The 113,150-nt window shown below is 62.8% G+C and carries 108 protein-coding genes and 1 riboswitch (1 of these 109 running past the window's edge); of the genes, 64 read left to right on the top strand and 44 right to left on the bottom strand.

Annotated elements, in window-relative coordinates; translation table 11 throughout:
• Positions 1-77 precede the first annotated feature (77 nt).
• On the bottom strand, positions 78-1,460 hold the full coding sequence (locus tag ISS99_RS12120) for an L-serine ammonia-lyase (protein ID WP_204631877.1): 1,383 nt from the start codon (positions 1,458-1,460) through the stop codon (positions 78-80).
• 77 nt (positions 1,461-1,537) lie between these two features.
• Between ISS99_RS12120 and ISS99_RS12125 the strand changes: the two genes are divergently transcribed.
• Entirely contained in the window at positions 1,538-1,783 is a 246-nt protein-coding gene (locus ISS99_RS12125) for a glutaredoxin family protein (RefSeq protein ID WP_204631878.1), read from the top strand.
• On the opposite strand, the gene ISS99_RS12130 is transcribed toward ISS99_RS12125, so the two are convergent.
• Genes ISS99_RS12130 through ISS99_RS12140 form a run of 3 tightly spaced genes read right to left on the bottom strand, consistent with a single transcriptional unit; the run spans position 1,784 to position 3,536 of the window.
• Complete coding sequence (locus ISS99_RS12130; RefSeq protein ID WP_204631879.1) at positions 1,784-2,341, bottom strand: YceI family protein; 558 nt, start codon at positions 2,339-2,341, stop codon at positions 1,784-1,786.
• Between the two features lie 11 nt (positions 2,342-2,352).
• A complete protein-coding gene (locus ISS99_RS12135; protein WP_204631880.1) occupies positions 2,353-2,919 on the bottom strand; it encodes a cytochrome b in 567 nt (188 codons plus the stop codon).
• Positions 2,916-3,536 carry a YceI family protein gene (locus tag ISS99_RS12140; protein ID WP_204631881.1) on the bottom strand — a complete coding sequence of 207 codons (621 nt, stop codon included), beginning with the start codon at positions 3,534-3,536 and terminating at the stop codon, positions 2,916-2,918. The genes ISS99_RS12135 and ISS99_RS12140 overlap by 4 nt, the downstream gene beginning before the upstream one ends.
• Positions 3,537-3,733: 197 nt before the next feature.
• Here ISS99_RS12140 and ISS99_RS12145 point away from each other — a divergent pair, with 197 nt between their 5' ends.
• On the top strand, positions 3,734-7,345 hold the full coding sequence (locus tag ISS99_RS12145; protein WP_284343719.1) for a hybrid sensor histidine kinase/response regulator: 3,612 nt from the start codon (positions 3,734-3,736) through the stop codon (positions 7,343-7,345).
• A 25-nt stretch (positions 7,346-7,370) separates the two neighbouring features.
• Here ISS99_RS12145 and ISS99_RS12150 read toward each other — a convergent pair whose 3' ends face one another.
• Both ISS99_RS12150 and ISS99_RS12155 read right to left on the bottom strand, forming a co-directional pair.
• Positions 7,371-7,793, bottom strand: a complete 423-nt coding sequence (locus ISS99_RS12150; RefSeq protein WP_204631882.1) for a DNA polymerase III subunit chi — start codon at positions 7,791-7,793, stop codon at positions 7,371-7,373.
• Between the two features lie 94 nt (positions 7,794-7,887).
• Complete coding sequence (locus ISS99_RS12155) at positions 7,888-9,375, bottom strand: leucyl aminopeptidase (RefSeq protein ID WP_204631883.1); 1,488 nt, start codon at positions 9,373-9,375, stop codon at positions 7,888-7,890.
• Between the two features lie 95 nt (positions 9,376-9,470).
• Between ISS99_RS12155 and lptF the strand changes: the two genes are divergently transcribed.
• From lptF to ltaE, 4 genes are all read left to right on the top strand, one after another.
• Entirely contained in the window at positions 9,471-10,574 is a 1,104-nt protein-coding gene (lptF, locus tag ISS99_RS12160; protein WP_204631884.1) for an LPS export ABC transporter permease LptF, read from the top strand.
• Positions 10,574-11,677 carry an LPS export ABC transporter permease LptG gene (gene lptG, locus ISS99_RS12165; RefSeq protein ID WP_204631885.1) on the top strand — a complete coding sequence of 368 codons (1,104 nt, stop codon included), beginning with the start codon at positions 10,574-10,576 and terminating at the stop codon, positions 11,675-11,677. The genes lptF and lptG overlap by 1 nt, the downstream gene beginning before the upstream one ends.
• Positions 11,670-12,143, top strand: a complete 474-nt coding sequence (locus ISS99_RS12170) for a putative toxin-antitoxin system toxin component, PIN family (RefSeq protein ID WP_204631886.1) — start codon at positions 11,670-11,672, stop codon at positions 12,141-12,143. Before lptG ends, ISS99_RS12170 begins: the two co-directional genes overlap by 8 nt.
• Before the next feature lie 66 nt (positions 12,144-12,209).
• Positions 12,210-13,226 (top strand): low-specificity L-threonine aldolase, encoded by a 1,017-nt coding sequence (gene ltaE / locus ISS99_RS12175; RefSeq protein ID WP_204631887.1) that lies wholly within the window; start codon positions 12,210-12,212, stop codon positions 13,224-13,226.
• Positions 13,227-13,262: 36 nt separating this feature from the next.
• Here ltaE and ISS99_RS12180 read toward each other — a convergent pair whose 3' ends face one another.
• Positions 13,263-14,531 carry a polyhydroxyalkanoate depolymerase gene (locus ISS99_RS12180; RefSeq protein WP_204631888.1) on the bottom strand — a complete coding sequence of 423 codons (1,269 nt, stop codon included), beginning with the start codon at positions 14,529-14,531 and terminating at the stop codon, positions 13,263-13,265.
• Between the two features lie 151 nt (positions 14,532-14,682).
• On the bottom strand, positions 14,683-15,174 hold the full coding sequence (locus ISS99_RS12185; RefSeq protein ID WP_425490459.1) for an RDD family protein: 492 nt from the start codon (positions 15,172-15,174) through the stop codon (positions 14,683-14,685).
• A 53-nt stretch (positions 15,175-15,227) separates the two neighbouring features.
• On the opposite strand from ISS99_RS12185, the gene xerD reads away from it, so the two are divergent.
• The 7 genes from xerD (at position 15,228) to ISS99_RS12220 (ending at position 24,126) form a co-directional block, all read left to right on the top strand.
• Entirely contained in the window at positions 15,228-16,160 is a 933-nt protein-coding gene (gene xerD, locus ISS99_RS12190) for a site-specific tyrosine recombinase XerD (protein WP_239537915.1), read from the top strand.
• Positions 16,161-16,265: 105 nt separating this feature from the next.
• A complete protein-coding gene (locus tag ISS99_RS12195) occupies positions 16,266-17,054 on the top strand; it encodes a DsbC family protein (RefSeq protein WP_239537916.1) in 789 nt (262 codons plus the stop codon).
• Positions 17,055-17,138: 84 nt separating this feature from the next.
• Positions 17,139-20,999 (top strand): phosphoribosylformylglycinamidine synthase, encoded by a 3,861-nt coding sequence (gene purL / locus ISS99_RS12200; protein WP_204631891.1) that lies wholly within the window; start codon positions 17,139-17,141, stop codon positions 20,997-20,999.
• A 35-nt stretch (positions 21,000-21,034) separates the two neighbouring features.
• Positions 21,035-21,742, top strand: a complete 708-nt coding sequence (locus ISS99_RS12205) for a hypothetical protein (protein ID WP_204631892.1) — start codon at positions 21,035-21,037, stop codon at positions 21,740-21,742.
• A 24-nt stretch (positions 21,743-21,766) separates the two neighbouring features.
• The gene (locus ISS99_RS12210; RefSeq protein ID WP_204631893.1) at positions 21,767-22,639 is read left to right on the top strand and encodes a glycosyltransferase family 2 protein; all 873 of its coding nucleotides are present in this window, start codon (positions 21,767-21,769) and stop codon (positions 22,637-22,639) included.
• Entirely contained in the window at positions 22,636-23,544 is a 909-nt protein-coding gene (locus ISS99_RS12215; RefSeq protein ID WP_204631894.1) for a DMT family transporter, read from the top strand. Before ISS99_RS12210 ends, ISS99_RS12215 begins: the two co-directional genes overlap by 4 nt.
• 207 nt (positions 23,545-23,751) lie before the next feature.
• Entirely contained in the window at positions 23,752-24,126 is a 375-nt protein-coding gene (locus ISS99_RS12220; protein WP_204631895.1) for a cupin domain-containing protein, read from the top strand.
• A gap of 87 nt (positions 24,127-24,213) precedes the next feature.
• Here ISS99_RS12220 and ISS99_RS12225 read toward each other — a convergent pair whose 3' ends face one another.
• The 4 genes from ISS99_RS12225 to ISS99_RS12240 form a co-directional block, all read right to left on the bottom strand.
• Positions 24,214-24,729 (bottom strand): DUF2127 domain-containing protein, encoded by a 516-nt coding sequence (locus ISS99_RS12225; protein ID WP_204631896.1) that lies wholly within the window; start codon positions 24,727-24,729, stop codon positions 24,214-24,216.
• A 121-nt stretch (positions 24,730-24,850) separates the two neighbouring features.
• Complete coding sequence (locus ISS99_RS12230; protein WP_204631897.1) at positions 24,851-25,357, bottom strand: DUF2127 domain-containing protein; 507 nt, start codon at positions 25,355-25,357, stop codon at positions 24,851-24,853.
• Positions 25,358-25,471: 114 nt separating this feature from the next.
• Positions 25,472-25,666 (bottom strand): YbdD/YjiX family protein, encoded by a 195-nt coding sequence (locus tag ISS99_RS12235; protein WP_204631898.1) that lies wholly within the window; start codon positions 25,664-25,666, stop codon positions 25,472-25,474.
• Complete coding sequence (locus ISS99_RS12240) at positions 25,663-27,747, bottom strand: carbon starvation CstA family protein (RefSeq protein WP_204631899.1); 2,085 nt, start codon at positions 27,745-27,747, stop codon at positions 25,663-25,665. Before ISS99_RS12240 ends, ISS99_RS12235 begins: the two co-directional genes overlap by 4 nt.
• Before the next feature lie 313 nt (positions 27,748-28,060).
• Here ISS99_RS12240 and def point away from each other — a divergent pair, with 313 nt between their 5' ends.
• Positions 28,061-28,600 carry a peptide deformylase gene (gene def, locus ISS99_RS12245; protein ID WP_204631900.1) on the top strand — a complete coding sequence of 180 codons (540 nt, stop codon included), beginning with the start codon at positions 28,061-28,063 and terminating at the stop codon, positions 28,598-28,600.
• Positions 28,601-28,637: 37 nt separating this feature from the next.
• Here the strand turns inward: def and ISS99_RS12250 are convergent, their stop codons facing one another.
• Complete coding sequence (locus ISS99_RS12250) at positions 28,638-29,114, bottom strand: YybH family protein (protein WP_204631901.1); 477 nt, start codon at positions 29,112-29,114, stop codon at positions 28,638-28,640.
• 103 nt (positions 29,115-29,217) lie between these two features.
• On the opposite strand from ISS99_RS12250, the gene ISS99_RS12255 reads away from it, so the two are divergent.
• Complete coding sequence (locus ISS99_RS12255) at positions 29,218-30,114, top strand: LysR family transcriptional regulator (RefSeq protein ID WP_204631902.1); 897 nt, start codon at positions 29,218-29,220, stop codon at positions 30,112-30,114.
• A 21-nt stretch (positions 30,115-30,135) separates the two neighbouring features.
• On the opposite strand, the gene ISS99_RS12260 is transcribed toward ISS99_RS12255, so the two are convergent.
• From ISS99_RS12260 to ettA, 4 genes are all read right to left on the bottom strand, one after another.
• A complete protein-coding gene (locus ISS99_RS12260; RefSeq protein ID WP_204631903.1) occupies positions 30,136-30,966 on the bottom strand; it encodes an undecaprenyl-diphosphate phosphatase in 831 nt (276 codons plus the stop codon).
• Between the two features lie 221 nt (positions 30,967-31,187).
• Positions 31,188-33,191 carry a S1 family peptidase gene (locus ISS99_RS12265; RefSeq protein ID WP_204631904.1) on the bottom strand — a complete coding sequence of 668 codons (2,004 nt, stop codon included), beginning with the start codon at positions 33,189-33,191 and terminating at the stop codon, positions 31,188-31,190.
• A gap of 142 nt (positions 33,192-33,333) precedes the next feature.
• Positions 33,334-34,149 carry an orotidine-5'-phosphate decarboxylase gene (gene pyrF / locus ISS99_RS12270; RefSeq protein ID WP_204631905.1) on the bottom strand — a complete coding sequence of 272 codons (816 nt, stop codon included), beginning with the start codon at positions 34,147-34,149 and terminating at the stop codon, positions 33,334-33,336.
• 57 nt (positions 34,150-34,206) lie between these two features.
• Positions 34,207-35,868 carry an energy-dependent translational throttle protein EttA gene (ettA, locus tag ISS99_RS12275; RefSeq protein WP_204631906.1) on the bottom strand — a complete coding sequence of 554 codons (1,662 nt, stop codon included), beginning with the start codon at positions 35,866-35,868 and terminating at the stop codon, positions 34,207-34,209.
• Between the two features lie 229 nt (positions 35,869-36,097).
• Here ettA and ISS99_RS12280 point away from each other — a divergent pair, with 229 nt between their 5' ends.
• Positions 36,098-37,003 carry a DUF817 domain-containing protein gene (locus ISS99_RS12280; protein ID WP_204631907.1) on the top strand — a complete coding sequence of 302 codons (906 nt, stop codon included), beginning with the start codon at positions 36,098-36,100 and terminating at the stop codon, positions 37,001-37,003.
• A 29-nt stretch (positions 37,004-37,032) separates the two neighbouring features.
• Positions 37,033-37,770, top strand: coding sequence for a hypothetical protein (locus tag ISS99_RS12285; RefSeq protein WP_204631908.1), 738 nt, complete (start codon positions 37,033-37,035; stop codon positions 37,768-37,770).
• A gap of 29 nt (positions 37,771-37,799) precedes the next feature.
• Here the strand turns inward: ISS99_RS12285 and ISS99_RS12290 are convergent, their stop codons facing one another.
• Both ISS99_RS12290 and ISS99_RS12295 read right to left on the bottom strand, forming a co-directional pair.
• Positions 37,800-38,411, bottom strand: a complete 612-nt coding sequence (locus ISS99_RS12290) for a TetR/AcrR family transcriptional regulator (RefSeq protein ID WP_204631909.1) — start codon at positions 38,409-38,411, stop codon at positions 37,800-37,802.
• A 20-nt stretch (positions 38,412-38,431) separates the two neighbouring features.
• Complete coding sequence (locus ISS99_RS12295) at positions 38,432-39,508, bottom strand: alpha/beta hydrolase family protein (protein ID WP_204631910.1); 1,077 nt, start codon at positions 39,506-39,508, stop codon at positions 38,432-38,434.
• A 145-nt stretch (positions 39,509-39,653) separates the two neighbouring features.
• Between ISS99_RS12295 and glyA the strand changes: the two genes are divergently transcribed.
• On the top strand, positions 39,654-40,907 hold the full coding sequence (glyA, locus tag ISS99_RS12300) for a serine hydroxymethyltransferase (RefSeq protein ID WP_204631911.1): 1,254 nt from the start codon (positions 39,654-39,656) through the stop codon (positions 40,905-40,907).
• 27 nt (positions 40,908-40,934) lie between these two features.
• Entirely contained in the window at positions 40,935-41,468 is a 534-nt protein-coding gene (nrdR, locus tag ISS99_RS12305) for a transcriptional regulator NrdR (RefSeq protein ID WP_204631912.1), read from the top strand.
• A gap of 129 nt (positions 41,469-41,597) precedes the next feature.
• Here the strand turns inward: nrdR and cysK are convergent, their stop codons facing one another.
• Positions 41,598-42,554 carry a cysteine synthase A gene (gene cysK, locus ISS99_RS12310; RefSeq protein ID WP_204631913.1) on the bottom strand — a complete coding sequence of 319 codons (957 nt, stop codon included), beginning with the start codon at positions 42,552-42,554 and terminating at the stop codon, positions 41,598-41,600.
• 118 nt (positions 42,555-42,672) lie between these two features.
• Between cysK and ribD the strand changes: the two genes are divergently transcribed.
• The gene (gene ribD, locus ISS99_RS12315) at positions 42,673-43,761 is read left to right on the top strand and encodes a bifunctional diaminohydroxyphosphoribosylaminopyrimidine deaminase/5-amino-6-(5-phosphoribosylamino)uracil reductase RibD (protein ID WP_204631914.1); all 1,089 of its coding nucleotides are present in this window, start codon (positions 42,673-42,675) and stop codon (positions 43,759-43,761) included.
• Here the strand turns inward: ribD and ISS99_RS12320 are convergent.
• Positions 43,756-44,766 carry a zinc-dependent alcohol dehydrogenase family protein gene (locus ISS99_RS12320; protein WP_204631915.1) on the bottom strand — a complete coding sequence of 337 codons (1,011 nt, stop codon included), beginning with the start codon at positions 44,764-44,766 and terminating at the stop codon, positions 43,756-43,758. The two genes, ribD and ISS99_RS12320, sit on opposite strands and share 6 nt — an antisense overlap.
• A gap of 89 nt (positions 44,767-44,855) precedes the next feature.
• Here ISS99_RS12320 and ISS99_RS12325 point away from each other — a divergent pair, with 89 nt between their 5' ends.
• The 34 genes from ISS99_RS12325 to ISS99_RS12490 all read left to right on the top strand — a co-directional run bounded on the left by ISS99_RS12325 (position 44,856) and on the right by ISS99_RS12490 (position 83,248).
• Positions 44,856-45,767, top strand: coding sequence for a LysR family transcriptional regulator (locus ISS99_RS12325; RefSeq protein ID WP_204631916.1), 912 nt, complete (start codon positions 44,856-44,858; stop codon positions 45,765-45,767).
• A gap of 62 nt (positions 45,768-45,829) precedes the next feature.
• Positions 45,830-46,049, top strand: a riboswitch (FMN riboswitch).
• A 141-nt stretch (positions 46,050-46,190) separates the two neighbouring features.
• Complete coding sequence (locus tag ISS99_RS12330) at positions 46,191-46,832, top strand: riboflavin synthase (protein WP_204631917.1); 642 nt, start codon at positions 46,191-46,193, stop codon at positions 46,830-46,832.
• A gap of 110 nt (positions 46,833-46,942) precedes the next feature.
• Positions 46,943-48,037: a bifunctional 3,4-dihydroxy-2-butanone-4-phosphate synthase/GTP cyclohydrolase II gene (gene ribBA, locus ISS99_RS12335; RefSeq protein ID WP_204631918.1), complete on the top strand. Its 1,095-nt coding sequence runs from the start codon at positions 46,943-46,945 to the stop codon at positions 48,035-48,037.
• A gap of 134 nt (positions 48,038-48,171) precedes the next feature.
• The gene (locus tag ISS99_RS12340; RefSeq protein WP_204631919.1) at positions 48,172-50,403 is read left to right on the top strand and encodes a beta-glucosidase family protein; all 2,232 of its coding nucleotides are present in this window, start codon (positions 48,172-48,174) and stop codon (positions 50,401-50,403) included.
• 46 nt (positions 50,404-50,449) lie between these two features.
• Positions 50,450-51,433, top strand: a complete 984-nt coding sequence (gene ldcA, locus ISS99_RS12345; protein WP_204631920.1) for a muramoyltetrapeptide carboxypeptidase — start codon at positions 50,450-50,452, stop codon at positions 51,431-51,433.
• Between the two features lie 48 nt (positions 51,434-51,481).
• Complete coding sequence (gene ribH / locus ISS99_RS12350; protein WP_204631921.1) at positions 51,482-51,943, top strand: 6,7-dimethyl-8-ribityllumazine synthase; 462 nt, start codon at positions 51,482-51,484, stop codon at positions 51,941-51,943.
• Positions 51,943-52,389 carry a transcription antitermination factor NusB gene (gene nusB / locus ISS99_RS12355; RefSeq protein WP_204631922.1) on the top strand — a complete coding sequence of 149 codons (447 nt, stop codon included), beginning with the start codon at positions 51,943-51,945 and terminating at the stop codon, positions 52,387-52,389. Before ribH ends, nusB begins: the two co-directional genes overlap by 1 nt.
• Before the next feature lie 45 nt (positions 52,390-52,434).
• Positions 52,435-53,397, top strand: a complete 963-nt coding sequence (thiL, locus tag ISS99_RS12360; protein ID WP_204631923.1) for a thiamine-phosphate kinase — start codon at positions 52,435-52,437, stop codon at positions 53,395-53,397.
• Positions 53,394-53,891 (top strand): phosphatidylglycerophosphatase A family protein, encoded by a 498-nt coding sequence (locus ISS99_RS12365; protein ID WP_204631924.1) that lies wholly within the window; start codon positions 53,394-53,396, stop codon positions 53,889-53,891. Before thiL ends, ISS99_RS12365 begins: the two co-directional genes overlap by 4 nt.
• Positions 53,892-53,930: 39 nt before the next feature.
• The gene (locus tag ISS99_RS12370; RefSeq protein ID WP_204631925.1) at positions 53,931-54,686 is read left to right on the top strand and encodes a hypothetical protein; all 756 of its coding nucleotides are present in this window, start codon (positions 53,931-53,933) and stop codon (positions 54,684-54,686) included.
• A 65-nt stretch (positions 54,687-54,751) separates the two neighbouring features.
• Positions 54,752-55,720 (top strand): potassium channel beta subunit family protein, encoded by a 969-nt coding sequence (locus ISS99_RS12375; RefSeq protein ID WP_204631926.1) that lies wholly within the window; start codon positions 54,752-54,754, stop codon positions 55,718-55,720.
• 115 nt (positions 55,721-55,835) lie between these two features.
• Positions 55,836-56,042, top strand: a complete 207-nt coding sequence (gene hemP, locus ISS99_RS12380) for a hemin uptake protein HemP (RefSeq protein WP_204631927.1) — start codon at positions 55,836-55,838, stop codon at positions 56,040-56,042.
• A 118-nt stretch (positions 56,043-56,160) separates the two neighbouring features.
• Positions 56,161-56,718, top strand: a complete 558-nt coding sequence (locus tag ISS99_RS12385; protein WP_204631928.1) for a hypothetical protein — start codon at positions 56,161-56,163, stop codon at positions 56,716-56,718.
• A 174-nt stretch (positions 56,719-56,892) separates the two neighbouring features.
• Positions 56,893-58,164 (top strand): efflux RND transporter periplasmic adaptor subunit, encoded by a 1,272-nt coding sequence (locus ISS99_RS12390; RefSeq protein ID WP_204631929.1) that lies wholly within the window; start codon positions 56,893-56,895, stop codon positions 58,162-58,164.
• Positions 58,165-58,292: 128 nt separating this feature from the next.
• Positions 58,293-59,015: an ABC transporter ATP-binding protein gene (locus ISS99_RS12395; RefSeq protein ID WP_204631930.1), complete on the top strand. Its 723-nt coding sequence runs from the start codon at positions 58,293-58,295 to the stop codon at positions 59,013-59,015.
• 89 nt (positions 59,016-59,104) lie between these two features.
• Positions 59,105-60,415: an ABC transporter permease gene (locus ISS99_RS12400; protein ID WP_204631931.1), complete on the top strand. Its 1,311-nt coding sequence runs from the start codon at positions 59,105-59,107 to the stop codon at positions 60,413-60,415.
• A gap of 15 nt (positions 60,416-60,430) precedes the next feature.
• Positions 60,431-61,663 (top strand): ABC transporter permease, encoded by a 1,233-nt coding sequence (locus ISS99_RS12405; RefSeq protein WP_204631932.1) that lies wholly within the window; start codon positions 60,431-60,433, stop codon positions 61,661-61,663.
• Between the two features lie 125 nt (positions 61,664-61,788).
• Positions 61,789-63,114, top strand: coding sequence for an ABC transporter permease (locus ISS99_RS12410; protein WP_204631933.1), 1,326 nt, complete (start codon positions 61,789-61,791; stop codon positions 63,112-63,114).
• Between the two features lie 11 nt (positions 63,115-63,125).
• Complete coding sequence (locus ISS99_RS12415; protein ID WP_204631934.1) at positions 63,126-64,379, top strand: ABC transporter permease; 1,254 nt, start codon at positions 63,126-63,128, stop codon at positions 64,377-64,379.
• A 35-nt stretch (positions 64,380-64,414) separates the two neighbouring features.
• Positions 64,415-65,719, top strand: coding sequence for an ABC transporter permease (locus ISS99_RS12420; RefSeq protein ID WP_204631935.1), 1,305 nt, complete (start codon positions 64,415-64,417; stop codon positions 65,717-65,719).
• A 7-nt stretch (positions 65,720-65,726) separates the two neighbouring features.
• Positions 65,727-66,947, top strand: a complete 1,221-nt coding sequence (locus tag ISS99_RS12425; protein WP_204631936.1) for an ABC transporter permease — start codon at positions 65,727-65,729, stop codon at positions 66,945-66,947.
• Between the two features lie 15 nt (positions 66,948-66,962).
• Entirely contained in the window at positions 66,963-68,270 is a 1,308-nt protein-coding gene (locus ISS99_RS12430) for an ABC transporter permease (protein WP_204631937.1), read from the top strand.
• Between the two features lies 1 nt (position 68,271).
• Positions 68,272-69,507, top strand: a complete 1,236-nt coding sequence (locus ISS99_RS12435) for an ABC transporter permease (protein ID WP_204631938.1) — start codon at positions 68,272-68,274, stop codon at positions 69,505-69,507.
• 27 nt (positions 69,508-69,534) lie between these two features.
• A complete protein-coding gene (locus tag ISS99_RS12440) occupies positions 69,535-70,836 on the top strand; it encodes an ABC transporter permease (RefSeq protein WP_204631939.1) in 1,302 nt (433 codons plus the stop codon).
• 9 nt (positions 70,837-70,845) lie between these two features.
• A complete protein-coding gene (locus ISS99_RS12445) occupies positions 70,846-72,054 on the top strand; it encodes an ABC transporter permease (RefSeq protein ID WP_204631940.1) in 1,209 nt (402 codons plus the stop codon).
• A 47-nt stretch (positions 72,055-72,101) separates the two neighbouring features.
• Positions 72,102-73,406: an ABC transporter permease gene (locus tag ISS99_RS12450; protein ID WP_204631941.1), complete on the top strand. Its 1,305-nt coding sequence runs from the start codon at positions 72,102-72,104 to the stop codon at positions 73,404-73,406.
• A 21-nt stretch (positions 73,407-73,427) separates the two neighbouring features.
• On the top strand, positions 73,428-74,654 hold the full coding sequence (locus tag ISS99_RS12455) for an ABC transporter permease (protein WP_239538004.1): 1,227 nt from the start codon (positions 73,428-73,430) through the stop codon (positions 74,652-74,654).
• 42 nt (positions 74,655-74,696) lie between these two features.
• Positions 74,697-75,986, top strand: a complete 1,290-nt coding sequence (locus ISS99_RS12460; protein ID WP_204631943.1) for an ABC transporter permease — start codon at positions 74,697-74,699, stop codon at positions 75,984-75,986.
• Between the two features lies 1 nt (position 75,987).
• Entirely contained in the window at positions 75,988-77,247 is a 1,260-nt protein-coding gene (locus tag ISS99_RS12465; protein ID WP_204631944.1) for an ABC transporter permease, read from the top strand.
• A gap of 88 nt (positions 77,248-77,335) precedes the next feature.
• A complete protein-coding gene (locus ISS99_RS12470; RefSeq protein ID WP_204631945.1) occupies positions 77,336-78,679 on the top strand; it encodes a sigma-54-dependent transcriptional regulator in 1,344 nt (447 codons plus the stop codon).
• A 254-nt stretch (positions 78,680-78,933) separates the two neighbouring features.
• Positions 78,934-80,307, top strand: coding sequence for a sensor histidine kinase (locus ISS99_RS12475; protein WP_204631946.1), 1,374 nt, complete (start codon positions 78,934-78,936; stop codon positions 80,305-80,307).
• 62 nt (positions 80,308-80,369) lie between these two features.
• The gene (locus ISS99_RS12480; RefSeq protein WP_204631947.1) at positions 80,370-81,329 is read left to right on the top strand and encodes an SPFH domain-containing protein; all 960 of its coding nucleotides are present in this window, start codon (positions 80,370-80,372) and stop codon (positions 81,327-81,329) included.
• 67 nt (positions 81,330-81,396) lie between these two features.
• Complete coding sequence (locus ISS99_RS12485) at positions 81,397-81,843, top strand: NfeD family protein (protein WP_204631948.1); 447 nt, start codon at positions 81,397-81,399, stop codon at positions 81,841-81,843.
• A 142-nt stretch (positions 81,844-81,985) separates the two neighbouring features.
• Positions 81,986-83,248, top strand: a complete 1,263-nt coding sequence (locus ISS99_RS12490; protein WP_204631949.1) for a threonine/serine exporter family protein — start codon at positions 81,986-81,988, stop codon at positions 83,246-83,248.
• Between the two features lie 44 nt (positions 83,249-83,292).
• Here the strand turns inward: ISS99_RS12490 and ISS99_RS12495 are convergent, their stop codons facing one another.
• From ISS99_RS12495 to ISS99_RS12520, 6 genes are all read right to left on the bottom strand, one after another.
• On the bottom strand, positions 83,293-84,045 hold the full coding sequence (locus ISS99_RS12495; RefSeq protein ID WP_204631950.1) for a class I SAM-dependent methyltransferase: 753 nt from the start codon (positions 84,043-84,045) through the stop codon (positions 83,293-83,295).
• Positions 84,046-84,051: 6 nt separating this feature from the next.
• Positions 84,052-84,606 carry a YbhB/YbcL family Raf kinase inhibitor-like protein gene (locus tag ISS99_RS12500; RefSeq protein ID WP_204631951.1) on the bottom strand — a complete coding sequence of 185 codons (555 nt, stop codon included), beginning with the start codon at positions 84,604-84,606 and terminating at the stop codon, positions 84,052-84,054.
• Between the two features lie 57 nt (positions 84,607-84,663).
• A complete protein-coding gene (locus ISS99_RS12505) occupies positions 84,664-85,473 on the bottom strand; it encodes a helix-turn-helix transcriptional regulator (RefSeq protein WP_204631952.1) in 810 nt (269 codons plus the stop codon).
• A 169-nt stretch (positions 85,474-85,642) separates the two neighbouring features.
• Positions 85,643-85,966 carry an H-NS histone family protein gene (locus tag ISS99_RS12510; RefSeq protein ID WP_204631953.1) on the bottom strand — a complete coding sequence of 108 codons (324 nt, stop codon included), beginning with the start codon at positions 85,964-85,966 and terminating at the stop codon, positions 85,643-85,645.
• Between the two features lie 276 nt (positions 85,967-86,242).
• On the bottom strand, positions 86,243-87,940 hold the full coding sequence (locus ISS99_RS12515) for a proline--tRNA ligase (RefSeq protein WP_204631954.1): 1,698 nt from the start codon (positions 87,938-87,940) through the stop codon (positions 86,243-86,245).
• 84 nt (positions 87,941-88,024) lie between these two features.
• Positions 88,025-88,465, bottom strand: coding sequence for a DUF4124 domain-containing protein (locus tag ISS99_RS12520; protein ID WP_204631955.1), 441 nt, complete (start codon positions 88,463-88,465; stop codon positions 88,025-88,027).
• Between the two features lie 178 nt (positions 88,466-88,643).
• Between ISS99_RS12520 and pssA the strand changes: the two genes are divergently transcribed.
• Genes pssA through rimI form a run of 3 tightly spaced genes read left to right on the top strand, consistent with a single transcriptional unit; the run spans position 88,644 to position 90,366 of the window.
• Positions 88,644-89,420 carry a CDP-diacylglycerol--serine O-phosphatidyltransferase gene (gene pssA, locus ISS99_RS12525; RefSeq protein WP_204631956.1) on the top strand — a complete coding sequence of 259 codons (777 nt, stop codon included), beginning with the start codon at positions 88,644-88,646 and terminating at the stop codon, positions 89,418-89,420.
• Entirely contained in the window at positions 89,417-89,908 is a 492-nt protein-coding gene (locus ISS99_RS12530; RefSeq protein ID WP_204631957.1) for a hypothetical protein, read from the top strand. Before pssA ends, ISS99_RS12530 begins: the two co-directional genes overlap by 4 nt.
• On the top strand, positions 89,896-90,366 hold the full coding sequence (gene rimI / locus ISS99_RS12535) for a ribosomal protein S18-alanine N-acetyltransferase (RefSeq protein WP_239537917.1): 471 nt from the start codon (positions 89,896-89,898) through the stop codon (positions 90,364-90,366). The genes ISS99_RS12530 and rimI overlap by 13 nt, the downstream gene beginning before the upstream one ends.
• A 47-nt stretch (positions 90,367-90,413) precedes the next feature.
• Here the strand turns inward: rimI and ISS99_RS12540 are convergent, their stop codons facing one another.
• On the bottom strand, positions 90,414-93,227 hold the full coding sequence (locus tag ISS99_RS12540) for a valine--tRNA ligase (RefSeq protein ID WP_204631958.1): 2,814 nt from the start codon (positions 93,225-93,227) through the stop codon (positions 90,414-90,416).
• Between the two features lie 155 nt (positions 93,228-93,382).
• On the opposite strand from ISS99_RS12540, the gene tsaB reads away from it, so the two are divergent.
• A complete protein-coding gene (gene tsaB, locus ISS99_RS12545) occupies positions 93,383-94,069 on the top strand; it encodes a tRNA (adenosine(37)-N6)-threonylcarbamoyltransferase complex dimerization subunit type 1 TsaB (RefSeq protein WP_204631959.1) in 687 nt (228 codons plus the stop codon).
• Positions 94,070-94,074: 5 nt separating this feature from the next.
• Here the strand turns inward: tsaB and ISS99_RS12550 are convergent, their stop codons facing one another.
• Positions 94,075-95,004 (bottom strand): YeiH family protein, encoded by a 930-nt coding sequence (locus tag ISS99_RS12550; RefSeq protein WP_425490480.1) that lies wholly within the window; start codon positions 95,002-95,004, stop codon positions 94,075-94,077.
• 199 nt (positions 95,005-95,203) lie between these two features.
• Between ISS99_RS12550 and ISS99_RS12555 the strand changes: the two genes are divergently transcribed.
• On the top strand, positions 95,204-96,082 hold the full coding sequence (locus ISS99_RS12555) for a LysR substrate-binding domain-containing protein (RefSeq protein WP_204631961.1): 879 nt from the start codon (positions 95,204-95,206) through the stop codon (positions 96,080-96,082).
• Between the two features lie 4 nt (positions 96,083-96,086).
• Here the strand turns inward: ISS99_RS12555 and ptsP are convergent, their stop codons facing one another.
• The 12 genes from ptsP to ISS99_RS12615 all read right to left on the bottom strand — a co-directional run bounded on the left by ptsP (position 96,087) and on the right by ISS99_RS12615 (position 106,426).
• Complete coding sequence (ptsP, locus tag ISS99_RS12560; RefSeq protein ID WP_204631962.1) at positions 96,087-97,841, bottom strand: phosphoenolpyruvate--protein phosphotransferase; 1,755 nt, start codon at positions 97,839-97,841, stop codon at positions 96,087-96,089.
• A 197-nt stretch (positions 97,842-98,038) separates the two neighbouring features.
• On the bottom strand, positions 98,039-98,308 hold the full coding sequence (locus ISS99_RS12565) for an HPr family phosphocarrier protein (protein ID WP_204631963.1): 270 nt from the start codon (positions 98,306-98,308) through the stop codon (positions 98,039-98,041).
• Positions 98,301-98,693: a PTS sugar transporter subunit IIA gene (locus ISS99_RS12570; protein WP_192553691.1), complete on the bottom strand. Its 393-nt coding sequence runs from the start codon at positions 98,691-98,693 to the stop codon at positions 98,301-98,303. Before ISS99_RS12570 ends, ISS99_RS12565 begins: the two co-directional genes overlap by 8 nt.
• A gap of 43 nt (positions 98,694-98,736) precedes the next feature.
• Complete coding sequence (gene rapZ, locus ISS99_RS12575; protein WP_204631964.1) at positions 98,737-99,633, bottom strand: RNase adapter RapZ; 897 nt, start codon at positions 99,631-99,633, stop codon at positions 98,737-98,739.
• 4 nt (positions 99,634-99,637) lie between these two features.
• Positions 99,638-100,588 (bottom strand): HPr(Ser) kinase/phosphatase, encoded by a 951-nt coding sequence (gene hprK / locus ISS99_RS12580; RefSeq protein WP_204631965.1) that lies wholly within the window; start codon positions 100,586-100,588, stop codon positions 99,638-99,640.
• A 172-nt stretch (positions 100,589-100,760) separates the two neighbouring features.
• On the bottom strand, positions 100,761-101,087 hold the full coding sequence (gene hpf / locus ISS99_RS12585; RefSeq protein ID WP_204631966.1) for a ribosome hibernation-promoting factor, HPF/YfiA family: 327 nt from the start codon (positions 101,085-101,087) through the stop codon (positions 100,761-100,763).
• A 164-nt stretch (positions 101,088-101,251) separates the two neighbouring features.
• The gene (locus ISS99_RS12590; protein ID WP_204631967.1) at positions 101,252-102,721 is read right to left on the bottom strand and encodes an RNA polymerase factor sigma-54; all 1,470 of its coding nucleotides are present in this window, start codon (positions 102,719-102,721) and stop codon (positions 101,252-101,254) included.
• A gap of 142 nt (positions 102,722-102,863) precedes the next feature.
• Positions 102,864-103,580: an LPS export ABC transporter ATP-binding protein gene (gene lptB, locus ISS99_RS12595; RefSeq protein ID WP_204631968.1), complete on the bottom strand. Its 717-nt coding sequence runs from the start codon at positions 103,578-103,580 to the stop codon at positions 102,864-102,866.
• A 7-nt stretch (positions 103,581-103,587) separates the two neighbouring features.
• A complete protein-coding gene (gene lptA, locus ISS99_RS12600) occupies positions 103,588-104,223 on the bottom strand; it encodes a lipopolysaccharide transport periplasmic protein LptA (protein WP_239537918.1) in 636 nt (211 codons plus the stop codon).
• Entirely contained in the window at positions 104,174-104,857 is a 684-nt protein-coding gene (gene lptC / locus ISS99_RS12605; protein ID WP_204631970.1) for an LPS export ABC transporter periplasmic protein LptC, read from the bottom strand. Before lptC ends, lptA begins: the two co-directional genes overlap by 50 nt.
• Positions 104,854-105,396, bottom strand: a complete 543-nt coding sequence (locus ISS99_RS12610) for a KdsC family phosphatase (RefSeq protein WP_204631971.1) — start codon at positions 105,394-105,396, stop codon at positions 104,854-104,856. Before ISS99_RS12610 ends, lptC begins: the two co-directional genes overlap by 4 nt.
• A gap of 16 nt (positions 105,397-105,412) precedes the next feature.
• Positions 105,413-106,426: a KpsF/GutQ family sugar-phosphate isomerase gene (locus tag ISS99_RS12615; RefSeq protein ID WP_204631972.1), complete on the bottom strand. Its 1,014-nt coding sequence runs from the start codon at positions 106,424-106,426 to the stop codon at positions 105,413-105,415.
• Positions 106,427-106,583: 157 nt separating this feature from the next.
• Here ISS99_RS12615 and ISS99_RS12620 point away from each other — a divergent pair, with 157 nt between their 5' ends.
• Complete coding sequence (locus ISS99_RS12620; RefSeq protein WP_204631973.1) at positions 106,584-106,823, top strand: BolA family protein; 240 nt, start codon at positions 106,584-106,586, stop codon at positions 106,821-106,823.
• Positions 106,824-106,868: 45 nt separating this feature from the next.
• Positions 106,869-108,128 (top strand): UDP-N-acetylglucosamine 1-carboxyvinyltransferase, encoded by a 1,260-nt coding sequence (gene murA, locus ISS99_RS12625; RefSeq protein ID WP_204631974.1) that lies wholly within the window; start codon positions 106,869-106,871, stop codon positions 108,126-108,128.
• 51 nt (positions 108,129-108,179) lie between these two features.
• Here the strand turns inward: murA and ISS99_RS12630 are convergent, their stop codons facing one another.
• The 3 genes from ISS99_RS12630 to purM are packed head-to-tail and all read right to left on the bottom strand — an operon-like array spanning position 108,180 to position 110,628.
• Entirely contained in the window at positions 108,180-108,887 is a 708-nt protein-coding gene (locus tag ISS99_RS12630; RefSeq protein WP_204631975.1) for a DUF3108 domain-containing protein, read from the bottom strand.
• Positions 108,888-108,933: 46 nt separating this feature from the next.
• Positions 108,934-109,596, bottom strand: a complete 663-nt coding sequence (gene purN / locus ISS99_RS12635) for a phosphoribosylglycinamide formyltransferase (protein WP_204631976.1) — start codon at positions 109,594-109,596, stop codon at positions 108,934-108,936.
• Between the two features lie 3 nt (positions 109,597-109,599).
• On the bottom strand, positions 109,600-110,628 hold the full coding sequence (gene purM / locus ISS99_RS12640) for a phosphoribosylformylglycinamidine cyclo-ligase (protein WP_204631977.1): 1,029 nt from the start codon (positions 110,626-110,628) through the stop codon (positions 109,600-109,602).
• Between the two features lie 99 nt (positions 110,629-110,727).
• Between purM and ISS99_RS12645 the strand changes: the two genes are divergently transcribed.
• From ISS99_RS12645 to ISS99_RS12655, 3 genes are all read left to right on the top strand, one after another.
• Positions 110,728-111,720, top strand: a complete 993-nt coding sequence (locus tag ISS99_RS12645) for a DUF2066 domain-containing protein (RefSeq protein ID WP_204631978.1) — start codon at positions 110,728-110,730, stop codon at positions 111,718-111,720.
• Between the two features lie 16 nt (positions 111,721-111,736).
• The gene (locus ISS99_RS12650) at positions 111,737-112,315 is read left to right on the top strand and encodes a CDP-alcohol phosphatidyltransferase family protein (protein WP_239538010.1); all 579 of its coding nucleotides are present in this window, start codon (positions 111,737-111,739) and stop codon (positions 112,313-112,315) included.
• A 113-nt stretch (positions 112,316-112,428) separates the two neighbouring features.
• On the top strand, positions 112,429-113,150 hold the 5' portion of the coding sequence (locus tag ISS99_RS12655; protein WP_204632660.1) for an AI-2E family transporter. 400 nt of this gene lie beyond the right edge of the window; the window shows 722 of its 1,122 coding nt (coding positions 1-722); it begins with the start codon at positions 112,429-112,431; its stop codon lies beyond the right edge, outside the window.

Here is a 113,150-nt window from a genome sequence, read left to right on the forward strand (position 1 = left end):
TCGGTCGTAGGTTGGGTTACCCCCGGATCACGTCCGAGGCAACCCGACCTGCCGCGCCTCGATGCCGGGAGAAACCCTCAGCATTCGATGACGTTGACCGCCAGCCCGCCGCGCGACGTTTCCTTGTACTTGTCCTTCATGTCGCGGCCGGTGTCGCGCATGGTCTTGATGACCTTGTCGAGCGATACGCGGTGTTTGCCGTCGCTCTTCAAGGCCATGCGGCTGGCATTGATGGCCTTGACCGAGCCCATCGCATTGCGCTCGATGCAGGGGATCTGCACCAGGCCGCCGATCGGATCGCAGGTCAGGCCCAGGTTGTGCTCCATGCCGATTTCGGCCGCGTTCTCGATCTGCCACACGCTGCCGCCAAGCGCCGCCGTAAGTCCGCCGGCAGCCATCGAACAAGCCACGCCGACTTCACCCTGGCAACCCACTTCGGCGCCTGAAATGGACGCGTTCTCCTTGTAGAGAATGCCGATGGCGGCTGCGGTCAGCAGGAAGTCGATAACCCCGTTTTCATCCGACTTGGGACAGAAGCGGTGGTAGTAATGCAGCACGGCGGGAACGATGCCGGCCGCGCCGTTGGTGGGCGCGGTGACGACACGGCCGCCCGCGGCGTTTTCTTCGTTCACGGCCAAGGCGTAGAGATTCACCCAATCGAGAATGGTGAGTGGATCCTTCAACGATGCCTCAGGCTGATTGCGCAATTCCATGGCCATGGCTGGCGCACGGCGCGCAACCTTCAAGCCGCCGGGAAGTACGCCCGGCGAGCGCAGGCCGCGCTCGACGCAGCCTTGCATGGCCTTCCAGATATTCAGCAGTCCTGCGCGGATGTCCGTCTCGCTGCGCCAGACCTTCTCGTTCTCCATCATCAGCTGCGAGATGGTCAGGCCGTGCTGTTCGCACAGTGCGAGCAAGTGCTCGCCGGTGTCGAACGGATAAGGTTGCTCGGTGGTATCGGCAACGATGCGGTCTTCCGCCGCTTCATCGTGATTGACCACGAAGCCGCCGCCGACCGAGTAATAGTCGCGCGTGGCCAATTCGTTGCCGTCGGCGTCGTAGGCACTGAAGCGCATGCCGTTGGTGTGGAACGGCAGCTTCTGGCGTTTGTTGAAGATCAGGTCGCGCTTCTCGTCGAAATCGATCTCGTGCTTGCCCAGGACCCGGATGCGCTGGGTATGGCGTATGCGCTTGAGGATCTCGGGAATGCGGTCCGGATCCACCGTATCGGGATGCTCTCCCTCAAAGCCCAGCAACACCGCCTTGTCCGTGCCATGCCCGCGGCCGGTCATGGCCAGCGATCCATACAGCTCCGCACGCACGCGAACCACGCGATCCAGGGCGCCTTTTTCCTCCAGCCAGCGTTCGGCAAAGCGTGCCGCGGCACGCATCGGGCCTACGGTATGGGAGGAAGACGGGCCGATGCCGATCTTGAAGATGTCGAAAGCGCTGACGGCCATGGGTGCACTGCGATGACGGGGAGTGAACCCGGTATTCTACGCGTGCATCCCAAAGAGGGCATTCTGCAAGCGCACGTATGGTCTACCTGGTGCTCTATCAACGCGATTATTGCCATCTGTGCGACCAGGCCATGGGCGTGCTGGCCCAGGCCCGGGCGCCGGACTTTGACAGCGTATGGGTGGACGACAGCGCCGAACTGGCAGAACGCTACGGCACCCGCGTGCCGGTATTGCGCGATTTGCGCGACGGGCGCGAACTGGACTGGCCTTTCGATGAAGCCGCGGTGCGTACTTTCATCGAAAGGCAGTCGGCGGAAGGGTGATTACTTCGCGGCCAGTACCAGGTGTGCCGTGACCTTCACATTGGCGCCGATCACCGAGGTGTCCTTGTAGTCGCCGCCCCCGACACCGAAATCGAGCCGATTCAACGAGCCGTTGACATCCAGCGTGGCGCCGCTGCCTTGCGGCTTGAAGGTCACGTTCAAGCTCACCGGCTTGGTGACGCCGCGCAAGGTCAGGGTGCCGTCGGCAATGACCTGCGCGCCCTGTTGGCGGAAGCCGGTCGTGACGAAGTGCGCCTGCGGGTATTTGGCCGCGTCGAAGAAGTCTGGCCCAGGCAGGGCGCTATCGCGATCGTTGTCGCCAGTCTTGGCGCTGGACAGGTCGACCGTGACGTCAAACTTCGAGGAGGCGAGTTTCGCCGCGTCGTAGCTGATATTGGCCGTCCACTTGTTGAACTGTCCGTCGAAACTGCTGCCCTGGAAGTTGCTGGTAAAGCCGAGTTTGCTGCCGGCCTGCACGGTGTAGTCGGCTGCGCCGGCAACACAGGGAACGGCGATGGCGAGCAGCACGGCAAGCGAGCGGTAGGGGATTCGGATCATGGGAGGTCTCCTCAAGAGTCTTTGCCGGTACGCACGCGGCCGAATGGCAGCATCCGGCGCAATACGTTGTCCTGGTCGAAAACGTGATGCTTCAGTGCGGCGCCGACGTGAGCGACCAGCACCAGCAGCAACAGGTAAAACAGATACTCGTGCGCGGCGTGCGCGGTACGGGCCAAGTCTTGATTCTTGGCCGCCAGCGCAGGCAGGTTGAACAGCTTGAACCATTGCAGCGGGTAACCGTGCAACGAGTTGAACAGCCAGCCGCTCAGCGGCAACGCAAGGACGAACCCGTACAGCAAAACGTGGGTGGCGTGGGCGGCCAAGCGTTGCCAGCGCGGTGCGGGTTCGTCCGGCGGTGCGCGATCGAACAGACGCCAGATTACGCGCAACACAAACAACGCCAGGATCGTCAGCCCGATCGATTTGTGCAGTGCATAGACGTTGATTTTGCTCATCGATGGCGACATGCCGGTCATCAGCAGTCCCCAAACGCCATTCGCCAGAATCCCCAGGGCAACGATCCAATGGAAGAACTTGGCAACCGATCCCCATTGCCGGTTGTCGCTACGCAAACTCATGGATGCTCCTTGTCGTTGGTCGATATCTGACTGTCGCGAATGCCTTCCAGTTCCAGCCAGATCGCCACGTCGTGGCCGATGGCGTTGGGGAAGCCGGTGATGCCAAAAGCCGTGCGGTCGAGCGACGCCGTTGCCGAAAAGCCGGCCACCGTGTGCATGCCGTAGATGGTTTTGCCGACGCGGTTGACCCGGAAGGAAATATCGATCGGCTGGCTTTTGCCGTGCAGGGAGAGCGTGCCGTGCAACACGCCGTGCGTGGCGTCCTTGCGTTCCACCGAGGTACTGCTGAAATGCGCAAGCGGATAGGTCTTGCAATCGAGCAGGGACGATTTGCATACCGCCTCGTTCCAGGCCGCATCTCCCATATCCACGCCACCGAGGTCGATGTCCAGCTCGGTGGCGGAGCGCGACCAGTCGTCCGGATCGAAGCGCAGCCAGCCATGGCTGATGTGCAGCAACCCCAGCGGGCGCGAAAAGCCGTCGTGATCGATGCTGAAAACGATCTGGCTGTGCACCGGGTCGTAGCGATAGGTGTCGCTGGCGGCCATGACGGGGCGATTCGCCAGCGCGGCGATGATATATAACGTCAGGAAGGCGTAAGAAATTCGCTGAGCCATGGCGGGGAGTCTGGCCGAAACCCCGCGATGCCGCCAGCGCGAGGGCCGGAACGGATTGTTGCCGCCACGGAGACAGCGCTCTGCCAAATGTCGTCCTTGAAAAGACATGCGGTTGATCATCGGATTTGGCATGATCGGGTTCGTGTGGGGTGCGTGAAGGTTCGCCCCGCCTGACGTGCCTGAGGGGGCCACTACTAGTGTCGGTGTTCATGTTCGGGCTGGCCTTCCTGCTGGGCACTTCCATGCCCGGTGCGGCGATGACCGCATCGGCACCTGCCGTGCCCGTTCCGCAGGCCGCCGTGCACGCGCCGGACGAGGCGCCGCTGCCTACGCCGCAGTTTCGTCGCTACAGCATGGGTGACGGTCTACCCAGCACCAGCGTCTATGCCGTGGCGCAAGACCACGACGGCGCCATCTGGTTCGGCACCAAGAGCGGCATTGCCCGTTTCGACGGTGTGCACTTCCAGGTGTTCCGGCACATCGAGAACGACCCCGATTCGCTCTACGACAACAGCGTATCCACGTTGTTTGTCGACAAGAAGGGCATGATCTGGGCCGGCGGATTGAATGGCGGCCTCAGTCGCTACGATCCGGCCACCGGCAAATTCGCACACTGGGGACACGACCCGGGAGATCCGAACAGTCTCACCACCGACCAGGTATGGGTGGTCGCGCAAACGCCCGACGGAACGATCTGGGTGGGAACCAGCGACGGTGTCGATCGCATGCTGCCGGATGGGCGCAGCTTCGAACACGTGACGATTCCGGTGGCCGGCCTGTATCCGCGCGATGCCGGCATGGTCGCCAGCTTGTATGTCGACCCGAAAGGGCGGTTGTGGATCGGTTCGGATCGCGGCGTATTCCGTCGCAACCTCGACGGCCGTTTCGTGCGGATCAAGCCCGTTGATCCCAATCAATCGATGGATACGTGGCGCATCGACGGCGACGGCGACGAAGTGCGCATCTCCACGGCCCGGGGGCTGGTGGTGGTGGGTAGCGACGACCAGGCGCGGCTGTTCGGCGGCTCGGTCATTCCGCACGACACCAATGTGATGACCAGCACGCGCGATGCCAAAGGTCACCTTTGGATCGGCACCCAGCGCGGCATGTATTTGCAGATGCGCGTGAACGGTCCGGTCACGGCCGTGATGGACCAACCCCTGTTGTTCGGCAATCTGCCCGGCAGTTGGGTGTGGCAGACGTTTGTCGATCGCGAAGGCGGGCTGTGGGTGGCGATGCTCGATGGCGGCGTTGCTTACCTCGCGCCAGGCTGGGGCCGCTTCAGCCGCTTCACGCACGTGCCGGACGACGCCAGCAGCCTGCGCGACTCGCAAGCCACGACCATGGCGCGCGGGCGCGATGGCCGGCACGTGTGGGTTGGCGAGCGCGATGGGCGCATCGATCGCCTCGACCCGGTAACCGGCGGGGTGGAACACATTCTCAGCGGCTTGCACGGCAGCGTGCTGGGCATGACCGAAGACTTTCACCAGCGTCTTTGGATCGCGGTGGAAGGCGCGCTTTATCGCTACGACTACGTGCACAACAGGCTCGACCAGGTCGACCCCCAGGAGACCACGCTGTTAAGGCCGCGCGAGGTGGAGCCGGGGCCGGAAGGCAAGATGTACGTGCGCACGTTTGGAGACGGCCTGTTCAGCATCGATCCTGAGAGTCTCGCCATCACTCCGGCGGCGATGGACAAGCCAAGCGAGAAGGTGCGCTGGGGCAGTGAAATGATGCTCTACAAAGGCACCTTCTGGTATGCCAGTGATGGCGGCCTGATGTGGTTTGACTCGGCGCACGATCGCTTTGCGATGGTGCCCGGCGTGCCCCAGGCGCAGATCAATGCTTTCGATTTCGATCACACCGGCATCTGGATCGTGACCGCGGACGGCCTGACCCACTACCACCGCCAGGGGCAAGGCCTGGTGCTGGATCGCACGGTGGATGCGGCGCGAGGGTGGCCTTCGCTGGAGGTGGTCGATCTGGATGTGGACTGCTACGGGCGACTGTGGATTTTCAGTATCGACGGTTTGTGGCGCTTCAATCCCTCCAACGGCGTGTTCAAGCAGATGGGGCTGCAAAACGGACTGACCAACGGCGAATTCAGTCGCGGCTTTGCGTTGATGCCCACCGGCTATCTTTACGCCGCCACGATGGGCGGTGTGGTCGGCTTCGATCCGGACAAGGTCGAAGCCAAGCCCGTGTCGCCGCAGCTTTCGATCACCCAGGTCACGGTGATGCGCAAAGGCGTCGTGCAAAGCCTGCCGTTGAGCCCGCAGCCGATCAAGGTGGGCTGGCGCGACAGTCAATTGCACATCCAGTCCAGGGTGTTTTCTTATATCGATCCCTGGGCCAATCACTACCGTTTTAGGCTCAACGGATTCGACAGCGATTGGGTCGATCGCGACAACCACGGCGAACGCGAATTCACCGGTCTGGGCAGCGGCGACTATTCGCTTGAAATCATGGCGCGCGGTGCAGATGGCGGGTGGGTTTATCTCGACACTCCGTTGCGCATCCACGTGCAATCGCCGCCATGGCTGCGCTGGTGGGCGTGGCTGCTGTATGCCTGTCTCGCCGTTGCGCTGATTTTCCTGGTGCTGCTGGCGTGGCGCCGGCGCCTGGTGCACCGGCGGCGCATGCAATTGGCGGAGCAGCGGCATCTCGTTGCAGAGCAGGCGAGCGCTGCCAAGAGTCAATTCCTGGCCACGCTCAGTCACGAGATACGTACGCCGATGACCGGCGTGATCGGCATGGCGGAACTGTTGCTCAGCACGTCGCTGAGCGAGACACAGCGCGAATACGCGCAGTCCATGCAGCGAGCCAGCCACGTATTGCTGAAGTTGTTGAACGATGCGCTGGACATGGCGCGCATCGAAGCCGGCCGGCTGGTGCTCGAGCCAGTGCCTTTCGACGTGCGCGCACTGGTGCAGGATGTCGAACGCTTGCAGAAAGGTGTGGCCCAGGCCAAGGGATTGGCGTTCCAGGTACAGGTGGATGAGGACGTTCCGGTTTCGCTGGTCGGCGATGCATTGCGTATTCGTCAGGTGCTGTTCAATCTGGCCAACAACGCAGTGAAATTTACCGAGCACGGTCACGTGGCCATGCATGCCGGCTGGAAGGACGGCTATCTGACCTTGGATATCAGCGATACCGGCCCGGGCATTTCCGAAACCAGCCGCGTGCGCCTGTTCAAGCGCTTCGAGCAGGACGAAGGACCGCAGCGCAGTATCGGCAGCGGACTTGGCCTGGCGATATGCAACGAATTGGTGAGCCTGATGGGCGGCAGCCTGGTACTGGAATCGGTACTGGGCAAGGGCAGTACATTCCGCGTGCATCTGCCGCTGCAGGTTGCACCGGAAGATGCGCGTGCGAAACCCGAGTCGCCCGTCGGATGGGAAGAGTGCTCACTGAATGTGCTGCTGGTCGAAAGCGATCCAACGGTCACCGATGCCATTCGCGGCATGCTGGAACATCAGGGGCATCGCGTGCGTTGTGCCACGCATGGATTGAATGCCCTGGCCGAATTGGCGCAAGGGCAATGCGACGTCGTCGTGCTCGATCTGGACCTGCCTGGCATCGACGGATTCCAGCTGACCCAACTGATACGCCAGAGCACCAGCGGCGGCGAACACGTGCCGATCATTGCCATTTCGACGCGTACCCGCGCCGAAGAAGTGGCACACGGGCATCAGGTTGGCATCGACGGTTTCTTGCGCAAGCCGCTCACGGGCATACAGCTTTCGTCGGCGCTGGTGGCAGCGCTGGCGGTAAGGTCGGCGGCGCGAAGGGAAACCGATTCGGTGTGACGAGCGACCTGTCTGGTCGCCAACGTCACATGTCGAACTTGTTCACCTCAAATCCAAGTCGCAGGTATTCCCGCCAGCGGGTGCGCGATCCGTCCCGCTCGGCGGGGTCGGCTGCCACCACTTCCAGCACGCGATCGCCATAGCTTTGCGGACATTGTTCGCGCAGGTTGATCGTCAGCGGGCGGGTCGGTGTGTCCACGCCGGGCGGAGCGATCAATACGGCGGTGTGTTCGTCGTCGTCATCGCCCGCCAATTGATGGGGGATGTAGGCGTTTTCGTCGAACGACCACAGCAAGTCGTCCAGCGCTTCGGCCTGTGCAAAATCGCGGGTAAGGATCAGCGCGGGCTGTTGCGCGGCATAGGCCTTGCGCGCCAGCTCGCAGACGAGCAGCAGGGGCTGCTCGCTGAAGCGTGGCTTGGCTATCAGGTAGAAGTCGGCGCGGGGCATCGTTTAGTGTAGAGAGGAGTCGGGAGTGAGTGACGAGAGAAGAGCATAGAGCCGCACGGATCTTTTTTTTCTCTCGTTCCTCACGCCGCTTCGCTCACTTCTCGCATCGATCGATCAGCCACTGTGCCAGCAGCGGCACTGGACGGCCGGTGGCCAGGCCCTTGCGGCCTTCGTCCCACGCGGTGCCGGCGATGTCCAGGTGCGCCCAGCGCTGCCCTTCCGTGAAGCGCGAAAGGAAACAGCCGGCGGTAATCGCACCTGCGTTCTTGCCGCCGATGTTGGCGACATCGGCAAAGCCCGAATCCAGCTGAACCTGATAGTCATCCCACAACGGCAGGCGCCATGCGCGATCGAGCGAATTTTCACCCGCGCCGAGCAGTTCCTCAGCAAGATCGTCGTGCTTGCTCATCAGGCCGCTGGCGTATTTGCCCAGGGCGATCACACACGCGCCGGTCAGAGTGGCCGCGTCGATCAGGGTCTTGGGCTGGAAGGTCTGCGCGGTATAGGTCAGCGCGTCGCACAGGATCAGTCGGCCTTCGGCATCGGTATTGAGCACTTCGATGGTGATGCCGGAAAGGCTGGTGAGCACGTCGCCGGGGCGGTAGCTGTCGCCGTCCGGCATGTTTTCCACCGCCGGCACCACGCACACCAGATTGAGTTTCAGCCCCATCTTCACCGCCGACACGAAGGCACCCAGCACGCCGGCCGCGCCACCCATGTCGAATTTCATTTCTTCCATGCCAGGGCCGGGCTTGAGGCTGATGCCGCCGGTGTCGAAGGTGATGCCCTTGCCGACAAAAGCGTAAGGTTTTTCGTCAGCGTCGCCGCCCTTGTATTCGAGCACGATCAGTTTCGGCTTGTTGGCCGAACCGCGACCCACGGCAAGCAGCGAACCGAATCCGAGCCGCGCCATCTCTTCGTGATCGAGCACGTTGCAATGGACGGTGTCGTGGGCCTGAGCAAATTGCACGGCCTGTTCGGCGATATAGGCGGGATTGCAGATATTTGGCGGCAGGTTCGCAAGTTCGCGCGCAAAGCGCACGCCTTCGGCAATGGCGGCAGCCTGGTCGATGCCGGCCTGCGCCTGCTCCGTGCCGGCGAAGGTGATGCTGGCCAGTTCAGGCTGTCCCTTGTCGCGCGGCTTTACCGTGGCGGTGTAGCGATAGGTTGCATGATCGGAGGCCAGGGCGGCGGTACGCGCGCGCCAGGCGATGTCGCGGCCCGGGACGTCGACTTCGGCCAGGAACGACACGGCGCTTTCGATCGGCAGGCGGGACAAGGCACGCGCGGCTTCGAGGTTCACTTTCTGGAAACGAGCGGCATCGAAGGTCTTCTGCGAGCCCAGGCCAACCACCAATACACGCTTGGCCTTGACTCCTTCCGGTGCAAACAGCACGGTGGTGGAGGCGGCCTTGCCGTTGATGTCGCCACTTTCGACCTGGCGCTTGATCGCGCCTCCGGCGGCACTGTCCACACGCGCCGCAGCGCTGGTAAGCAGGCCGTTCTCGTAGACGCCGACCACGATGCAAGGAGTTTCGGCGGTTTCGGGGGCGGCAGAGCCAAGGCTGAATTGAAGCGTCATCGTCATTTCCTGCGGGAGGCCGGCGCGCGTCGAACCGGCTAGACTAAAGGTTTGCCTCCCAGGGCTGGGGGGCATGGAACCCACGATTCTATCGCATGCTGAGCATCCTAGACCGATACTTCCTGCGCGAGCTTGGCCAGACGGTAGGCGCCACCGTCATCGTCCTGCTGGTCATCATGGCCGGCACGTCTTTCGCGCACGTGCTTGAGCAGGTCGCCAAAGGCAGCTTTCCGGCCAGCGTCATGTTCCAGGTGCTGGGCCTGAACATGGTCGACAGCCTGTCGGGCATGCTGCCGCTGGCTGGCTTTCTCGGGGTGCTGCAGTCGTTCGGCCGCATGTACCGCGAGAGCGAAATGCACGTGCTCGCTTCCTCGGGCATGGGCATGGCCGGGCTGTTGCGCCCTGCCTCGATCGTTGCCGGCTTCATGATCATCGCCGTCAGCACCGTCTCGATGTGGCTGGGGCCGTTGGCGTCGCGCACCTCTGACAACCTCGTCGCCGCCGCCAACCGTTCGATCATCGCTGCGGGCCTCGACGCCGGGCGTTTTACCGAACTGCCAGGCAAGGGCGGCATCATCCTGGTCGACTACCTGAGTCGTGATGGCCAGCAACTGGGCAACACGTTCATTGCTCAGGAACGCACCAACAAGGATGGCAGCCTGACCATGAAGATGGCGACCGGCAAGAACGGGCATCTGTATTCCAACAGCGATTCCAGCGACCGTTACCTCGCCCTGCATACCGGCTGGCAGTATGAAATTCCGCTCGGTGCCGACAATTGGCGCCGCATGCAATACGTGCGCAACGACAGCGCACTCTCGTCGATCCAGTCGGATGACGAAGCCGATCCGATCCACAATCTGGACATGATCGACCTTGCCAAAAACAACACGCCGGACGCCCGCGCCGAGTTTGCCTGGCGTACCGTGGTGCCGATGATGACGCTTGCCCTGCTGATGCTGGCCATGCCGTTGTCGCGGCAAACTCCGCGTGAACCGCGTTATGGCCGCATGCTGATCGCCGTGCTCGGTTTTTTCCTTTACTACAACCTGCTGCAGCTGTGCCGTGGCCAGTTGGCCAAGGGACATTGGCATCACGCCTGGCCCATGTGGCTGATCAGTCTCGGGCTGTTTTCGATTGCGGCGATGGCTTTCCGTAACCATTACATCGCGCGCAAACCGCGCAAGGCGAGCGCCTGATGGCGGCTGTGCGTATCAAACGGGTGGATTGGCTGATCGGCGTCACCGTGCTCGGCTCGATGCTGCTGGTGTGGCTGGTGTTGATCGGGCTGGACGCGATGATGCAGTTCGGGCGCCAGCTGGGCTTCATCGGTCGCAATGGCTATACGCTCAGCAACGCCATCTTCTACGTGGTGGTGACCATTCCTCGCCGCATGTACGAGATGTTTACGTTCGCGGCGTTGATTGGCGGATTGCTCGGGCTCGGCGGCCTGGCCTCGACTGGCGAGCTGACCGCGTTGCGTGCGGCAGGAATGTCGCGTTTGCGCATTGCCGTGTCAGCGGTGGGCATCGTGGCCGTGTTGGTGGCCGGTGTGGTGGTGATGGGTGAAACCGTCGGCCCCTGGGGGGATCAACAGGCGCAGGCTCTGCAGGTGCGCCTGCGCTCGGGCGGCAATCTCGGACTTACCAGCAGCGGCCTGTGGGCGCGCGACGGCGACCGCATCATCAATGCGAAAAGCCAGGCGCTGCGTAATGCCGGTGACCACTCCTACGTGCAGTTGATGGACGTGCGCGTGTTCACCCTCACGCCAGACGGCCAGCAGCTCAGCCGCTTCGACCAGGCCAACACGGCCGAGCAGGTGGGCAAGCAGTGGGTGCTGGACAAGGTACGCACCACCACCGTCGACGACAATGGCGTGCATAGCAGCACATCCCAGAGCGAACGCTGGGATTCCAAGCTGGATCCGGAGGTGCTGCAGCAGTCGCTGGTACAGCCGCAGTATCTGGCCATGCGCGATCTGCAGCACATCATCGACTACAAGAAAAAGAACGGCGAAAACACCCGGCCTTATGAAATCCCGCTGTGGAGCCGCGTGATGTACCCGTTCAACGTGCTGGTACTGGTGTTGTGCTCGATGCCGTTCGCCTTTGGCGCATTGCGTTCGGGCGGCCTGGGCAAGCGCATCTTCATGGGCATGATTCTCGCCATCAGCTGGTATTTCGTGCAGAAGGCGATTGTGAGCTTCGGCACCGTTTATGGCATACCGCCTCTGATGGCGAACATTCTTCCTGCGGTACTGTTGGCGGTTATCGGCTGGTTCTACTTCCGAAAGCATGCGTGAGGCGGGCGACAGTACGTCGCTTTCCCGGCCAAGATACGTCCCGGACACGAACGTCTGCCTGGATCTGTTCGTGTTCGACGATCCGCAGTGCGCGTCGCTGTTGGCAGACGTGCAAGCGGGGCGTGTCGAGCTGGTTACGCGTCAGGATTGCCGTGCGGAATGGCTTGCGGTGCTCGGCTATCCCCAGCTGGGTTTGAGCGAGGCCCGGCAAGAGCAGGCCCGGGCGCACTTCGATGCACTGGTGCGTGAAGCACCTTTGATGGCGACCTTGCAAAACTCCGTGGCCCTGCCGCGATGCCGCGATCCGGACGATCAGAAATTTCTCGAGCTGGCGTATCAGGCGCAAGCCACGGCGTTGCTCACGCGCGATGACGAACTCCTTCGTCTTGCTCGCCGTACGAAAAAGGCAGGACTCTTTGCCATTCTTCCACCCGGTTCGTGGCAAGCGGCGTTAAGCTCGGCCTGATACCTTGCCGATCCCCGTTGCCGGCGGCAAAGTGAGGCATTCTTTTGCGGGCAAGCGAGGTAGGTCATGGATTGGGTCGATCTGCGCAGCGATACGGTAACCAGGCCGACGCGGGCGATGCGCGAGGCGATGCTGGAAGCCGACGTTGGCGATGATGTCTACGGCGAAGATCCCACCGTCAATATTTTGCAGCAGCGGTTGGCCGGCGACCTGGGTTTCGAAGCCGGCCTGTTCGTGCCGTCGGGCACGCAATCGAACCTGCTGGCCTTGATGTCGCATTGCGAGCGCGGCGACGAATACATCGTCGGAGCCGATGCGCACACGTATAAATTCGAAGGCGGCGGCGCGGCGGTGCTCGGCTCGATTCAGCCACAGCCGATTGCGCACGACGTCGACGGTTCCTTGCCGCTGGACAAAGTGGCAGCGGCGATCAAGCCCATCGATCCGCATTTTGCGCGGACTCGCCTGCTGGCGCTGGAAAATACCTGGCACGGGCGCGTCTTGCCGATGGATTATCTGCGCGATGCGCGCGACCTGGTGCGTGAGCGCGGACTGGCCCTGCACCTGGATGGTGCGCGGCTTTATAACGCCGCCGTGGCCAGTGGCGTGCGGCCGGCGGAGATCGCCCGCCATTTTGACAGCGTGTCCATCTGTCTCTCCAAAGGACTGGGCGCACCGGTCGGTTCCGTGCTGGTCGGTTCTGCGGCATTGATCGACAAGGCGCGCCGCTGGCGCAAGGTGACGGGCGGAGGCTGGCGCCAGGCGGGGATGCTGGCGGCGGCCTGCCTGCACGCACTGGACCATCACGTCGAGCGTCTCGCCGACGATCACGCGCGTGCGGCGCGTCTGGCGCAAGGGTTGCGCGACATTCCCGGCCTGAATCTGCTCGGATTACACACCAACATGGTGTTCGTCGACGTGCCGGCGGCGCGCTTGCGCGAATTGGATGCGCATCTGCGCGCGGCAAGCATACGCATCAGCATCGGCTATTTGCCGACGCTGCGGCTGGTGACGCATCTGGATATCGACGACGCGGGTGTCGAGCGCGTCATCGATGCATTCAAGACGTTCTTCGCGAACTGAGACCGGCCCCGCCACGTTCGTCGTGGCGGGGAAGTTTCAAGCGCGCTTGGAAACCAGTGCCAAGTCCGAGCGCCGGATGAATTCGCGCACCTGCGGATAGACCACTTCGCGCCAGCGCCGTCCGCTGAAAATGCCGTAGTGCCCGGCGCCTTCGATCACCTTGTGCGCGCGGCGCGACGATGGAATGCCGGTACAGAGATCGTGTGCGGCCTCGGTTTGGCCGATGCCGGCGATATCGTCCAGTTCGCCTTCGATGGTCAGCAGGCTGGTGCGCTTGATCGCCGCAGGAGTGACGCGCTCGCCGTTGACGTCCCACAGCCCACGCGGCAGCAGGAATTGCTGGAACACGGTGCTGATGGTGTCCAGGTAGAACTCGGCCGGCATGTCCAGCACGGCGTTGTATTCGTCGTAGAACTTGCGGTGTGCCTGTGCATCGTCGAGGTCGCCGCGCAGCAGGTTCAGATAGAAATCCCAATGCGAATTGAAATGGCGGTTGGGATTCATGGCAATGAATCCGGCGTGCTGGAGAAATCCCGGGTAAACCTCGCGGCCGTGGCCGGGATAATTGGTCGGCACGGTGTGGATCACGTTGCCCTTGAACCAGCTCAACGGCTGGGTGGTGGCCAGGTTGTTGACCTGGGTGGGGCTGCGGCGCGGATCGATCGGGCCGCCCATCATGATCATGCTGCGCGGGGTGGCTTCGCCACGCGCGGCCATCAGCGAAATGGCGGCCAGCACCGGCACGGTCGGCTGACAGACCGAGATCACGTGCAGCGATTCGGCGCCGATGTGGCGGATGAATTGCTCGATGGTGGCGACATAGTCGTCCAGGTGGAACGGACCTTCCCCGGCAGGCACCATGCGCGCATCGACCCAGTCGGTGATGTAGACCTTGTGGTCGAGCAGCAGGGTGCGCACGGTGTCGCGCAGCAGCGTGGCGTGATGGCCGGACAGCGGCGCCACGATCAGCACCGCCGGCTCGTTCTTCATCTTCTCGATGGTTTCCGGATCGTCGCTGAAACGCTTGAAGCGGCGAAGCTGGCAGAACGGCGTTTCCAGGTCGATCCGTTCGACGATGGCGATCTGGTTGCCTTGCGTGTTGGTGATGCTGTGAATGTCGAAGGACGGTTTTTCGTAATCCTTGCCCAGGCGATGGATCAGCTCATAGCCCGCCGCCATGCGCTGCGCACCCGGCAACTGGGCCAGGGGGCTGCTGGGATCGGTCAGCATGCGTGCGCTGGCCTCGGCGTAGTGGCTGAGCGGGCTGAGGAAGGCGCGTTGCCATTCGTGGAGTTGGTAAAGCATGGCGGGCGGACCAAGGATCTTCTAAAGCTGCATCATAGCTGGTTATGGCACGGATTGCTGCATTGCAGAAGATCAAAGTTTCTTTATAAATCAATAAATTGCTAATTAAGCCCTGTCTCATGGGTGTGAGACTTTGGATCGAGAAGAATTTTCATCCAATCCGGTGGATTTCAGTGCCTGCCGCAAGGTCGTGGACGGCGCGGCGGCGGGGCACGAACAAGGCAGCGGCAAACCAGGCGATCCAGCCCCCGGCTACCGCCCAAAGGACAGGCTTCAGGCCAAGCACCGGGGCCAGAAACAGAAACAGCAGGGGCAGGGCTGCCACCAGCGCGCGGATCAGCGCCTGTTGCCAGGTCAGCGGTGCGCCATTGCCGTTCGTCACCCGAATTCGCCAGGGGCGCATGCCCAGGGTTTGTCCGCCCCGCAGCCAGGACACCACGAAATAGGCCGCCACGACGATCGCCTGCAGCGGTTGGTACCACCATGCGATGTGCACCTGGGTGCCGGTGGTGATCAGTTGCCCGTGCGTGGCGAGTTGGCACACCAGGCCTACGACCATCACGATGGCCAGAACCGCGACCAGGTCGTAGACCAGGGCGATCAGTCGCCGCCACAGCGGGCAAATCACATCGTTTGTTTTCACTTCGGTCATCGATCGGCTTGCAAGGCGCCTGCGCAATGCCCAGCATCGTGCCCATGAAAGCAAGCACCCGTAAAGAGTCTGTCGGCGCTGCCCCCGTCGCCGAGGTCGACGCCCAAGAAATTGACGCTTTTGTAGAGCGTGTCTGGTCCGAGGATGGCCTGGCGCAGCGCACGCTGGAAGCCTATCGGCAGGATCTTGAAACCCTGGCGCGCTGGCTCGCCGGTCGCGGGCGGCATCTGCGCAATGCACGGCGCGAAGATTTGTCTGCGTTCCACGGCTCGCAGCCGGTAGCGGTGCGTTCGATGGCGCGGCGCCAGTCGACGTTTCGCCGCTACTACGCTTCGCTGGCCCGGAACGAGCCCGGGTTCGACGATCCGACCTTGCTCATCGAGCGCCCGAAGATGCCGCGCAGCCTGCCCAAGGCGCTGGCGGAACGCGAGATCGAGGGGCTGCTCGACGCGCCCGATGTCGGCACGACCCTGGGGTTGCGCGACCGCGCCATGCTGGAGCTGATGTACGCCTCCGGCTTGCGCGTTTCCGAACTGGTGGAGCTGCCTCTGGCCGCCTTGAACACCCGCCAGGGGGTGTTGCGCGTGACCGGCAAAGGCGGCAAGGACCGGCTGGTTCCTGTAGGCGAGGTGGCCCTTGAGCGCATCCAGGCCTATTTGGCGCAAGCGCGGCCGGTGCTTGCCAAGGGACGGCAACCTCTTGCGCTGTTTTTGAGCAAGCGCGGCGAAGCCATGACCCGCCAGATGTTCTGGACCTTGGTGAAGCGCCACGCCGTCTCGGTAGGCATTCACGCCAAGCGCATTTCGCCGCACGTGCTGCGACATTCCTTCGCCACGCACCTGCTCAATCACGGCGCGGACCTGCGCGCCTTGCAAATGCTGCTGGGTCACAGCGCGCTCAGTACGACGCAGATTTATACGCTGGTGGCCAAGGAAGGGTTGAAGCGCTTGCACGCCCAGCACCATCCGCGCGGCTGATCGACATTTTCGTAGCGAGGTGAAGGGTTGTTTGCGGGAGGTATGCAATACTTGCCCTCCTAATTCGGCCCGTCCCGCGCGGCGGCGGCATGCAGTGAGGTTGTGATGTCGAAGAAGTATTGGTTGATGTTTTTCAGCGGCATGCTTGCCGTGCACGCGGGCGCCGCCATCGCTCAATCCGCGGCCGTTTCTGCGGCGCCCACCGCCGCCAATACGCCTGAAAACATCGTGCGGCAGACCCTCCACAAGCTGGTGCCTAAGGCGCAGGTCGATCAAGTGACCCCGTCGCCGCTTCCCGGCTTCTATCAGGTGATCGCTTCGGGCCATCTGGTCTACGTGAGCAACGACGGCCGGTACCTGATCAACGGCGACTTGATCGATGCCGCCAAGGGTGTCAGCCTTTCCGACGATGCCTGGGCTGCCTATCGCAAGACCGAACTGGCCAAGGTGCCGGTATCGGAGCGCATCGTGTTTGCGCCGGAACATCCCAAATACACCGTGACGGTGTTTACCGACGTAACCTGCCCCTATTGCCGCGTGTTGCACCAGCAGATCGATGCCTTGAACAAGGAAGGCATCGCCGTGCAATATCTGGCCTGGCCGCGCGCCGGGGTCACGGGCGACGACGGCAAGCCTACCGATACCTACAAGGAGATGGTGTCGATCTGGTGTGCGGCGGACCGCAAAGACGCCTTCACCGAGGCCAAGCAGGGGCATGTCCCCAAATCGGTCGACTGCAAGAATCCGGTGGAGGACCAGTTCAACCTGGGGCTCAAGCTCGGTGTCACCGGCACCCCGTCCGTCTATGCCGAGGATGGCACCCTGATTGGGGGCTACCTGTCGCCTTCGGACATGCTGGAAGCGGTAAAAGCGCATTCCGGAACAGGCAGTTAAGTCACAAGTCCATCTGCCTGCTTATGCGGTCATGCAGCATAAGCTAGAATAAGGCGCTTCGCCGCTATAGCGCCTATTCCCCGCATGATCGCACTCGACGGGCAGAGCGCCCTCTCGCCTTTTCGCCTGGAACGTCTCAACGCCCGCCTGGATGCCTTGCATCGTGGTGCCAGGGTGCAGGCGTGCTGGTTTGTCTACTTCATCGACGCTGCCGTAGCGCCCGAGGGCGAACAGCGGCAACGGCTGCTCGAAGCACTCGAAGCCAAAGACGGCCAGCCGCAGCCGGCCTCGCTATGGGTGGTGCCGCGCCTGGGCACGATTTCGCCCTGGTCGAGCAAGGCGACCGATATCCTGCATGGCGCCGGTTTCGACCTGCACCGGGTGGAGCGCGGCATGGCCTGGCAAGTCAGCGGCCTGCCCAAGCCCGGCGACGCGAGCTACGACGAAGTCCTGGCGGTGTTGCACGATGCGATGACGCAATCGGTGCTGAGCAGCCTCGATCAGGCGCAGGGCCTGTTCCTGGCCGGCCGGCCGGGCGATCTGGTGTACGTGAAGCTGGGCAGCGATGCGCGCGGTGCGCTGGCCAAGGCCAATGGCGAACTGGGCCTGGCGCTGGCCGAGGACGAGATGGACTACCTCGCCGAGCGCTACGCCGAACTGGGTCGCGATCCGACCGACGCCGAACTCTTCATGTTCGCGCAGGCCAACTCCGAGCATTGCCGCCACAAGGTGTTCAATGCGAGCTGGACGCTCGACGGCCAGGAGCAGGACAAGAGCCTGTTCGGCATGATCAAGAACACGCACCAGCATTCGCCTGCGCATACGCTTTCCGCCTACAAAGACAACGCGGCGGTGATCGAGGGCAGTGTTGGCAAGCGTTTCGTCAGCGGCACCGACGGTACCTGGCGCGCCAACGACGAGCAGATCGACTACGCCATCAAGGTGGAGACGCACAACCACCCCACGGCGATCGCGCCCTGGCCGGGTGCGGCCACCGGTGCCGGCGGTGAAATCCGCGACGAAGGCGCGACCGGCCGCGGCGCCAAGCCGAAGGCCGGCCTGGTCGGTTTCTCGGTATCGGATCTGCGCATTCCCGGACATCCGCAGCCATGGGAGGTGGAGCGTCCGCTGCCGCCGCGCATGGCCAGCGCGTTTGAAATCATGCGCGACGGCCCGCTGGGCGCCGCTGCGTTCAACAACGAATTCGGTCGTCCCTGCCTGGGCGGCTACTTCCGTACCTACGAGCACGAAACCGGCGAAGCCGGTGTGCGCCGTGGCTACGACAAGCCGATCATGATCGCTGGCGGCCTGGCCAATATCCGTCGCGACCACGTGCAAAAGCGCGACGTGCAGCCGGGGCACGCGGTAATCGTGCTGGGCGGTCCGGCCATGCTGATTGGCTTGGGCGGCGGTGCGGCCTCTTCGGTGGCGTCCGGCGCATCCAGCGCGGAACTCGACTTCGCCTCCGTGCAGCGAGACAACGCCGAGATGGAGCGTCGCTGCCAGCAGGTTATCGACGCGTGCTGGGCGCGCGGCGACAACAATCCGATCGTAAGCGTGCACGACGTCGGTGCGGGCGGTCTGTCCAACGCCATTCCGGAATTGCTAAACGATGCCGGCGTGGGCGGCGACATCGATCTTTCCAAGGTACCTTGCGACGATCCGTCGTTGTCGCCGATGCAGGTGTGGAGCAACGAATCGCAGGAACGCTACGTGCTGGCCATTGCCAAGGCCGACCTGCCGGAATTCGAAGCCTATTGCCAACGCGAGCGTTGTCCTTACGCGGTGGTCGGCACGGCGACGCAGCAACGCGTGCTGCGCGTCATCGATCCGCGGCGCAACCTCACCGTGATCGATCTGCCGATGGATGTGCTGTTCGGCAAGCCGCCGCGCATGCATCGCGACGCCAAGCGCGTCAAGCCGCGCATCGACCTGATTGCGGACCTGAGCGGCATCGCGATGGACGAGGCGCTGATGCGCGTGCTGCGCCTGCCGACGGTCGGCAGCAAGAGCTTCCTCATCACCATCGGCGATCGCACCGTGGGCGGCTTGTGCGCGCGCGATCCGATGGTGGGCCCCTGGCAGGTGCCGGTGGCCGATTGTGCGGTGACCCTGCTCGACTTCGAAGGTTACCGAGGCGAAGCGATGGCCATGGCCGAACGCGCGCCGGTGGCCTTGCTCAACAGCGCCGATGCGGCGCGCCTTGCGGTCGGCGAAGCCATCACCAATCTCGCCGCGGCGCCGATCGAATCGCTGGGCGAAGTGCGCCTTTCCGCCAACTGGATGGCCGCGGTCAATCATCCCGGCGAAGATGCCGCGCTGTTTGATGCCGTCAAGGCCGTGGGCATGGAGCTTTGCCCCGAGCTGGATATTTCCATTCCGGTCGGCAAAGACTCGCTGTCGATGCAAACCACCTGGAACGATGGCGATGCGCCGCAGCGTACCGTCTCCCCCGTATCGCTGGTCATCACCGGTTTTGCGCGTGTCAGCGATGTGCGCCGCACGCTTACGCCGCAATTGCGGCTCGATCGCGGTGACTCCGATCTGTGGTTGATCGATTTGGGCGGTGGTCGTTCGCGCCTGGGCGGTTCGTGCCTGACCCAGGTGTTCAACCGCGGCGGCGGCGTACCGCCGGATCTGGACGATCCCAAGCAGCTCAAGGCGTTGTTCGATCTGGTGCAGGAAGCCAACCGCGGCGGCCTGCTGATGGCTTATCACGATCGTTCCGACGGCGGTGTCATCGTCACGCTGCTGGAAATGGCGTTTGCCGGCCATTGCGGTTTGGAAATCAGCCTGGACGGCTGGGCCGAAGCCACCTTGCGCGCCTTGTTCAACGAAGAACTGGGTGCGGTGCTGCAAGTGGCCGCAGCCAATCGCGAAGCCTTCGAAGCCCTGTTGGTCAAGCACGGCCTGGCGGGCATGAGCTATCGCATCGGCCGTCCGAAGGAAAAACTGGGCATCAAGCTGTTCCTCAACGGCGAAACGCTGTTCAAGTGGAACTGGACGCAATTGTTCAAGGCGTGGAACGAAACCAGCCACGCCATGCAGCGCCTGCGCGACAACCCGGTCAGCGCCGATGCGGAACTGGCCTGGCGCATCGACGACGCCGACACCGGCATCAGCCCCAAGCTGACGTTCGATCCGGCCGAAGATATTGCGGCACTGTATGTGAAACGCGCCGAACGCCCGCGCGTGGCCATCCTGCGCGAGCAAGGCGTGAATGGCCAGGTGGAAATGGCGGCGGCTTTCACCCGCGCCGGTTTCGACGCGGTGGACGTGCACGTATCCGATCTGGCCAGCGGCCGGATCAAGCTTGCCGATTTCCGCGGTTTTGCCGCCTGCGGCGGCTTCTCCTACGGCGACGTGCTCGGTGCTGGGCGCGGTTGGGCGGCCTCGATTCTTTACAACGACAAGCTGCGCGCCGAATTCACGGCTTTCTTTGCCGATCCGAGCAAGTTTGCGCTGGGTGTATGCAACGGCTGCCAGATGCTGAGCCAGCTGAAGGACATCATTCCCGGTGCGCAGCACTGGCCGAAGTTCTTGCGCAACGCCTCCGAACAATACGAGGCGCGCCTGGCCACGCTGGAAGTACTGGATTCGCCCAGCATCTTCTTCAAGGGCATGGCCGGTTCGCGTATTCCGGTGGCGGTGGCGCATGGCGAAGGGCGTGTCAGCTTCCCGCAGTCGTGCAGTCCGGCCAAGTCTGGCGGCGCGGTGCGCTTCGTCGATAACCGCGGCAAACCGACCGAGAACTACCCGTTGAACCCGAACGGTTCGCCGGGCGGTTTGGCCGGCTTTACGGCTGCCGACGGTCGGGTAACGATCCTGATGCCGCATCCGGAGCGCGTGTTCCGCACGGCGCAAATGAGCTGGCACCCGGAATCTTGGGGCGAGGATTCGCCCTGGATGCGCATGTTCCGCAACGCAAGGGTGTGGTGCGGCTGAGCCGCATCCGCCTTGCCCGCGGATGGCCAGCCTGGTTGTTGGCCATCACGTGGGCGCTGTTGCTTGCTTGCCTGCCCTGGTGGCTGGACCTTCCCTTGCTGCTCGGATTCGCGGCGACGCAGGCCGCGCGGTTACAGCGGTTGCACGATTACGCCCCGCTGCTTCGACACGCCCTGCGTTGGGGTTTGGCGGGTTTGCTGGTGGCGAGCTATCGGGCCACGGGCGAGCACGCATCGGCGATCATTTTCGTCTCGCTGGCGGCACTGGCCGGCTCTTCCACGTTGATCCTGCTGGAGTCCTGGTTGAGCCACAAACCTTTGCGAAGCCCGGCGATTGCCGCGGCGTCGCCAGAGTGGAGGGAGATGGCCTTGGCGCCAGTGGGTCCGTCAGCCGCGATCATCGAGCTGCAGGCACCCATCTGGCACGAGCGCGGAGATCTGGCCGGCGAAGCGCTGGCAGGCCTCCAATGGTTGGACGAAAGCGGTTGTCTGGTGGATGAGCGTGTCCGCATCGACCACCTCGATCCGCGGGTTTCCGTAGCGCCGGGGCAGGGTTGGATGGCCTGGCCGATGGCCGCGGGGCGTGGAGTGGTGCTGTACGATCGGAAGCACCAACAATTGCATCGGTTGCGGGGTTGGCAGTTTTACGGTTGGCATGCCGGCGAAGCATGGCTCAGCCGCGGCGAGGATCAGCCGCCGCTCGCGCTTTCGCACGTGCTGGGTCAAGATCAGCTCGAGGAATAAATGCCGCCTTCATCAAGGGTCACCATGTCGATACGTGATGCGACACCGCCCGTGCTCAGCGTCATCATCGTGTCGGCCGACAGCGGGCCGAGCCTGCGCGACTGCGTAAACGCGGTGCTGGCATGCTCGACGTCGCTCGAGCTGCTGCTGATCGACAACGCTTCCTCCGATGGCATCCCGCAGGCGATCGCGCGCGCGCGCGAACAGGATGGTCGTCTGAAGGTGATCTACAACCACGCCAATCTCGGTTTCGGCCCGGCGGTGAATCGCGCCGCGACGCAGGCGCGGGGGCAGGCTTATTTGATACTCAATCCCGATTGCCTGCTCGATCAATCGGCGTTGCAGCGCCTGCTCGATATTCTGGATGGGGAGCCCAAGGCCGGATTGATCGGAGCGGTGGTCTGCGATGCCCAGGGCGTGCCTGATCCGGCATCGTACCGCCGCGACCCCGTCATGCAGCGGGCGTTTGCTACGTTGTTCAAGCGCGGCGGTGACGGTGTAAACGTCACCGGAGAAATGCCCGATCACCTGGTGGAAGCAGAGGCGGTGTCGGGTGCGGTAATGCTGATGCCCACGCGCGTGTTCGAATGCCTCAATGGCTTCGACGAGAACTACTTTCTGCACTGCGAAGACCTGGATCTTTGCCGACGCGTACGCGACGGCGGTTGGCGGGTACTTTTGGCTGGCGATGTGCGCGTGTTGCACGGCAAAGGCGGGTCCAGCCGCCACCGGCCGATATTCGTGAGTTATCACAAGCATCGAGGCATGTGGCGCTGGTTCCGTAAATTCGATCCGGCAGCGCGCAACCGGCACTTGGCGGCGATGGTGTGGCTGGGCATCTGGGCTCATTTCCTGTTGCAGATTCCCGGTCAGCTGCGCAAATTGGCCAGGCAATGAGCGCTGCTTCGCGTACGAGCCTGCTGGCGACCCTCGGTCTGCTGGTCATGACGGCAGTGTGGGGTTCGACCTTTGTGCTGATCAAAGGCGTGGTGGATCGTATGCCCGTCGCCGATTTTTTGGCGGTGCGCTTTGTCGTGGCGGCGATCGTCACGTGTGCTCTGTTTCATCGTCACGTGGCGCGCCTGGAGCGCCGCCAGTTGTGGCGCGGTTTAGTGCTGGGCGTGATCTACGGTTGCGGCCAATTGCTGCAGACCTGGGGGCTGGCGCTTATTTCTCCCAGCGTAAGCGGCTTCGTTACCGGCATGTACGTGGTGTTTACGCCGATCCTCGCAACGCTGATCTTGCGCCAGCGCACTCCGTCCGTCACGTGGGTGGCCGTTGCGCTGGCGACGTTGGGCCTGGCGCTGCTTTCCCTCAATGGTTTTTCCGTCGATACCGGCGTGTGGCTGACCTTGCTGTCGGCGCTGCTTTACGGCCTGCACATCATTGCCTTGGGGCATTGGTCGCGCGCAGAAGAGGCATTTGGTTTGTCGACCGTGCAAATGGCCGTGATCGCGCTGGTTTGCCTGCTGGCGACGGTCGGCCATGGCGGCCCGACGCTCCCACCCGATCGCCACGCCTGGATAGCAGTGTTGTACATGGCGCTCGTTGCCGGTGCCGGTGCCATGCTGATACAGACCTGGGCCCAGGCGCATTTGCCGGCCACCCGGGCTGCCATCGTGATGACCACCGAACCGGTATTTGCCGCCGGCTTTGCCGTGGCACTGGGGGCCGACGTGCTCACCTGGCGCATGCTGGTCGGCGGCGGGCTGGTGCTGGCCGCCATGTACATGGTCGAGCTGATGCCGCGTCGCGGCAGCAAGAACGCCTTGCCTGCCGAAGCCGTTCACCACGAAGTGTGAATTCAGTGGTGCATGGATGGCGGTTGGCTGCGCACTAAATAGTGATGCCCATCGCGCTCGCAGCAGCGAAGGAAAAAGCTGACAGTTGGCGTTGATAAAAATCCATTTCGATCTCTGACCAAATTGGGCACCGTTTGATCCGGCGGTACCGCTACTGAATTTCCGAGTGCGGCGACCGTCGACCCATCACAACGGACGAGATGCGCCATGTCATTCGTAGATACATTTGATGCACTCAAGCGTCAGTCAAAAGTGGACGCAAGTGTCGGTATAGGCATCGCGAAGCTGCTCGACGGCGAAGGCGTCAACTATTACGCAACGAGCCTGCCGCCAGGTGCAAAGATCAGCCCCCACTATCATCAGAGCGGTCACGAGACCTATCTCATTCTTCAGGGCAGGGGGTTGATTCATACCCGCTCCTTGGATGACAAGCAGATGCAGTCCAGGCGCGTGCAGCGCGGCTCGATCTTCGACATACCGCCCAATACGGTGCATCAGTTGGAGAATGATTCCAACGACGTTTTGATCCTGGTTTTCACGTGCAAACCCAGTCACCTTGGTGAGGACAGGGTGCTTGCATGAATGAACGAGAGGTCCGCTTCCGACATTGCCTCGGCGTGGCTTTCACGTTCACGCGGCACCGTCAGCTAAGGGGGCTCTGCGCAAGCACTATGGTGTTGCGTCTGGCTTTTTGTGCGGCTGCATCGCAAGACGCACCAGATAAACCACGATCGCAACGTTCCCCAGCAACGCCGCCAGCTTCAGCCAGTTGAACTTGTGGAACACTTCATAGACTTCGAATGGCACCAGCGAACCGGTGGCGATGACGGTGAACCATTCGGCCCAATGCTTGCGCAGCCACAGGCCGATGCCTTCGGTAGCAAAGATGGCGGCATAGCCCAGCGCCACGATGCCGATGGCGGCGAACTTGCCTGGCCCCATCTGTTCCAGCAGTTGCACCAGTTGCCAGCGCAGGCCATTGGTATCGGCCAGGGACAGGTGTTCCAGCGCATGCACCAGATGGTTGAAGTTTTCTTCCTTGTGCAAACCGAATGCCACGATGGCGACGATGATCAGGCAAACCGTCTTGGCCACTTCGTACACGGCGATGATGCGCAGGCCTACGCTGTGCCTGGCTTCTATCTCGGACGTGGGCTTGGTTTTGCTGCGGTGGCCTGAGGACATGGTTATCGCGCATGTTTTGCGTGGGAAAGCAGGAGTTTACCCGGAGCAAGACGGCAAAGGTCCATGCCTCGGTACCGCGGCGCCCTTCGTTGGGGAGATGGTGCAGATGACGTCGGCACGCTCAACGGGTGCCCTGGCGCGGCTGTATCGCCAGGCGCACCAGATAGATCACGATCGCCACGTTTGCGAGCAACGCGCCAACCTTCAACAGGCTGAACTTGTGGAATATCTCGTAGATTTCGAACGGTACCAGCGAGCCGGTGGCGATCACGGTGAACCACTCGGCCCAATGTTTGCGCAGCCACAGGCCGGTGCCCTCGGTAGCGAAAATTGCGGCATAGACTAAGGCGACACTGCCGATGGCGACGAACTTGCCCGGACCCATCTGCTCCAGCAATTGCACCAACTTCCAGCGCAAGCCATTGGTGTCGGCCAGGGACAGGTGTTCCAAGGTACTCACGAGATGGTCGAAGTTTTTCTCTTGATGCAGCCCGAACGCCAGGAAAGCCACGACGACCAGGCATGCGGACTTGATCGCCTTGTAGATGGCAATGATGCGCAGGCCGAGGCTGTGCTGGGCAGGCACGTTGGAGGCGGATTTGCGGATGCGCTGGTCGCTTGAAGACATGGTTGTGCGGCACGGCCTGCATGGGGGCTGGGGTCTAGCCGGAGGCAAAGCAACGGGGCCACGTCTTAATGCGGACGTGGCCCCGGCATTGCAAGTTTGGCGATGACCAAGCGTTCAGCAGCAGCGGCCGCCGGTCCCTTTGTAGCGTGCCGATTGTCGCTCGCGGAAGAATTCCGCGTAGGTAGGAATCTTGCGCTCGGGGTGATGGGCGCGCAGATGGGCAACGTAGACGTCGTAATCGGGAATGCCGCAACTCAACCGTGCGGCCTGCACCAGGCGGCGCCACCACGTTGAAAGTTGGACGGTCATGATTCTTGGCCCACGATGCTGGCCAATGCCACGCGGGGAGCTTCGTGCGCCGTTGGAGTGCGGCTGCGCCAGGCTTTCATCATGGCGTAAATGCTGAAGCCGCACATGGTCAGCACCAACAGCATGAAGACCGCGGTGAGCGTGGCGTCTACGCTGTTGTTGGTGATGATGCGCTGCATGTCGCCCAGGTTCTTGGCCGGTCCCATCAGCTTGCCGGCCTGCATGGCCTGGGTGTAGGTCTGGCTTGCGGCGGTAAAGCTGATGGGGCCGGAAAGTTTCTCCCAGCCTGCAGTCAGGGTGCAGATCACCAGCCACAGCGCCGGCACGCCGGGCACCCACACATAGCGTTCGCGCTTGAGCTTTACCGTCACCACCGTGGCGAGCATCAGCGCAATCGCCGCGAGCATCTGGTTGGCAATGCCGAACAATGGCCACAAGGTATTGATGCCGCCCAATGGATCCACCGCGCCCTGATAGAGGAAGTAACCCCACAACGCCACGCAGATGGAAGTGGCCAGCACATTGCCGATCCAGGATTCGGTGCTCTTCAAGGGTTCGTGCACCAGGCCGGCGATTTCCTGAATCATGAAGCGGCCCACGCGCGTACCGGCATCCACGGTGGTGAGAATGAAGAGCGCCTCGAACAGGATCGCGTAGTGATACCAGAACGCCATCATCCGTTCGCCGGGCAGAATGTTGTGCAGCAACTGCGCCATGCCCACCGCCAGGGTGGGCGCACCGCCCGCGCGGCTGAGTATGCTGATCTCGCCGATGTCGTGCGCCGTGCGCGACAGCTCATCCGGCGTCACCACGAAACCCCATTGACTGATTACCGAAGCGGCATGCTCCACGGTGTTGCCGATCAGTGCGGAAGGCGAGTTCATGGCGAAGTACACGCCCGGATGCAGTGACGCTGCCGCGATCAGGGCCATGATGGCCACGAAGGCCTCCATCAGCATGCCGCCATAGCCCACCATGCGCGCCTGGCCTTCGTTCGCAAGCAGCTTGGGCGTAGTGCCCGAAGCGATGATGGAATGCCAGCCCGAGACCGCGCCGCAGGCGATGGTGATGAAAAGAAACGGGAACAACTGGCCCTGGAACACCGGCCCGGTGCCGTCGATGAAGCGAGAGACGGCAGGCAATTGAAGTTGCGGCGCGGCAAACAGAATGGCGATCGCCAGCAGCACGATCGTGCCGATCTTGAGAAAGGTGGACAGGTAATCGCGCGGTGCCAGCAACAGCCAGACCGGCAGCACCGAGGCAAAGAAGCCATAGCCGATCAGCAGCCAGGCCAGCGATTTCGCATCGAAGTTGAACAGCGTTGCCAGCTCGGGCGTGGCGGCCACGTGCGCACCGTAGGCGATCGAGCCGAGCAGCAGCACCAGGCCGATCACTGATACCTCGAGAATGCGGCCGGGGCGCAACCAGCGCAGATAGACCCCCATCAGCAGGGCGATCGGAATCGTGCATGCCACCGAGAACGTGCCCCATGGGCTATGGGTGAGTGCCTTCACCACGACCAGCGCGAGCACTGCCAGCACGATCATCATCAGTGCCAGCAAGCCGAACATGGCGACCACGCCTGCGAACGGCCCCAATTCCTCGCGCAGCATGTGGCCCAGCGAGCGGGCGTCGCGCCGGATGGACAGGCCCAGCACCATGAAGTCCTGCACCGCGCCGCCGAGCACCACGCCGAACAATATCCACAAGGTACCCGGCAGGTAGCCCATCTGCGCGGCCAACACCGGGCCAACCAAGGGCCCGGCGCCTGCAATGGCAGCGAAATGGTGGCCGAACACTACCCATTTGTCGGTCGGCACGTAATCCAGGCCGTCATTGCGCAAGACCGACGGCGGCGCGCGCGAGGGATCCATCTGCAGCACGCGCGTTTCGATGAAGCGGCCGTAGAAACGGTAGCCGATGAGGAACACGGCAACGGCGGCGGCGACCAGCCAGATGGCATTGATCGGTTCACCGCGGCGCAGTGCGATCACCCCCAGGCAGGCGGCGCCGATGATTGCGATGATCACCCAAAGGATCTTGCCCGCGATGCCGGCTGGCTTGGATGCGATGGTTTCCATGGAAGATCTCCGGGATCGATAAGAGCCTGTTCCACGCAAGTTGGATGCAAACAAAACACTGTCCGGGCCGCACTGGGGCTTCGGGCGTGCGCCTAGGTTCGCCCTGTCCGCGGCAGGGGTCAATACCGCATGGCCGCATTTTGACCCGGTCCCGTGCCGGAGCGCCGATTCGCTACCATCACGCCGATGGTCGAAGCAGAACTTGAGAATCCGCCACGCGAGCCGGCGGCTGAGGCGGCGGGTTGAGGATAGCTTGCATTCACTGCATTTCGCCCAAAGTAGGAAGTCCGGGCAACCACTGCGTGAGGTTCACGTGATTCGCGAAATTTTGAAGATGGGCGACCCGCGCCTGCTGCGCGTGGCGCCACCGGTGCCCGATGCCATGGTCGGCAGTGCCGAGCTCGATGCATTGATTGCCGACATGTTCGAGACCATGCACGACGCCGGCGGTGTCGGCCTGGCCGCACCGCAGATCGGCGTGGATCTGCAACTGGTGATCTTCGGCTTCGATCGTTCCGAGCGCTACCCCGATGCACCGGCGGTGCCGCAGACGATCCTGCTCAATCCGGTCATCACCCCGCAGTCGCAGGACATGGAGGAGGGCTGGGAAGGGTGCCTTTCGGTACCCGGCTTGCGCGGGGCGGTGAATCGCTACTCGTTGATCCGCTACGAAGGCATCGATCCCAAGGGCGAGCGCATCGACCGCCGTGCCGAGGGCTTCCATGCACGCGTGGTGCAGCACGAGTGCGATCACCTGATCGGTCGGCTGTACCCCTCGCGGATCACCGATTTCAGCAAATTCGGATTCACCGAGATCCTGTTTCCGGGAACCGACCCGGGCGCGGACGAATGACCAAGGGCCGGAGCGATCCGGCCCCTTCCGCAGGGCATCAGCGCACGGCAACCCGATAAGCGGCCAGCAACTCGGGATCATCGAATGAACCGTGGTGATGCACCTGTCGCCACGAACCCTGCACGAGGCGAAACAGCCGGCTGGTGCGAATGGCCAGTTCGAGCCGCGTGTCGCGGATTTCCAGTACGCCGCGTTCGCGGCCTACGGCAAAGAACATCTCTCCGGCTTGGTGCAGCGTGTAATCGTGAAACGCCACCTGCACGCGCGCCGGTCCCTGGAAAATACGTTCGTACACGGCGCGAATCGCCGGCCAGCCGCGCGCGATGCCGCCTAGTGGATTGCTCATCGAGGCGTCCGCGTCCTGATTCCAGTTCAAGGACATGGCCTCCAGGTCGCGACGATTGAAGGCGCGGTAGAACGCGTGCAGGGCCGCCAGCGGCTGGCGGGGATCGAGGTCCGTCCGTTCGCCGTCGATGGCGTCGGCGTGGATGGCGGTGTCGGTAGTCGTCAGCATGATGCTCTCCTCAGGTGGGATGAGCCATTTTGTGATGGCTGGCCTTTTGGGAGAATAGTCCGTAGATTGAAATGATTATCCCTGAATTCGAGAGAATTGCCCCGTGGCCAGCCTGGACGATTACCGCGTTTTCATCGCCGTCGTGGAGCAGGGCAATCTCAGTGCCGCTGCACGCCATCTGCATAAATCACTGCAAGCCGTCAGCCGTGCGCTGGGGGCGTTGGAAAGTGAATTGGGCGTAGAGCTGATTCGCCGAACGACGCGCCGTGCGCAACCCACCGAGGGCGGATTAGCCTTCCACGCCAGGATCAGGACCGCCTTGGCGGATATCGACCTGGCGCGCTCGGAACTGGCCAGTCACGGCGGCCGGATCGATGGCCTGCTACGCATCGGCGGCTCCACCCTGTTCAGCGCGCCGCATCTGGTACCGGTGATCGCCGCATTCATGGAGCGCTACCCGGATGTGGCGGTGGAACTGGTCGTAGCCGATCGGCACGCCGACCTGCAACGGGAAAAGCTGGACGCCGTCGTGCGGATCGGCGATCTGCCGGACAGCCGGCTGCATGCCCGCCAGCTCGGAGTATTGAAGCAAGTAACGGTGGGTGCGCCGGGCTATTTCGCCAAGCATGGTCGACCTGGGCAGCCCGCCGATCTACGCAAGCATGCTTGCATCGTTCGCCAAGCCACCCACGCTGCCCAGCGTTGGGAATACCAGCGTGGCGCCCGACTTCAAGCCGTAGAAGTGCGGGGGGCGTTTAGTACCGATAACGCGGCTGCTTGCAACGCGGCCGCTGTGGCGGGTCTCGGTATCGCGACGAGCGCGTTGTGGCAGGTGCGCAGTTTGATCGAGTTGGGGCGGCTTGAGACCGTGCTCGACGACTGGCAGTTGCCGGTGCTTCCGGTGCACATCGTGTGGCCGCCCAGCAAACAGCTGCCTGCGCGCACACGCGCCTTTATCGACTTCGTGGCGGCGCGCCTCGCAGCGGAATCGCTCGGGTGACGCCGCGCCCTTGGCCCGGCCTCAGGCAGGCTGCGGATGCAGCAGGAACCAGCCCAGAAATACCGCGCCGGCGATGATGCAATAGGTGCCGAATGAAGCGAGGCGGCCGCGTCCTTCGAAATAGCGCATCAAGAAGCGCAGGCTGAGCCACGCGGCGATGGCAGTAAGCACGCCACCGAGCGCGGCATCGGCCAATTGCCCAGGCGCCTTGAACAGCTTAGGGATTTCCAGCAGTCCGGCCGCCAGGATGATCGGTGTGCCGAGCAGGAAGGAAAACTCCGCGGCTTTTTCCTTGTCCAGGCCGGTGGCCGAACCGGCGATCATGGTCAGGCCGCTGCGCGAAAAGCCGGGAATCAGCGCGCCGATCTGCGCCAGCCCGACCAGGAACGCCTGGCGGAAGCTGAGCTTCTCCGGCGGCTTGTGTGTGCGCGAACGTTCCAGGCGATCGCCGAACCAAAGCAGCAGTCCGTTGGCGATCAGCGCCGCGGCGACGATGCGCAGATCCTTGAACACCAGTTCCAGTTTCTTTTCCAGCAGCAGGCCGACCAGGCCGGCCGGAATCGTGCCGATGATCAGCGCCCACACCAGATGGCCGTCGTCATTGCGGCGGCCACCCAGCGATGAAAAAAAGCCGCGGATCATGGCGATCCATCGATGTCGGAAATACCCCAGTAGGGCAAATGCCGTACCCAGGTGCAGCGCGACCAGAAAGGGGATCAGCTGCGGCGCATGCTTGTCGATGTGCATGCCGAACAGGGCCGGAACCAGCAAGGTGTGCCCAAGGCTGCTTACCGGAAACAATTCCGTCACACCTTGCAGCACGCTCAGGAAAATAAGGAACCACAGGCTCACGTGCTCATCCTTCTGAAGTCGATGGGGCATTATGTCAGCGGTGATTGCCCGCGTGACGGTTCAGGCTTGCGCAGGAGGAGCCGGGATTATCGCCGCTTCATCATGAGGATCCGCCGAACGGGTGAACCGGCGGTATAGCGGCCGGACAAACCTGGCTTGAATGGTTGCCCGGGCGGTGAAGCGCTTCCTTTCCCCGCGACGGGAAAAGGAAGCGTGGCGGATCATGGGGATTTGATCTTGAACTGCTTTGTCAGCAGGTCGAGCTTGGCCTTCATCTCTTCGGGCTTGTGGGTGCCCTGCGTGGCGTAGAAAGCCGTATAGAGCTCAGCCGGCGCGCCGCCGGTCCCGGCATCGATGACCGTGGCGATATCCATTTCGTCGCCGTCGCTGTAGGCAATGCCGTCATAGGGATGTTGCTTGTGCAGCAGCTTGCCCCAGGCTTCCTTGAAGTTGTCGTCCAGGTCGAGCGAGGGGGCGACGTGCCGCCGAATGCTTATGCGATCCGGATCCGTCTCGTTCAAGCGGATCTGGATGTAGTTGGCCTGCATCGTGAACTTGTTTCCAGCGCCGAAGTAACCGAAACCCACCGCCATCACGTTGCCGGGTGCCACGGTTTGCAAGCTCGACGGATAACTGAAGGCGACGCTGTCGGAGTCAAAGCCCACGTGCTTGCCGTAATCGGCATCCAGGTGCGTGTCTTTCATCATCTGCGGCAGCAACGAGCTGTCATCGAGAAATTCCTTCCACTGCGCCAGTGTTCCGTCGTAGTCGACGTTGAAGAAATCGGTGAGCGCTTTCATGTCGATCAGGCTGTCGTGTGTCGCCATCGCCGGGTTGATGCGCATCATGAGCGCGTAACCGTCAGGTACCGGCAGGGCGAACAGGACGACGACGGCGTTGATGTGCGGCTCGTCCCACGTGAGTATTTTCCAATGCCGTTGCCAGGCATCCACATAGTCGGACTCGGTCGCCGGCTTGCCCATCGACGTGATCTTGATCTTCTCAGGACCGACCTGGCGGTACCAGTATCCGGTCTTCAGTACCAGGTCCATCATCAGCTTGGGATCGTGGTAGAACGCGCCGGCTTTGACATCGTCGGGCCGGCGCAGATGCATCAGGAAATTGTGGCCGACGTAACCGCTGGCTACGTAGCCGTTGCCGCTGAGCGGCACGCGGTGGAGTTCGCGCCCGGCATATTCCCACTGGCCGCTGCGGTCGTGCACGATCAGGGTCGGGAAAAAGCTCAGCTGCGGTGCGTCGTGCAGAATGCGGTTGGAGCCCGCCCCCCGCGGAAAAAGCTCGCCGCCGTGCTGTTGCAGCAGGGCTTTCAATTGCTGTTCGTTGAAATCGTTTTGCAGTTTCAGGTACGTGGCGCTGAAGTCGGCATAGCTCGCCGGTAAAGCAAATTGCGCCTTGAAATGGCCGTTCTGGTCGTCGTCGAGTACGTCCAGCTGATAGGACATTTGCTTGTCTATCATGGCCCGATTGTCCGGGGCATTCAGCACTTCGCCGATCGGCAATGCGTAGTTGAGATTCTCGTTGGCCGACTTCATCAGCACCACGCCGATCACTTTGCCGTCCTGGTCCAGCAACGGTCCGCCGCTGTTGCCAGGCGAGGCGGCGGCGGAAAAGCGCATCCACTTCCAACGGCCGTTTTCTTCCTCTGGAGTATCGGAGGTGTAGAGGCCGTCGCGAATGACCACGCCGGTGCCGAGCGCATTGCCCACGGCGTAGACCACGCTGTTCAAGTCGGGCTTGGTGTTGACGTCCAGCGTGTTGCCCGACGGCGGGTTTTTCAGCGAGAACATCACGAAGTCCTGCTGCAGCGAGAACTTCTCGATCTTGTCGATGGCGTAGACGTGTCCGCTGGCGTCGCGCAGCGCCGGCGGTCCGGTCAGGTCGCCGACGGCGACCATCAGCACGTGACCGGCAGTGATGTAGCGGTTGTTGCCCAGTGCGAATGCCGTGCCGACGGAAAAATACTTGTCGGTACGCTCCTGGTAAGGCAGCAAATCCAGCGGCAGCGGCTTCTCGTAGGAAAGCGGGTCGTCGGTTGCTCTGGGTATCACCACCTCGAACGTCGCCGCATTGATTTTTGCCACCAGGCTCGGATCCGGACTTGCCGCCCACGTGCGATGCGACGCACTGAGGAATGCGATCGCACCAAGCAGCGCAAACGCTGCCCAGCGCAGGAGTCCGCGGTCTTTTGCAGGTGCGTGATGCATCCCACCGTTCACTATCGGCATACGTATCCTTCGTATGGTTGCCAGCCGGCGCGGCGCCGGTCACCCTCGCGGGATACTGACATAGTGCGGTGGGACCTGGGAGGGCCCGTGGACGGCTTTGTGCCGGACAGGCGCTGGCGAATCAGGAGCGATAGCGGTTGATGCTGTCGCGCAGTTCCTGCGCCGCCTGGCGTGCGGCCTGGGCAAAATCCTCGCCCTTGCCCGCATAGAGGATGGCGCGCGAGGAGCTGATCATCAAACCGGTTCCCGTCGCTGTACGTCCATGGCGGACCACGGCTTCCACGTCGCCGCCCTGCGCGCCGATGCCGGGCACCAGCAAGGGCACCTCGCCGACCAGCGTGCGCACTTCGGCAAGCTGCTCGGGCCAGGTTGCGCCGGTGACCAGCGCGCAATTGCCGTGCGTGTTCCAGTCGCGGGCGATGATCTGCGCGACGTGCTGGTAGAGCGGCTTGCCGCCGACATCCAGGTCTTGCAGGTCGGCGGCGCCGGGGTTGGAGGTGTGGCAGAGCAGGATCACGCCTTTGTCGGCGCGGTCGAGGAACGGCTGCACGGAGTCGCGGCCGAGGTAGGGGTTGAGCGTTACGGCATCCGCGCCATAGCGCTCGAAAGCTTCGGTCACGTAGTGTTGCGCGGTGCTGCCGATGTCGCCACGCTTGGCGTCCAGGATCACCGGAATGCCAGGGTGCCTGGCATGGATGTGGGCGATCAGGCGTTCCAGCGCGTCCTCGGCACGCAAGGCGGCAAAGTGCGCGATCTGAGGCTTGAAGCTGCAGGCCAGGTCGGCGGTAGCGTCGATGATGGCACTGCAAAATTCGAAGACCGCATCGGGACGGCCTTGCAGGTGCGCGGGAAATTTCGCGGGTTCCGGGTCGAGACCTACGCAGACCAGCGAGTTGTTGCCGGTCCACGCGCGTTGAAGTGCTTGCATGAAATGCATGGGTATCTCCTGCTCCTCTCCCCGGAAGGGAGAGGAGGCCAACGAAAAAAGCCGTGCTTAAGCCAGCTTCTTGTACTTCACGCGATGCGGCTTGGCAGCTTCATCGCCCAGGCGGCGCTTCTTGTCCGCCTCGTACTCGTTGTAGTTGCCGGGGAAGAACTCGACGTGCGAGTCGCCTTCGAACGCCAGGATGTGCGTGGCAATGCGGTCGAGGAACCAGCGGTCATGCGAGATCACCATCGCGCAGCCCGGGAATTCCAGCAGCGCGTCTTCCAGTGCACGCAGGGTTTCCACGTCCAGGTCGTTCGACGGTTCGTCGAGCATCAGCACGTTGCCACCCTGCAGCAGGGTCTTGGCCAGGTGCAGGCGGCCGCGTTCACCGCCGGACAGGTTGCCAACGATCTTCTGCTGGTCGGTGCCCTTGAAGTTGAAGCGGCCGATGTAGGCGCGCGACTGGATTTCGAAGTTGCCGATGGTGAGGATGTCCAAGCCGCCGGACACTTCCTGCCATACGTTGTGCTTGTCATCCAGCATGCCGCGCGACTGGTCCACATAGGCCAGCTTCACGGTGTGGCCGAGTTTCACTTCGCCGGAATCAGGCTGCTCTTTGCCCATGATCAGCTTCATCAGCGTGGACTTACCGGCACCGTTCGGGCCGATCACGCCGACGATGGCGCCCGGCGGCACCTTGAACGACAGGTCGTCGATCAGCAGGCGATCGCCGAAGGACTTGCTGACACCCTTGAACTCGATCACTTCCTGACCCAGGCGCTCGCCCGGCGGAATGAAGATTTCATTGGTTTCGTTGCGGTGCTGGTATTCGACCGAGTTGAGTTCCTCGAAGCGGTTCAAGCGCGCCTTGCCCTTGGACTGACGGCCCTTGGCGGCGGAGCGCACCCACTCCAGTTCCTTTTCGATCGCCTTCTGGCGCGACTTTTCCTGATTGGCTTCCTGCTTCAGGCGCGCGTCCTTCTGCTCCAGCCACTCGGTGTAGTTACCCTTCCACGGAATGCCGCGGCCGCGGTCAAGTTCCAGAATCCACTCGGCGGCGTTGTCGAGGAAGTAGCGATCATGGGTGACGGCCACCACGGTGCCGGGGTAGTTCTGCAGGAATTGCTCCAGCCAGTCCACCGACTCGGCGTCCAAGTGGTTGGTGGGTTCGTCCAGCAGCAGCATGTCCGGCTTGGACAGCAGCAGGCGGCACAGTGCGACGCGGCGCTTTTCGCCACCGGACAGCGGCCCGATCTTGGCATCCCACGGCGGCAGGCGCAGCGCGTCGGCGGCCACTTCCAGTTGGCGCTCCAGTGCGTGGGCGTCGTTGGCGGCGAGGATGTTTTCCAGCTCCTGCTGTTCCTTGGCGAGCTTGTCGAAGTCGGCGCCTTCCTCGGCATAGGCGGCGTACACCTCATCGAGACGCTTTTGCGCGTCCAGAATCACCGAGACGCCTTCCTCGACCGATTCGCGCACGGTCTTTTCCGGATCGAGCTGCGGTTCCTGCGCCAGGTAGCCGACCTTTATGCCCGGCTGCGGACGGGCTTCGCCCTGGAAATCGGTATCCACGCCGGCCATGATGCGCAGCACGGTCGACTTGCCGGCGCCGTTCAAGCCCAGCAGGCCGATCTTGGCGCCGGGGAAGAAGCTCAGCGAGATGTCCTTGATGATCTGGCGCTTCGGGGGAACGATCTTGCTGACCCCGTTCATGGTGTAGATGTATTGCATGCTGGCTCCGTGGGAGTGCGCGTGGCTGGCCCGGTGGGATGGGCTACGCGCGGGGCGTGGGTATCAAACCCCGGATTATAGCGGCTAACCGGCCAAACCCGATGACAGGCCTCCGCTGGCGGTAAACCGCGCCGTTGCAAGCCGATCGCCATCTGTTCGCCACTTTTTGCGATGAGTGGGTCACAGCAGGCTGCCAGGCTCCCGACGGTACACATCTGGAAGCCGGACGATGGAGCGTAACCATCTGCTTGCCTTGCCTGACGCCGTCCGGCGGCTGGATGAGCGCGTCGGCGTATGGGCCGGTTCGCGTGGCCGTCTTGCGGTGGCAGCGCACGAGTTCGTCTGTTTCGGCGCCAAGCAGGCCTCGGCCTGCCTGTTTGGCGGCTGCATGGTGCTGTTACTGGGCCTGACCTGGGCGTTCTATCCAGCTGGCGCGGGACTGGCGCGCTACGACTTCCTGACCCTGGCCGCGTTGGCGATTCAGTGCGTGCTGCTCGCCACGCGCCTGGAAACGCTGGAAGAAGCGAAAGTGATCCTGCTGTTCCACGCGGTCGGTACGGCGATGGAAGTGTTCAAGACAGCGATGGGCTCGTGGATCTACCCAGGGCCCTCGCTGTTGCACATTGGTGGCGTGCCGCTGTTTACCGGCTTCATGTATGGGTCGATCGGCAGCTATATCGCGAGGGCGTGGCGGCTGTTCGATTTCCGCTTTACCCATCATCCGCCGCTGGCTGCCACGATCTGGCTGGCGGTGGCGATCTACGTGAATTTCTTCACTCATCATTTCCTGCCGGATATCCGCTGGCTGCTGTTTGCCGCGGTGGCCCTGTTGTTCGGACGCACCTGGGTCCGTTTCCGCATCCGCCAGGTGCACCGGCGCATGCCGCTGCTGCTCGGTTTTGGGTTGGTGGCAACATTTATCTGGTTGGCCGAGAACATCGGTACCTTTACCGCCGCCTGGCGCTACCCGGCACAGCGCCATGGATGGACCGTGGTGCCGCTGTCGAAACTGGGTGCGTGGTTTTTGCTGATGATCATCAGCTATGTCATGGTGAGTGCGGTGGCCGGCCGTTCTGGCGGGAAGCGGCAATCATCGGCAGGGGATGCGGAGCGATGCAGGGGACGAGATTTCTGATCGGCATGATGCTCTTGGTGACAGTCGGCATGGCGCATGCCGCTGACAAAGTGCAGTTGTTCGACCCGCCGCTGAGCGAGCAGCACCAGCCGCTTCCGGCTGATCCACTCAATCCGCAGACCAAGCCCGCACTGTCGTGTTTCTATTACCCGCACCTGATGGTCAAGCAGGTGGATATGGGGGAAGTGGGTGCGGAGCAGCTTTCCATATTGTTTGTGGAGAACGGAAAGAAGCCGCCCGCCTGTCGCCGTGAGAATGCCAGGGACGAGAAGGTGATTGGCGATTGGAGCGGCTATTTCCGCGGCGTGCGTGCGGAGTATGTGTTCTTCGCCGGAGCCGATGGCGCGAATGGCGGTACGCCATTCGCGGTGTTCAATCCGGAGGGCGAAAAGCTGTTCGCTGACACGGCCGTGGACATGCATTCGGTCAAGACCATGCGGCCGCCGCAGCCGTTGTCACAGCGGCCGTGGTATGAAAATCCGCTTGAGCTGGATTACCGGCGCGTTTATCTGGCTCCTTGCTCGATGCGCTCGAACGCGCAAACGTGCTGGAGCGAGATCAGGCAGGCCACCGGATTGTCCCAGGCGGCGCCCGACTGCAGTGCGGCTTACGCAGCCCAGGAAAAAACAGCGTCCGCCGGGCAACTGGCCGAGCTGCGTGCGGACCCCAGTGTCGTCGAATATGAAGTGCATGCAGTGCTTGATGGCCGAGGCGTCATCCAGGTGACGCCGGTGTCGCCGGCGCTGGCGTGCTATCCCGCTGAATAACGGGCGGCATGCAAGCGCAGAGCACGCCCTCAGGTGGATGGGTCGTGCTTGGGTCGCGCCGATTCCATCAGCGCTGAAAACGTGCGCGAGTGCAACGCGGCGGCATCGAGGTGCTCCGGCAGCAAACCTGCGATTTCCAGCATGACTGCGCCATGCAAGGCAGCCCACATCTGGTGGCCGAGTATGGGTGCTTCGGCATCGATGCTGCCTTCGTCGATCATTGCTTGCGTGTCCGCGGCGATCCAGCGCCACAGGCGTTCACGTGCTTTGCGATAGGCCGGATCGTCGCGGTTGGTTTCGGGATACTCGAACATCAGCCGATAGGTGGCGGTGTGCCTGCGCGCAAAATCGATGTATGCATCGCGCACGTTGCTGCTGCGTGCGCGGCCGTCGCCGGGCGTATCCAACGCGTTTTCCAGTGCCTCGGCAAGACTGTGCATGCCGCGTGCGCGGATCGCGGTGATGATGTCGTCCCTGCCGCTGTAATAGCGGTAGGGCGTCATCGTGCCGCAGCCGAGTTCGGCAGCCAGGCGGCGCATGGTGATCGCCGCCTGGCCTTCTTCCACGAACAACTTTGCCGCTACCTCGCAGATACGGGTACGAAAGGCTTCAGTTTCAGTGTTGCTGAGTGCTCTGGGCACCGTACATCCCGTTCAATACTTCAATGCGTAGAAATATTCAGTGTCTTGCGGAAAAACGCCAGCGCATCGGCATTGATCTGTTGATGCGCAGCGATCCGGTCGACACCGGGCGGATCGCTGCAAATCGTCGGACTTTCCTTTTTGAGTTCTGCCGGGCACGGGTCGAGGAAGACCCAATGGTCCGCGTTGTGTATGACTTTCGCGCCGGCCAGGGTCTTCATCCACGGGATGATGTGCAGCTCGTTCTCCTTCGGGACCAATACGTGGTCGTCATCGCCGTAATAAAGGAACACCGGGCGATCGATTTTTTCGATGCCGTCCTTTTCGAAGACCAGGCTTTCCGGTGCCATCGCAAACGCGGCTTTCACGCGCGGATCGGCGGTGTCGCCCCAGCGCTTGAGGCTGTCCTGGAGGTGGGCTACCCATTGATCCAGGTTCATGCCCTGGCTGCGCGCTTCGGCTTCGATAGCTGCGCGGTCGCCGCAAGTGCCCTGATCCTTGGGAAAGCGATTGCAGTACTCGACGAAGCGCGCGAAGTGCGGCACCGCGCCGACGATCAGCAGGCTGGTATAGCCACCCGCGGAAAACCCGGCAACGCCGATGCGGTTGGCATCGATCAGTTTGCTCCACTGCGGATCGCCGAGCAGGGTGTTGATGGTGGCTTTCACCTGGATGGGGCGCCCAACCAGCACGGTCGCATAAGCCGCGCCGCTGGTGTCGTGGAAATTGTCCTTGGGATGCTCCAGCGTCGCGACCACGAAGCCGTGGCTGGCCAGATAAGTGGCCATGTCGTTGTGGCCGAGGTTGGAGCCGCCGTGACCGTGCGAAATCACCACCAGCGGTTTGGCGCCAGGAAGTGGTGCCGCATCGCGCGTGGCATGTACGTCGTAAGGGCCGACCTGGGTGGCGCCGCTGGCCTTCGCCGAGGGATAGAACACATAGCCCGGCATCGTGCCGCCGTTGACCGGGTCGGCGATGGTGATGGCATGGAACCCGACGCCGGTAACGGCCTGGGCGAGCAGCAGGGCAGGTGCGAGGAACAGCGTCAGGGCAAGCCAGCGCCACGTGCGGGCTTGCCGGGATCGAGCGGATGTCATGCGGATACTCCTCTCTGGCGGATGTTGTGTACGATGTACGATACAGTGTACGCACTATTTGGAATAAGTCCTTCGGTGGCCGCAAACACCCCCTGCCGTTACACTTTCAAGACTCAACCCCTGCTTGCCACCCCACGAGGCTCGAATGTTCCCGAAGACCGACAAGATCGCCGGCTATGACGATGAACTGGCCAAGGCCATTGCCGACGAGGCGCGACGTCAGGAAGACCACGTCGAGCTGATCGCCTCCGAGAACTACGCCAGCCCGCGCGTACTGGAAGCCCAGGGGTCGGTCCTCACCAATAAATATGCCGAGGGTTACCCGGGCAAGCGCTATTACGGCGGCTGCGAATACGTGGACGTCGCCGAGCGCCTCGCCATCGAGCGCCTCAAGCAGCTGTTCGGCGCCACCTATGCCAACGTGCAGCCGCATTCCGGTTCGCAAGCCAACCAGGCGGTGTACTTCGCCCTGCTCAATCCGGGTGACACCATCCTCGGCATGAGCCTGGCGCATGGCGGCCATCTGACCCACGGCGCCAAGGTCAACATCTCCGGCAAGCTGATGAACGCGGTGCAGTACGGCGTGAACGAGCAGGGCCTGGTCGATTACGACGAAGTCGAGCGCCTGGCGGTAGAGCACAAGCCGAAGACGATCGTGGCCGGCTTCAGCGCCTACTCGCAGGTGATGGACTGGGCACGTTTCCGCGCCATCGCCGACAAGGTCGGCGCGTATCTGTTCGTCGACATGGCGCACGTGGCCGGCTTGATCGCCGCAGGTGTGTACCCGAGCCCGCTGCCGCACGCGCACGTGGTGACCTCCACCACGCACAAGACCCTGCGCGGCCCGCGCGGCGGTTTCGTGATCGCCAAGGGCGCCAGCGAAGAGCTGGAGAAGAAGCTGCAGTCGATCGTGTTCCCCGGCATCCAGGGCGGTCCGCTGATGCACGTGATCGCCGCCAAGGCGGTCGCCTTCAAGGAAGCGCTGGAACCGTCCTTCAAGGAATATCAAGCGCAGGTGGTGAAGAACGCCAAGGCGATGGCGAAGACGCTGATCGAGCGCGGCTACAAGGTCGTCTCCGGCGGCACCGAAAACCACCTGATGCTGGTCGACCTGATCGGTCGCGAAGTCACCGGCAAGGATGCGGAAGCGGCGCTCGGCAAGGCGCATATCACTGTCAACAAGAATGCCGTGCCGAACGATCCACGCTCGCCCTTCGTCACCTCGGGCCTGCGCGTAGGCACCCCGGCCGTCACCACCCGCGGTTACAAGGAAGCGGATGTGGTCGAGCTGACCCACTGGATCTGCGACGTGCTCGATGCGCCGGCTGATGAAAGCGTGATTAAAGCCGTGCGCGAGAAAGTATCCGCCCAGTGCAAGAAATTCCCCGTCTACGGTTAATCTGCAAAGGCGCGTTCCCCCGAACTGATGCATTGTCCTTTCTGCCAGCACGAAGACACCCGCGTGATTGATTCGCGCCTTGCCGACGACGGAGCCACGGTGCGCCGTCGTCGCGAGTGCCCTGAGTGCGGTGAGCGCTTCAATACGTTCGAAACGGCTGAGCTGAAATTGCCGGCGATCGTGAAGAGTGGCGAGCGACGCGAGACGTTCGACGAACGCAAGCTGCGGGTCAGTTTCGAACGGGCGTTGCAGAAGCGCCCGGTGGCCAGTCACGCGGTGGATGCGGCAGTTCGTGCGGTGATCGACGATCTGCGCAGGAGTGGCGAGCGGGAAGTGCCGTCGCGTCAAGTCGGCGAACTGGTGATGCGTGAACTGAAGAAACTCGACCAGGTGGCGTACGTGCGTTTCGCATCCGTGTATCGCAAATTCGAAGACGTGCATGCGTTCCGCGAAGAGATCGAGAAGCTGGAGCGCGATCTGCCGCCGGGGTTGGAAAACTTGCAGCTTTCCCTGCTTGGGGAAGCGGCGGCAGCGGTGAAACGTAATCATCGCAAGAGCTAAAGAAAAAGGCGGCCCATGGCCGCCTTTCTTGCTTTCGTAGGTTGGATTAGCGAAGCGTAACCCAACAGCTCTTGCCAACCTCGTGAAACCGTTGGGTTACGCTGCGCTAACCCAACCTACGAAACCGGGTCAGCCCAGGCTTTGCAGCCAGGCATCATCGGATCCTTCCTCCACGCCTTCGAACAGGAAGGTGGAGATATACCGTTCACCGGTATCGGGCAGCATCGCCAGGATCACGCTGCCGGGTTCGGCTGTCTCCGCGTATTTGAGCGCGGCTGCGACGGTTGCGCCAGATGAGATGCCGACGAAGATGCCTTCGTCCTTGGCCAGCCGGCGCGAGGTGTCGCGTGCCAGCACATCGTCTACCGGCAGGTCGATGTCGAACACCTGGCGGTTGAGCACTTCCGGCACGAAGTCCGGGGTCCAACCCTGGATCTTGTGCGGCTGCCATGGCTGGTTTCCGAGCATGGATGCGCCGGCCGGTTCGGACACGACGATCTTTACATCCGGGCGAGCGAGCTTGAGCATTTCGCCCACGCCGGTCAGCGTGCCGCCGGTGCCCCAGCCGGTGACGAAGGCATCCAGCCGCTTGCCGGCGAAATCGCGCAGGATTTCCGTGGCCGTGGTGTTGCGGTGATAGGCCGGGTTGGCCGGATTCTGGAACTGTCGGGGCAGGAACCAGCCGTGCTTGGCGGCCAGTTCTTCGGCGCGTTTGACCATGCCGGTGCCGCGCTCTGCCGCTGCGGTGAGGATCACTTTGGCGCCGTAGGCGCGCATCAGCTTGCGCCGCTCGACCGAGAAGGTTTCGGTCATGATTGCCACGAAGTGGTAACCGCGTGCGGCGCAGACCATCGCCAGTGCCACGCCGGTATTGCCGGAGGTGGCTTCGACCACGGTATCGCCAGGCTTGAGCAGGCCCTTCTTCTCCGCGTCCAGAATCACCGCGATAGCCAGGCGGTCCTTGACCGAGCCGCCCGGATTGAAGGCTTCCACCTTGGTGTACAGCGTCACGTGGGGAGGCGCCACGCGATGCAGGCGGACGATGGGCGTATTGCCGATGGTGTCCAGAATGTTCTCGTAGATCATGGTCGTTTCCCGGGTGGATTAGGCAAGACATCAAGGCTACTCCCGCCGGCCACGGCGCGACAAACGCTGCGTGATCCCGCACACTGACGATCATGCATATGGTTATTCAGACGTCTCCATGACCTTCTCCGCCCTCGACACTGCGCACGTGGCGCATGCCCTGCGCCTGGCCGAACGTGGCCTCTACACGACGCAGCCGAATCCCCGCGTCGGTTGCGTCATCGCCCATGGTGAACAGGTGGTGGGGCAGGGGTGGCACGAGCGTGCCGGACAGCCGCATGCCGAAGTGTTTGCCTTGCGCGACGCCGGCGAGCGGGCGCGTGGTGCGACTGCCTATGTCACGCTGGAACCTTGCGCGCATTACGGCCGCACGCCACCGTGTGCCGATGCGCTGATTGCTGCAGGCGTGGCGCGGGTGGTGATTGCTGCCGAGGATCCCTTTCCGAAAGTAGCCGGGCGTGGCATTGAAAAGCTGCGCGCGGCAGGTATCGATGTGGAATCCGGGCTGCTGCGCGATGCTGCCCGCGAGATCAATATCGGTTTTTTCAGCCGCATCGAACGCGGTCGTCCATGGGTGCGGGTGAAACTGGCGATGAGCTTGGATGGCCGCACCGCGCTGGCCAACGGCGAATCAAAATGGATTACCGGCGAGGCGGCGCGTGCCGATGTGCAGCGCTGGCGTGCGCGCAGCTCGGCCATCCTTACCGGCAGTGGCACGGTGCTGGCCGACAATCCGCGTCTTACCGTGCGGCTGGAAGACCAGTCATTCACGCCGCCGTTGCGGGTGGTGCTGGATCGCCAGTTGCGCACGCCTGCTGGGAGCCACGTGCTCGACGGTCAGACGCCGACCTTGCTGTTGCATGCCGCCGACGCAAAACCTGTCGACCAGCGCTTCGATAATGTCGAACGGATGTCCGTGGCAGAACAGGACGGCGCGCTTGATCTGCGCGCCGTCCTTGCTTTGCTGGCCGAACGTGGTTGCAGCGAGCTGCATGTCGAAGCGGGACCTACGCTATGTGGCGCTCTGTTTGCCGCCGGCCTGGCCGACGAACTGCTGTTGTATGTCGCGCCACTGTTGCTCGGCGACGCCGCACGTCCGCTGCTGCATTTGCCTGCCCTGACCGATATGGCCGACCGGTGGTCGCTGCGTTGCATCGATCAGCGGCAGCTTGGCCCGGACTGGCGCCTGCAACTGCGTGCGTCATAGCGCGAAGTCGATCCCGATCTTGCCGAAGTGCCGGCCGGCCTGCACGTGCTCAAACGCCGCGGGCAACTGTTCGAAGCCGAATACCTGATCCAGCACCGGCTCCAGGCGTGCGGTTTCGATCGCGTCGAGCATGCGTTCGTGCTGTTCCAGCGAGGCGACGGAAATGCCTTGCACGCGTAGCCGCTTGAGCACCACCGGGGCCAACTGCAACTGCGTATCGAAGCCGCCCAGGAAACCCACCACACCGACAAATCCATGCATGCGCACTGCTTCTATCGATTGCGCGAAACTCGAGCCGCCGACGGTTTCGATCACCGCATCGACGCCGATGTTGCGAGTGGCTTCGCGCACTGCCGCGCCCCATTGCGGGGTTTTGGTGTAGTTGATGCCGAGGTCGGCGCCGAGCGCCTTGCCGCGCGCGAGTTTTTCATCGCTGGAAGAAAGCAGGATCACTTTCGCGCCACGCAGCTTGGCGAACTGCAGGGCGAAGATGGATACACCGCCGGTGCCCAACAGCAGGACGGTTTGCCCGTTGGTGATGCGCGCCTGCTCCAGCGCCTGCCAGGCAGTCAGCGCCGCAATCGGCAAAGTGGCGGCCTGCAGGCTGTTCAGATGCGATGGCGCGCGAACCAGCGAGTAGGCGTCAAAGGCGCCGAATTCGCGCATCACGCCATCCAGCGGACCGCCAAATTCGGCGCCCTCCCATTCCGGCCGCATGCTGCCGGCCAGCCAGCGAGATTTGAACAGCGTGGTTACCCGGTCGCCCGGTTTGAAGCGGGTCACGGCCTTGCCCACCTCCTGCACGATGCCGGCGCCATCGGCGACCGGCACCAGCGGCATAGGTATCTCGCGATAAAACGGGCCATTGACCAGCATCACGTCGCGGTAGTTGAGCGAGGCGGCTTCAAGGCGCACCAGCACTTCATGCGGACCCGGCTGCGGCACCGGTTGCTGGGTGAGCTTGAGCTGGTCGAGGCCGTGGCCGTGGAGTTGAAAGCTGCGCATGGTGGAGCTCCGTGGTTGGGATGGGCGCATCCTCCGCGCTTTCACCTGGAGTGATAATCTGCTGCCTATGCATATCTTTTATTCACAGTATGAATAAATCGTTTGAGCTCACTCCGGGCCGGCTGCGCGAGCTGCGCGGGTTTGCTGCTGCCGCGCGCCTGCTCAACTTTTCCCAGGCCGCGCGGCAGGCTGGTTGCACGCCCTCGGTGCTGAGCCGCCGTATCGCGGCGCTGGAACAGGCGGTCGGCAGCGCCTTGTTCCTGCGCACGACACGTCGCATGTCGCTGACTGCGCGCGGCGAGCAACTGCTTTCCTATTGCGAGCGCCTGGAAACGGTAATAGCCGAGCTCGCGGCCGATCTGCGCCCGCGCGGCGGCGAACTTTCTGGGCGGCTATGCGTGCAGGCGCCGGCGTCCTATGGGCGAACCTGCATCGCGCCGCTGATGGCCGAATTCATGCGCCGCCATCCGCAGGTGCGGATTGAGGCGAGTTACGACGATACCTATGTCGATCTGGTCGACGCCAAAGTCGATCTAGCCGTACGCGTCGGCAAGCTGGCCGATGCGCGCTGTGTCGTGCGCAAGGTGAACAGCATGCGCAGGTTCCTGTGCGCGTCGCCGGCTTACCTTGCCTCGGCGCCGCCGCTCAACGATCCGGCGGAGCTGAAGATGCATCGCTGCATCGCTTTCACCGGTTTGCGCACCGGCAATCTGTGGCAGTTCACACGCCAGCGTCAGCGGCGTTCGGTGCGGATCGATCCGGTGCTGACCTGCAACGATTCGCAGGCGGTGCGCGACGCGATCCTCGCCGGGGTGGGGCTCGGCATCCAGGGCGATTACATGTCGGAGGTACTGGTCGCAGAGGGCAGGCTGATTGAAGTGCTGACCGATTGGCCGATCAGCACTTTGCCGATCCAGTTGCTTTGGTTGCCCGGCGCCGACCGGGCTCCGGCGGTGCGCAGCCTGATCGATTTCCTTGCTGCGTCGCTTGCCCCGGGCTAAGCCGCCGGGCTCCCCTGGCGATCAGTGCTAAACTTCGCCGGCCGGCTGGTCCGGCTTACAACCAACGTCTTCAGGGCGGGGTGGAATTCCCCACCGGCGGTAGGGACCTCAAGGTCCGAGCCCGCGAGCGCTTCGGTCGTATTTCGCAAGAGCCCGCGCCTCCGTGTACGGACTTTTCAATACGGCAGAGGGTCCAGCAGATCCGGTCGAATGCCGGGGCCGACGGTTTACGCCACAGCAGTTCGTCGCTGTAGCGCACAGTCCGGATGAAAGAAGACGGCGGCACGCATCGCGCAAGCGGTGCGTGTGCCTCATGCCTTGGGGCGTTCCCACTGACTCTGTGTGGAGAACGTTCATGCTTATTCATTTCTGCAAGCTGATTCATTACCAAGTGCCACCCACCTTCCTTGCGGAGGTGCGCTGATGTTTACCGGCATTGTTCAAAGCGTGGGCCGCATTGCGCGGCTGGAATCACGCGGCGGTGACGTGCGCCTGCATGTCGATACCGCCGGCCTCGATCTTTCCGATGTGCAGCTCGGCGACAGCATTGCCGTCTCCGGCGTATGCCTCACCGCGGTGACGCTGGAGGCGCGTGGTTTTGCGGCGGACGTTTCCAATGAAACGCTGTCGCTGACCACCCTGGGCAAGCACAAGGCGGGCGACCCGGTGAACCTGGAAAAAGCCCTGCGCCTGGCGGACCGGCTTGGCGGGCATCTGGTGTCAGGTCACGTCGATGGCGTCGGCAAGGTGGTGTCCATCACCCCGGATGGCCGCTCGCAACGCTGGACCTTCGAGGTGCCGCCGCAGCTTGCCCGCTACATCGCCTCAAAGGGCTCCATCTGTATCGACGGCACCAGCCTTACCGTCAACGAAGCCAGTGGCAACCGCTTCGGCGTCAATCTCATTCCCCACACGGTGGAACACACGGCGTTCCACGCGCGCCGCGCCGGCGACCCGGTGAATATCGAAGTCGACGTGGTGGCGCGTTACATCGAACGCCTGATGGGAAGTGGCGAATCGCCGCGGATCGACGAGGCTTTCCTCAAACAGCACGGCTTTGCCTGACTTCGCATTGCCCAGCCAGCTCACCGGTCCCCACCGCCATCCCCGCGAAAGCAGTTGTCGCGGTCGAGATAAATCGGCAGGCGGACCGAGCACAATCCAAGGAACAAGACATGGCATTCAATACCATTCCCGAAATCCTCGAAGACATCCGCGCCGGTCGCATGGTGGTGATCCTCGACGATGAAGATCGCGAAAACGAAGGCGATCTGATCATGGCTGCGCAGATGGTGCGGCCGGAAGACATCAACTTCATGGTGCGCGAAGCGCGCGGCCTGGTGTGCCTGACGCTTACCGAACAGCGCACGCGTCAGTTGGGCCTGCGTCCGATGGTGAGCGACAACACCTCGCCGTATCACACCAACTTCACCGTTTCGATCGAAGCGGCCGAAGGCGTCACCACCGGTATTTCCGCACACGATCGTGCCCGCACCATCCAGGTGGCGGTGAAGGCCGATGCCAAGCCGCAGGATCTCGCCCAACCCGGGCACATCTTTCCGCTGACTGCGCAACCCGGCGGCGTGCTCACGCGGGCGGGTCACACCGAAGCGGGTTGCGATCTTGCCGCGCTGGCGGGCCTGGAGCCTTCGGCGGTGTTGATCGAAGTGCTGCACGAAGACGGCTCCATGGCGCGTCGCCCGGAACTGGAAGTGTTTGCCAAAAAGCACGGGCTTAAAATCGGCTCGATCGCCGATCTGATCCGCTATCGCCTGGAGACCGAAAAGACCGTCCAGCGCGTATACGAAGAGCAGGTGCAAACCGAATTCGGCCCGTTTCGCCTGGTGGCGTATCGCGATGCCATCCGTCATGGCCTGCATTTCGCACTGGTGCGCGGACAGGTGGACGATGGCCAGCCGGTGCTTTCGCGCGTGCACGTGCGCAACACCTTGTCCGACGTGCTGCATTTGCAACGCGATGATCTTGGCCTGACGGTGACGGCCGCGCTTCGCCGCATCGCCGACGAAGGGCGCGGCGTGCTGCTGGTGCTGTCCGGCGAAGATACGCCCGATGCGCTGCTGCGGCGGCTCAATCGGCAGCCCGCACCGCAGGCTCCGGAAGAGGTGCAGCAGCAGGAATGGCGCCAGCATGGCCTGGGTGCGCAGATCCTTACCGACCTGGGCGTGCACCGCCTGCGCGTGCTGGGCACGCCGCGCAAGCTGGTGGGGCTGGCGGGATTCGGACTGGAGGTTGTCGAGCACGCGGAATAAGGCGTTCGCCCTGCCGTCCTGGCACGTGCCGGGACGGCAGGGTGGAATATCCTCCTGGGCAGTCGGCATTCCCTATGCCATGGCGGCAATTCCCGTTACCCTGCGGCAGATGGTTCCGCTGCTATGAGGCCGAGATGAGCATCAAGGATCTGCCGTTCAGGGGCGCGCCGGTACGCGCGATGGGTTTGACCATGCTGGCGCTGGCCTGTTCTGCCAGCGCGTTTGCACAGCAGTCGGCAACGTCGACGAGCACTGCGGACAAACGTGCAGACCAGCTTCTCAAGCGCATGTCGCTGGACGACATGCATCGTCTGGTGCAGACCTACAACACCATGGTTCCGCAGCAACCGCCGGGCGGCATCGGAACCGCCGGCTACGTGCCTGCGATGCCCAAGCTGGGTATTCCGGCACTGCAGGAAAACGACGCCAGCATCGGCGTGCACAACTATCCCACCGATGTTCGCAAGGACGGCCAGCCGAACCACGTGCGCGGCGAGCAGGGCAACGCCACGCCGCTGCCGTCCACCCTGGGCATCGCGGCAACCTGGAATCCGCAACTTGCGTACGACGGCGGTCGCATGATCGGCGGCGAAGCGCATGCGCAAGGCATCAACATGCTGCTGGCCGGTGGCATCAACCTCACGCGCGAACCGCGCGACGGGCGCACGTTCGAATATCTCGGCGAAGATCCGCTGCTAGCCGCGCGCATGGATAGCGCAGAGATTCGCGGCATCCAGTCGCAGCACGTGATGTCGACGATCAAGCATTACGCCGTGAACGACCAGGAAACCAATCGCCTCACCGTCAGTTCCAAGATCGGCGAGCGCGCCATGCGCGAATCGGATCTGCTGGCCTTCGAGCTGGCGATCGAGGAAGGCCATCCCGCGTCGGTGATGTGCGGCTACAACAAGGTCAATGGCGTTTGGGATTGTTCCAACAAGCACTTGCTGGACGACATCCTCAAGGGCGATTGGAAATTCCCCGGCTGGGTGATGACCGACTGGGGCGCCGACCACGGCGTGATGGACGCGATGGCCGGCACCGACCAGGTATCGGGCATCGACCTGGGCACCGGCTTCAGCCTGGGCATGACCAGCAGCAGCTTCGGTCAGCCGCTGCTGCAGGCGCTCAAGGACGGCAGCATTCCGCGCAGCCGCCTGGATGACATGGTGCATCGCATTTTGCGCTCCATGTACGCGGTGGGCGTGTTCGAGCACCCGCCGGTGATCAAGCCGCTGGACGCTCAAGCCGATGCGCTCGTATCGCAGCACGCCGCCGAACAGGGCATCGTATTGCTGAAGAACGAACAGGCGCAGTTGCCCTTGCAGGCAGGCATCAAGTCCGTGGCGATCATCGGCGGCCATGCCGACGCCGGCGTCTTGTCCGGCGGCGGTTCCGCGGAAGTGTGGCCGATCGGCGGCCCGGCGATTCCGGCGGTGAAAGGGCCCGATTGGCAGTGGAAGGTCTATGATCCTTCGTCGCCGATGAAAGCGCTGCAGAAATTGCTGCCGAACGCAAAGATCGTTTATGACGACGGCACCGATCCGTCGCGCGCCGCGGCATTGGCCAAGTCCTCCGACGTCGCCATCGTGTTCGCCACGCAGTGGACGTGCGAGGGCGTCGACCAACCCAACCTTGCTTTGCCCGACAAGCAGGACGCATTGATCGATACTGTCGCCGCGGCCAATCCCCATAGCGTGGTCGTGCTGGAAAACGGCGGCCCGGTGACGATGCCGTGGCTCTCCAGAGTGAGTGCCGTGGTGGAATCCTGGTATCCCGGCGCGCGCGGCGGCGAGGCGATCGCCAATGTGCTGACCGGCAAGATCGATCCTTCCGGTCGCCTGCCGGTCACGTTCCCCAAAGACGAACAGCAACTGCCGCGCCCCACCATCACCCAGGCGCAGGAAGTCGACTACGACATCGAAGGCGCCGCCGTCGGCTACAAGTGGTTCGACGAGAAGAAACTGGAGCCCTTGTTCCCGTTCGGCTTCGGTCTCTCGTATAGCAAGTTCGGCTACAGCGACCTGCACGTCAGCAGCGAGGGCGACCAGGTTACGGTGAGTTTCAAGGTGACCAACCTTGGTAAACGCGCCGGCATGGATACGCCGCAGGTCTATGTGGGCATGCCGGCCGACAGCGGAGAAGCGCCGCATCGCCTGGCCGGTTTCGACAAGGTGTCGCTGCAACCGGGGCAGAGCCAGACGGTGACGCTGAAGGTGGATCCGCGCTTGCTGGCGATCTTCGACGTGCAGGGGCATCAATGGCAGGTTGCAGCCGGCAGCTACCCGATCCAGGTGGGCCATTCGTCGCGCGATTTCGAATTGAATGGCGAGGCCAAGGTGGCAGCTGCGCACATTGCGCCTTGAGCTAGGAGAGCTGGCTTGCCCGTTGTGAGGATGGAACGAGAAAATCATGCAAGCCAGTTCTTTCTGTGATGTCCGGCTGATTGCCCCTTCCGGCTACCCGCACGACCGCGACGCCATGATGCGCGGCGTGGCACGCCTGCGTGCTGCGGGTTGCAGTGTGGATGGCGTGAACGTGCTGGAGCGTACCGAGCAGCGCTACGCCGGCAGCGATGCGCAGCGCGTGGCGGACATCAATGCGCTGGCTACGCTTGATGCGCTTCCGGATATCGCGCTGTCGATCCGCGGCGGCTACGGGGCCACGCGTCTGCTGGAGCATTTGCACTACGACGCCCTGCGCGAACGCCTGGCCGGGCAACCCATGGTGCTGGTCGGGCACAGCGATTTCACCGCCTTGCAGATGGCGCTGTATGCGCGCAGCGGCCTGGTCAGTTTCGGCGGACCCATGCTGGGCCCGGATTTTGGTGCGAAGGAGTTGAGTCCGCTCACCTGGCGGCATTTCTGGCGCACCATCAGCGCACCGCAAGGCAACGCGAGTTGGGACTGTGGCGAGGCTGGCGAGCTGTCGGTGGAAGGGCCGCTGTGGGGCGGCAATCTGGCGATGCTGTGCAGTCTGCTGCAGACGCCGTATTTCCCGCGCATCGACGGCGGCATCCTGTTCGTGGAAGACGTCGGCGAACCGCCGTTCCGGATCGAGCGCCTGCTTTACCAACTGCACCTGTCCGGTGTGCTCGGGCGGCAGCGGGCCCTGATCCTGGCGGATTTCACCCAGTGCCGGCCGGCTGCCTACGACAATGGCTACGACCTGGCCGACGGCTTCAGCCAGATCCGCCGGGTGGCCGGGATACCCGTGCTGTCCGGCATGCCGTTCGGGCACGACCCGGACAAGTTCACCTTGCCCTTTGGCGTGCCTGCACGCTTGCGCGTGGTCGGACAGCGCGCAAGCCTGGATTTCCACGGCTATCCGCATCTGCGGCACGCACACGAGCCCCCGATGGGGACGGCCCAAGCAGCTTCCGTCCCAAACCCGTAAAATAACCGGCTAGCACGGGGCTGCCCCGTCCCCAAGGAATCACGCAACATGAAGACCATCGAAGGCGATTTCGCCACGCCCAAAGGCCGTTTTGCCATCGTTGCGGGCCGTTTCAACGGCTTTGTCGTCGAACCGCTGGTGGCGGGTGCGCGCGATGCGCTGGTGCGCCACGGGGTGAGCGATGACGCCATCGACCTGATCCGCGTACCCGGTGCCTGGGAGATCGGCCTGGCCGCGCACAAGCTGGCCCATTCGGGCAAATACGTCGCGGTGATCGCGTTGGGCGCGGTGATTCGCGGTTCCACCCCGCACTTCGATTTCGTGGCCGGCGAATGCGCCAAGGCGCTGACCCAGGCCGCGTTGGGCTCGGGCGTGCCGGTGGCCTTCGGTGTGCTGACCACCGACACCATCGAGCAGGCCATCGAGCGTTCCGGCACCAAGGCCGGCAACAAGGGCGCTGACGCCGCCATCGCGGTGCTGGAGATGGTCAACTTGTACGGAAAGCTGTAATGAACTCGCGTCCCGAAGGCATCGACATGGCCGCGCGTTCGCGCGCCCGCCGCCGTGCGCTGCAGGCGCTGTACGCCTGGCAGATGAGCGGTAGCTCGATGACTTCGGTCATTGAGCAGTTCCGCCACGAGCAGGACATGGAAGTGGCCGATCTGGAGTATTTCGAGGATCTGCTGCGCGGGGTGGAACGGAACGTCGAGACGATCGACGAGGCACTCAAGCCTTACATCGATCGCGAAGTGGCGCAGATCGATCCGATCGAGCGCGCTGCGTTGCGCCTGGCCGCTTACGAACTGAAGTTCCGCCCCGACGTACCGTATCGCGTCATCATCAACGAGGCGATCGAAGTGACCAAGCGCTTCGGTGCCGACCACGGGCACAGCTACGTCAACGGCGTGCTGGACAAGTTGGCCGCGCAACTGCGCGTGACCGAAAAGAAGGGCTGAACCGCATTCTTCTCCCTGGCGGGAAGAGGGAGTCGAGGCGAATTCATGGAATTTTCCCTCATTGAGCGCATCCGCGAACGTACCGCGCAAGGGCGCGAGGACGTGCGCCTGGGCATTGGCGATGACGCTGCGCTGCTCGCCGTGCCGGTAGGGCAGGAACTGGCGGTCGCGATCGATACGCTGGTCGAGGGCGTGCATTTTCCGGTGGCTACGGCGGCAGCAGATATCGGCTGGAAGGCGCTCGCCGTCAATTTGTCCGACCTTGCCGCGATGGGTGCGACGCCGGCCTGGGCCTTGCTGGCACTTACTTTGCCAAATGCCGATCCGGCTGTCGTCGATGGGCTGGCCAGCGGTTTTGCACAACTGGCCCAGCCCTACCGCCTTGCGCTGGTCGGCGGCGATACCACGCGCGGATCTTTTGCATTGAGCGTGGCGGTGCATGGTTTCGTGCCGCCGGGCAAGGCGCTGCTGCGAGCGGGTGCGCAAGTCGGCGATGCCGTTTTCGTGACCGGCACGCTTGGCGATGCTGCCGCCGGATTGCGGTTGGTACAGCAGGGCAGGGGCAGCGATGATGCGCGGGCGGCGTTCCTGGTCGAACGTCTCAACCGGCCGACACCACGCGTGGCTGCCGGTCTGGCGCTGCGTGGCTTTGCCAATGCGTGCATCGACGTGTCCGACGGGTTGCTGGCCGATCTGGGGCACATCTGTGAAGCCAGCGACGTGGGCGCACACGTCGATGTGGCGTCGTTGCCGCGTTCGTCTGCACTGTTGGACTTGTTCGATGATGTTGCCGCTGGCGATTTCGCCTTGAGCGGCGGCGACGATTATGAGTTGTGCTTCACGGTGCCCTTACGCCACGTCGCCACCGTGCAGGCGGATCTTGCACGCCTGGGTTGCGGTGCTACGCGCATCGGCCAGATCGTGCAGGGGCGCGGCATCAAGGTGCGCGATGCACGAGGACAATGGCTGGAACCGGGGCATCGCGGCTGGGATCATTTCAAGGCATGAACGAGCGCAAGACACTTACCGAGACGCAACGCAGCGCACTGCTTTCCACGCCTGCGGGGTGGCTGGCCTGCGGCTTCGGCTCGGGCCTGGCGCCGATCGCGCAAGGCACGTTCGGTTCGCTGGCGGCGATCCTGCCCTGGTTGTGGCTGCGGCACCATTCATTGCCGTTCAACCTGTCGGTGATCGTGCTCGGTTTTGTCGTTGGCGTATGGGCGTGTGACGTCGCCGGCCGCGCCTTGGGCGTAGACGATCACCGCAGCCTGGTGTGGGACGAATTTGTCGGGCAATGGATCGCCTTGCTGCCTGCGTTGCTGGCGCCGTGGTGGGCGGTCGTTCTGGGCTTTGCGTTGTTTCGCCTGTTCGACGTGTGGAAGCCCTGGCCCATTCGCTGGCTGGACAGGCATTTGAAAGGCGGCATGGGTGTCATGATCGACGACGTGATCGCCGGGCTTTTTGCGGCGGTCGTCCTGTGGGTGGCGTTACGCCTGGTTTGAGGTGCTTTGCGCCTCGCGTTTATTTCAAGAGGATGCGTCATGGGACTTGCCACGAAGAAACTGTTTTTCGCAGCAACACTGGCTGCGATGCTCGTCGCCGGAACCGCCGGCGCGGTGTCGCCGCAGTCCAGTGACGCACCGAACTATTTCACCAAGCATTTCAGTACCGATGCGCTTGCCGACGCGGTGAAAAGTGCGGTGACCGATGCGCATCTCGCACCCGTGTCGTTCCATCACATCGTCGTGCACACGCGCGACCAGGTGACGACGAGCGGCCAGGGCAGTCCCACCACGTATACGGTGACGATGATGCTGGAGGATGCCGGTCAGGGTCTGATTCGCCGTACGCAAGCCGTGCAAAGTCACGAAGGCAACACGGTGACGCGTTTCGACCTTACTTACCGCGGCTATTTCCCGTTTCTCTCGCAAAGCATTCCGGCTTCCGCGAATGCGCTGCCGCCGGTGATCGAGACGCGCAAGGTCATGCGTTTCGACACGCACGTGGATGGCCATTTCAGTTTCGTGTATTTGTTCGGCCCGAGCGGGCAGGCGACTTTCGCCGATCCGGGCCAGGTCATCTGCGATAGCGGCAAAAGCTATGCCGCCGCGCAAGTCAGTCCGGCCATCCAGGGACAGGCGCTCGAGCTCAATTGCCAGACCATCGACAACAACGGCATCACCACCGGCAAAACCAGATTTGCCTACCTCGAAAAATACGGGGTGGCCTTGATGCTGCATACACAGAACCCGGAAAGCTCGCTTGACAGCGCGATTGTCGATTTCACGGTGGAGTAACGCCCTTCGGGCAAGATCCTCGTGTCCCTCGTGATGGATTAGCGGTCAGCGTTAAGGAGCACCTCATGCAATACCGTCGACTCGGCCGTACCGGCTTGCAATTGTCCGCGCTGTCTTTCGGCGCGTGGGTCACCTTTGGACGCCAGGTGGGGCGCTCCGAAGCGCGCGAATTGATGGCCATGGCGTGGGACAACGGCATCAATTTCTTCGACAACGCCGAAACGTACAACCACGGCGAAGCCGAGCGCCTGATGGGCGACGTGCTGGCGGATCTGCGTTTTGCACGCGACAGCTATTGCGTGTCGAGCAAGGTTTATTTCGGCGCCGCGGAGAAACCCCGGCCGACGCAGCGCGGACTGTCGCGCAAGCACGTGATCGAAGCGTGCAACCAGGCGCTGGAGCGCTTGCGCGTGGGGCACCTGGATCTTTATTTCTGCCACCGTCCGGATCCCGAAACGCCGATCGAGGAAACCGTGGCGGCGATGGATACGCTCATTCGCCAGGGCAAGGTGCTGTATTGGGGCACCAGCGAATGGCCGGCCGCTGCCATCCACGAGGCGCATCGCATTGCCCAGGCCATGCACGCGTACGCGCCGGTGGTGGAGCAGCCGCAATACAACTTGTTGCATCGCGAACGCGTGGAACAGGAATACGCGCCGCTGTATGCCAGCTACGGCATGGGCACGACCATCTGGTCGCCGTTGGCGTCGGGTTTGCTCAGCGGCAAGTACAGCCAAGGTGTGCCGCAGGGATCGCGCTTGACCCAGCCCGGGTACGAGTGGCTACACGACGTCGTGCTGGGCGAGGGCGGCGAGCGGGTAGAAAAGGTGAAGCAGTTGCCGGCCCTCGCGGCGGAACTGGGTGCCACGCCGGCGCAGCTGGCGATCGCGTGGTGCCTGGCCAATCCCCACGTATCCACCGTCATCCTGGGGGCCAGCCGCAAGGATCAGCTGGAGCAGAACCTGGGGGCGCTGGAGTTGTTGCCGAAGTTCGATGTGGCGTTGAAGGAACGGATCGAGCGCACTTTTGCCTGATTGCTTTCCCCGGGTGCTCTCTACTCGTCAGGAAGAGAGGCGGGGGAACGTGGTTGACTTATAAATGAGAATTATTATCATTTAGACCGTCATCCCTCGACGACGGAGCCGCCCCATGTCCACCACCGGAACGCTAACCCTTTCCCACCCCGCGCCTCGGCCGATGCTGGCCAATGTCGATACCGCCACGCAGATTCCATCCGTGCGCCGCATTTCCAGCCAGCGCCTGCTGGCCGGGGAGCGCGAGTTGGTGATCCAGCATCTGGGCAGCGAATATCACCTGCGGTTGACCCGCAATGGCAAGTTGATCCTGACCAAGTAGCTCGGGCTCGCCTTTTTCCCCTCATCAACGGGGATTTCATTCCGCAACGCGTCTTTTCACACCTGTTCGCCAGCGCGTTCTACGCATGCCAGCCAGGTCTTCTTGCAGGAGATCGCTCATGTTCGGCTGGCTTGCTACCCGGTCCCTTCCTCTTTGTAGCCACGCCGCGCCGGTCGCCGTATCCCAGCGCAGCCGGCGGATTGCTCCCGAAGCGTGGATACGCGCGTTGCCGGGTCTGGGCAGCGTGCTCTATCTCCACCGGACATCCAGGGTGCCGGAGGATGCCGTGTCGCCCGGCGCGCTGGTGGCGCACCACCATCTCGCGCCTTTGCTCGATATACACACGCTGGTGACCACCAGTGTGATTACCGACGACGGTCCGCGCGAATGGCTGGAATGCCTGGATCGCTTAGGCTGCACCCGGGCGCGCCTGCATCTGTTGCCCGATACGGATTTTCTGGCCTGGGATGCGCTCACCGCTTCTTGCCAGCCGGAGCGCCATCCGCCGCGAGCATGCTCTTGGAGACCGGATCGCGCAGCGGTCATGCAATTCCGGCTACGAGAGCTGGCAGGTCTGGCCTTGCTGGAACCGGGGCACTCCGCCTCGCTGTCGCCGCTGAGCAGTGGCATCGCCGCACGCATCGCGCAGGCCGAATCGGCGGTGCTGCTCAAGTGAGGGTGACCGGACGCCTGTCCATCTGTCCGGCGCACTGTCCGCGGACAGCAGTGCACATTGAAAATGCGAAAATAAAATGATGGATATCAGCTAATTACGGGCTGTCCGTCGGCTGGCACGCGCCTTGCTGAGGAGGTGTGGGGACCGCACTGTCCGCGGCCAAGGACCACATCAATGATTCGCGACACCTCCGCTCAGGACCGCCTGATCCAGGTCAAATCGGGCCCAAAGAAAAAGCTGCTGTGGATCGGCGGCGCCGTGGTTGCCGTGGTGGTGTTGGCCCTGATCATGCCAAGCATCAGCCGCCTGTTTTCCGCCGATGCCTCGGTCAGTGCGTCGCGCCTGGCCTTCGCCACGGTGCAGCGCGGACCCTTCGTTCGCGACATCGCGGCGGAAGGCCAGGTGGTTGCGGCGGTCAGCCCCACGCTTTACGCCACCTACGGCGGTGCGGTCGTATTGCAGGTGCATGCCGGCGATACGGTGAAGAAGGGCCAGGTGCTGGCCGTGATCGACAGCCCCGAGCTGCGCAACAAGCTCGCCCAGGAACAATCCAACGCCGACGGGATGGAAGTGGCCTACCTGCAGGCGCAAATCGACGCCCGCAAGAAGCAGTCGGAAATGCAGAAGGCATACGACAACGCCAGGATCGACGAAGAAACCGCCTCGCGCGATTTCGACCGCTACAAGACCGCCTACGCCGGCGGCGGCGTGAACAAGATGGACGTGGATCGCGCGGAAGCCACGCTGGACAAGGCCAAGGTGACGCTTGAACACGCCAAGAACGATCTGGGCCTGGACAGCGACAGTGCCAGCTTCGACATCAAGGCGAAAAAACTCGCGCATGACCGCCAGGTGCTGCTGGTGCAGGACCTGCAGCGCCAGGTCGACGACCTCAACGTGCGCTCGCCGGTGGATGGCCAGGTAGGCCAGCTGTTTATCGCTGCGCGCGCCACCGTTGCCAAGGATGCGCAATTGCTCAGCGTCATCGACCTGTCCGCGCTGGAAGTCGAAGTGAAGGTGCCCGAGAGCTTCGCCCGCGACCTGGCGATCGGCATGAACGGTGAAATCAGCGGCAACGACAACACCTGGAAGGGCGTCGTCAGTGCGATCTCGCCGGAAGTGGTCAACGGCGAAGTGGCTGCCCGCGTGCGCTTCGACGGCGAGACGCCCAAGCAGTTGCGCCAGAATCAGCGCTTGTCCGTGCGCATCCTGCTCGATCATCGCAACAATGTGCTGACTGTGCAGCGCGGCTCTTTCGTCGACGAATCCGGCGGCAGCTATGCCTACGTGGTACGCGATGGCATCGCCACCAAGACGCCGATCCGCGTGGGCGAGAGCAGCATCGACAAGGTGGAGATCCTCGACGGGCTGAAGGAAGGCGACAATATCGTGATCTCTGGTACCGACAACTTTAAAAACGCACAGCGGGTCGTGATCAGCCGCTGACGATTTCTCCCTCGCCTGCATGCAGGCGAGGGCTGGGGTGGGGTGAGTCTTCGCGACCAGCCTTCACCCCGTCCCAGCCTCCCTCTGGACGCAGGGGGAGGGGCAAAAACCAACCGAAGGAACCAACCATGCTGAAGATGACGCACCTCTCCAAGGTCTACCGCACCGAAGTGGTGGAAACCTATGCGCTTCGCGATTTCAACATCGACGTGAAAGAAGGCGAATTCGTCGCGGTAACCGGCCCGTCCGGTTCGGGCAAGACCACCTTCCTCACCATCGCAGGCTTGCTGGAAACCTTTACCGGCGGCGAATATCACCTCGATGGCATCGAAGTCAGCCAGCTCGACGACAATGCGCGCTCGAAGATCCGCAACGAAAAGATCGGCTTCATCTTCCAGGCCTTCAACCTGATTCCTGATCTGAACGTGTTCGACAACGTGGAAGTGCCGTTGCGCTACCGCGGAATGAAATCGGCCGAACGCAAGGAGCGCATCATGAATGCGCTGGAACGCGTCGGGCTGGCCTCGCGTGCCAAGCACTATCCGGCGGAACTCTCCGGCGGTCAGCAACAGCGTGTGGCCATTGCGCGCGCGCTCGCTGGCAGCCCGCGCCTGCTGCTCGCCGACGAACCGACCGGCAACCTCGACACGCAGATGGCTCGCGGCGTGTTGGAACTGCTTGAGGAAATTCACCGCGAAGGCGCCACCATCGTGATGGTGACGCACGATCCGGAACTGGCTGCACGCGCACAGCGCAACGTGCACGTCATCGACGGCCAGGTGGTGGATCTGGCGGAAGATCCGCGCTTCCACACCGCCTATACCGCTGCCGCAGGACAGGTCCGCAGCTGACGCATCACCGCGCCCTCTTCCTCGTCGGGAGAGGGCCTGGGTGAGGGAATCCTCTCGCCAGAATCTTCATCGATCGCCATCGAGGTCTCATGTTTACCTATTACCTCCAGCTCGGACTGCGCAGTCTCAAGCGCAACCCCATGCTCACTGCGCTGATGGTGATGGCGATAGGTTTTGGCGTAGCTGCGTCGATGATCACTTATTCAGTGTTCCGGGCCGTATCAGGCAATCCGATTCCTGAGAAGTCCTCGCAGCTGTTCGTGCCGCAAGTGGATGCCTGGGGTCCACAGCAAAACGATAAGGGTGAGCCGGCGGGGGCATTGAGCTACACGGACGCCGTGGCGCTGATGAAGGCGCACCAGGCGCCTCGCCAGACCCTGATCTACCAGGTCACGCTCTCGGCCCTGCCGCGCGGCGAGGACAGTGTTCCGTCATCCGTGACGGGATTTGCGGTAATGGGCGACTTTTTCCCGATGTTCGACGTGCCTTTTCTTTACGGCAGCGGCTGGAGTGCCGCTGATGATGACAATCGCGCCAGCGATGTCGTGATATCGGAAGATTTCAACCAGCGCATATTCGGTGGCGCCAACAGCGTGGGCAGAAATATCACGCTTTCCGGTCAGGATTACCGCATCGTCGGCGTCATGAGGCATTGGGATCCCAAGCCGCGCTTCTATGCCTTGTGGAATGAAAACGCGTACGGTGATGCGGCCGATTTCTTCGTGCTGTTCAATCGCGCGCTCGATCTGAAAGTAGACAACTCAGGCAGCAACAGCTGCCGGGGAAATTTGCACTTCGACGGTTGGGATGGATGGCTGCACAGCAACTGCGTGTGGCTGATGCCGTGGGTGGAACTGGATACGTCCGAGCAGGTGGTGCACTACCGCCAATTCCTGGAGGCCTACGCGGCTGACCAGCAACGCGCAGGGCGCTTCGGCTGGGCGCCGAATGTGCGGTTGCGTGACGTGATGGAGTGGCTGGCGTTCGAGAAAGTCGTGCCGCCGGAGAGTCGCGTCTCGCTGATCGTGGCGCTCGGATTTTTCGCGATCTGCTTGATCAATACGATCGGATTGCTGCTTGCCAAATTCATGCGCCGCGCCGGAGAGATCGGTGTGCGGCGAGCGCTCGGAGCGACTCGCCACGAAATCTATGCGCAATACCTGATGGAAGCTGCTGCGGTCGGTTTTGCCGGAGGATTGCTGGGGTTGCTGTTGACCGCGGTGGGCATGTCCGGCGTCGGTTTGCTGTTCGAGGACGACATTGCCAAGCTTGCGCGCCTTGATTTGTCTTTGATGGGCTTGACTCTGGCGGTATCCATTTTCGCCACGGTGGCAGCCGCGTTCTATCCCGCGTGGCGGGCTGCGCAAGTGCAGCCCGCCTGGCAACTGAAATCCAATTGAGGCGGAGAAGAATACGTGGACATTCATCCCATTCTCATCGCCTTGCGCAAGCACAAAGCCGGCACGTTGCTCATCGCATTGCAGATCGCCTTGACGCTGGCCATCGTCTGCAATGCGCTGTTCATCATTCATCAGCGACTGGATCGCCTATCCGATGTGAGTGGTGTAGATGAATCCAACCTCTTCGTGATGGTGAACCTTTGGGGCGAGCAGTACTCCACGGACGAAGCTGCTGCGAAAATTGAACAGGATCTCGCCACACTGCGGCAATTGCCAAGCGTGCAGGACGCCACACCTACCAATAGTTACCCGTTGGCCGAATTCGATTGGGACAACTTCATCACCATGACGCCGGATCAGGTCGGTCACACGACTGACGCGGCGTATTACGTGGGCGATTCCCACTTCCTGCGCACACTGGGCCTGAAATTGATCGCCGGTCGCGATTTCCGGCCGGAGGAAGTGCAGAACCTGGGCATGCGGCAAAGCAACCAGCCACCGGTGACCATCGTCAGCAAGGCCTTGGCCGACAAGCTGTTTCCGAACGGCGATGCGCTCGGCAAGCACTTTTACGCGATGACCAGCACGCCTCTCACCATCATCGGTATCGTGGATACGCTCGCACGCCAGGAGGTTGATAGCTGGAGCGCACCGTATCAGGGCCAATCGATGGTGGTGCCGTTCCGGCTGGCCGAACCTTGGGGATTGCGCTACGTCGTGCGCGCCAAGCCAGGGCAACTCGCTGCCGCCATGCGCGAGGCACCCAAGGCACTGTATGCGGAAAACCGCATGCGCATCATCCCGCCCAAGAATGGCTTGCTCAGCTATGCCCAGGTGCGCGCCAATGCATTCAAGCGTGATCGCGGCATGGCCATCCTGATGGGCATCATTTGTGTGGTACTGCTGGCCATCACCGGTGCAGGCATCGTTGGGCTTACCAGTTTCTGGGTGGGGCAACGTCGCCGGCAGATCGGCGTGCGCCGTGCGCTGGGTGCAACGCATCGCGACATCCTCAATTACTTTCTCACCGAGAACCTGTTGATAAGTCTTGGTGGGGTGTTTATCGGCACCGTGCTCGCGTTTGGACTCAATCTGTGGCTGGTTACGCGGTTGTCGCTGGACTTTCTGCCGCTGACCTATGTGTTGGCAGGAATGGTGATCTTGATCTTGCTTGGGCAGTGCGCCGTGTTCGCACCGGCATTGCGCGCGTCGCGCGTGCCGCCGATCGAGGCAACGCGACCCACGTAAGCAGCAAGGCATGGGTGAACAGTTAATGCGGCGAACCTGGGTCGTCGGCGAAAAGAGCAGTCGGAAGCAAATGCAATGAGGCGCTCTCCACGGGGGAGCGGTCATCTAACGGGTGGAGGTGCCCCATGTTGGGCTATTACGTTGATCTGGCGGTACGCAGTCTGAAAAGAAGTCCCGGCCTCACTGTGCTGATGATCCTGGCGATCGGTTTCGGCGTAGGTGCCTCCATGACCAGTTACTCTGTGTTTCGTGCCGTGTCGGGCGATCCCATCCCCTGGAAGTCCTCGCACCTGTACGTTCCGCAGATCGATGTCTGGGGACCGAAGGGCCATCAGGACGGCAGCAACAACAACGATCCGCCGGATGCCATGGACTACACCGATGCCGTCGCGTTGATGCGCGACCATCGAGCCAAACTGCAATCGGCGATGTATCGCGTTTCTCCCTCGATCGTGCCGCCGGATGCGAGCAAGCATCCGATCAACGTCGGCGGCCACGCCGTGTACAGCGAATTTTTCCCGATGGTGGACGCGCCGTTCAAATACGGCAGCGGCTGGAGTGCGGCGGAGGATTCGCAGCGCGCCGCGGTGGTCGTGCTCAATGGCGATATCAACCAGAAGCTGTTCGGCGGACAGAACAGCGTGGGCAAGACGGTGAACATCGACGGCAAGGACTACCGCGTGGTCGGTGTGCTGGATAACTGGAATCCGAAGCCGGTGTTCTTCGACGTGGTCAATACCGGCGGTTTTACCACCGGCCACGAAGATGTATTCATTCCGTTCCAGCGCGCGATCGACGTGGGCATGCCCAACGACGGCAATACCAATTGCTCGGAAATTCCCAAGGGATCGGGCTTCGTCGGGCTGCAGCAGTCGAGCTGCGTGTGGATCGCCTACATGGCCGAGCTGGACGATAAAGCGGCAGTAACCGCCTATCACGATTACCTGGACGCCTATTTCCGCGACCAGAAGCAAGCCGGCCGCTTCAGCTGGCCCCTGAACAACCGCCTGCGCGATCTGCCTGCGTGGCTGGACAGCGAGCACGTCGTGCCCAGCGACACCAAAGTTTCGCTGCTGGTCGCCTTGGGGCTGCTGGTGGTTTGCCTGGTCAACACCGCAGGGTTGCTGCTGGCCAAATTCCTGCGCCGCAGTTCGGAGATCGGCGTGCGCCGCGCGCTCGGTGCGCCGCGCCTGGCGATCTATACGCAGTTTCTGGTTGAAGCGGCCATCGTCGGCCTGACCGGCGGAGCGCTTGGCCTGTTGCTCACCTGGGGCGGCGTGCACGGCGTGAGCTGGGTGCTGCCCAAAGAAATCTCCACGCTGGCTCGCCTGGATGTCGGCTTGCTCGCGCTTACGCTGCTGGTTGCCGTCGTTGCGACGATGTTGGCCGGCCTGTATCCCACCTTCCGGGCTTCGCGCGTACAACCCGCGCTGCAGCTCAAGTCGAACTGAGGAGCGATGTCATGACCTTGCCTCCGATTATCGCGGCATTGCGCAAGCACAAGGCTGGTGCGGTGCTCATCGCGCTGCAGATCGCGTTGACCTTGGCGATCGTGTGCAACGCCATTTTCATCATCTATTCGCGCGTCGATGCGGTACGCCGCCCCACGGGCATGGACGAAAGCAATTTGTTCATGGTCGAGCAGCAATGGGTGGGTGCACCGTCAGGCGACGATGCGGCCAGCCTGCAAAAGCAGGACGCGATGCTGCGCGAGGACCTAGCCGCCCTGCGTGCGATGCCGGGAGTGGTTTCGGTAACCCCGAGCAATTCGATGCCGCTGCTCAACTCCAGTTGGAACGGTTCGGCCGCCTTGAAGCCGGGTGTGGATTTGCGCGGCGGCAATGCGCGAACCACCTACTACTTCGGCGACGATCAGTTCCTGTCCACCCTGGGTCTGCATCTGATTGCGGGGCGCAACTTTACGGCTGCCGACGTGGTGAACAAGGGCTTCCGCGACAATTCCCAGCCGGACATCATCATCGTAACCAAGGCCCTGGCCGACAAACTGTTCCCGCAGGGGAACGCCGTAGGCAAGGTGATCTATCTCAACGGCGATACCAAGCCGAGCACGATCGTCGGCGAGGTGGAGCGTTTGCAGGCTCCTTCCGTGGATAGCTGGGCCGCCGGCTTCGTGTGGAATGCCACCATCGCACCCATTCGCCTGAACGGCAATTTTGCACGCTATGTGATCCGCACCAAGCCGGGCCAGCTGGATACCGTCATGCGCGGCGTGCGCGACGTGCTCTACAAAGTCGACCCGATGCGCGTGCTGGATGACGACAGTGTCAAGTCGTTTGCCGATATTCGCGCCAACGCCTATCGCGCCGACGTCGGCATGGCGATGTTGATGGCGGTGGTCTGCCTGATCCTGCTGGCCATCACCGCGGCGGGTATCGTGGGCCTTACTAGCTTCTGGGTGGGCCAGCGTCATCGCCAGATCGGCGTACGCCGCGCACTGGGCGCGAGGAAGATCGACATCCTGCATTACTTCCAGCTCGAAAACCTGCTGATCGCCGGCGCCGGGGCACTGGTCGGCATTGTATTGGCGATCGGCCTCAACAAGGTGCTGATGCTGAACTTCGAGATGAGCCGCATGCCTTTGGTCTACGTGTTGGGAGGGTTGGCGATCGTGATGGCGCTGGGGCAGCTGGCGGTGTTCGTGCCGGCGCGCCGCGCGTCGAACGTACCGCCGGTGGTCGCTACGCGCTCGGTGTGATCTGGCCGCGGACCGAGAACTCATAGGGGAATGTGATGTTCGGTTACTACATCGAGCTTGCGGTGCGCAGCCTTCGGCGCAACCAGGTGTTGACGGCGCTGATGATCGTCACGCTGGCGCTAGGTATTGGTGCGTCGATCACCACCCTGGCGGTACTCAAGCTGTTGTCGGGTGACCCGCTGCCGGAAAAGAGCGGGCACCTGTTCTATCCGCAGATCGATCCCAATCCGCTGGAAGGCTACGTGGCAGGGCAGGCCAAGCCGGACCCCATGATGAGCTATCCGGATGCGATGTACCTGGTGCACGCCCGTCGTGCCAGGCGGCAAGCCGCGATGGCCACGATGCAGGCCAAGATCGTTCCGGATCGCGCCAACGACCATCCTTATTTTGCAGACGGGATGATGACCACGTCCGATTTTTTCGGGCTGTTCGACGTGCCTTTCCAATACGGCAGCGGCTGGTCGGCACCGGATGACGAAAGCGCCGCGCCGGTGGCGGTGATTTCCGATTTTCTCAACGACAAATTGTTCGGGGGCGGCAACAGCGTGGGCAAGACCATTCACGTCTGGGGCCATGATTTGCGGGTGATCGGCGTGCTCAAGCATTGGGCACCGCAGCCGCGCTTTTACGCCGAAGTCATCGGCAATCGCGACTACGGTGATGGCGACGCCGTGTTCATGCCCTTGAAAACGGCGCGTGCGATGGATGCAGGCGCGGGCAACTTGCAGTGCTATGCGCAGGTCTCCGATTTGATTCACATCGAGACGGCGCCGTGCGAATGGCTCGGTGTCTGGGTGGAACTGGACAGCTCCGCGGAGGTTGCCAGCTACAAAGCGTTTCTCGACGGCTACGTGAAAGAGCAGATTGCGCTGGGGCGTCTGCACCGCCCTGACACATCCTTGCTCAGCTTGATGGGCTGGCTGATCGATCAGCAGGTGGTGCCTAGCGACGCCAGGCTGCAGACCTATCTGGCCTTCGGTTTCCTGTTGATCTGCGTGGTGAATACGGTGGGCCTATTGCTGGCCAAGTGCCTGCGTCGCGGGCGCGAGATCAGCGTGCGCCGTGCGCTGGGGGCGACGCGCCGAGCCATCTTTGCGCAATTCATGGTCGAGGCCGGGATCATCGGAATAGCCGGTGGCGTACTGGGTCTGGTACTCGCCGAGCTGGGGCTTCTGGCGGTACGCCATCAACCGGCCGATTACGCCAGTCTGGCCCATCTGGACGGCCAAATGTTCCTGGCGACGTTCGCGGTGGCATTGGCAGCCAGTCTCATCGCAGGGCTGTTGCCCGCCTGGCGCGCTTGCGTGATGGCACCGGCTCCCCAACTCAAGGCGGCGTGAGGCAATCATGGAAATCCGACCGATTCTCGCCAGCCTGCGCAAGCATCGTATCCCTACTTTGTTGATCGTGCTTCAGATCGCGCTGGCCTGTGCGGTGCTGTGTAACGCGGTATTCATGATCGGCAAGCGTGTATCCGACATGCATTTGCCCAACGCGATGGATGAGGCAGGCACCGTCGTGGTGAATGTGCAAGGCACGGATGAAAAGCTGGTGGCGGCGGATATTCCCCGCAACCTGGCGGCATTGCGGGGCATTGCCGGCGCGCAAGCGGTCAGTGTGGTGCACACCATGCCTTTGAGTCGGAATAATTGGGGATGGAGTTTCGGCTTGACGCCGGATGCACCGGTTTCCGATCCGAACAACCTCAATGTCACTCTGTACTTCGCCGGTGAGAACGCCGACAAGGCGATGGGCTTGCAACTGCGCCAGGGGCGCTTTTTCAACGCCGAGGAATATGCCGACAGCAAGGTGGACGGTGGCGCGGTGCCCAGCACACACGTCATGGTGGTGACCGAGACCTTGGCGAAAAAGCTGTGGCCCGGACAGTCCGCGTTGGGCAAGACGGTGTATTCCAAGCCTTATTACTTCACCGTGATCGGTATCGTTGCGGATGTGTTGCGGCCCTATACGTTCGCTTTGGATCACGACAGATCCTATTACGACATCTTCCTTCCGGTCGCTCCGGATGCGGTATTGCACGAATACATCTTGCGCGGCGCTCCGGCCGACCGCGAACGCATCGCGAGGGAAGCGGTGGCGAAATTGCAGCAGCTCAATCCGCAGGCCGTCGTGAAGGGCCAAACCTACCAGAGCATACGCGACCAGTATTTCGCCAATTCGCAAAGCATGGTGTGGATCCTGGTGCTGGTGTGCTTGGTGATGCTGGCGGTAACGGCATTCGGCATCGTCGGGCTCACCAGTTTCTGGGTCAGCCAACGCCGCCGGCAGATCGGTATCCGCCGCGCGGTGGGCGCCACGCGCGGCGATATTCTTCGTTACTTCCGCACCGAGAATTTCCTGCTGAGTTCGGCGGGCGTGCTGATCGGCATGGTGCTTGCGTTCGGCATCAACCTTTATCTGATGCAGCACTACGAACTGGAACGCATGCCCTGGTATTACCTGCCGGGCGGTGCGCTGACGTTGTGGCTGATCGGACAGCTTGCCGTGCTTGGCCCCGCTACGCGTGCCGCGTCGGTGCCACCCGTGATCGCCACCCAATCCACTTGAGTGCGGAGTGCCACGATGTTTGCCTATTATCTGGAACTGGCTTTTCGCGGACTCAATCGCAACCGCGTGCTCACCGCGCTGATGGTACTTGCGGTTGCGCTGGGTATCGGCGCTTGCATGACTACGCTGACCGTCTTGCACGTGCTCTCGGGAGATCCGTTGCCGGGGCGCAGCGGATCGCTGTATTACCCGCAGCTCGATCCGCGTGACATGGATGCCTATACGCCGGGGGTGGAGCCGCCCGGGCAGCTTTCATGGATCGACGGGATGTATCTGCTGCGCGCCAAGCGCGCCAAACGTCAGGCCTTGATGACCGGCGGCATGGTACCGCTGCAGCCGGAACAGGCGAGTATCGACCCTTATCATTCCGAGGCGCGCTATACCACGGCCGATTTTTTCCCGATGTTCGGTGTTCCGCTGCAGTACGGTACCGCCTGGGGTGATGCCGAGGATCAGAGCAAGGCGCGCGTGGTCGTCATCAGCGCCGAACTGAACAACAAGCTGTTCGGTGGCAAGAATAGCGTGGGGAAAACTCTCCGCCTGCAGGCGACCGACTTCCGCATCATCGGGGTCATGGGCGACTGGCGTCCCAATCCGCACTTCTACGACCTGTACATGGGCAGTTATGCCGACTACGAAGAGGTCTACGTGCCGCTTTCGACCGCGCGCGATCTGCACATGGATCACGACGGCTCGACCGATTGCTGGGGCAACGGCAATACCGGAGGCCAGGACAACCTGGAAAAAGCCCCCTGCACCTGGTTGCAGTTCTGGGTGGAGCTCGACGATCCGAGCAGCGTCGCGGCTTATCGCAGCTTCCTGCAGCACTACTCCGAAGACCAGCGCACAGCGGGGCGGTTCGAACGGCCGGTAAATATCCGTTTGCGCAACGTGAGGGAATGGCTGGAGTTCAAGCAGGTAGTGCCGAGCGATGCGCGGCTTCAAGCGTGGCTGGCGCTGGGCTTCCTGGTGGTGTGCCTGATCAATACGGTAGGCCTCATGCTGGCGAAATTCATGCGCCGTGCGGCGGAACTCGGTGTGCGCCGCGCGCTGGGCGCATCGCGTCGCGCCCTGTTCGGCCAGTTGCTGATGGAATCGGGCGTCATCGGATTGGTGGGCGGCCTGCTGGGATTGGTACTGGCCCTGGTTGGATTGTGGGCAGTGCGCCAGCAGCCCTCCGATTACGCCAAGCTCGCGCACATGGACGCGGCGATGCTGTTGCTCACATTCATCGTTTCCGTGGTGGCGAGCACTCTGGCCGGCGTACTGCCGGCATGGCGCGCGTGCCGTGTCGCTCCTGCACTGCAATTGAAGGCGCAATGACGTGGACATCCGGCCCATTCTGATTACGCTGCGGCGGCACAAATTCACCTGCTGTCTGCTGGTCCTGCAAATCGCATTCACCTGCGCCATCGTGTGCAACACGATCTTCCTGATCGGCCAGCGGCTGGATCGCATGCACGTGGTCAGCGGCATTGCCGAACAGGAACTGGTGTATGTCGAACTGGCCGATATCGGCACTCGCACCGACGGGGATGCGCGCATCGCGGCCGACCTCGCAGGGCTGCAGTCCATTCCCGGCGTAAAGGCTGCCGCGCTGCTCAACCAGCTGCCTTTCAACCTGGGCTCGGATAACTTTGATGTGCGCACGGACCCCGCGCAGCGCATTGCGCCTCTCAATGCGGCTCAATACATGGGGGAAAACCTCGTGAAGACGTTGGGCGTGCGATTAGAGGAAGGGCGCGACCTGCGTCCGGAGGAATATATCGACCTGTCCGCCGTCAACACGCTGCTGTCGCAAAAGCAGTATGACAAGCTGCCCGCCGTCGTGCTGATCACCCGGGCCATGGCTGATCGGCTGTGGCCGGGCCAGGAAGCGTTGGGCAAGCAGATTTACGTAGGGCAAGGCTTGCCTTTCACGGTGGTTGGCGTGATGGCGAACCTGATCCGGCCGGGTATGGATCGGATGGGCCCCGGGGTCCAATACAGTACCGTCTGGCCGATACGCATGCCTATGCTGTCGGGTACCGCCTACGCTATTCGCTGCGCAGCGCAAGACTGCGACCAGGTCTTGAAGACGGCGCTGGTCAAGCTCAAGAAGCTCGATCCCAATCGCATCGTGTTGGAGAAAGACACGATGGAGCAACACCGCAGCGATTTCTTCCAGAACGACCGTGCCATGACCGGCATCCTGGTTGCGGTGTGCATCGCGTTGTTGGTGGTGACTTCACTGGGAATCGTGGGCCTGGCGAGTTTCTGGGTGTCGCAGCGCAACCGCAGCATCGGCGTGCGGCGCGCATTGGGGGCGACGCGCGGCAACATCCTGCGTTATTTCCAGACCGAGAATTTCCTGCTCACCACCATGGGCATTGCGCTCGGCATGGTTCTGGCCTACGGCATCAACCTGTTTCTGATCGTGCATTACGAATTGCCGCGCATGCCGGTTACGTACTTTCCGGTTGGTGCGTTGATTCTGTGGGCGATCGGGCAGGCGGCGGTGCTCGGGCCGGCCCTGCGCGCGGCGGCGGTGCCGCCGGTCGTGGCAACGCGTACGGTATGACGGCGGGCATGGTGAGAAATGTTTGACATGTTCGGCTACTACCTGGATATGGCCTTGCGCAGCTTGAAGCGCAACCGGGTGCTTACCGGGTTGATGGTGCTGGCGCTGGCGCTGGGAATCGGCGCCTCGATGACGACCTTGACGGTGTTTGCTTCCCTGTCGGCGGATCCGCTTCCCGAAAAAAGCAGCCAGCTGTTTTATGTGCAAGTCGATCCCTATCCGAAGAACGAGCCGTTTTCCCGCAGCGGCAAGCTGCCGTGGCTGATGAGCTACATCGATGCGATGAATCTGCTGCATGCGGGCAGGGCCGAGCGGCAGGCGGCGATGGCGCTGAGCAAGGTGAAGCTGACGCCTGAAAATGCGCAGCAGCGGCCGTTCTTCAGCGACGGCGTCATGACCACCGCGGACTTCTTCGGCATGTTCGACGTGCCTTTTCAATATGGCAGCGGCTGGAGCGCTGGCGATGACGAGGCCCGTGCGAAAGTGGTGGTGATCGCCGGCTTGCTCAATGACCGGCTGTTTGGCGGCGCCAACAGCGTAGGGCGCATCCTGCGCATCGGCGATCAGGCGTTCCGCATCATCGGTGTGCTGCGCCCGTGGGCGCCGCAGCCGCATTTCTATTCGCTGTATCTGGGCGGCCGCGACTATGGTGCAGGCGATGCGGTCTTCCTGCCGCTGCAATCGGCGCGTGCGATAGGCCAGATGCCGATCAATCTCTTCTCCTATGCGGCTGGCGACAAGCAGAAGCTGGAAACCGCGCCAAGCACCTGGCTGGGCTTTTGGGTGCAACTGCCGAATACCGAGGCCGCTTCGGCTTACCGCTCTTTTCTGGGCGACTACGTGCGGCAGCAGGTCGCGTTGGGGCGCTTTCAGCGCTCCGATGCAGGACTTTCGAGCCTGATGCAATGGCTGCGCGACCAGAAAGTGGTGCCGGATAACGTACGCGTGCAGATGGGCATGGCTTTCAGCTTTTTGTTGATCTGCATCGTCAATACCGTGGGTCTTTTGCTCGCCAAGTGCCTGCGACGCTCCGCCGAGATAAGCGTGCGTCGCGCCCTGGGTGCGTCGCGTGCGGCCATTTTCATGCAATTCATGGTGGAGGCGAGCCTGGTCGGCATGGCCGGCGGCCTGCTCGGCCTGGTGTTCGCCGAGCTGGGGTTGTGGTGCATTCGCCGGCAACCCGCCGAATACGCCAGCTTGGCGCAATTGGATGTACGCATGTTCGTCAGCACGTTTGCGGTTGCACTGGTGGCGAGCTTGATCGCCGGCATCCTTCCCGCTTGGCGGGCCTGCGCAATGGCGCCGGCACCCCAGTTGAAATCGGCCTGAGGTGCACTCGTGGAAATTCGTCCGATTCTCTCCAGCCTGCACAAGCATCGCGTCCCGGCATTGTTGATTGTGCTGGAGATTGCGCTGGCCTGCGCCGTGCTGTGCAACGCGGTATTCATGATCGGCCAGTGCATCGCCGGCGTGCGAGCGCCGAGCGCCATCGATGAGCAGGGTCTTTCGGTGATCAGCTTAGGCGGCATCGATGAAGCGCACGTCGAGAGCGGGATGGCGCGCAACCTCGCGGCATTGCGTGCGATCGCTGGCGTGCAGGCTGCGGCTGCAATCAGCGATGTGCCGTTGGGACCGGACATCTGGTACGACGGCCTGACCGCCAGGCCGGATGAGGAGAGTCAGATCAATTCCTCCGAATACTTCCTGGGCAGCGGCGGGGAGCAGGCGCTGGGATTGAAACTGCTAAAAGGACGCTTCTTCAGTGCCGAGGAGTTTGCAGACAGCACGCTGCTGCCCAGCCACGTATCCAGCAGCCACGTCGTGCTGATCAACGAAAGCGACGCCAGGCGCATGTGGCCGGGCGAGAGCGCGCTAGGCAAGCAGATCTACGGCGACAACGCAGCGTGGACAGTGGTAGGTGTGGTTGCCGACGTACTCGGGCAGGACCCTAACGGCAACGGTCCGGCCGGCATGTATTCCAGCATTTTCTTTCCGCAGCGGCCCAGCGCCAGCTTGAACCACTACGTCGTGCGCAGTGCGCCCCAGGATCGAGATCGCGTGTTGCGGGATGCCTTGCAGGTGCTGGGCAAACTCGAGCCGGGGGCGGTGCTGGAAGGGAAAATCTATGCCGATATGCGCGCGGACTACTTTGCCGATACCCGCGACATGGCTTGGATGCTGATGATGGTTTGCGTGGTGATGCTTGCCGTGACGGCGCTTGGCATCGTCGGCCTCACCAGTTTCTGGGTGGGGCAGCGTCGGCGCCAGATCGGTATTCGCCGCGCGGTCGGCGCGTCCTGCGCGAATATTCTGCATTACTTTCAGACCGAGAATTTTCTGCTCAGCACGGCGGGCGTGGTGCTTGGCGTGGTGTTCGGGTTCGCGGTCAACGTCTACCTGATGGAAAACTACGAGGTGAGCCGTATGCCCTGGTACTACCTCGGGTGCGGTGCGCTCGCGTTGTGGCTGCTGGGGCAGGGCGCGGTGCTCGGTCCCGCCTTGCGCGCAGCACAGGTGCCTCCGGTGGTGGCAACCCGCTCGGTATGAAGGGGTAAACCTCGTTTCGCGCACAGTAGTCTTGGGAGCTCAATGGAATGTTCGGCTACTACCTGGATCTGGCATGGCGAAGTTTGCGGCGTACACCCGTGATGACGGCACTGATGGTGCTGGCCATCGGCCTTGGTATCGGTGCCAGCATGACCATGCTGACGGTGCTGCACGTGATGTCCGACGATCCCTTGCCGGACCGCAGCGCACATTTGTTCGTGCCGCACCTGGATCCTCGACCGGCCAACTTCACGCAGAACCTCTACGCGCCGGATGCCAGCGCCAATTTCACCTATCCCGATGCGATGGCCCTGGTGTCCTCGCGACAAGCCGTACGGCAGGCGGCGATGGCCGGCGGCACCTTGCTGGCCAGACGCTCCGGGACCGGCCATACCCCGTTCTATGCCGATGGCCGTTTCACCACGCCTGATTTCTTTGCGATGTTCGATCTTTCGTTCCTGAGCGGCAGTGCCTGGTCGCAGGCTGACGAGGATGCCCGCGCACGGGTGGTGGTGTTGAGTGAGTCGCTCAGCCGCGAAGTGTTCGGCACCGCGGACAGCGTCGGGCGCATCGCGCATTTGAACGATGCGGACCTGCGCGTGGTTGGCGTGACGCGCGATTGGCAACCCAATCCCATGTTCTATGCCGACGCGGATGCCAAGGAGTTCAGTGACGCGGATCGCTTCTTTTTGCCACTTTCCACCAGCCTCGATTTGAAGTTCAACACCAACGGCAACCAGTCGAGCTGGGCTGGAAGCATCGAACACAACAGCCCGACGTTGACTTGGCTGCAGGTCTGGGTGCAGTTGGATACGGCTTCCGAAGTGACCGCTTACCGCCGCTATCTTGCGGACTATGCAGGGCAGCAAAAGAAGCTGGGCCGTTACGAGCGGTCAGCGGATTCGGCGCACCTCTACAGCTTGATGGAATGGCTGGCCATTGAGCGCAAAGTACCCTCGGACATCCATTTGCAAGTGTGGCTCGCCTTGGCTTTTCTTGCCGTGTGCATCACAAATATCGTGGCGTTGCTGCTCGCCAAGTTCCTTCGTCGGGGCGGTGAGATCAGCGTTCGCCGGGCCATGGGGGCAAGGCGCAGGGATATTTTCATCCAGCTGGCGACCGAATCGGCGGTGATCGGGTTCGCTGGCGGCGTGCTTGGCTTGATTTTGGCGCAGCTTGGTTTGTGGAGCGTGCGACATCGCCCGGACGACTATGCGCACCTGGCCAGCATGGACGGCCCGATGCTGGCATTTACGTTTGCATTGGCCTTGGGTGCCAGCCTTCTTGCGGGGCTGCTGCCCGCATGGCGCGCCTGCCGCATCACGCCTGCGTTGCAGTTGAAGACGCAATAGATCAAGGAGCGATACGTGTCCATGCATCCCATGCTGTCCAGCCTTCGCCACCACAAGCTCACGGTTTTTTTGCTGATATTACAGGTCGCCTTGACTTGTGCCGTCGTCTGCAACGTCGTGTTTCTGGTGGTGGACCGCATTCAGCAGATTGCGTTGCCCAGCGGACTGGACGAGCCGATGCTGTCGATCATTGAAAGCCAGTCCATCGACAAAAAGCAGAATCAGCTTGCCCGGCACGATGCCGACCTGGCGGCATTGCGCGCCATTCCCGGGGTGAAGATGGCGGTAGCCGCCGACAGCCTTCCGTTCGGCGACCAGGAGTCTTCCTACGGCACCTGTGCCACGCTCGAGCAACTGGAACAGGCCGCGAAGTTGCGATCCATGCAAACCAACGGATGCGTGCAACCTGCCGCTTATGCAGGTACGCCGGGTGAGTTGAATACGCTGGGCATTCATCTGGTCGCCGGACGCGACTTTCGCGATGACGAATACGTTGATGATGACAAGGTTCCCGCCGCCATCCTCAGCGCCGAGCTGGCGCAGAAGCTGTTTCCCGCCGGCAATGCCCTAGGCAACACCATCTATACCGGTGAGCGCAAACCAATTCGGGTCGTAGGTATCGTGCAGACACTGGTGCGACCGAGGCTTTATGCGTTCGGTACCAACCAGCTCACGATGCTGTTTCCTTCGAAGTCGGCGGATAGTTACATTTTTTACGTGTTGCGCAGTGCGCCTGCGGATCGTCAGCGGGTGCTCAAGGCCGCTGCAGCCAAGCTGATGCAACTGGACCCTGACCGCATTCTGCCGCCGGAGCAGATGCAGACTTTCGAAGACCTGCGGCGCGCTTATTTCCAGCGCGACCGGACTATGGTCGGATTGCTGGTGGCATCTTGCGCGGGTTTGCTCTTCGTGACGGCCCTGGGTATCAGCGGCCTGGCCAATTTCTGGGTGCAACAGCGGCGCAGGCAGATCGGCGTGAGGCGCGCCATAGGCGCGACCCGCAGCGAAATTTTGCGTCATTTCCTGTTGGAGAACTTTGTCATCGTGAGTGCGGGGATCCTGGTAGGCGTCGTCCTGGCGGTGGTATTGAACCTGTTGCTGATGAAGCAATACGAAGTTCCCCGCCTGCCATGGTTTTATCTTCCGGCCGGTGCCTTGGTGCTGTGGAGTCTGGGACAGTTGGCGGTACTGGCGCCGGCCATGCGCGCCTCGGCCGTGCCGCCGGTGGTGGCGACCCGGTCAGCCTGAGAGCGGATTTTCCATGAAACCGTATGGCCGCAGAGGAAATGCATGTTCAGCTATTACTTGAATCTGGCCTTGCGAAGCCTTCGGCGCAACATCGTGCTGACGTCATTGATGGTGTCGTCGCTGGCGTTGGGAGTCGGCTCGTGCATTTGCATGCTTACCGTCTTGCGCCTGCTTGCCGGAGATCCTCTGCCCGGGCTGAGTGCACACATTTTCTTTCCCGAGATAGATCCGCAACCGGCGACCGGTTATGTGCCTGGCCAGGCCAAGCCCATGGACGCGTTTACATACGTGGATGCGATGAATCTGCTGCGGACGCGAAAGGCGCATCGCCAGAGCGCCGTCTCCGGATTCAAGGCGAAGATCGTGCCGCAGAGCGGAAACCTGGATCCGTTTTTTACAAATGGCGTCATGGCTACCGCGGACTTCTTTCCCATGTTTGGCGTGCCTTTTCGCTATGGAAGCGGCTGGTCCCGGAGTGACGACGACGGTGCCGTACCGGTGGTCGTGATTGCCGATTACGTCAACGACAAATTATTTGGCGGCGTCGACAGTGTCGGACGAATGGTTCGCATCGGAGAGAGGGATTTCCGCGTCGTCGGCGTGCTCAGGCATTGGGCGCCACAGCCGCGTTTCTATTCCGGCGGGGGCTACGGGCAGGGCGACGGAGTGTTTTTGCCGTTGCAGTCGGCGTTGGCCGCCGGCATGAGCACGCAGTATTTCGATTGCTACGTACAAGGCGATCAGCGCGACTTGCGCACGGCGCCTTGTGTCTGGCTGGGTGTCTGGTTGCAACTGGATAGTGAAGCGGATGCGCAGACTTACCAGGCGTTTTTGACCCACTATGTCGGCCAGCAGATTCGGCAAGGGCGCTTTGTGCGGTCCGATGTGGCGTTGCTGGGCCTCACCACGTGGCTGCGCGATGAGCAGATGGTGCCTGAGGATGTGCGACAGCTGACGCGACTGGCATTCGGGTTTCTGCTGATTTGCGTGGTCAACACGGTGGGCCTGCTGTTGGCCAAATGCTTGCGCCGTGCGCGGGAAATCGGCGTGCGGCGCGCACTGGGCGCATCGCGCGCAACGATCTTCGCGCAGTTCATGGTGGAGGCCGGGATCATCGGCCTGGCGGGAGGCGTCCTGGGCCTGGCGTTCGCCCAGTTGGGCCTTTGGGCCATCCGCCACGAACCGGCCGAATACGCCCCGCTCGCACATCTGGATGTGCGCATGTTCGCCATGACGTTTGCGATCGCGCTGGTGTCGAGCCTCGTCGCCGGGATGCTGCCAGCCTGGCGCGCCTGCCGGATATCGCCCGCCATCCAGGTCAAGGAGGGGTGAAGTGACACCTGAATTTCGACACGTGCTCAGCAGCCTGCGCGCGCACCGTGTGCCGGCGTTGCTGGTGATTTTTGAAATAGCGCTGGCTTGCGCCGTGCTTTGCAATGCGGTGTTCATGATCGGCCAGCGAATGTCGGACATGCACCTGCCCAATGCCATCGACGAGCAGGGCATCGTCGTCGTTTCGATGCGTGGCGGGGATGCGGCAGGCGCGGCAGGCAGCGTGCCGCGGGATCTGGAGGCCCTGCGCAGCATCGCCGGCGTGCAGGCGGCCGGCAGCGTGACCTCTGTGCCGCTCGACAACAACGGCCAGAACGACGCTTTCGGCACGTCGCCGGATGCGCGCATGGAAGATGCCGCTTCGGTGACGCTCGAATACTCTTTTCTTGGCGAAGGCGCCGACAAGGCCCTGGGCCTGCACCTGCTGCAAGGACGCTTCTTTACGGCCGAGGAATACGCCAACAGCAGCTTGCGGCCGGAATTGATGCCCCGCAGCCACGTGGCGATCATCACGCAGAGCCTTGCCCAGCGGATCTGGCCGGGGCAGTCGGCGATCGGCAAGGTGATGTATTCCAAGCCGTTGTGGTACACGGTGGTGGGTGTGATTGCCGATGTATTGTGCTCGAACGATGCCGTGCGCAGCGGAGGCGATCGCGGCTTCTATTACGGCGCTTTCTTTCCCATCGACCCGGCTGGATCGGTAGGCGCTTTCAGCCCGGCCAATCCGCAGACCAACTACGTGTTGCGCAGCCTCCCGGCCGAGCGCGACCGCGTGCTTGGCGAAGCGGTACGCCGGTTGAAGCAGCTCAATCCTGCGGCGGTGATCCAGGCCAAGCGCTTTACGGACGTGCGCGACCAGTATTTTGCCGACAATGCCAGCGTGGCGATCACCCTGGCGGTGATCTGCGTGATCATGCTGCTCGTGACCGCGTTCGGCATTGTCGGGCTGACCAGCTTCTGGGTGCGCCAGCGGCGGCGGCAGATCGGCATTCGCCGGGCCATCGGGGCTTCGCGTCGCCAGGTGGTGTATTACTTCCAGACGGAAAATTTCCTGCTCAGCACGATCGGCGTGATGCTGGGCATGGCTTTGGCGTTCGGTATCAACCTTTACCTGATGCAGCACTACCAGATGCAGCACATGCCCTGGTATTACTTGCCGGCCGGCGCGCTGACGCTGTGGCTTTTGGGGCAGCTTGCGGTGCTTGGGCCGGCCCTGCGTGCAGCGCAGGTGCCGCCGATGGTGGCGACGAGGGCGGCCTAATGTGGATAAGTTTTCATATACGTAGGCCGATTGGCATGGCAACCTTTTGGGCGGGAGCGGCATCCATGCCTGCATGTGTAGAAAACGAATGCGTACCGTACTGATCATTGACGACAACCCGGCCGTGGGCGAAGCCCTGTCTCTGTTGCTTTCCCTGCACGATGTACGGCCGCTGGTCGCGCTGACGCCGGAAGAAGGCCTGGACATGCTTGGGCGTGAATCCGTGGACGTGGTGATCCAGGACATGAATTTCACCGCCGACACCACCTCGGGCGAGGAGGGCGTGGAGCTGTTCAGGGCCATCCGCCAACGCCACGCGGACTTGCCGGTCATCCTGCTGACCGCCTGGACCCACCTGGAGACCGCGGTGGAGCTGGTCAAGGCCGGTGCGGCCGACTACCTGGCCAAGCCCTGGGACGACGCCAAGCTGCTGGCAACGGTGGAGAACCTGCTGGAGCTCTCCGAGTCCACCCGCGAGGTGAACCGCACGCGTCAGGAGCGGCGCAAGCGTCGTGATGCGTTGCAACGCAAATACAACCTGGACGGCCTGATATTCGCCTCCGAGGCGATGGCGCGAACGCTGGACCTGGCCTGCCAGGTGGCGCGCTCGGATGTTCCCGTGCTGATCACCGGACCCAACGGCGCCGGCAAGGAGCGCATCGCGGCCATCGTGCACGCCAACTCGGCCGTGCAGAACGGCCCGTTTATCGCGGTCAATTGCGGTGCCCTGCCGGGCGAGCTGATCGAGGCCGAACTGTTCGGCGCCGAGGCGGGGGCCTATACCGGCGCCAACAAGGCGCGCGAAGGGCGTTTCGAGTTGGCCGACGGTGGCACCTTGTTCCTGGACGAGATCGGCAACCTGCCGCTGCCCGGCCAGATGAAACTGTTGCGCGTGCTGGAAACCGGGCAGTTCGAACGCCTGGGTTCGGGTCGTACGCGCAAGGTGAAGGTGCGCGTGCTGAGCGCCACCAATGCCGATCTCAAGGCGATGATCCGCACCGGCACGTTTCGCGAGGACCTGTATTACCGCCTCAACGTCATCGACGTGAATCTGCCGCCCTTGTCAGAGCGCATTGACGACATCCTGCCGCTGGCCGAGCACTTCCTGGCCGGACGCGCCGAACTCAGCGATGTGGCGCGCGAGGCATTGCTGGTCTATCCCTGGCCGGGTAACGTGCGCGAGCTGAAAAACGCCATTGAGCGCGCGGCTTTGCTGGCGGGTGCTGGGCCGATCACGCCCGAGCAGCTCAATCTGCCCCAGCATGCCGGGACGGCTGCCGCACGCAATCTGGATGAGCCCAGCCGCGAAGTGGTGGAAACGGCGTTGCACAAGGCGGAGGGCGTCGTAAGCCGCGCCGCGCAGGCGCTGGGCTTGTCGCGCCAGGCGCTGTATCGGCGGATGGAACGCTATGGGCTGATTTCGCAGGCGTGAAGAAAAAGGGCGGGGAGCGGGAAACAGGGAGCGGGGAATGTGCGGGTCGGAGCAGGATTCCTGCTCTGTTCTTCGAGCAAACGATGCAATAAAAAGCTCGCAGCGAAGCTTGAGGCTGCAATGTTCCTCTTCGCTTCCCGTTCCCTGCGCAAGGCGGCCGGTTCCGAATCCAGCATGACAACGACACTTATGCGAACGATATTGGTTGCGACGATGCTCACATTCCCCCTTTCCCACTCCTCGTTCCCAGCCCTATGCGCCTGAGATCGTTGGAGGGGCGTCTCTCGGTCCTGCTTTCGGTGGCCTCGCTGACCGGTGCGCTGGTCTATGCGGGCGTTACCCATTGGCCCCTGCCGCAACTGATTGCATCGCTGCACGACAATTTTCCGCTCAACCTGTCCACGCCCAATCGCACGAATGCGGTGATCATCTGCGCCGTCATCCTGGTGCCGCTGTCCTGGTGGTTCGCGCACATCGTGATGCAACCGGTGAAGCGGCTGTTGCGCGCACTCGAAGGTGCAGTCGCCAGCTATCGCGACGGCGACTTCAGCATTTCCATCGCGCTGCATCGCCGCGACGAGCTGGGCGACCTGATCAGCGTGCACAACGAACTGGGCCAGACGCTGCGCGAGCAGCGCCAGAACCTGGCGCAGCGTGAGCTGCTGCTCGATACCGTCGTGCAAAACACACCGGTGGCCCTGGTGCTTACTGACGCCAATGACCGGGTGGCGTACGCCAACATCGCTGCACGTCATCTGTTCAACGAAGGGCGCAGCCTCAACGGCCTGCATTTCGCCACCCTGATCGCCGATGCGCCTGAAGCGCTGCGCAAAGCCACCGAAGGCAGCGAAGACGCATTGTTCAGCGTGGAAATGGATGGCAGCGAAGAAACCTTCCACCTTTCGCAACGCGCATTCCGCCTGCAGGGGCGTCCGCATCGCCTGCAGTTGTTCCGGCGCATGACGCGCGAATTGTCGCGCCAGGAAGTGGCCGCGTGGAAACGCGTGATCCGCGTAGTCAGCCACGAGTTGAACAACTCCCTGGCACCGATTTCCTCCTTGGCCCACTCAGGTGCGGAGCTAGCTCGTCGCGGCGACATCCAGCGCTTGCCCAGCGTATTCGCCACCATCGGCGAGCGTGCCAGGCACCTGCATGGCTTTATCGATGGCTACGCGCGCTTTGCCAAACTTCCCGCGCCGCGTCTGGCGGCGGTGGCGTGGCAGCCGTTCCTGGAAGGCTTGGCCCTGCATTGCCGCTTTCAGCTGTTGAGCGAAGTGCCGGAGCAACCCGGCTGGTTCGATCCGGTGCAGATCGAGCAGGTGGTAATCAACCTGGTGAAGAACGCGCACGAATCGGGCAGTGCCCCGGAAGGCGTCAGCATTTCGCTGATACCGGTTGGCCACGAGCTGCGCATCGAAGTGGCCGATCGCGGCCCCGGCATGAGCGAAGCGGTGCTGGCGCAGGCACTGCTGCCGTTCTACTCCACCAAGCGCTCCGGCACTGGCCTGGGGCTGGCGCTGGCGCGCGAGATCAGCGAGGCGCATGGCGGGCGTATCGCCCTGGCCAATCGCGAAGACGGCGGCTTGCGCGTCACCCTGGTCCTACCGCAATCGGCAAGCACGACGTAGCCAGGTAACCGGTTCGATCCAAGGTGTGCCCTATACTCCGCCGATCAAACGGAGGAGATGCCATGAGTACAGGAACCGTCTTTGGATTGATCGTTATCGTGGTCGTGGTGATCGTGCTGGCCAAGCTGGTGCGCATCGTTCCGCAGGGTTTCGAATGGACCGTCGAGCAATTCGGCAAATACACCCGCACGCTGTCGCCGGGGCTGCATTTCCTGATTCCTTTCGTGTACGACATCGGCCGCAAGATGAACATGATGGAGCAGGTGCTGGATGTTCCCAGCCAGGACGTGATCACCAAGGACAACGCGGTCGTGCGCGTCGACGGCGTGGTGTTCTATCAAGTGCTGGATGCCGCCAAGGCCGCGTATGAAGTGTCCAATCTGGAGCAGGCGGCACTCGCCTTGGTGATGACCAACATCCGTACCGTGCTCGGTTCGCTGGACCTGGACGAATCGCTCAGCCAGCGCGATGCGATCAATGCCAAGCTGCTTAACGTGGTGGACGAGGCGACCCATCCTTGGGGCGTGAAGGTCAATCGTATCGAGATCAAGGACATTGCCCCGCCGCGCGACCTGGTCGATTCCATGGCCCGCCAGATGAAGGCCGAGCGCGAGAAGCGCGCGCAGATCCTGGAAGCCGAGGGCCTGCGCCAGAGTGCGATCCTGAAGGCGGACGGTGAAAAGCAGTCTGCGATCCTGGCTGCCGACGGCAAGAAAGAGGCAGCCTTCCGCGAGGCCGAAGCGCGCATCCGGCTGGCCGAAGCCGAAGCGCAGGCCACCAAGCTGGTCTCCGACGCCATCGCCAGCGGCGACGTCAACGCGTTGAATTACTTCGTCGCCAACAAGTATGTCGAGGCGTTGAAGGAAATGGCCAACTCGCCCAACCAGAAAATGCTGCTGTTGCCGGTCGAAGCAACCGGGATTCTCGGTTCGCTGGCGGGCATTGCGGAGCTGGCGAAGGAGTCGTTGGGGCAGCAGCAGGAAAAGCTCGCCGCGCGCCGCACGTCGCCGACCGTTCGGTGAGTGCCGGTCGTTGCGGATAGTCGAGCCGCCCGGCGGATTTCGCACTTGAACCTTTTCGGAGCCGTCCATGTTCGCAAGCGTTGCAGCGCATTACCTGTGGTGGATCGTGGCGCTGGTGCTGATTGCCATCGAAGTGATCATGCCCGGCTATTTCATGCTGTGGATCGGCATCGGCGCCGCCGCCACGGGGCTGTTGGCGTTGCTGATGCCGGGTTTGCCTTTGCTGGCCCAGTCGATCGCTTTTGCGTTGCTGGCCTTTTTGTCGTGCGCGGTCTACTGGTATGTGTTGCGACCAAAGCTGCAGCGCAACGAGCCGGGTGACGAGCGGCTCAATCGACGCGCAGAGCAGTTGATCGGCAAGCGCTACGTGCTGATCGAGGCGATCGTGAATGGCCGGGGCAAGGCGAAGGTGGGCGACGGGCAGTGGCTGGTCAGCGGTCCGGACCTGCCCAATGGCAGCACGGTAGAGGTGGTCGCGGTGGATGGCACCACCTTGCAGGTGAAGCAGGTTTGACGCGCAATGTGGGAGGGGCGATGCCTGGAAAATCCAAGGCGCTTCGTTGCCTGCCGCCCGTTCCCGTGTATAAATCGAGCCACTGTTTCCACGAAAGCGATCCAACGCCCTTGCTGTCCATAGTCGCCATCCGGTTGAACCCATGAGCGCCCAGTTCGCTACGACGGCGCTCAACACCCGCATTGCCTTCCTGGTCGAGCTGGCCACGCGCCTGCACAAATACGGCGCCTCCTCGCCGCGCCTGGAAATGGCGATTTCCGGTTCCGCGCAGCGGATCGGCGTGAGTGCGGATGTGTGGTCCAGCCCTACGGCGATCATCATTTCCTTTGCCGATCTTGCACACGGCGAGGACGGGCGGCTGGCCCAGACGACCCAGGTCATTCGCCTGCTGCCGGGTGACGTGAACCTGGACAAGCTCTGCCGCGCCGACGAAATCGCCGATCGAGTGATCGCGGGCGAGTTGGAATTGCGCGAAGGATTCCGTTTGTTGCGTGCGCTGGAGCTGCCGGACACACGCCGCCAGCAAGCCGCGGTGATTGGCAGCTACGGCCTTTCCGCCGCGGCGATTGCGGCGCTGTTCCTGCATAGTTCCTGGGTGGACCTGCTGGTCGCAGGGGCGGTCGGCCTGATCATCGGCACCATCACCATCCTGTCCGCCACGCGTCCGCGCCTGAGCGTGGCCAGCGATGCCATCTGCGCGATGGTCGCCACCTTGGTGGCGATCGTGTTCAGTGCCTTCGTAGTGCCGTTGGCGATCAAGTCGGTGGTTCTGGCGGGCCTGATCATTCTGGTGCCGGGCATGTCGCTGACGACGGCGGTGCGCGAAATTTCCAGCCAGCATCTGGTTTCCGGCATGGCCCGCATGGGCGGCGCGATGTCGACCTTGCTCAAGCTTACGTTCGGCACTGTAGCTGCTACGCAGGTTTGTGCGGTATTCGGGATCGAGGCGCGCGACTTCGAATTGCCGGAATTGCCCGGCTGGGTGGATTACCCGGCGCTGCTGGTGGCAGCCGTTGCCTTTGCGATTCTGTTCCGTGCGGCAAAACGGGACTGGCCGGTGGTGATTGTCGCCGTCATCGTGGGGTATCTGGCGACCCGCCTGGGCGGTTTGATTTCGGTCAGCTTGCCGGGGGCGCCGTTCGGCGTGTTTATCGGTGGCTTGTTGTTGAGCGCGTTGGCGAATCTGTATGCGCGCTATGCAGGGCGTCCCGGGGCGGTGGTGCGTGAACCGGGCATTTTGTTGCTGGTCCCGGGCAGCGTGGGGTTTCGCAGTGTGTCGTATCTGCTGGCGCGCAATACGTCGCTGGGGTTTGACACGGGCATGCTGCTGGTGACCTTGTTGATCTCACTGGTGGCGGGCTTGATGTTCGGCGAGTTGCTGGTGGCGCCGCGGCGATCCCTCTGACGGGATGGCGCGCATGCGCCAGGGGATTGCCAGGGCTTCAGCAGTCACGGTTTGACGGCGTGACAGCGAAGCCGGACATAGTCGGCCCACCACTTGCCATCGGCATCGCACATCGGTCCTCGCAAGGTCTCGACCAGTGATGCAATGAAATCCGCGCGCGCCGTTTCCTCGATCGCCGATATGAACGGCTGGGCGAAAGTGTTCAGCCACGCCCCGACGTCCCCCGGAAGCAAGGTTGGGCGTGGTACCAGCAGGGTCCACTGAACTTTGAATCCTCGTTGTTCCAGCAATGCGCGATAACCCTCGGGTGTCGGGAAGAACCATGGATCGGGAGCCTCGATGTCTCGTGCGGCCAGGGCTGCGCTCAATGCGTGGACGATCGTGGCGACGTTGCCATGCCCACCGAATTCCGCCACCAGCCGCCCGCCAGGTTTCAGCGCGCGCCAGATGCCGGCGATGACCTTTTCCGCACGTGGCATCCAGTGAAGTGCGGCATTGCTGAATACTGCGTCGAATTGCTCGTGGAAATTCAACGATTCGCCATCCATCACCAACGCATCCACGCCAAGCCTGCGCGCTCCTTCGACCATCGGAGCACTGCTGTCGACGCCCTGCACAGCGCAGCCGAGCTGGATCAGTTTGACGGTCAGTGCGCCATCGCCGCAGCCGAGGTCAAGAATGCGCTCGCCTGCTTTTGCCTGGAGCAGATCGAGGATGGGAGTGCCGAGTTCCGGGACGAATCCGCCATGACGTTGATAGTCGGCGGGATTCCACTGTTGAGTGCCAGATGCGGTCATGGGGATTTATCGCCCGTAGCTTGCCTGAATCGAGGTGCTGCCCAGGGTGTAGCCATGGATCATGAAGCCGATCATCGCCGGTGACGCATCGGCCGGCACGTCCAGGTGCGCGATTTTCAAAGCGTAGACGGTAAAGACGTAGCGATGTGCCTTGTCGCCAGCGGGTGGACAGGCACCGCCGTAAGCGTGCGGGCCGAAATCGGTACGGCCCTGTTTCGCCATCGGCGGCAGTGCTTTTCCTTCGATGGAACCAGCTCCTTCGGCAAGGTCATGCACGTTGTTGGGAATGTCGAAGACCACCCAGTGCCACCATCCCGATCCAGTCGGTGCATCGGGGTCGTACGCTGTCACGGCGAAGCTCTGCGTGCCTGGCGGCTCGCCCTTCCACGTCAGCGCGGGGGAGATGTTCTGGCCGGAACAGCCAAAGCCGCGTAGAACCTGGGCCTGTTTCAATGTTCCGTTGAGGGTGAAGGCCGTGCTCGAGACGGTGAAATCCGTGGCGTGGGTTGCGCCGGCGATGGCGATGCCGAGCGTGACTGCAAAGAAGCGAAAGCGTTTCATCGGTGTTCCGTGGCATGGGCGCGGATACTGATGGTGCCGAAGCACTTCACTTCGACGTTAGCCTGCCTCGGTCAAGCTTTGTGCGTTTTCTTTCATTCGCGCCCGTACCACGGATGGCGCAACACCCCAACGTTGCTGGAAGATTGCGGTGAAGCGGCTGTGCGAATCCCAGCCGCAACGCTGGGCCACTTCGCCCACCGGCCATTCGGTGGTTTGCAGCATCGACAACGCCGTTTCCAACCGCACTTCGCGTACCAGTGCTGCGAGCGTGATGCCGCTCGATTCGAGCCGTCGGCGCAACGTGGATTCGCTCAGGTGAAAGAGGTCGGCCAGGACCGCGACATTCCAGTCGCCGTGCGGACGCTGGGCGACCAGGCGGCGTACTTTGTCAGGCCAGCTCAGCGCCTGGCCTGGTTCGAAACGCCAGCCGCGCTCGCCGAGCAGTAGCAGCACTTCCGTGATCCGGTGATGCAGCAGCGGTGCAGAGATTTTTTGGCCGGAGGAGGCAGGTAGCGTTCGCTGCATCGCTTCCAGCAGTTCTTCGTCGACCGGCAAGGTTTGCGCCGTTTTGACCGTCGCAGCGGTGTCTGCCATGGACGAAGCGCTGAATTCCTGGATCAACGTGCCACTGAATGACAGAGCCAGCGCTTCGTAGTGATGATGTTCTTCCGGATCATTGATTACATCCCACTGCGTTCCTCGTGCGATCAGCATGCCTTGCGGGTGCCCTGCATTCAGGGCGCTGTCGGTAGTTTGCAGAATCTTCCTGCCCCTGAGTACGGCGATGAACAGATCGTCGCGAACGGTCAGGGTGCTGATCCGGTAACGTTGGGCAGCAACGATGCGGGCGCCGTACTGTAGGTCCATGCTTGGGATAATGCAGTGCCTGAGCGGATGAATAAAGAGCAGGGTACTGCTTGAGGTGTCTTCGTGCCCTTGGGTGATTGTCCCGGAACCCTCGTGCTCGATGGACGGCCAAAATAAAAACGCCGGCTTGCAGCCGGCGTTTTCGGTATGGGGATTTTGCGCTGGCTTGTCAGATAGTGAGATCTTTCTCTTTCTTGCCGGCCTTCAGTGCATCGTTGAACCAGCGGGGGCGCTTGCCGCGGCCGGACCAGGTTTGCTCCGGATCTGCCGGATTGCGGTATTTGGGGGCTACGGTGCCGGTGCCGCGGCGCTTGGGGCCGCTCGTGCCGCCGAAGATGTCTTCGAATGCATAGCCTTCGGCCTTGATCATGGCCAGCACTTTTTCGCGCAGCTTGCCTACCTTTTCCTTGCGCAGCTCGTCCTGGCGCGCTTGAGCCTTGCTGATCAGCTCGGTGAGCTGGGTGTGATTGAGACTCTTGAGATCTACGGCCATGAAATGCTCCCGGTAAATAGATAAATACATGAAGAAGTGAAACAGCCCGGGCTATTGGATTATGAGATACGCGCCCGAAAGCGTTTTTGATTTTCACGCATGGTTAGAAAAATTGCAAAGCAATACCTGCGATATAATCCTCATTCTCTATTAATATTTATCTTAATTTGTTGAGGCGGAACTATTGGCGGCGGCCAGCGGGTGCTTCGGTATTCGATCGTTGCGCGCAGCAAAAAGGCCGCTCAGAGCGGCCTTTTTGTTTCGGTTGAAACGAATTCAACTCAGTATTTCGAACAACTGGTCGCGTGTAATGGCACTGCTCTCGGCCGCGTCGCGGGCGCGGTATTCGAGCGTGCCTGCTGCCAATCCGCGCTCACTGACGACGACGCGATGCGGAATGCCGATCAATTCCACATCCGCAAACATTGCACCCGGGCGCAGGCCGCGATCGTCCCAAACCGTTTCGATACCTTTGGCGGTCAGTTCGTCGTAAAGCGATTGCGCGGCGGTTTCGACTTCGGGCGAATTTTTCGGATTGATCACGCACACGGCGACGCGCCAGGGCGACATCGCTTCGGGCCAGATGATGCCGTTTTCGTCGTGGCGTTGCTCGATGGCTGCAGCCACGATGCGGCTCACGCCGATGCCGTAGCAACCCATCCACATCACTTGCTTCTTGCCTTGGTCGTCGAGCACGGTGGCATCCAGTGCTTCGGAGTATTTCGTGCCGAGCTGGAATACGTGACCGACTTCGATGCCGCGTGCCAGATGCAGGGTGCCGTGGCCATCCGGCGAAGGATCGCCAGCTACCACCTGACGAATGTCTTCGATCCGCGTGATGCGCGCATCACGCTCCCAGTTGGCGCCGGTGTAGTGGGTGTCGTTGGCGTTGCCACCGCAGACAAAATCGGCCAGCACGGCCGCGCTGCGATCGACGATCACGGGAATGGAATCGGGTAGCCCCGCCGGGCCGATAAAGCCGGGGCGCGTGCCGACGGCGGCCAGAATTTCTTCCTCGCTGGCCAGCACGGATTCGCCCGGCAGCTCGGCCAGCTTGGAGGCCTTCACTTCGTTGATCTCGTGGTCGCCGCGCAGGCATAGCGCGACCAGGCCTTCCTTGCCGCGCACCAGCACTGTTTTCAGCACGCGATCGGCGGCGATGCCGAAGTGGCGCGTCACGTCTTCCACGGTGCGTACGCGCGGCGTGTCCACGCGCTGCAGGTTCGCCGCGGCGGAAGGACGTGCGGCAGCCGGCGCCAGCGCTTCGGCTTTTTCGATATTGGCCGCGTATTCGGAACCGTCGGAGAAGGCGATGGCGTCTTCGCCCGAATCGGCAAGTACTTGGAATTCGTGGCTGGCATTGCCGCCGATGGCGCCGGTGTCGGCCTGGACCGCGCGGAACTTCAGGCCCAGGCGGGTGAAGATGCGTGTGTACGCCTGGTACATCACCTCATACGTTTGCGCCAGCGATTCGGGGTTGATGTGAAAGGAGTAGGCGTCCTTCATCAGGAATTCGCGCGCACGCATCACGCCGAAGCGCGGGCGGATTTCATCGCGGAACTTGGTCTGGATCTGGTAGAAGTTGACCGGCAACTGCTTGTAGCTTTTCAGTTCGTTGCGCGCGAAATCGGTAACGACTTCCTCGTGCGTGGGGCCGTAGCAGAATTCCTGCTCCTTGCGGTCTTTGATCTTCAGCAACTGGCCGCCGAATTTTTCCCAGCGGCCGGTTTCTTCCCACAGCTCGCGCGGCTGCACGGAAGGCATCAGCATCTCGACCGCACCGGCGCGGTTCATTTCCTCGCGCACGACGGCTTCCACTTTGCGCAGCACGCGCAGGCCCAGTGGCGACCAGGTGTACAGACCCGAGGCGAGCTTGCGGATCATGCCCGCCCGCAGCATCAGCTTGTGGCTGACGATTTCGGCGTCGGCGGGGACTTCCTTGACGGTGGCCAGGTGGAATTGGCTGAGGCGCATGTGCGGCGATCCGGCGTTAAAACCGTCATTATAGCCGGCATTTGCCCGCTTCCCCGAGGGAAAGCGCGGAGCGCCAACGGGCGCTTATTGGTTGTTGCTGCAGTATTGGTTGTATTGCGACTGGCTGGCGTCCAACTGCTGCTTGCGCTGGTCCGCGTTGAGCACTTGCGGGGTGCCGCTCGGTCCCTGCATGACGACCGGGCCGCTGCCTTGCAAGGCGCCAATATTGGAGTGCAGGGATGCGCAGAGCTTTGTGCGGTTTTCCGGGGTGTCCGGCAGCGAGCCCTGAGTCGTGCTGCCACCAGCCGTGGACGCCGGGGCGGGGGCAGGGGCGCTGTTGTCCGAGCCGGATCCGGAGGCAGGAACGTCCGCACCGCTTACTGTGACCTGGCTGTACTTGGTACCGACCGGCGGGGGAGTCTCGGAATAGTGGGTGGTGCCTTGGGCGTCGGTCCATTTGTAGACCTGGGCGGCGGCCAGTGGCGCAACCAGCAGCAGCACGATGGCAATGGAAAGGCGACGCATAGAAAGACTCCGAAAGGGATAACGAGGCGCTGCACTAGTTAACAACCGGCGCGGGCCGGACTCAAGCGGTGGCAGGGCCGAAATGCCAAGAACGTGCTTTCTTGCACGTTCCTCCCGCCGGTGAGGGCGTTTTCCGGTCCCCCTGCTACACTTTAGGCATCCCGTCACGGATGGATTCATGAGCGATAGCACGCCAGTCCGGGCGCCGCGGCATCCCGGTATTTATCTTTTGCCGAACCTGTTCACGACTGGCGCCATGTTCGCCGGCTTCTACGCCATTGTCGCGAGCATCGGCGGCCGCTTTACAGATGCGGCCATCGCCGTTTTCGTGGCCGCCCTGCTGGACGGCATGGACGGCCGCGTGGCGCGCCTGACCAACACGCAAAGCGAGTTCGGCGTGCAGTACGACTCGCTGTCCGATCTGGTGAGCTTTGGCCTGGCCCCGGCGCTGGTCATGTACAACTGGTCGCTGTCGAGCCTGCGCGAATATGGCCCCATACCGGGCAAGATCGGCTGGGCGGCCGCTTTCATCTACGCGGTATGCGCCGCCTTGCGCCTGGCACGCTTCAACACGCAGGTCGCGGTGATCGACAAGCGTTATTTCCAGGGATTGGCCAGCCCTGCCGCGGCGGCGGTGTGCATGTCGTTCGTGTGGAGCATGGACAATTTCGGCATTTCCGGCGACGAGTTGGACGTGTTCACGCCGTTCATGGCAGTGATCGTCGGTTTGCTGATGGTGAGCCGTTTCCGCTACTACAGCTTCAAGTCGCTGCCGATGGGGGACAAGGTACCGTTCCTCTGGATACTGATCGCCGTGCTGGTGCTGGTGCCGTTCTTCGTCGATCCGCCACGCGTCCTGCTGGTGGTGTTCACGCTGTATCTGCTGTCAGGGCCGGTGTTGACGTTGTGGGGCCTGGCCACGCACCGCAAGCGCCCGCGGCGCGGAGCCGTATGAGCGCCCAGCCCGCCAGCGCGGCTCACCGCGCCCGCGTGTTGCGTGCGCTGGGTGTGGTTTCCTGGCACCGGCGCGCTACTGCCGCGGTCATGCCCGAAGCGATCGCACCGATGGCTGCGGCGGAACCGCCGGGCGCCGCAGGCGTGGTGATCGTGTTGCCGGCAGGATGCGGCGTGCGCGAACTCGATCTGCTGGGGCGTGCGCTGTGTGCATTCGGTCCGCAGCTGGCGCGTGCTGCGCGGATCGAGGCGACTGACAGCGAAAGCATGCAGGTGCCGCACGCACAGGCTTATCTGGTGTTTGGTGAGCAGCAGGCGCACAGCCTTGGGCGGGCGTTGCCTGCGGAGGTCATGCACAACGCGCACATCGTCCTGGCCGACGCGCCTGCCGACGTGCTGAGCCAAGCCGCGGCCAAACGCCGACTGTGGCAAGCCTTGCGCACGATGCGCCGCGCATTGGCGGGAGCCCTGCCGTCTTGGTCGCGGTAGCACGCCCCGCGCTGGAGATGCGCGCCATGCGGCGCGACGATCTGCAGCGTGTGAGTGAGTTGGAGCAAGTCTCCTACGACTTCCCCTGGAGCATGGGTATTTTTGGGGACTGCCTGAAGGCCGGCCATCCGTCCTGGGTGCTGTGCCTGGATGGGAGCGTCATCGGCTACGGCATTCTTTCGGTTGGTGCCGGTGAGGCACACGTGCTCAATGTCTGTATCGATCCGGCGCAGCGAGGGCAAGGATTCGGGCGCCACTTGATGCGTCGACTGCTGGACATCGCCCGCTGGAACGGCGCCGAGCGGGTCTTTCTGGAAGTACGGCCGTCCAATCCGAATGCCCAGCAGCTTTACGCGTCGATGGGCTTTCAGGAAATCGGACGCCGTCCGCGCTATTACCCTGCGCACGAAGGGCGCGAGGATGCGATCGTGATGGCGCTGGATTTCCCCTTGTCGTGAAGCACGACTTTTCCCTCTCCCGGACGGGAGAGGGAATGCCGCCTGGGTTAGCCCAATTTCTGCAGTTGCTCGCGCAAGGCGGTGAGTTGCGTGCCCCAGTCGGCAATGCGCTGACGCTCCTGCGCCACCACTTCCGCCGGTGCGTTGGCAACGAAGTTGGCGTTGCCGAGTTTGTTCTCGCACTTCTTGATTTCGCTTTCGATCTTGCCGATTTCCTTGCCGAGGCGCGCTTTCTCCGCGCCCAGATCGATCAGTCCGGCGAGCGGAATCAGCACGCGCATGGAACCGACCACGGCTGCGGCCGCGGCGGGCTCATCGGTGCCCGATGCGATCCATTGCGGTGCGTCCACGCGGGCGAGGAAGCAGATCTGCGCGGCGAATTTGCCGGAGCGCGCGCGGTCGGTGGCGTCGCCGTCTGCAAGTAGCAGCGGAATGGCCTTGCCCGGCGGAATGTTCATTTCGGCGCGAATGCGGCGAATGCCGCTGAGCACATTCTTGAACCACTCGATTTCGGCGGTGGCCGCTTCATCGGCGGGAATCTCGCTGGCCTTCGGCCAAGGACGCTGCAGGATGCCGTCTGCCTCGATGCCAAGCCGCGGTGCCACCGATTGCCAGATTTCCTCGGTAATGAACGGAATGATCGGATGCAGCGCACGCAGCACGGTTTCCAGCACGACCAGCAGGGTGTGGCGGGTGGATGCCGCAGCTGCCGCATCGTCGCCATTGAGTGCCGGCTTGGAGAGTTCCAGGAACCAGTCGCAATACTCGTTCCACACGAATTCGTACAGCGCCTGCGCCAGCAAGTCGAAACGATAGGTGACAAAGTGCTGTTCGACCTCCGTCAACGTCTGCTTGAGCCGCGTGAGAATCCACCTTTCCGCTTCGGTGGCGGGCACGTTCCCCGTTCCCCGTTCCCCGGTACCTGCTTCCTCCACATTCATCAACACGAAGCGCGCCGCATTCCACAATTTGTTGCAGAACGCTTTGTAGCCCTCTGCACGCTTGATGTCGAAATTGATCGTACGGCTGTAGCTGGCGAGGGCCGCGAAGGTGAAGCGCAAGGCATCGGTGCCGATGGCGGGAATGCCTTGGGGGTAGTCCTTGCGAATGCGTTTCTCGACCTTTTCGCGCACTTGCGGAATCAGCAGCGACTTGGTGGATTTGGTCACCAGCGGTTCCAGCTCGATGCCGTCGATGAGGTCCAGCGGATCCAGCGTATTGCCCTTGGACTTGGACATCTTCTGGCCTTCCGCATCGCGCACGATGGCGTTGATGTACACCTCGCGGAACGGCACCTTGCCGGTGAAATACTTGGTCGCCATCACCATGCGCGCGACCCAGAAGAAGATGATGTCGAAGCCGGTGACCAGCACTGCACTGGGCAGGAATATCTTGTCGATCTCCCAATGGGCGACCACTTCGCCGCGCTCGTTCTTCACCGGTCCGTTGGCCGGCCAGCCGAGCGTGGAGAACGGCCACAGCGCGGAACTGAACCAGGTGTCCAGCACGTCGTCGTCCTGCTTCAACGCGCCGACGGGAGCAATGGTGGCGTGCTTGCGCGCATCGGCCTCGTCTTCGCCGACGAAGATGTTGCCGGCTTCGTCATACCAGGCAGGAATGCGATGGCCCCACCAGAGCTGACGACTGATGCACCAGTCCTGGATGTTTTCCAGCCACTGCGTGTAGGTGGTGGTCCAGTTTTCCGGCACGAACTTGATCTCGCCCGAACGCACCGCGTCGAGCGCGGGCTCGGTGATGGCTTGGCGGCCTTTGTCGCTGGTGAGATCGACGAACCACTGGTCGGTCAGCATCGGCTCGATCACTGCATCGGAACGTTGGCTCACCGGCACCTGTAATTTGTGCGGCTTGGTTTCCACCAGCAGGCCGGCGGCCTCGAGATCGGCGAGCACGGCCTTGCGTGCGTCGTAGCGATCCATGCCCTGATATTTGGCCGGCGCGTTGGCGTTGACCTTCGCGTCCAGCGTGAATATCTCGATCGGGGCAAGCTTGTGGCGCTGGCCGATGGCGTAGTCGTTGAAATCGTGCGCGGGCGTGATTTTCACGCAACCGGTGCCGAAATCCTTGTCGACGTAGTCATCGGCGATCACCGGAATCTGGCGGCCGCTCAGCGGCAAGGTGAGCGTCTTGCCGATCAGGTGTTGATAGCGTTCGTCTTCCGGATGCACGGCGACGGCGACGTCGCCCAGCATGGTTTCCGGACGTGTGGTGGCCACGACGATGCTCTCATCGCCGTCGGTGACCGGATAGCGGATCGACCACATGTGGCCGTCGCGCTCGACGTTGTTCACTTCCAGGTCCGATACCGCCGTACCCAGCACCGGATCCCAGTTCACCAGACGGTTGCCACGGTAGATCAGGCCAGCGCGATACCACTCCACGAACACCTTGCGCACCGCGTCGGAGAGGCCTTCGTCCATGGTGAAGCGTTCGCGCGACCAGTCCGCCGCAACGCCCAGGCGGCGCATCTGGTTGGTGATGGTGGAGCCGGATTCTTCCTTCCACTGCCACACGCGATCGACGAACGGTTCGCGGCCGAGGTCGTGGCGGGTTCTCTGCTCCGCGGCGAGCTGGTTTTCGACGATTTTCTGCGTCGCGATGCCGGCGTGGTCGGTGCCCACCTGCCACAGCGTATTCATGCCGCGCATGCGCTGGTAGCGGATCAGCATGTCCATCACGGTCTGCTGGAAAGCGTGGCCCATGTGCAAGGTGCCGGTCACGTTCGGCGGCGGCAGCAGAATGCAATAAGGCTCGCCGTGCCCCGACGAACGGAATACGTCGCCGGCTTCCCAGCGGGCGTACCACTTCGACTCGATCGGACGGGGCTCGAAACTCTTTTCCATCAGGGGCTCGCGTTTGCGCGCCGGTCGGGCGCGCGGTGGTTGGGGCAGGTGAACCCCCATTGTACGGGCCGGGGCGAGGGCTGCCAAAAAGTGCGGCAGCGGGCGGGTTTCAAGCCCGCCTGTAGCGGATTGCCTGGGAATGCGAGAATGGGTGCATGAACCTGCTAGCCATCGAAACCGCCACCGAAGCCTGCTCCGTCGCCCTGGTCCACGGCGAGACGCTCGTTGCCCGCAGCGAACTGGCACCGCGCCGCCACGCCGAGCGTGTTTTGCCGATGGCGGACGAGCTGTTGGCCGAAGCCGGCATCGGTCGTCATGCGCTGGATGGCATCGCGGTGGGACGTGGCCCCGGGGCGTTTACCGGTGTGCGCCTGGCGATCTCCCTGGCGCAGGGCATGGCCATGGCCTTGGACGTGCCGGTGGTGACGGTTTCGTCGCTGGCCGCGCTTGCCCTGGAGGCGCCGGAGGACGATGCGGCGATTCTGGCGGTGATCGATGCGCGCATGGGCGAGATCTATGCGGCCAGCTATCGGCGGGACCATGATGGAAGCCTGGTTGCGATGGACGATGAGCGTGTCTGCACAGCCGAATCGCTGTCGCTGCCGCAGGCTTCCGCCTGGCACGTCGTGGGCTCCGGGTGGGGTACCTATGCCGATGCGCTGGGGCGTCACGTCGGCAACGCCTTGCGCTCGGCCGACGGGCATTGCTATCCGCAGGCACGCCACGTTGCCACCCTGGCCGTAGGCGAATTCAAAGCGGGCCGCGCCCTGGCTCCGGAACTGGCCCTGCCGGTGTACCTGCGCGACAAGGTGGCACTCACCCTGGCCGAGCAGGGACGCTGACCGGCTTACAGCTGTCCGATTGCCAGTTGCACCAGCAGGCTGCTGATCGACACCGCCGCCCACACGCCCAAGCCGAGCAGGATCGGCCGCGCACCGGCCGAAGCCATCTTGCGCAGATTGGCCGAAAGCCCGATCGCCGTCAGTGCCACGATGATCATGAACTCCGCAGCCAGATGCAGCAGCGGCTGGATCGCCACCGGCACGAAGCCGGCCGTGCGTGCGGCCGAAGCGACCAGGAACCACAGAATGAACCAGGGAAAGATGCGGCCCAGGCTGAAGTCGCTGGTGGTCCCCGCCTGCTTGGCGGCGCGCTTTTCGCGCACGGCCACGGCGACGGCGAGGATCAGGCAGATGGGAATGATCAGCGTGGCGCGGGTGAGTTTCACGATGGTGGCGAAATCGCCGGCGGCCTTGCTGTAGCTGTAGCCGGCCGCGACCACGGACGAGGTGTCGTTGATGGCCGTTCCCGCCCACATGCCAAATCCCAGGTCCGACAGATGGAGCAGGTGGCCCAGCAATGGGAACAGCAGCACCGCCACGACGTTGAACAGAAAGATGGTGGAGATGGCAAACGCCGTGTCGTGGTCGTCCGGCTTGATGATCGGCGTTACTGCCGCGATGGCTGAGCCACCGCAAATGGCGGTGCCCACGCCGATCAATATCTGCAGCTTGTTGTGCACTTTCATCAGGCGGCCGAGCAGCAAGGCCGTGACGAACGCCGTGGTCATGGTGACCAACGTGACCGACAGCGACTCCATGCCGGTCTTCGCCACCTGGGTCAGGCTCAGCCCGAAGCCCAGGGCGATGATCGACCACTGCAGCACCTGCTTGCTGGCGAACTGGATGCCGGGGGTGAAGCTCTCCGAGGGCGAAAGCAGGTTGCGCACCACGATGCCCAGCAGGATGCCGAACACGGGACCGCCGATCACGGGCACGGCGCGACCGAGAAACCAGGCCGCCAGCGCAATGCCGATGGCAAGCAGTAGACCTGAGGCACGCAAACGCAGACTGGGAGTGGTCATGGGGATCGATGTGGCGTTCATGGCGAAGAGCCCTGGGGGGACTGCGCTATTGTCCGAAACGGCATCGATTAGGAAAATTTGAAATATCTAATTGACTATATAAACTAAGCTGATGCTCAACGTCAGCTTGCGCCAACTGGAAGTTTTCGTGCAGATCGCCATGCACGGCAGTGTACGGGCCGCCGCCGACCGCCTGCACCTGACCCAGCCCGCGGCGAGCATGGCACTGGCCGAAATGGAGCGTCAGCTGGACGCTCCGGTATTCGACCGCGAACGCGGGCGCCTGCACCTCAATGCACGCGGGCGCGAATTATTGCCCCTCGCGCAGGAACTGCTGGAGCGGCACGCCGAGTTCGGACGGCGCGCTTCCGGGGAAGCCCTTACGCTGGCAGGCGACCTGCGCATCGGGGCCAGCAATACCGTCGGCAATTATCGCGTCGGCGAATTGTTGGGGGACTTCGTGCGAATGTACCCCCAGGTTGCCATCCGCCTGCGCGTGGCCAATACCGGCGACATTGCCGCCGCCGTGCTCGACCACAGCCTGGACGTCGGGTGCGTGGAAGGGCCGGTAACCCACCCGTTGATCGAAGTGCGGCCCTGGCGCGATGACGGCTTGCTGGTGTGCGCCGCCCCGGATCATCCCCTGACCAAGAAACGCGACCTCAAGCCTGAGCATTTTGCCGGCGCGCGATGGGTATTGCGTGAGCCAGGCTCGGCCACGCGGGCGACCAGCGAGCGCGCGCTGATGCAACTGCCGGCGGGCGAAACGGTGATGGAGCTTGATCAGATCGAGGCGATCAAGCAGGCGGTGGCGGCCGGCCTCGGCATTGCCTGCCTGCCGGAGGTAGCGGTCACCGATGCCTTGGCGACGGGGCGTCTGGTCGCCTTGAAAACACCGTTCCTCGATCTGCAGCGCAAGCTTTCCATTCTGCTGCATCGGGAAAAATATCGCGGCGCAGCGCTGGAAGCCTTCCTGCAATCGGTATCCTGACGCCTTACAGGTCAATGTCAGCGTGCTGGCAGCCGGTGATCGAGGTGAGCAGGGCCTCGGCTTCTTCGTGGGTCCTGGCGCGAATCAGTTTTGGCGCTTGCGAGCGCAGCAGGGCGTGATCCAGCGTGGCGAGGCGATCGCGTACGTGCAGGATCTTGCTGGGATGCATGCTGAATTCGTTCAAGCCCAGGGCCAGGAGCAGCGCGGTGAAGCTCACATCCCCGCCGATTTCGCCGCACAGGCTTACCGGCTTGCCGGCGCGGCGTCCTGCTGAAATGACGTGCGACAGCAAGCGCAGCAGGGCTGGCTGCAACGGGTTATAGATGTTTTCCAGCGCATCGTTGCCGCGGTCGGCCGCCAGCACGTATTGCGCCAGATCGTTGGTGCCGATGGCGAGGAAGTCCGAGTATTCGAGCAGCGCACGCACGTTGATGGCGGCGGCGGGAACTTCGATCATCGCGCCAAGAGCCAGTTTCTCCGGCAGGTCGATGTTCTCGCGCTTCAATTCCTGCCGCGCCAGCTTGAACAGCGTGCGCACGGCGATCAATTCGTCGGGCTGGGTGACCATGGGCACCAGCACGCGCACCGGGCCGTAGCAGGCGGCACGCAGGATGGCGCGAATCTGGGTGGTGAATACGGCCGGATGGCGCAGCGAAAGGCGTACGCCGCGCACGCCCAGGGCGGGGTTTTCTTCGCCACGGATCACCAATCCTGCAGCGTCGGCCTTGTCGGCGCCCAGGTCCAGTGTGCGGATGGTGACGGGCGCGCCGCCCATGCCGAGCACGACGTCGCGATAGGCGATGAACTGCTCGTCCTCGGAGGGCAGGCCCTTGTGGCGCAGGAACAGAAACTCCGTGCGGTACAGGCCGATGCCGTCGGCACCGCGAGAACGAGCCAGGGCGACATCGGAAGCGGATTCGGCGTTGGCAAGCAAGCGCACGTCGATGCCGTCGCGCGTACGCGTAGGCGCGTTGGCGAGACTGGCCAGCCGCCGGCCTTCCGCGGCGGCTTCGCGTTGCCACGAGCGATAGTGGGCAAGGTCCTGCGCGGTGGGGTGCACCACTGCCTCGCCGCGTTCCGTATCCAGCAGGATCAGGTCGTCGTCGTGAATGGTCGACAGTGCGTCGCGCGTGCCCACCAGCATCGGCAGGCTCAGGCTGCGGGCAAGAATGGCGCTGTGCGAATACGGGCTGCCTGAGCTGGTGATGACGCCCAGCAGACCGTTGCCGGCCAGGTGGGCCATGTCGGCCGGCGCCAGCGTGTCGGCCACCAGAATCTCGCCGACGCGCGCAGCCAGCTTGCGCTCCTCGGCACTGGTTTGCCGTTGCAGGGCAGAAATGACGCGGCCGATGACCTGGTCGACGTCTTCCATGCGGCTGCGCAAATACGGATCGTCCATCGCGGCAAATACGCCCGCCAGGCGGTCGCGCTGTTTCTTCAGGGCGGCGCCGGCGCGATAGCGGCCGATGGTGATCATTTCGTCGAGGCCGCGCAGCAGTTCCGCATCGTCCAGCAGCAACGCGTGGGCATCGATGAACTCGTTGACCTCGCGCGCCAGCGCACCGTGCAGCTTGCCGCGCAACTCGCGCAACTCCTGGCGCGCAGTGTCCAGCGCCGCGTGCAGGTGTTCGAGTTCCGAGGCGACTTCTTCTTCGGTAAGCGGGCGCGTATCCACCAGGTAGCGGCTGGGTTGAACCAGCCTTGCGCGACCGAGGGTCATGCCGCGCGATGCCATGGTGCCGGAGAGGATTTGCCTCATGGGCAGCCCCCTTTGAGGCTGCCGGGAACGGGGAACGGGAAACGGGGAACGTGCAGGGTGCGCGAGATGGCAGCTTGTTGCTCAGCCATGGCACAGCGATGGGAAAAGCAAGAACGAGGCGTGTGTTCAGCGCGCAAGGTTGCATCTCGCAGTGAGCGCGATGTTCCCCGTTCCCCGTTCCCTGTTCCCTGCCTCATTCACGCCCCTTCGTCGAATTTGCGATTGAACAGTTCCACCACCGCGTCCAGTGCCACGGATTCGTCCGGACCGTCGGCGCGTACCGTCAGCGAGGTGCCAATGCCTGCCGCCAGCATCATGACGCCCATGATGCTTTGTGCATTCACCTCGCGGCCTTTGCTGATCAGCCAGACGGTGGATTTGAAACCTTGCACCAGTTGCACCAGCTTGGCCGATGCACGGGCATGCAAGCCCAGTTTGTTGGAGACGACGATTTCTTTTTCAAGCATGGTCTATGAAAATTCCTCCGCGACCGCCGCTGGCCGCGATTTCCGCAAGTTCATCCAGCGGCTTGTCGGCGTAGTTCAGTACGCGCAACAACATGGGCAAGTTCAAACCGGAAACGCAGCGTAGCCTGACACCGACCGCACTCAAGGACAGCCCGATGTTGCATGGAGTGGCGCCGTAAAGATCCGCCAACACCAGCACACCGTCGCCGTGATCCAGTTCGCGCGCATGCTTGGCCGTAAGCGTGCGCATGACGTCCGGATCGGCTCGGGCGGGCACTTCCACGGTGGCGACCCGCAGCGGCAGTTTCGGCAGCACGTGACGGGCTGCTTTCACCAGCGCCTGGCCGACCGATTCGTGGGTCATCAGGAGTACGCCGACGCTCATGACACGGCGGCTTCGCTTGAGTTATGCAGAGACAGCATGGATATCACTCGAGTTCACGATGGAATGTCAGCACGCCTTCGCGGCCGGTGCGGTAATGTGCGGCAAGCTTCTCGACCAGGTACACCGAGCGGTGCCGGCCGCCGGTGCAGCCGATGGAGATGGTGACGTAGCTGCGATCGTCGGCTTCGAAACGCGGCAGCCAGTTGTCCAGCCAGCGCGTGGTGTCGGAAAAATACTCGCCGACCATGGCCTGCGCGTCGAGAAAATCGCGTACCGGGCCGTCCTTGCCCGAAAGCGGGCGCAGGGTAGGGTTCCAGTGCGGATTGGGCAGGCAACGCGCGTCGAAAACGAAATCCGAATCCAGCGGCAAGCCGCGCCGGAATGCAAAGGACTGGAACATCAGCGTCAGGCCGGCGGTGGTCTGCGCGTAGCCGGTGGCGATCAGTCGGCGCAGCTGATGAACGTTCAACTCGCTGGAGTCGATCACGCGTTCGGCGATCGCCATCAACGGACGCAACAGGCGGCGCTCTTCGGCGATGGCGTCGGCGAGGGACAGCCCGCGCGTGGCAAGCGGGTGGCGCCGGCGCGTTTCGGAATAGCGCTTGATCAGTACGGCGTCGTTGCAGTCGATGAAGATCAGGTGGACGTGCACCGCCGATGCCAGGGATGAGAGCACCTTGGGCATGTGCCGGAAATCTTCGTCGCGATTGCGTACGTCCACGCCGACCGCGATGCGCCGGCGATGGATGTCGCCGTGCGTGGCCGCGTTCACGAGTTGCGGAAGCAGGGCGCTGGGCAGGTTGTCGACGCAGTAGAACTCCAGGTCTTCCAGTGCCCGCAGCGCGACGGTCTTGCCGCCTCCGGACATCCCGGTGAGTACCACCAGGTGGATCGCGTTCGGATCGTCGGCCGAAGAAAAGATGCTCTCTTGCAGGCTCATGGCATTACCAGGGGGGCAGGCGACGCATTTGGTGGGCTTGGCGATCCATGAAGCTCATGGCCGGATCGATGCCTTTGCTCTTGAGCATGTGGCTGCGCACGGCCGCTTCGACCAGCACGGCCAGGTTGCGGCCGGGAGCGACGGGGAGGGTGATCATCGGTACTTGTACGTCGAAGATTTCGCGATGGCCCACGTCGCCGGTGAGGCGCGTCATCGCATCGGTATATTCGCCATCGCGCATGGGCTTGAGATGGATCACCAGGCGCAGGTACTTGGACGTTTTCACCGACGTGTGACCGAACATCTCGCGCACGTTGAGCACGCCCAGTCCGCGGACTTCCAGCAAATCTTGCAGCAGTTCCGGGCAGGCGCCGTCGATCACGTCAGGTGCGATCAGGGTAAATTCGGGAGCATCGTCGGCCACCAGCCGGTGGCCGCGGCTGATCAGCTCCAGCGCCAGTTCGCTTTTGCCCGAACCGGCTTCGCCGGTGATCAGCACGCCGATCGAAAACACCTCCAGCAGCACGCCGTGCAAGGTGAGCCGGGGCGCCATGGTGCGCGCGAGGTGGTATTGCATCCAGGTCAGCAACTCGTGGCCGCGCTTGGAGCTGAGCCAGAGTGGGGTATTGGTTTCTTCCGCCACTTCGCGCAGGTCGGCAGGAATCGGCTGATCCTTGGTGACGATGAATGCCACCGGCTGGGTGGCGGCGGCTTTGTGTACCACTTCCCAGCGCTGGCGCGAGTCGAGACCGTCGAGATAGCTCAGCTCTTCGGTGCCGATGATCTGGATCTTGTTGGGGTAGATGACGTTGAGGTAGCCCACCAGCGATGGCCGCCGGGCGGGCGTGGAGCCGTACTCCAGCACCCGGCTTTCGCCGCGCATGCCCGCAATCCACCGGAGCGCCATGCGCTCGTGGATGTCATCGTAGAGTTGTCTTGCGGTAAGCCGATCCAAGAACGTTCCTTTGTGCCGCGGGACCGTCTGGTCCGGAGTGGCGGCGGGAACATTGTGCCAGTTTGGCGGCGGCGGGTTGTAATCGGGAGCTTAGGGCGGCGGATCGGGGGTTGGCGGATGGTTCTTCCGGCTGCCCGCCTCCCGTCTTAGCGGAGGCGGGCGCGGGTTTGGGTCAGATGGCGGCCTGGCGCGCTTCGTAGACTTCGCGCTGGTGCTTGTCACACAGCTTTTCACGGTGACGGCGCAGCTGGGTGAGGAGTGTGTCGAACAGCTTGTCGATGGAGACGTACATGTCGTTCTCGGCTGCCTCGGCATGCAGGGTCTTGCCTGCAACGTTGAGCGTGCCTTCGGCGCGTTGCTGCAGCTTGTCCACCGAAATCACGATACTCAAACTGACTATGCGGTCATCGAGGCGGGTCAATCGATCGAGTTTGGCTTCCGCGTGACTGCGCAGGGCCTGGGTGACTTCGATCTTCTGACCACTGAGTTGGAATTGCATGGTGCGCCTCCTTACTAGAGCTGGCCGCCCGTGGGCGGCGTGGGTCGGTGCGCGGATCGCCGTGAAACGGTCGTTGCACCGTGAAGCAAAGCCTTTGGTATTGAATGTGGGAACGTTTCCTCGAGTGGCAAGTTCCCCGTCGTGAATGACGGAGACAACCGGATTCAGCTGTTTCGCTGTCGCTCGCTGGAGCTGGGGATGCGAAGAATTTCCCGGTACTTCGCCACGGTGCGTCGGGCCACTTGAATGCCCTTGCCGTGAAGTTCTTCGGCGAGCGCCTGATCCGACAATGGCTTGCGCGGATCTTCGCCGTCGACGAGTTTGCGCAGCATGGCCTGAATAGCGGTGGCCGAAGCACTGCCGCCATCTTCCGTGGACACGCCGCTGGAGAAGAAATACTTGAGTTCGTAAGTGCCGCGCGGCGTGTGGATGTACTTGCGGGTTGTCACGCGTGAAATGGTCGACTCATGCATACCCACCTCTTCTGCCACTTCGCGCAGCACCAACGGCTGCATCGCCTCCGGACCGTAGTCCAGGAAGGCGCTTTGCCGGCGCACGATCGCGTCCGCCACCTTTAACAGTGTTTCGGCACGGGACTCCAAACTCTTGATGAGCCACCGCGCTTCTTGCAGTTGACCGCGCATCCAGCTTGCATCATCGCTGCGTGCCTGGGCTATCAGACTGCAATAGTGGTGGTTAAGACTTAGTTTGGGTTGGCTTTCGGGATTGAGAAGAACCCGCCAGCGGGTGCCGTCCTTGCGCGCATAGACGTCCGGGGCGACATATTCCACCGGGGTGGTGTCCATGGCCGCGCCCGGCCGCGGGTCGAGGCTGCGGATCAGGATCGCGGCGGCGGTGGTTTCTTCCTCGGTCGCATGCATCCGGCGCGCGAGCTTGCCCATGTCGTTGCGGGCAAGCAGCTCCAGTTCGTTCTCGACGATGCGCAGGGCAAGATCGCGATGCGGCGTATCGGGGTCGAATTGCTCGAGCTGGGCGCGCAGGCAATCCTGCAGGTCGATGCTCGCCACGCCGGCCGGATCGAAGTGCTGCAACTGGCGGCGCACGCCTTCCACTTCCTCGAGCGTAGCCTTCAGATGCGGGGGGAGCGCGGCGAGCACGGCGTCCAGGCCCTCGCCCAGATAGCCGTCCGTATTCAAGGCATCGATCAGCACCGTGGCAATCGCCTTGGCGCGCGGATCCATCGGCGTGAGGTTGAGCTGCCACAGCAGGTGTTCCTGCAGCGATTCCGGTGCGGCGTTTTGCGGTTCCAGGCTTTCGTCGTCGCGATTGTTCTGGCCGCTGCCGTTGCTGGACGAAAAATCGATCGGCTCGTCCGTGCTGATGTCCGGCTCCGTCCACTCCGGTGCTTCGTCGTTGTTGTCGCTGCTGGAGGCGGCTTCGCTGCCCGCCGACACCGAAGTGTCGAAGTCGCTTTCGAATTCGCTGTCGGCTTCGTTTTCTTCCTGTTCGCCGTCGGCATCTTCGGCGAATTCAAGCAGCGGATTGCTTTCGGCAAGCTGGCGCAATTCGGCAGCCAGCTCCAGTTGCGACAATTGCAGAAGCCGGATGGCCTGCTGCAGTTGCGGCGTAAGAGCCAGCTGTTGATTTAGGCGGAACTGGAGCCCTGGTTTCATGCCAGCCAGAAGGGGGAACTTGGCTTCATCCTAACCCTTCGGCGGAACGCCGGCCATACTTGTCACGGCCGGATCAGCCGGCCGTGTACGTGGATGTGAAACCGCTCAAACTAGGGCTTGTGGAGCGGCCTGAGTTGCGCTATTACAGGCGGAATTCGCGGCCGAGATAGACCTCGCGAACCTTCTCGTCGGCCAGGATGTGGGCCGGCGTGCCGCGCGACAGCACCTCGCCCTCGTTCATGATGTAGGCGCGGTCGCAAATGCCCAGCGTCTCGCGTACGTTGTGATCGGTGATTAGTACCCCGATGCCGCGTTCTTTCAGGTGCCGCACGATACGCTGGATTTCGCCGACCGAAATCGGGTCCACGCCGGCAAACGGTTCGTCCAGCAGCATATAGCGAGGCTCCGCGGCCAGGGCGCGGGCGATTTCGACGCGGCGGCGTTCGCCACCGGAAAGGCTGATGCCTTTCTGTCCGGCAATGTGCGAGATCTTGAGTTCGTCCAACAGGCTTTCCAACTGCACATCACGCTTGCGCTGGTCCGGCTCGCGCAGTTCCAGCACGGCCATGATGTTGTCCGATACGCTGAGGCGACGAAATACCGAGGCTTCCTGCGGCAGGTACCCGATGCCGAGTTTGGCGCGGGCATGCATGGGCAGGCCGGTGATGTCCTGCTTGTCCAGCTTGATGCTGCCGCCGTCGGCTTCGATCAGGCCGACGATCATGTAGAAGCAGGTGGTCTTGCCGGCACCGTTGGGGCCCAGCAGGCCGACGACCTCGCCTTGACGGATGGAGAACGCGAAATCGCGCACCACTTGGCGTGCGCGGAAACTTTTTTGCAGGCCTTCTGCGGAAAGCATGTAGCGGTTATTCCTTGGTGGACGCGCTGCCGGCGGATGCCGGCGAGGAGGCGCTCGAAGCCGAAGCCGGCGGCTTGGACGCGCTGGCTGCCGGTGCGGCGGCCGGCTTGGCCGGGGCGGGCGGGGTGGCGGGCTTGCCGTTCTTCGGCGGCGGCAGCGGTTTCTGCTTGGGCAGGAAGGTCATCGTGACCGGGCCGTTGTTGCCGCTTTCGCCGACCATGTAGTAAGTCTGCGTGTTGTAGGTGAGCTTGGCGCCGTGCGCGTCGCCCTTGTTCTGCTGATGGACGAAGGCGTTGCCGGTGAGAATGGCGATGCCGTTGACGTTGTCGTAGTTCAGCTGGTCGGCGTCGCCCGTCATCAGGTTGTTGTTGTCGTCGAGCTGCTCGATGTGCGGGCGCTTCGCAGGCGTGCCGGTCACGATGATGTGATCGACGGAGGTGTCTTCCTTGGCGGTGTAGATCTTGGCGATGTCGCCGGTCAGCTTCATGGTGCCTTGGGTGATCAGCACGTGGCCTTTGAAGGTACTGACGGAGTTAGGCTGGTTGTAGCCGTCCATGCTGTCGGCGTGTACGACGTTGATCGGCTGATTGCGGTCATCCTGCTTTGCCAGCGCCGGCTGCAGCAGCAACAGACTGGCAGTCAACAGGCTTAGCCACAGCATTGTTCTGGCTTGAATAGAGCAGGCCGTGCACGTCATTGAGCAACTCCAGATGGTTATCGTTTAGATTGGCCCGCATGCCGATGCCGTTCATTACGCTGGCTCCCTGCGTCATGGTGGCCGGGTCCGCTGTCTGGATGCGGTTCTCTTTCGGCCAGCCGGTCACATTGGAGGTGCATAATGTTGCCATGGGACTCAACGCTCCCGTGAGGCTTTGCTTGTAGGCAGGGCGCTGCATGTACACCAGTCCGCCATACAAGCGCATCAGGGTGCCGCTCTTGTTGACCCAGCCGGCCGGCGCATTGCCGTGCCAGTCCGGGACGCCCGGTTTCTTCGCGGCGATGTCGAAGACGGGGTCGTTGATATACATCGATTCGTCGCCGCCGCGGCGATCCATGCGTGGCGCGGTCATGGTGAAGCTGAGCTGGCCGTCGACGTCGTAGCTCCACACCTTGGAGGTGTAGAGCACGTAGTCGGAAATGGGCGGACCGACGAAATCGTTGACTTCGGGCGCTCCCACGACCCAACTGCGCAGCAGCCAGCTGGCGGGAGCGGCGATGGCCAGCGCCACGATGGCGACGGTGATGCGGTTGTCGCTCAGGTATTGGCGAAAATTCACCGCCAGTGCTCCCGCTCCGCCACGGCCTTGCCTTGCGCGTGCAAAAGCAGGTCGCACGCTTCGCGCACCGCGCCCATGCCGCCGCCGAGGCTCGTTTGCCAATGCGCGCGCTGGGCCACCCAGGGGTGCGCATTGGCGACCGCGATGGCCAGGCCGCAGCTGTCCATGGCCGGCAGGTCCGGCAGATCGTCGCCCACGAACGCGGCCTGTTCGGGCGCAAGATTCAGCGCTTCCAGAATCTGCCGCAGGCATTCGCGCTTGTCGCTCTGGCCCTGGTACACGTGGGTGATGTCCAGTTCCTCGGTGCGCAGCGCGACCGGATGGCTGATCCGGGCGCTGATGATGGCCACCTGGATACCGTTCGCCTGCAGGCGTTTCAGGCCCAGTCCGTCGTGGACGTGGAAAACCTTGGTTTCATGGCCGCTTTCGCTATACCAGAGGCGGCCGTCGGTAAGCGTGCCGTCGACGTCGAAAGCCGCCAGGCGGATCTTGGCGGCACGGGCAAGCAGATCGTCGGGAAGGTTGGCTAGGTAACCCATGTCGTTCCGTGTGTGGTTAGACCACGCGTGCGCGCAGCAGGTCGTGGATGTTCAGTGCGCCGACCACGCGCTGCGCGTCGTCGACGACCAGCAGTGCGTGAATCTGGTATTTCTCCATCAGCTGCGCCGCCTCGATGGCGAGTTTGTCGGCGCCGATGACCTTCGGGCCGCGCGTCATGAGGTCGCTGACGCGGGCGTTGCGCAGGTCCACGCCGTCGTCATCCAGGGCGCGACGCAAGTCGCCGTCGGTGAACACGCCCAGCAGGTGCTGGTCGTGGTCGACCACGGCGGTCATACCCAGGTGTTTGCGGGTCATTTCCATCAAGGCTTCGGTCAGGCTGGCATCGGGGGAGATCGTGGGTATGCCCGAACCGGTGTGCATCACGTCGCTGATGTGCAGCAGCAGTCGGCGCCCCAGGCTCCCGGCTGGATGAGAACGCGCGAAGTCCTCGGAGGTAAACCCGCGAGCCTCCAAAAGGGCGATGGCCAGCGCGTCGCCCATCACCAGGGCGGCGGTGGTGCTGGCGGTGGGCGCCAGGCCCAGCGGGCAGGCTTCCGCCGATATGCACGCATCCAGGTGCACGTCGGACTGGCCGGCGAGGGAGGATTCGGGGTTGCCAGTGATCGAGATCAGCGGGATGCCCTGGCGCTTGATGACCGGCAGGATGAACAGGATCTCGTCGGTTTCGCCCGAGTTGGACAGGGCCAGCACCACGTCCTGGGGCAGGATCATGCCCAGGTCGCCATGGCTGGCCTCGCCGGGATGGACGAAGAATGCCGGCGTGCCGGTGGAGGCCAGGGTCGCGGCAATCTTGCGCCCGATGTGGCCGGATTTGCCCATGCCGGTGACCACCAGGCGCCCCTTGCAGGCCAGGATCAGCCGGCAGGCGTCCACGAAGTTCTGGTCGATGCGAGGCTCCAGGGCACGGATAGCGGCTGCCTCGGTGGCAATGACCGTCCGCGCACTCTGCATGATGGCGTCTGCGTCCACCCGGCGGGTGGATTGGGGCTTGGCGATCGGGGCGTTCATGCGTCCTCGGGAGGGGCTGGCGGGCCTGTGTCGTTTCTGCGACAGCAGATTTCCATTAACATGGCATATTCGCATTCTATCTTGATGCCTGACGCCACAGACCTGCCCTTTGTGATTGAGCGGTCGGCGTTCAGGATCCCAGTAATTTGAGAGAGTAATGGACGCAGCCAGCATCCAGGCAATGATTGAGGCCGGCCTGCCCGGCGCACAGGTGAACGTGCAAGGGGACGATGGCGTGCACTTCGAGGCCGAAGTGATCGCCTCACAGTTCGCCGGCAAGCTGCCGCTGGCGCGCCATCGGCTGGTCTACGCCACACTGGGAGACCTGATGGGGGGCGCCATCCACGCGCTCGCGCTCAAGACCCTGACCCCGGAAGAAGTCGCTGCGCGCGGTTGACGCACGCTGCAGCCGCTCCCGGGTTTCGTTCTACAAGGATTCCAGATGGCCAAGATTCTGATCAGCGGCGGCGAGCCGCTACGCGGTGAAGTTGGTATTTCCGGCGCGAAAAACGCCGTTTTGCCGATTCTCGCTTCCTGTCTGCTGGCCGAAGAGCCGGTTACGATCAGCAACGTTCCTCACCTGCACGACGTCACCACCACCATGGAGTTGCTCGGCCAGATGGGCGTGCAGCTGGTGTTGGACGACCGCATGAAGATCGAGGTCGATCCGCGTTCGACCGATCGCTATTTCGCACCTTACGAGCTGGTGAAAACCATGCGCGCCTCGATCCTGGTGCTGGGGCCGCTGGTGGCGCGCTTCGGTCAGGCGGAGGTTTCGCTGCCCGGCGGCTGCCAGATCGGTTCGCGGCCGGTGGATCAGCACATTCGCGGCCTGCAGGCCCTGGGTGCGGATATCACGGTCGAAAACGGCTACATCCGCGCACGCGCCAAGCGTTTGAAGGGCGCGCGCATCATCATGGACATGGTGACCGTGACCGGTACCGAGAACGTGATGATGGCGGCCGCGCTGGCGTCGGGCACCAGCATCATCGAGAACGCCGCGCAGGAGCCGGAAGTGGTCGACCTGGCCAACTGCCTCAACGCGATGGGTGCACAGATCGAAGGTGCCGGTACTTCCACCATGGTGATCCATGGCGTGGAGCGCCTGCACGGTGCGTCCTACGAAGTGCTGCCCGATCGCATCGAAACCGGCACTTTCCTGGTCGGTGCGGCGATGACCGGCGGCAAGGTCCGTGCGCGCAACGCACGCGCCAATACACTGGATGCGGTGCTGGCCAAATTGGAAGAGGCCGGTGCACACATTTCCACCGGTCCGGACTGGATCGAGCTGGATATGCAGGGACGTCGCCCGAAAGCGGTGAACATCACCACGGCGCCGTATCCGGCATTCCCCACCGACATGCAGGCGCAGTTCACCGCGCTCAATTGCGTGGCCGAAGGAGTGGGCATCATTACCGAAACGGTTTTCGAAAACCGCTTCATGCATGCGCACGAACTGCAGCGCCTCGGCGCGGACATTCGCCTTGAAGGCAATACCGCCATCATCCAAGGTGTGGACAAGATGAGCGGCGCGCCGATCATGGCCACCGATCTGCGTGCGTCGGCCTGCCTGGTGCTGGCCGGCCTGGTCGCCGAGGGCGATACCACCGTCGACCGCGTGTATCACATCGATCGCGGCTACGAGAACATCGAGGAAAAGCTGGGCACCCTCGGCGCGAGAATCCGTCGTCTGCCGACCTGATCCGGCGTTCGCCGATCGCAAAAGAAAAGGGCCGCTTCAGCGGCCCTTTTCTCATGGCGAACGGTAGCGAACCAGTTCCAGGGTCAGGTTGCCCCCGTCGCTCTGCGCGATCTTCACCGGCAATGCGAATTGCTTGGGTACATACCAGCCGTCGAAGTGCTTGTCCGAGTTGGTGCGTGCAACGCGTTCGGCGGTGAAACTTCCTGCGGGCACTTTGACGGCTTCCGTGCCTTGCACCTTGAACTGTTGCTGCTCTACCTGCTGCTTCACGCCCACCGGCAAGGTGATGCCGTTGCGTCCTTCGCGCAGTGCCAGGCCGATGGCCAGCGACAGGATGTTGCGGTCGATCATGCCCGGCTGAGCCGCATACGTCCCCGTCCCCTTGCCGTCGTTCACGCTGACCTGCTTGGTATTCCAATTGACCTGCATGAGCCGCTGCTTGGTTTTCAGCGCGACGGTCTTGGAGTTGTAGGTTTCCGTTTCCGGTGCGCCGTTGTTCCAGCGAAAGCGCGTGACGTCGCTGGAACTGGCGCCCAGGGCGGCAGCCAGGCCGGAAGTGCCCTGGATCTGGTTGCTGTATTCGTATTCGCCGTTGCCCAATGACTTGAGCGTGATGGTGGCTTCGCCCATCGGTTGATCGCCGCTCGATACCTGATACGTGGCCGTGAACGGCGCAGGTGGCGCGGCGAACGCGGTGGAGGTAAAGGCGGCAAGCACGAGGCCGGCAAGAATGAGGCGGGTGGGTTTGAATGTGCGCATGGGATCGGCAGTTTACGCGTCGATCCTGAATGACTCGTTGCAGGGGCTATCGAACGAGCGTTCCGTCTTCCATCCGCAATGGCTTGCGAATCGGTTCGCGGTCGAACACGACACCCTCTTCACTCAGTGCGAGGCGGTCGGCGGCGATCAGCGCAACGACCGCCGGCAGCAACTGGTGCTCAAGCGGGAGCAGGCGAGCGGAGAGGCTGTTTTCGTCTTCATTCGCTTCGATCCGCAATACGGTTTGGGCGATCACCGGGCCCCCGTCCAATTCGGCGGTGACAAAGTGCACGCTGGCGCCATGTTCCGCGTCGCCGGCCTTGATCGCTCTGCGGTGCGTGTGCAGGCCGCGATACTTCGGCAGCAGGGAAGGGTGGATGTTGATCATCCGTCCCGCCCATGGCTTCAGCGCGTCGCCGTCGATGATGCGCATGAAGCCCGCCAGTACCAGCAAGTCCGGTTTGTGTTCGGCGATGCGTTCGAACAGGGCCAGATCGTAGTCGCGGCGGTCCGGGTAGTCGCGCGGATCGAGCACCAAGGTGGGAATGCCGGCCAGTTGCGCCAGTTGCAGCGCCCCGGCGTCCGCCTTGTCGCTGGCGACCAGCACGAACTCCGCCGGCAACTCGCCGCGCTCGCGCGCAGCCAGCAGGGCGGCGGCATTGCTGCCGCGCCCGGAGGCGAGTATCGCGATGCGAAGCGGGGTGGGCATCAATCAGCCGATGTGAACGCGCTCGTCGCCTTGCGCTTTTACGACTTCGCCGATCACCGAGCTGGCCAACCCATGCTTGGCCAGCAGGGCCTGCGCGGCAGCGACCGCGTCGCGCGGCAGCAGGACGGTGAAGCCGACGCCGCAGTTGAAGGTGCGCCACATTTCCTCGCGCGCCACGTTACCTTCACGCATCAGCCATTCGAACACGGGCGGCAGCACGATGGCGTCCGCATCGAGTTTCAGGCCAAGGCCGTCGGGCACGACGCGAATGATGTTTTCCTTCAGTCCGCCGCCGGTGATGTGAGCCATGCCATGCACGGGCGCGTTCTTCAGCAGATCGAGCATCGGCTTGACGTAGATGGTGGTGGGCGCCATGAGCGCGTCCGCCAGTTTGACACCGCCCAGATCCAGCTCCAGCGGACTGCCGGCACGCTCGACAATCTTGCGGATCAGCGAGTAGCCGTTGGAATGCGGGCCGGACGAAGCAACGCCCAGGATCACGTCGCCTGCGGCGATGTTCTCGCCGCTCAGCAACTGGCTCTTTTCCACCGCGCCGACGGTGAAGCCGGCCAGGTCGTATTCCCCCGGCGGATACATGTCCGGCATTTCGGCGGTTTCGCCGCCGATCAGCGCGCAACCGGCCAGTTCGCAGCCCTTGGCGATGCCGCCGACCACGGCCACCGTGGTATCCACGTCCAGCTTGCCGGTGGCGAAGTAGTCGAGGAAGAACAGCGGCTCGGCACCTTGCACGAGCACGTCGTTCACGCACATGCCCACCAGGTCGATGCCGATCGTGTCGTGGCGGCCCAGCTGTTGCGCCAGCTTGAGCTTGGTGCCCACGCCGTCGGTTCCGGAGACCAGCACGGGTTCCTGGTAGCGCGTGCCCAGGTTGAACAGGCCGCCGAAGCCGCCCAGGCCGCCCATCACTTCAGGGCGGAACGTGCGCTTGACCAGCGGCTTGATGCGTTCGACCACGGCATTGCCGGCATCGATATCCACGCCGGCGGCGCGGTAGGTGAGGGCATCGGACATGGTGGCGGGCTCGGCCTTGGGAAAACGCATAATGATAGACGTTAAGGGTCGGATTGGGCAGACTTTCCACCGTATCCCCCTTCCGAACCCGGCCCTCCCATGCGCCTTTCCCGCTTGTTGATCGTCACTTTGCTGCTCGGTTTCGTCGTCGGTCTGCCGAGAACGGGCCTGAGTCAGGAAACCTCCCCCTATTCGGTGGTGGTTCCGGTCACCGACGTCAGCGACGCGCAACGCAGCCAAGCATTCAGCACCGCGCTGGGGCAGGTATTGGCGCGGGTATCGGGCGGCCAGGACCTGACCAGCAAGGCCGGCTATGCCGACGCCCTGCAGAATGCCGGTGGCATCGTCAAGCATTTCCAGTATCAGCGAGGCGAGGGCAATCCCCCCAGCCTTACCCTGGACGTCTCTTTCGACCAGGGGGCGGTGCAGCGGCTGATCACCCAATTGGGAGCCACCACCGCAGGCGTCAAGCCGCCGCTGTTGCTGGTGCTCAAGGGGGCCGATGGCAATCTTCTCGGCAAGGACGCTCTCGGTGTGCTGACCGATACCGCAAGCAAGCGCGGCTATCAGGTCAGCTATGCCGATCCGACCCAACTGCCGGACCTGGGCAAGCTGGAATCGGCCGATCCGGCGGCGATGTCGGCGATCGCCCGCCTTTACCACACCGGCCTGGTATTGGTAGGCGAGCTGCATGGCAACGGTGCCGACTGGACGTTGATCAGCGGCGGCCAGGCCCAGCATTGGAGCGCCCAGGGCAGTGACCAGAACAGTTTGTTCGCCGACGGCGGCAACGCCGCCGCGGATCGCCTCGGCCAGGCGCTGAACGTGATCGGTTCCGGCCCGGTGGAAGGCAAGCTGTGGGTGAGCGGACTGCATTCGGCCATGGATTACGCCAACCTGATGGCGACGCTGCGCTCCGATCCTTCGGTACAGAAAGTCGAAACGCTGGGCGGCCAGGAAGACGGCGTGTTGCTGACGGTGAAATCCGCCATGCCGCTCGATGGCCTGGCGGCCAATCTCACGGCGGGCGGGCGCCTCATGCAAGGCAGCGCGCACGACGGCGCCGACGTCAGCCTGCGCTGGCTCCACTGAGTCCGACGTGGCGGCGATGCCCTCCGCGCCGCAATCTCCATGGCGGCATCTGCCCAACGCCATCTCGTCGTTGCGCGTGGTGCTCGTGCTGCCGATCGGCTGGCTGCTCGCGCACCGGGCATGGTCATCGGCGCTGATGCTGGTTGCGGTTGCCGGCGTCTCCGATGGCGTTGACGGATTTCTAGCGCGCCATTTCGGCTGGCAGAGCCGAATCGGCGGCATGCTCGATGCCATCGCCGACAAATTGTTGTTGGTGAGCTGTTTCGTGATCCTGGCCGTGCAGGGCGAAGTACCGTTGTGGCTGGCGTGGGTGGTGTGCGGGCGCGATGGGGTCATCGCCGTGGGAGCCTTGCTGTGGCGGGTGCTGGTGGGGCGCATCGACCCGCAGCCCAGCCTCCTGTCCAAAGCATGCACCTTGATGCAGATCGTCTATTTGCTGGTCGTGCTGCTGGCCTTGATCCGTTGGCCGGTGCCAGCCTCGGAGCTGCCTGGCTGGCTGGTGGCGGTACTCTGCGTGGCCAGCGGCACGGACTACGTCATCCGCTGGTCACGGCGCGCATGGCGCGCACTGCATCCGGCGCGAGTGCCACCGTGAGAAGCGCAAGGCTTTGAACCGCCGGCTACATCAGCCACACTTGTCGCCCACGCCCGTCACTGATCGATGAGCCTTTCGTGTCCATAAGCCAAGAGACATCCCGCCGTTGGCAAATGCTGGCGATCATCGTTGTCATAGGCCTGCTGGTATGGCTGCTGGCGCCGGTGCTGATGCCTTTCGCGATCGCGGCGATGCTGGCCTATCTTGGGGATCCGCTGGCCAACCGGCTGGAACGGCTCGGTGTGGGGCGCACTCTGGCGGTCAGCATCGTGTTCGTATTGCTCATGCTGCTCATCGCAGCCGCCTTGTTGCTGCTGATACCGCTGATCGCGCGCCAGATCGAAAACCTGGTGGAAAACTTTCCGCACTACATCGAGTGGGGCAAGGGCACCGCGTTGCCGTGGCTGCAGGCGAAGCTGCATCTGGACCCGAATGCTTTCGACACCGATCGCCTGATGGCCGAGTTGAAGGAGCACCTGGGCTCGATCGGCAGTGTGCTGGGCAAAATCTCTCGTTCCGGCGTCGGCGTGGTGATGTGGCTGACCAACCTGGTGCTGATCCCGGTGGTGTGGTTTTACCTGTTGCGCGACTGGGATCGTCTGGTGGCCTGGGTCGATCGGATGCTGCCGCGTTCGGTCGAGCCCACCGTCGCGCATCTTGCGCGCGAATCCGACGCGGTACTGGGCGCCTTCGTGCGCGGCCAGTTGTTGGTGATGCTGGCACTGGCTATCTATTACGGCGTGGCGCTGACCCTGGTTGGCATTTCCGTCGGTCCGTTGATCGGCATGGTGGCCGGCCTGCTCAGCTTCGTGCCATACCTGGGTTTCATCACCGG

The organism is Dyella mobilis (genome assembly GCF_016904945.1).
GTDB classification, from domain to species: Bacteria; Pseudomonadota; Gammaproteobacteria; order Xanthomonadales; family Rhodanobacteraceae; genus Dyella_B; species Dyella_B mobilis.

Excerpts from the sequence above, each read along its gene's own strand:
- ISS99_RS12120 (WP_204631877.1), bottom strand. The coding sequence starts at position 1,460 with ATGGCCGTCAGCGCTTTCGACATCTTCAAGATCGGCATCGGCCCGTCT.
- ISS99_RS12125 (WP_204631878.1), top strand. The coding sequence starts at position 1,538 with ATGGTCTACCTGGTGCTCTATCAACGCGATTATTGCCATCTGTGCGAC.
- ISS99_RS12130 (WP_204631879.1), bottom strand. The coding sequence starts at position 2,341 with ATGATCCGAATCCCCTACCGCTCGCTTGCCGTGCTGCTCGCCATCGCC.
- ISS99_RS12135 (WP_204631880.1), bottom strand. The coding sequence starts at position 2,919 with ATGAGTTTGCGTAGCGACAACCGGCAATGGGGATCGGTTGCCAAGTTC.
- ISS99_RS12140 (WP_204631881.1), bottom strand. The coding sequence starts at position 3,536 with ATGGCTCAGCGAATTTCTTACGCCTTCCTGACGTTATATATCATCGCC.
- ISS99_RS12150 (WP_204631882.1), bottom strand. The coding sequence starts at position 7,793 with ATGCCCCGCGCCGACTTCTACCTGATAGCCAAGCCACGCTTCAGCGAG.
- ISS99_RS12155 (WP_204631883.1), bottom strand. The coding sequence starts at position 9,375 with ATGACGCTTCAATTCAGCCTTGGCTCTGCCGCCCCCGAAACCGCCGAA.
- lptF (WP_204631884.1), top strand. The coding sequence starts at position 9,471 with ATGCTGAGCATCCTAGACCGATACTTCCTGCGCGAGCTTGGCCAGACG.
- lptG (WP_204631885.1), top strand. The coding sequence starts at position 10,574 with ATGGCGGCTGTGCGTATCAAACGGGTGGATTGGCTGATCGGCGTCACC.
- ISS99_RS12170 (WP_204631886.1), top strand. The coding sequence starts at position 11,670 with ATGCGTGAGGCGGGCGACAGTACGTCGCTTTCCCGGCCAAGATACGTC.
- ltaE (WP_204631887.1), top strand. The coding sequence starts at position 12,210 with ATGGATTGGGTCGATCTGCGCAGCGATACGGTAACCAGGCCGACGCGG.
- ISS99_RS12180 (WP_204631888.1), bottom strand. The coding sequence starts at position 14,531 with ATGCTTTACCAACTCCACGAATGGCAACGCGCCTTCCTCAGCCCGCTC.
- xerD (WP_239537915.1), top strand. The coding sequence starts at position 15,228 with ATGAAAGCAAGCACCCGTAAAGAGTCTGTCGGCGCTGCCCCCGTCGCC.
- ISS99_RS12195 (WP_239537916.1), top strand. The coding sequence starts at position 16,266 with ATGTCGAAGAAGTATTGGTTGATGTTTTTCAGCGGCATGCTTGCCGTG.
- purL (WP_204631891.1), top strand. The coding sequence starts at position 17,139 with ATGATCGCACTCGACGGGCAGAGCGCCCTCTCGCCTTTTCGCCTGGAA.
- ISS99_RS12210 (WP_204631893.1), top strand. The coding sequence starts at position 21,767 with ATGTCGATACGTGATGCGACACCGCCCGTGCTCAGCGTCATCATCGTG.
- ISS99_RS12215 (WP_204631894.1), top strand. The coding sequence starts at position 22,636 with ATGAGCGCTGCTTCGCGTACGAGCCTGCTGGCGACCCTCGGTCTGCTG.
- ISS99_RS12220 (WP_204631895.1), top strand. The coding sequence starts at position 23,752 with ATGTCATTCGTAGATACATTTGATGCACTCAAGCGTCAGTCAAAAGTG.
- ISS99_RS12225 (WP_204631896.1), bottom strand. The coding sequence starts at position 24,729 with ATGTCCTCAGGCCACCGCAGCAAAACCAAGCCCACGTCCGAGATAGAA.
- ISS99_RS12230 (WP_204631897.1), bottom strand. The coding sequence starts at position 25,357 with ATGTCTTCAAGCGACCAGCGCATCCGCAAATCCGCCTCCAACGTGCCT.
- ISS99_RS12235 (WP_204631898.1), bottom strand. The coding sequence starts at position 25,666 with ATGACCGTCCAACTTTCAACGTGGTGGCGCCGCCTGGTGCAGGCCGCA.
- ISS99_RS12240 (WP_204631899.1), bottom strand. The coding sequence starts at position 27,747 with ATGGAAACCATCGCATCCAAGCCAGCCGGCATCGCGGGCAAGATCCTT.
- ISS99_RS12250 (WP_204631901.1), bottom strand. The coding sequence starts at position 29,114 with ATGCTGACGACTACCGACACCGCCATCCACGCCGACGCCATCGACGGC.
- ISS99_RS12265 (WP_204631904.1), bottom strand. The coding sequence starts at position 33,191 with ATGCATCACGCACCTGCAAAAGACCGCGGACTCCTGCGCTGGGCAGCG.
- pyrF (WP_204631905.1), bottom strand. The coding sequence starts at position 34,149 with ATGCATTTCATGCAAGCACTTCAACGCGCGTGGACCGGCAACAACTCG.
- ettA (WP_204631906.1), bottom strand. The coding sequence starts at position 35,868 with ATGCAATACATCTACACCATGAACGGGGTCAGCAAGATCGTTCCCCCG.
- ISS99_RS12280 (WP_204631907.1), top strand. The coding sequence starts at position 36,098 with ATGGAGCGTAACCATCTGCTTGCCTTGCCTGACGCCGTCCGGCGGCTG.
- ISS99_RS12285 (WP_204631908.1), top strand. The coding sequence starts at position 37,033 with ATGGCGCATGCCGCTGACAAAGTGCAGTTGTTCGACCCGCCGCTGAGC.
- ISS99_RS12295 (WP_204631910.1), bottom strand. The coding sequence starts at position 39,508 with ATGACATCCGCTCGATCCCGGCAAGCCCGCACGTGGCGCTGGCTTGCC.
- glyA (WP_204631911.1), top strand. The coding sequence starts at position 39,654 with ATGTTCCCGAAGACCGACAAGATCGCCGGCTATGACGATGAACTGGCC.
- nrdR (WP_204631912.1), top strand. The coding sequence starts at position 40,935 with ATGCATTGTCCTTTCTGCCAGCACGAAGACACCCGCGTGATTGATTCG.
- cysK (WP_204631913.1), bottom strand. The coding sequence starts at position 42,554 with ATGATCTACGAGAACATTCTGGACACCATCGGCAATACGCCCATCGTC.
- ribD (WP_204631914.1), top strand. The coding sequence starts at position 42,673 with ATGACCTTCTCCGCCCTCGACACTGCGCACGTGGCGCATGCCCTGCGC.
- ISS99_RS12320 (WP_204631915.1), bottom strand. The coding sequence starts at position 44,766 with ATGCGCAGCTTTCAACTCCACGGCCACGGCCTCGACCAGCTCAAGCTC.
- ISS99_RS12325 (WP_204631916.1), top strand. The coding sequence starts at position 44,856 with ATGAATAAATCGTTTGAGCTCACTCCGGGCCGGCTGCGCGAGCTGCGC.
- ISS99_RS12330 (WP_204631917.1), top strand. The coding sequence starts at position 46,191 with ATGTTTACCGGCATTGTTCAAAGCGTGGGCCGCATTGCGCGGCTGGAA.
- ribBA (WP_204631918.1), top strand. The coding sequence starts at position 46,943 with ATGGCATTCAATACCATTCCCGAAATCCTCGAAGACATCCGCGCCGGT.
- ISS99_RS12340 (WP_204631919.1), top strand. The coding sequence starts at position 48,172 with ATGAGCATCAAGGATCTGCCGTTCAGGGGCGCGCCGGTACGCGCGATG.
- ldcA (WP_204631920.1), top strand. The coding sequence starts at position 50,450 with ATGCAAGCCAGTTCTTTCTGTGATGTCCGGCTGATTGCCCCTTCCGGC.
- ribH (WP_204631921.1), top strand. The coding sequence starts at position 51,482 with ATGAAGACCATCGAAGGCGATTTCGCCACGCCCAAAGGCCGTTTTGCC.
- nusB (WP_204631922.1), top strand. The coding sequence starts at position 51,943 with ATGAACTCGCGTCCCGAAGGCATCGACATGGCCGCGCGTTCGCGCGCC.
- thiL (WP_204631923.1), top strand. The coding sequence starts at position 52,435 with ATGGAATTTTCCCTCATTGAGCGCATCCGCGAACGTACCGCGCAAGGG.
- ISS99_RS12365 (WP_204631924.1), top strand. The coding sequence starts at position 53,394 with ATGAACGAGCGCAAGACACTTACCGAGACGCAACGCAGCGCACTGCTT.
- ISS99_RS12370 (WP_204631925.1), top strand. The coding sequence starts at position 53,931 with ATGGGACTTGCCACGAAGAAACTGTTTTTCGCAGCAACACTGGCTGCG.
- ISS99_RS12375 (WP_204631926.1), top strand. The coding sequence starts at position 54,752 with ATGCAATACCGTCGACTCGGCCGTACCGGCTTGCAATTGTCCGCGCTG.
- hemP (WP_204631927.1), top strand. The coding sequence starts at position 55,836 with ATGTCCACCACCGGAACGCTAACCCTTTCCCACCCCGCGCCTCGGCCG.
- ISS99_RS12385 (WP_204631928.1), top strand. The coding sequence starts at position 56,161 with ATGTTCGGCTGGCTTGCTACCCGGTCCCTTCCTCTTTGTAGCCACGCC.
- ISS99_RS12390 (WP_204631929.1), top strand. The coding sequence starts at position 56,893 with ATGATTCGCGACACCTCCGCTCAGGACCGCCTGATCCAGGTCAAATCG.
- ISS99_RS12395 (WP_204631930.1), top strand. The coding sequence starts at position 58,293 with ATGCTGAAGATGACGCACCTCTCCAAGGTCTACCGCACCGAAGTGGTG.
- ISS99_RS12400 (WP_204631931.1), top strand. The coding sequence starts at position 59,105 with ATGTTTACCTATTACCTCCAGCTCGGACTGCGCAGTCTCAAGCGCAAC.
- ISS99_RS12410 (WP_204631933.1), top strand. The coding sequence starts at position 61,789 with ATGTTGGGCTATTACGTTGATCTGGCGGTACGCAGTCTGAAAAGAAGT.
- ISS99_RS12415 (WP_204631934.1), top strand. The coding sequence starts at position 63,126 with ATGACCTTGCCTCCGATTATCGCGGCATTGCGCAAGCACAAGGCTGGT.
- ISS99_RS12420 (WP_204631935.1), top strand. The coding sequence starts at position 64,415 with ATGTTCGGTTACTACATCGAGCTTGCGGTGCGCAGCCTTCGGCGCAAC.
- ISS99_RS12425 (WP_204631936.1), top strand. The coding sequence starts at position 65,727 with ATGGAAATCCGACCGATTCTCGCCAGCCTGCGCAAGCATCGTATCCCT.
- ISS99_RS12430 (WP_204631937.1), top strand. The coding sequence starts at position 66,963 with ATGTTTGCCTATTATCTGGAACTGGCTTTTCGCGGACTCAATCGCAAC.
- ISS99_RS12440 (WP_204631939.1), top strand. The coding sequence starts at position 69,535 with ATGTTCGGCTACTACCTGGATATGGCCTTGCGCAGCTTGAAGCGCAAC.
- ISS99_RS12450 (WP_204631941.1), top strand. The coding sequence starts at position 72,102 with ATGTTCGGCTACTACCTGGATCTGGCATGGCGAAGTTTGCGGCGTACA.
- ISS99_RS12455 (WP_239538004.1), top strand. The coding sequence starts at position 73,428 with ATGCATCCCATGCTGTCCAGCCTTCGCCACCACAAGCTCACGGTTTTT.
- ISS99_RS12460 (WP_204631943.1), top strand. The coding sequence starts at position 74,697 with ATGTTCAGCTATTACTTGAATCTGGCCTTGCGAAGCCTTCGGCGCAAC.
- ISS99_RS12470 (WP_204631945.1), top strand. The coding sequence starts at position 77,336 with ATGCGTACCGTACTGATCATTGACGACAACCCGGCCGTGGGCGAAGCC.
- ISS99_RS12475 (WP_204631946.1), top strand. The coding sequence starts at position 78,934 with ATGCGCCTGAGATCGTTGGAGGGGCGTCTCTCGGTCCTGCTTTCGGTG.
- ISS99_RS12480 (WP_204631947.1), top strand. The coding sequence starts at position 80,370 with ATGAGTACAGGAACCGTCTTTGGATTGATCGTTATCGTGGTCGTGGTG.
- ISS99_RS12485 (WP_204631948.1), top strand. The coding sequence starts at position 81,397 with ATGTTCGCAAGCGTTGCAGCGCATTACCTGTGGTGGATCGTGGCGCTG.
- ISS99_RS12490 (WP_204631949.1), top strand. The coding sequence starts at position 81,986 with ATGAGCGCCCAGTTCGCTACGACGGCGCTCAACACCCGCATTGCCTTC.
- ISS99_RS12495 (WP_204631950.1), bottom strand. The coding sequence starts at position 84,045 with ATGACCGCATCTGGCACTCAACAGTGGAATCCCGCCGACTATCAACGT.
- ISS99_RS12500 (WP_204631951.1), bottom strand. The coding sequence starts at position 84,606 with ATGAAACGCTTTCGCTTCTTTGCAGTCACGCTCGGCATCGCCATCGCC.
- ISS99_RS12505 (WP_204631952.1), bottom strand. The coding sequence starts at position 85,473 with ATGGACCTACAGTACGGCGCCCGCATCGTTGCTGCCCAACGTTACCGG.
- ISS99_RS12510 (WP_204631953.1), bottom strand. The coding sequence starts at position 85,966 with ATGGCCGTAGATCTCAAGAGTCTCAATCACACCCAGCTCACCGAGCTG.
- ISS99_RS12515 (WP_204631954.1), bottom strand. The coding sequence starts at position 87,940 with ATGCGCCTCAGCCAATTCCACCTGGCCACCGTCAAGGAAGTCCCCGCC.
- ISS99_RS12520 (WP_204631955.1), bottom strand. The coding sequence starts at position 88,465 with ATGCGTCGCCTTTCCATTGCCATCGTGCTGCTGCTGGTTGCGCCACTG.
- pssA (WP_204631956.1), top strand. The coding sequence starts at position 88,644 with ATGAGCGATAGCACGCCAGTCCGGGCGCCGCGGCATCCCGGTATTTAT.
- ISS99_RS12530 (WP_204631957.1), top strand. The coding sequence starts at position 89,417 with ATGAGCGCCCAGCCCGCCAGCGCGGCTCACCGCGCCCGCGTGTTGCGT.
- ISS99_RS12540 (WP_204631958.1), bottom strand. The coding sequence starts at position 93,227 with ATGGAAAAGAGTTTCGAGCCCCGTCCGATCGAGTCGAAGTGGTACGCC.
- tsaB (WP_204631959.1), top strand. The coding sequence starts at position 93,383 with ATGAACCTGCTAGCCATCGAAACCGCCACCGAAGCCTGCTCCGTCGCC.
- ISS99_RS12555 (WP_204631961.1), top strand. The coding sequence starts at position 95,204 with ATGCTCAACGTCAGCTTGCGCCAACTGGAAGTTTTCGTGCAGATCGCC.
- ptsP (WP_204631962.1), bottom strand. The coding sequence starts at position 97,841 with ATGAGGCAAATCCTCTCCGGCACCATGGCATCGCGCGGCATGACCCTC.
- ISS99_RS12565 (WP_204631963.1), bottom strand. The coding sequence starts at position 98,308 with ATGCTTGAAAAAGAAATCGTCGTCTCCAACAAACTGGGCTTGCATGCC.
- ISS99_RS12570 (WP_192553691.1), bottom strand. The coding sequence starts at position 98,693 with ATGAGCGTCGGCGTACTCCTGATGACCCACGAATCGGTCGGCCAGGCG.
- rapZ (WP_204631964.1), bottom strand. The coding sequence starts at position 99,633 with ATGAGCCTGCAAGAGAGCATCTTTTCTTCGGCCGACGATCCGAACGCG.
- hpf (WP_204631966.1), bottom strand. The coding sequence starts at position 101,087 with ATGCAATTCCAACTCAGTGGTCAGAAGATCGAAGTCACCCAGGCCCTG.
- ISS99_RS12590 (WP_204631967.1), bottom strand. The coding sequence starts at position 102,721 with ATGAAACCAGGGCTCCAGTTCCGCCTAAATCAACAGCTGGCTCTTACG.
- lptB (WP_204631968.1), bottom strand. The coding sequence starts at position 103,580 with ATGCTTTCCGCAGAAGGCCTGCAAAAAAGTTTCCGCGCACGCCAAGTG.
- ISS99_RS12610 (WP_204631971.1), bottom strand. The coding sequence starts at position 105,396 with ATGGGTTACCTAGCCAACCTTCCCGACGATCTGCTTGCCCGTGCCGCC.
- ISS99_RS12615 (WP_204631972.1), bottom strand. The coding sequence starts at position 106,426 with ATGAACGCCCCGATCGCCAAGCCCCAATCCACCCGCCGGGTGGACGCA.
- ISS99_RS12620 (WP_204631973.1), top strand. The coding sequence starts at position 106,584 with ATGGACGCAGCCAGCATCCAGGCAATGATTGAGGCCGGCCTGCCCGGC.
- murA (WP_204631974.1), top strand. The coding sequence starts at position 106,869 with ATGGCCAAGATTCTGATCAGCGGCGGCGAGCCGCTACGCGGTGAAGTT.
- ISS99_RS12630 (WP_204631975.1), bottom strand. The coding sequence starts at position 108,887 with ATGCGCACATTCAAACCCACCCGCCTCATTCTTGCCGGCCTCGTGCTT.
- purN (WP_204631976.1), bottom strand. The coding sequence starts at position 109,596 with ATGCCCACCCCGCTTCGCATCGCGATACTCGCCTCCGGGCGCGGCAGC.
- purM (WP_204631977.1), bottom strand. The coding sequence starts at position 110,628 with ATGTCCGATGCCCTCACCTACCGCGCCGCCGGCGTGGATATCGATGCC.
- ISS99_RS12645 (WP_204631978.1), top strand. The coding sequence starts at position 110,728 with ATGCGCCTTTCCCGCTTGTTGATCGTCACTTTGCTGCTCGGTTTCGTC.
- ISS99_RS12650 (WP_239538010.1), top strand. The coding sequence starts at position 111,737 with ATGCCCTCCGCGCCGCAATCTCCATGGCGGCATCTGCCCAACGCCATC.